At 41.0% G+C, this 115343-nt stretch carries 100 protein-coding genes and 1 tRNA gene (2 of these 101 only partly in view); 45 read left to right on the top strand and 56 right to left on the bottom strand.

From position 1 onward, the window contains the following. Positions 1–229 carry the 3' portion of an aminotransferase class V-fold PLP-dependent enzyme gene (locus tag ACXZ1K_RS18135; protein ID WP_458971096.1) on the top strand. It extends 848 nt beyond the left edge of the window, so 229 of the gene's 1077 nt are visible here — the last part of the coding sequence; its start codon lies beyond the left edge, outside the window; the stop codon is at positions 227–229. 8 nt (positions 230–237) lie between these two features. On the opposite strand, the gene ACXZ1K_RS18140 is transcribed toward ACXZ1K_RS18135, so the two are convergent. Then, on the bottom strand, positions 238–2811 hold the full coding sequence (locus ACXZ1K_RS18140; protein ID WP_458971097.1) for a glycoside hydrolase family 38 C-terminal domain-containing protein: 2574 nt from the start codon (positions 2809–2811) through the stop codon (positions 238–240). A gap of 317 nt (positions 2812–3128) precedes the next feature. On the opposite strand from ACXZ1K_RS18140, the gene ACXZ1K_RS18145 reads away from it, so the two are divergent. From ACXZ1K_RS18145 to ACXZ1K_RS18165, 5 genes are all read left to right on the top strand, one after another. Further along, on the top strand, positions 3129–3668 hold the full coding sequence (locus ACXZ1K_RS18145) for a hypothetical protein (protein WP_458971098.1): 540 nt from the start codon (positions 3129–3131) through the stop codon (positions 3666–3668). Positions 3669–3825: 157 nt separating this feature from the next. After that, positions 3826–4644: a hypothetical protein gene (locus ACXZ1K_RS18150; RefSeq protein ID WP_458971099.1), complete on the top strand. Its 819-nt coding sequence runs from the start codon at positions 3826–3828 to the stop codon at positions 4642–4644. A gap of 2 nt (positions 4645–4646) precedes the next feature. Further along, on the top strand, positions 4647–6137 hold the full coding sequence (locus tag ACXZ1K_RS18155) for a hypothetical protein (RefSeq protein WP_458971100.1): 1491 nt from the start codon (positions 4647–4649) through the stop codon (positions 6135–6137). 17 nt (positions 6138–6154) lie between these two features. Beyond that, complete coding sequence (locus ACXZ1K_RS18160) at positions 6155–9001, top strand: COG1470 family protein (RefSeq protein ID WP_458971101.1); 2847 nt, start codon at positions 6155–6157, stop codon at positions 8999–9001. Positions 9002–9037: 36 nt separating this feature from the next. Beyond that, positions 9038–10282, top strand: a complete 1245-nt coding sequence (locus ACXZ1K_RS18165) for a TCR/Tet family MFS transporter (protein WP_458971102.1) — start codon at positions 9038–9040, stop codon at positions 10280–10282. Between the two features lie 8 nt (positions 10283–10290). Here ACXZ1K_RS18165 and obgE read toward each other — a convergent pair whose 3' ends face one another. Continuing rightward, a complete protein-coding gene (gene obgE, locus ACXZ1K_RS18170; RefSeq protein WP_458971103.1) occupies positions 10291–11298 on the bottom strand; it encodes a GTPase ObgE in 1008 nt (335 codons plus the stop codon). Between the two features lie 9 nt (positions 11299–11307). Beyond that, positions 11308–11877, bottom strand: a complete 570-nt coding sequence (locus ACXZ1K_RS18175) for an adenylate kinase (RefSeq protein ID WP_458971104.1) — start codon at positions 11875–11877, stop codon at positions 11308–11310. 145 nt (positions 11878–12022) lie between these two features. Here ACXZ1K_RS18175 and ACXZ1K_RS18180 point away from each other — a divergent pair, with 145 nt between their 5' ends. Both ACXZ1K_RS18180 and ACXZ1K_RS18185 read left to right on the top strand, forming a co-directional pair. Continuing rightward, positions 12023–12490: a PaaI family thioesterase gene (locus tag ACXZ1K_RS18180; RefSeq protein ID WP_458971105.1), complete on the top strand. Its 468-nt coding sequence runs from the start codon at positions 12023–12025 to the stop codon at positions 12488–12490. Positions 12491–12532: 42 nt separating this feature from the next. Further along, entirely contained in the window at positions 12533–15223 is a 2691-nt protein-coding gene (locus tag ACXZ1K_RS18185) for a family 78 glycoside hydrolase catalytic domain (protein WP_458971106.1), read from the top strand. 29 nt (positions 15224–15252) lie between these two features. Here the strand turns inward: ACXZ1K_RS18185 and ACXZ1K_RS18190 are convergent, their stop codons facing one another. Both ACXZ1K_RS18190 and ACXZ1K_RS18195 read right to left on the bottom strand, forming a co-directional pair. Further along, the gene (locus ACXZ1K_RS18190; protein WP_458971107.1) at positions 15253–15573 is read right to left on the bottom strand and encodes a hypothetical protein; all 321 of its coding nucleotides are present in this window, start codon (positions 15571–15573) and stop codon (positions 15253–15255) included. 40 nt (positions 15574–15613) lie between these two features. Next, on the bottom strand, positions 15614–20098 hold the full coding sequence (locus ACXZ1K_RS18195) for a beta-L-arabinofuranosidase domain-containing protein (RefSeq protein WP_458971108.1): 4485 nt from the start codon (positions 20096–20098) through the stop codon (positions 15614–15616). 116 nt (positions 20099–20214) lie between these two features. On the opposite strand from ACXZ1K_RS18195, the gene ACXZ1K_RS18200 reads away from it, so the two are divergent. The 3 genes from ACXZ1K_RS18200 to ACXZ1K_RS18210 all read left to right on the top strand — a co-directional run bounded on the left by ACXZ1K_RS18200 (position 20215) and on the right by ACXZ1K_RS18210 (position 22357). Next, positions 20215–21192: a GntR family transcriptional regulator gene (locus ACXZ1K_RS18200; RefSeq protein WP_458971109.1), complete on the top strand. Its 978-nt coding sequence runs from the start codon at positions 20215–20217 to the stop codon at positions 21190–21192. 98 nt (positions 21193–21290) lie between these two features. Next, the gene (locus ACXZ1K_RS18205; RefSeq protein WP_458971110.1) at positions 21291–21794 is read left to right on the top strand and encodes a DUF892 family protein; all 504 of its coding nucleotides are present in this window, start codon (positions 21291–21293) and stop codon (positions 21792–21794) included. A 53-nt stretch (positions 21795–21847) separates the two neighbouring features. Next, a complete protein-coding gene (locus ACXZ1K_RS18210) occupies positions 21848–22357 on the top strand; it encodes a DinB family protein (RefSeq protein WP_458971111.1) in 510 nt (169 codons plus the stop codon). On the opposite strand, the gene ACXZ1K_RS18215 is transcribed toward ACXZ1K_RS18210, so the two are convergent. The 9 genes from ACXZ1K_RS18215 to ACXZ1K_RS18255 all read right to left on the bottom strand — a co-directional run bounded on the left by ACXZ1K_RS18215 (position 22323) and on the right by ACXZ1K_RS18255 (position 33362). Continuing rightward, positions 22323–23177: a DUF808 domain-containing protein gene (locus ACXZ1K_RS18215; protein WP_458971112.1), complete on the bottom strand. Its 855-nt coding sequence runs from the start codon at positions 23175–23177 to the stop codon at positions 22323–22325. The two genes, ACXZ1K_RS18210 and ACXZ1K_RS18215, sit on opposite strands and share 35 nt — an antisense overlap. Before the next feature lie 61 nt (positions 23178–23238). Continuing rightward, complete coding sequence (locus ACXZ1K_RS18220) at positions 23239–24993, bottom strand: HAMP domain-containing sensor histidine kinase (RefSeq protein ID WP_458971113.1); 1755 nt, start codon at positions 24991–24993, stop codon at positions 23239–23241. A gap of 52 nt (positions 24994–25045) precedes the next feature. Continuing rightward, on the bottom strand, positions 25046–26176 hold the full coding sequence (locus tag ACXZ1K_RS18225) for a sensor protein KdpD (RefSeq protein ID WP_458971114.1): 1131 nt from the start codon (positions 26174–26176) through the stop codon (positions 25046–25048). A gap of 137 nt (positions 26177–26313) precedes the next feature. Next, entirely contained in the window at positions 26314–27384 is a 1071-nt protein-coding gene (locus tag ACXZ1K_RS18230) for a porin (protein WP_458971115.1), read from the bottom strand. Between the two features lie 27 nt (positions 27385–27411). Beyond that, a complete protein-coding gene (gene kdpC / locus ACXZ1K_RS18235; protein ID WP_458971116.1) occupies positions 27412–27978 on the bottom strand; it encodes a potassium-transporting ATPase subunit KdpC in 567 nt (188 codons plus the stop codon). A gap of 23 nt (positions 27979–28001) precedes the next feature. Next, positions 28002–30032 carry a potassium-transporting ATPase subunit KdpB gene (kdpB, locus tag ACXZ1K_RS18240; protein ID WP_458971117.1) on the bottom strand — a complete coding sequence of 677 codons (2031 nt, stop codon included), beginning with the start codon at positions 30030–30032 and terminating at the stop codon, positions 28002–28004. A 13-nt stretch (positions 30033–30045) separates the two neighbouring features. Continuing rightward, on the bottom strand, positions 30046–31764 hold the full coding sequence (gene kdpA, locus ACXZ1K_RS18245) for a potassium-transporting ATPase subunit KdpA (RefSeq protein ID WP_458971118.1): 1719 nt from the start codon (positions 31762–31764) through the stop codon (positions 30046–30048). Between the two features lie 9 nt (positions 31765–31773). After that, the gene (gene kdpF, locus ACXZ1K_RS18250) at positions 31774–31851 is read right to left on the bottom strand and encodes a K(+)-transporting ATPase subunit F (protein WP_458973263.1); all 78 of its coding nucleotides are present in this window, start codon (positions 31849–31851) and stop codon (positions 31774–31776) included. A 284-nt stretch (positions 31852–32135) separates the two neighbouring features. Then, positions 32136–33362 (bottom strand): DUF2252 domain-containing protein, encoded by a 1227-nt coding sequence (locus tag ACXZ1K_RS18255; protein ID WP_458971119.1) that lies wholly within the window; start codon positions 33360–33362, stop codon positions 32136–32138. A 170-nt stretch (positions 33363–33532) separates the two neighbouring features. On the opposite strand from ACXZ1K_RS18255, the gene ACXZ1K_RS18260 reads away from it, so the two are divergent. Beyond that, a complete protein-coding gene (locus tag ACXZ1K_RS18260) occupies positions 33533–33781 on the top strand; it encodes a hypothetical protein (RefSeq protein ID WP_458971120.1) in 249 nt (82 codons plus the stop codon). Positions 33782–33794: 13 nt separating this feature from the next. On the opposite strand, the gene ACXZ1K_RS18265 is transcribed toward ACXZ1K_RS18260, so the two are convergent. Next, entirely contained in the window at positions 33795–35327 is a 1533-nt protein-coding gene (locus ACXZ1K_RS18265) for a CotH kinase family protein (protein ID WP_458971121.1), read from the bottom strand. A 195-nt stretch (positions 35328–35522) separates the two neighbouring features. Between ACXZ1K_RS18265 and ACXZ1K_RS18270 the strand changes: the two genes are divergently transcribed. The 5 genes from ACXZ1K_RS18270 (at position 35523) to ACXZ1K_RS18290 (ending at position 39224) form a co-directional block, all read left to right on the top strand. Then, entirely contained in the window at positions 35523–36431 is a 909-nt protein-coding gene (locus ACXZ1K_RS18270) for an ABC transporter ATP-binding protein (protein ID WP_458971122.1), read from the top strand. A 1-nt stretch (position 36432) separates the two neighbouring features. Continuing rightward, the gene (locus ACXZ1K_RS18275) at positions 36433–37212 is read left to right on the top strand and encodes an ABC transporter permease (protein WP_458971123.1); all 780 of its coding nucleotides are present in this window, start codon (positions 36433–36435) and stop codon (positions 37210–37212) included. A gap of 6 nt (positions 37213–37218) precedes the next feature. Further along, positions 37219–37812 carry a Crp/Fnr family transcriptional regulator gene (locus tag ACXZ1K_RS18280; protein ID WP_458971124.1) on the top strand — a complete coding sequence of 198 codons (594 nt, stop codon included), beginning with the start codon at positions 37219–37221 and terminating at the stop codon, positions 37810–37812. An 83-nt stretch (positions 37813–37895) separates the two neighbouring features. Continuing rightward, the gene (locus ACXZ1K_RS18285) at positions 37896–38309 is read left to right on the top strand and encodes a VOC family protein (protein WP_458971125.1); all 414 of its coding nucleotides are present in this window, start codon (positions 37896–37898) and stop codon (positions 38307–38309) included. A gap of 321 nt (positions 38310–38630) precedes the next feature. Continuing rightward, entirely contained in the window at positions 38631–39224 is a 594-nt protein-coding gene (locus ACXZ1K_RS18290; RefSeq protein ID WP_458971126.1) for a DUF4142 domain-containing protein, read from the top strand. 416 nt (positions 39225–39640) lie between these two features. Here ACXZ1K_RS18290 and ACXZ1K_RS18295 read toward each other — a convergent pair whose 3' ends face one another. The 3 genes from ACXZ1K_RS18295 to ACXZ1K_RS18305 are packed head-to-tail and all read right to left on the bottom strand — an operon-like array spanning position 39641 to position 41274. Continuing rightward, complete coding sequence (locus tag ACXZ1K_RS18295) at positions 39641–40327, bottom strand: hypothetical protein (RefSeq protein ID WP_458971127.1); 687 nt, start codon at positions 40325–40327, stop codon at positions 39641–39643. Next, positions 40320–40862 (bottom strand): hypothetical protein, encoded by a 543-nt coding sequence (locus tag ACXZ1K_RS18300; protein WP_458971128.1) that lies wholly within the window; start codon positions 40860–40862, stop codon positions 40320–40322. The genes ACXZ1K_RS18295 and ACXZ1K_RS18300 overlap by 8 nt, the downstream gene beginning before the upstream one ends. A gap of 28 nt (positions 40863–40890) precedes the next feature. Further along, on the bottom strand, positions 40891–41274 hold the full coding sequence (locus tag ACXZ1K_RS18305; protein ID WP_458971129.1) for a hypothetical protein: 384 nt from the start codon (positions 41272–41274) through the stop codon (positions 40891–40893). 507 nt (positions 41275–41781) lie between these two features. Between ACXZ1K_RS18305 and ACXZ1K_RS18310 the strand changes: the two genes are divergently transcribed. Further along, positions 41782–42546: a helix-turn-helix domain-containing protein gene (locus ACXZ1K_RS18310; protein ID WP_458971130.1), complete on the top strand. Its 765-nt coding sequence runs from the start codon at positions 41782–41784 to the stop codon at positions 42544–42546. Positions 42547–42609: 63 nt separating this feature from the next. Continuing rightward, positions 42610–43008, top strand: coding sequence for a DUF1398 domain-containing protein (locus ACXZ1K_RS18315; protein ID WP_458971131.1), 399 nt, complete (start codon positions 42610–42612; stop codon positions 43006–43008). Positions 43009–43154: 146 nt separating this feature from the next. Here ACXZ1K_RS18315 and ACXZ1K_RS18320 read toward each other — a convergent pair whose 3' ends face one another. The 11 genes from ACXZ1K_RS18320 to ACXZ1K_RS18370 all read right to left on the bottom strand — a co-directional run bounded on the left by ACXZ1K_RS18320 (position 43155) and on the right by ACXZ1K_RS18370 (position 57314). Beyond that, positions 43155–44831 (bottom strand): S1 family peptidase, encoded by a 1677-nt coding sequence (locus ACXZ1K_RS18320; protein ID WP_458971132.1) that lies wholly within the window; start codon positions 44829–44831, stop codon positions 43155–43157. Between the two features lie 40 nt (positions 44832–44871). Beyond that, positions 44872–45999, bottom strand: coding sequence for a redoxin domain-containing protein (locus tag ACXZ1K_RS18325; RefSeq protein WP_458971133.1), 1128 nt, complete (start codon positions 45997–45999; stop codon positions 44872–44874). Positions 46000–46146: 147 nt separating this feature from the next. Beyond that, positions 46147–47565, bottom strand: a complete 1419-nt coding sequence (locus ACXZ1K_RS18330; RefSeq protein WP_458971134.1) for a redoxin domain-containing protein — start codon at positions 47563–47565, stop codon at positions 46147–46149. 6 nt (positions 47566–47571) lie between these two features. Further along, entirely contained in the window at positions 47572–48666 is a 1095-nt protein-coding gene (locus tag ACXZ1K_RS18335; protein ID WP_458971135.1) for a TlpA family protein disulfide reductase, read from the bottom strand. A 10-nt stretch (positions 48667–48676) separates the two neighbouring features. Further along, a complete protein-coding gene (locus tag ACXZ1K_RS18340; protein ID WP_458971136.1) occupies positions 48677–50164 on the bottom strand; it encodes a RagB/SusD family nutrient uptake outer membrane protein in 1488 nt (495 codons plus the stop codon). Positions 50165–50175: 11 nt separating this feature from the next. Next, entirely contained in the window at positions 50176–53658 is a 3483-nt protein-coding gene (locus ACXZ1K_RS18345) for a SusC/RagA family TonB-linked outer membrane protein (RefSeq protein ID WP_458971137.1), read from the bottom strand. A 298-nt stretch (positions 53659–53956) separates the two neighbouring features. Next, on the bottom strand, positions 53957–54931 hold the full coding sequence (locus tag ACXZ1K_RS18350) for a FecR family protein (protein WP_458971138.1): 975 nt from the start codon (positions 54929–54931) through the stop codon (positions 53957–53959). Between the two features lie 238 nt (positions 54932–55169). Further along, a complete protein-coding gene (locus ACXZ1K_RS18355) occupies positions 55170–55793 on the bottom strand; it encodes an RNA polymerase sigma factor (RefSeq protein WP_458971139.1) in 624 nt (207 codons plus the stop codon). Positions 55794–56123: 330 nt separating this feature from the next. Further along, positions 56124–56197 (bottom strand) — tRNA-Arg (locus ACXZ1K_RS18360). Between the two features lie 100 nt (positions 56198–56297). Continuing rightward, a complete protein-coding gene (locus tag ACXZ1K_RS18365; RefSeq protein ID WP_458971140.1) occupies positions 56298–56762 on the bottom strand; it encodes a redoxin domain-containing protein in 465 nt (154 codons plus the stop codon). Positions 56763–57116: 354 nt separating this feature from the next. Next, entirely contained in the window at positions 57117–57314 is a 198-nt protein-coding gene (locus ACXZ1K_RS18370; protein WP_458971141.1) for a hypothetical protein, read from the bottom strand. Positions 57315–57437: 123 nt separating this feature from the next. Here ACXZ1K_RS18370 and ACXZ1K_RS18375 point away from each other — a divergent pair, with 123 nt between their 5' ends. Beyond that, positions 57438–58289, top strand: coding sequence for a VOC family protein (locus tag ACXZ1K_RS18375; protein WP_458971142.1), 852 nt, complete (start codon positions 57438–57440; stop codon positions 58287–58289). 26 nt (positions 58290–58315) lie between these two features. On the opposite strand, the gene ACXZ1K_RS18380 is transcribed toward ACXZ1K_RS18375, so the two are convergent. Further along, positions 58316–59224 carry an SDR family oxidoreductase gene (locus ACXZ1K_RS18380; protein WP_458971143.1) on the bottom strand — a complete coding sequence of 303 codons (909 nt, stop codon included), beginning with the start codon at positions 59222–59224 and terminating at the stop codon, positions 58316–58318. A 183-nt stretch (positions 59225–59407) separates the two neighbouring features. Here ACXZ1K_RS18380 and atpD point away from each other — a divergent pair, with 183 nt between their 5' ends. From atpD to ACXZ1K_RS18455, 15 genes are all read left to right on the top strand, one after another. Beyond that, the gene (gene atpD, locus ACXZ1K_RS18385; protein WP_458971144.1) at positions 59408–60910 is read left to right on the top strand and encodes a F0F1 ATP synthase subunit beta; all 1503 of its coding nucleotides are present in this window, start codon (positions 59408–59410) and stop codon (positions 60908–60910) included. 106 nt (positions 60911–61016) lie between these two features. Beyond that, a complete protein-coding gene (gene atpC, locus ACXZ1K_RS18390) occupies positions 61017–61259 on the top strand; it encodes an ATP synthase F1 subunit epsilon (RefSeq protein WP_458971145.1) in 243 nt (80 codons plus the stop codon). 561 nt (positions 61260–61820) lie between these two features. Then, positions 61821–62711 (top strand): branched-chain amino acid transaminase, encoded by an 891-nt coding sequence (locus tag ACXZ1K_RS18395; RefSeq protein WP_458971146.1) that lies wholly within the window; start codon positions 61821–61823, stop codon positions 62709–62711. A gap of 66 nt (positions 62712–62777) precedes the next feature. After that, positions 62778–64475 carry a dihydroxy-acid dehydratase gene (gene ilvD, locus ACXZ1K_RS18400; RefSeq protein WP_458971147.1) on the top strand — a complete coding sequence of 566 codons (1698 nt, stop codon included), beginning with the start codon at positions 62778–62780 and terminating at the stop codon, positions 64473–64475. A 31-nt stretch (positions 64476–64506) separates the two neighbouring features. Then, the gene (gene ilvB / locus ACXZ1K_RS18405) at positions 64507–66246 is read left to right on the top strand and encodes a biosynthetic-type acetolactate synthase large subunit (protein WP_458971148.1); all 1740 of its coding nucleotides are present in this window, start codon (positions 64507–64509) and stop codon (positions 66244–66246) included. A gap of 9 nt (positions 66247–66255) precedes the next feature. Next, positions 66256–66870, top strand: coding sequence for an acetolactate synthase small subunit (ilvN, locus tag ACXZ1K_RS18410; RefSeq protein ID WP_458971149.1), 615 nt, complete (start codon positions 66256–66258; stop codon positions 66868–66870). Between the two features lie 158 nt (positions 66871–67028). Beyond that, positions 67029–68510 (top strand): ketol-acid reductoisomerase, encoded by a 1482-nt coding sequence (ilvC, locus tag ACXZ1K_RS18415; protein ID WP_458971150.1) that lies wholly within the window; start codon positions 67029–67031, stop codon positions 68508–68510. Between the two features lie 7 nt (positions 68511–68517). Further along, positions 68518–69987, top strand: coding sequence for an ATP-binding cassette domain-containing protein (locus ACXZ1K_RS18420; RefSeq protein ID WP_458971151.1), 1470 nt, complete (start codon positions 68518–68520; stop codon positions 69985–69987). Positions 69988–70050: 63 nt separating this feature from the next. Next, positions 70051–71214 carry a 2-isopropylmalate synthase gene (locus ACXZ1K_RS18425; protein WP_458971152.1) on the top strand — a complete coding sequence of 388 codons (1164 nt, stop codon included), beginning with the start codon at positions 70051–70053 and terminating at the stop codon, positions 71212–71214. A gap of 38 nt (positions 71215–71252) precedes the next feature. Then, on the top strand, positions 71253–72671 hold the full coding sequence (gene leuC / locus ACXZ1K_RS18430) for a 3-isopropylmalate dehydratase large subunit (protein ID WP_458971153.1): 1419 nt from the start codon (positions 71253–71255) through the stop codon (positions 72669–72671). Between the two features lie 41 nt (positions 72672–72712). Then, on the top strand, positions 72713–73309 hold the full coding sequence (gene leuD / locus ACXZ1K_RS18435; protein ID WP_458971154.1) for a 3-isopropylmalate dehydratase small subunit: 597 nt from the start codon (positions 72713–72715) through the stop codon (positions 73307–73309). Positions 73310–73321: 12 nt separating this feature from the next. Further along, entirely contained in the window at positions 73322–74839 is a 1518-nt protein-coding gene (locus tag ACXZ1K_RS18440; protein ID WP_458971155.1) for an alpha-isopropylmalate synthase regulatory domain-containing protein, read from the top strand. 109 nt (positions 74840–74948) lie between these two features. Then, positions 74949–76007: a 3-isopropylmalate dehydrogenase gene (gene leuB / locus ACXZ1K_RS18445; protein ID WP_458971156.1), complete on the top strand. Its 1059-nt coding sequence runs from the start codon at positions 74949–74951 to the stop codon at positions 76005–76007. Beyond that, the gene (ilvA, locus tag ACXZ1K_RS18450) at positions 76004–77251 is read left to right on the top strand and encodes a threonine ammonia-lyase IlvA (protein ID WP_458973264.1); all 1248 of its coding nucleotides are present in this window, start codon (positions 76004–76006) and stop codon (positions 77249–77251) included. Before leuB ends, ilvA begins: the two co-directional genes overlap by 4 nt. Before the next feature lie 68 nt (positions 77252–77319). Then, on the top strand, positions 77320–77736 hold the full coding sequence (locus tag ACXZ1K_RS18455) for a hypothetical protein (protein WP_458971157.1): 417 nt from the start codon (positions 77320–77322) through the stop codon (positions 77734–77736). Between the two features lie 6 nt (positions 77737–77742). On the opposite strand, the gene ACXZ1K_RS18460 is transcribed toward ACXZ1K_RS18455, so the two are convergent. Continuing rightward, the gene (locus ACXZ1K_RS18460; protein ID WP_458971158.1) at positions 77743–78738 is read right to left on the bottom strand and encodes an ABC transporter ATP-binding protein; all 996 of its coding nucleotides are present in this window, start codon (positions 78736–78738) and stop codon (positions 77743–77745) included. A 116-nt stretch (positions 78739–78854) separates the two neighbouring features. Between ACXZ1K_RS18460 and ACXZ1K_RS18465 the strand changes: the two genes are divergently transcribed. After that, positions 78855–80540, top strand: coding sequence for a GH39 family glycosyl hydrolase (locus ACXZ1K_RS18465; RefSeq protein WP_458971159.1), 1686 nt, complete (start codon positions 78855–78857; stop codon positions 80538–80540). 6 nt (positions 80541–80546) lie between these two features. Here ACXZ1K_RS18465 and ACXZ1K_RS18470 read toward each other — a convergent pair whose 3' ends face one another. The 3 genes from ACXZ1K_RS18470 to ACXZ1K_RS18480 form a co-directional block, all read right to left on the bottom strand. Next, positions 80547–82964: a beta-L-arabinofuranosidase domain-containing protein gene (locus tag ACXZ1K_RS18470; RefSeq protein WP_458971160.1), complete on the bottom strand. Its 2418-nt coding sequence runs from the start codon at positions 82962–82964 to the stop codon at positions 80547–80549. Between the two features lie 85 nt (positions 82965–83049). Continuing rightward, complete coding sequence (locus ACXZ1K_RS18475) at positions 83050–83358, bottom strand: hypothetical protein (protein WP_458971161.1); 309 nt, start codon at positions 83356–83358, stop codon at positions 83050–83052. Positions 83359–84185: 827 nt separating this feature from the next. Further along, the gene (locus ACXZ1K_RS18480) at positions 84186–84962 is read right to left on the bottom strand and encodes an alpha/beta fold hydrolase (RefSeq protein WP_458971162.1); all 777 of its coding nucleotides are present in this window, start codon (positions 84960–84962) and stop codon (positions 84186–84188) included. Positions 84963–85254: 292 nt separating this feature from the next. Between ACXZ1K_RS18480 and ACXZ1K_RS18485 the strand changes: the two genes are divergently transcribed. Next, entirely contained in the window at positions 85255–85782 is a 528-nt protein-coding gene (locus ACXZ1K_RS18485; RefSeq protein WP_458971163.1) for a hypothetical protein, read from the top strand. Between the two features lie 9 nt (positions 85783–85791). Then, entirely contained in the window at positions 85792–86076 is a 285-nt protein-coding gene (locus ACXZ1K_RS18490; protein WP_458971164.1) for a hypothetical protein, read from the top strand. A gap of 147 nt (positions 86077–86223) precedes the next feature. Here the strand turns inward: ACXZ1K_RS18490 and ACXZ1K_RS18495 are convergent, their stop codons facing one another. From ACXZ1K_RS18495 to hemA, 12 genes are all read right to left on the bottom strand, one after another. Next, positions 86224–87054 carry an outer membrane beta-barrel protein gene (locus ACXZ1K_RS18495; protein WP_458971165.1) on the bottom strand — a complete coding sequence of 277 codons (831 nt, stop codon included), beginning with the start codon at positions 87052–87054 and terminating at the stop codon, positions 86224–86226. Positions 87055–87086: 32 nt separating this feature from the next. Beyond that, entirely contained in the window at positions 87087–87797 is a 711-nt protein-coding gene (locus ACXZ1K_RS18500) for a hypothetical protein (protein WP_458971166.1), read from the bottom strand. Further along, a complete protein-coding gene (locus ACXZ1K_RS18505) occupies positions 87787–88353 on the bottom strand; it encodes an RNA polymerase sigma factor (protein WP_458971167.1) in 567 nt (188 codons plus the stop codon). Before ACXZ1K_RS18505 ends, ACXZ1K_RS18500 begins: the two co-directional genes overlap by 11 nt. Positions 88354–88418: 65 nt before the next feature. Beyond that, positions 88419–88967 (bottom strand): protoporphyrinogen oxidase HemJ, encoded by a 549-nt coding sequence (gene hemJ, locus ACXZ1K_RS18510; protein WP_458971168.1) that lies wholly within the window; start codon positions 88965–88967, stop codon positions 88419–88421. Between the two features lies 1 nt (position 88968). Then, a complete protein-coding gene (hemE, locus tag ACXZ1K_RS18515; protein ID WP_458971169.1) occupies positions 88969–89991 on the bottom strand; it encodes a uroporphyrinogen decarboxylase in 1023 nt (340 codons plus the stop codon). Positions 89992–90005: 14 nt separating this feature from the next. After that, a complete protein-coding gene (locus ACXZ1K_RS18520) occupies positions 90006–90521 on the bottom strand; it encodes a hypothetical protein (protein WP_458971170.1) in 516 nt (171 codons plus the stop codon). After that, positions 90521–91225: a response regulator transcription factor gene (locus ACXZ1K_RS18525; RefSeq protein ID WP_108203296.1), complete on the bottom strand. Its 705-nt coding sequence runs from the start codon at positions 91223–91225 to the stop codon at positions 90521–90523. Before ACXZ1K_RS18525 ends, ACXZ1K_RS18520 begins: the two co-directional genes overlap by 1 nt. 2 nt (positions 91226–91227) lie before the next feature. Then, positions 91228–92094, bottom strand: a complete 867-nt coding sequence (locus ACXZ1K_RS18530; RefSeq protein ID WP_458971171.1) for a sensor histidine kinase — start codon at positions 92092–92094, stop codon at positions 91228–91230. A gap of 40 nt (positions 92095–92134) precedes the next feature. Continuing rightward, a complete protein-coding gene (hemL, locus tag ACXZ1K_RS18535) occupies positions 92135–93490 on the bottom strand; it encodes a glutamate-1-semialdehyde 2,1-aminomutase (protein ID WP_458971172.1) in 1356 nt (451 codons plus the stop codon). 22 nt (positions 93491–93512) lie between these two features. Then, a complete protein-coding gene (gene hemB, locus ACXZ1K_RS18540) occupies positions 93513–94481 on the bottom strand; it encodes a porphobilinogen synthase (RefSeq protein ID WP_458971173.1) in 969 nt (322 codons plus the stop codon). A 31-nt stretch (positions 94482–94512) separates the two neighbouring features. Beyond that, positions 94513–96093: a hydroxymethylbilane synthase gene (gene hemC / locus ACXZ1K_RS18545; protein WP_458971174.1), complete on the bottom strand. Its 1581-nt coding sequence runs from the start codon at positions 96091–96093 to the stop codon at positions 94513–94515. Between the two features lie 24 nt (positions 96094–96117). Beyond that, positions 96118–97344 (bottom strand): glutamyl-tRNA reductase, encoded by a 1227-nt coding sequence (gene hemA / locus ACXZ1K_RS18550; protein WP_458971175.1) that lies wholly within the window; start codon positions 97342–97344, stop codon positions 96118–96120. Between the two features lie 189 nt (positions 97345–97533). Here hemA and ACXZ1K_RS18555 point away from each other — a divergent pair, with 189 nt between their 5' ends. Continuing rightward, positions 97534–98355 carry an alpha/beta hydrolase gene (locus tag ACXZ1K_RS18555; protein WP_458971176.1) on the top strand — a complete coding sequence of 274 codons (822 nt, stop codon included), beginning with the start codon at positions 97534–97536 and terminating at the stop codon, positions 98353–98355. A 1-nt stretch (position 98356) separates the two neighbouring features. Here the strand turns inward: ACXZ1K_RS18555 and ACXZ1K_RS18560 are convergent, their stop codons facing one another. The 6 genes from ACXZ1K_RS18560 to ACXZ1K_RS18585 all read right to left on the bottom strand — a co-directional run bounded on the left by ACXZ1K_RS18560 (position 98357) and on the right by ACXZ1K_RS18585 (position 104081). Continuing rightward, positions 98357–100870 (bottom strand): beta-L-arabinofuranosidase domain-containing protein, encoded by a 2514-nt coding sequence (locus tag ACXZ1K_RS18560; RefSeq protein WP_458971177.1) that lies wholly within the window; start codon positions 100868–100870, stop codon positions 98357–98359. A gap of 25 nt (positions 100871–100895) precedes the next feature. Further along, a complete protein-coding gene (locus ACXZ1K_RS18565) occupies positions 100896–101729 on the bottom strand; it encodes a hypothetical protein (protein ID WP_458971178.1) in 834 nt (277 codons plus the stop codon). 3 nt (positions 101730–101732) lie between these two features. Then, positions 101733–102107 carry a GntR family transcriptional regulator gene (locus ACXZ1K_RS18570; RefSeq protein WP_458971179.1) on the bottom strand — a complete coding sequence of 125 codons (375 nt, stop codon included), beginning with the start codon at positions 102105–102107 and terminating at the stop codon, positions 101733–101735. A gap of 18 nt (positions 102108–102125) precedes the next feature. Beyond that, the gene (locus ACXZ1K_RS18575) at positions 102126–102953 is read right to left on the bottom strand and encodes a hypothetical protein (protein ID WP_458971180.1); all 828 of its coding nucleotides are present in this window, start codon (positions 102951–102953) and stop codon (positions 102126–102128) included. A 12-nt stretch (positions 102954–102965) separates the two neighbouring features. Continuing rightward, positions 102966–103793 carry an ABC transporter ATP-binding protein gene (locus ACXZ1K_RS18580; protein WP_458971181.1) on the bottom strand — a complete coding sequence of 276 codons (828 nt, stop codon included), beginning with the start codon at positions 103791–103793 and terminating at the stop codon, positions 102966–102968. Between the two features lie 87 nt (positions 103794–103880). Further along, a complete protein-coding gene (locus ACXZ1K_RS18585) occupies positions 103881–104081 on the bottom strand; it encodes a hypothetical protein (protein WP_458971182.1) in 201 nt (66 codons plus the stop codon). A 98-nt stretch (positions 104082–104179) separates the two neighbouring features. Between ACXZ1K_RS18585 and msrB the strand changes: the two genes are divergently transcribed. Both msrB and ACXZ1K_RS18595 read left to right on the top strand, forming a co-directional pair. Next, positions 104180–104626: a peptide-methionine (R)-S-oxide reductase MsrB gene (gene msrB / locus ACXZ1K_RS18590; protein ID WP_458971183.1), complete on the top strand. Its 447-nt coding sequence runs from the start codon at positions 104180–104182 to the stop codon at positions 104624–104626. 61 nt (positions 104627–104687) lie between these two features. Beyond that, a complete protein-coding gene (locus tag ACXZ1K_RS18595; RefSeq protein WP_458971184.1) occupies positions 104688–105191 on the top strand; it encodes a lipocalin family protein in 504 nt (167 codons plus the stop codon). On the opposite strand, the gene ACXZ1K_RS18600 is transcribed toward ACXZ1K_RS18595, so the two are convergent. Next, positions 105169–107166: a glycoside hydrolase family 97 protein gene (locus ACXZ1K_RS18600; RefSeq protein ID WP_458971185.1), complete on the bottom strand. Its 1998-nt coding sequence runs from the start codon at positions 107164–107166 to the stop codon at positions 105169–105171. The two genes, ACXZ1K_RS18595 and ACXZ1K_RS18600, sit on opposite strands and share 23 nt — an antisense overlap. 156 nt (positions 107167–107322) lie before the next feature. Here ACXZ1K_RS18600 and ACXZ1K_RS18605 point away from each other — a divergent pair, with 156 nt between their 5' ends. From ACXZ1K_RS18605 to ACXZ1K_RS18620, 4 genes are read left to right on the top strand one after another with little or no spacing between them, the layout of a single operon-like run. Continuing rightward, entirely contained in the window at positions 107323–107850 is a 528-nt protein-coding gene (locus ACXZ1K_RS18605) for a hypothetical protein (protein ID WP_458971186.1), read from the top strand. 8 nt (positions 107851–107858) lie between these two features. Beyond that, a complete protein-coding gene (locus ACXZ1K_RS18610) occupies positions 107859–109652 on the top strand; it encodes an outer membrane protein assembly factor BamB family protein (RefSeq protein ID WP_458971187.1) in 1794 nt (597 codons plus the stop codon). Between the two features lie 58 nt (positions 109653–109710). Beyond that, entirely contained in the window at positions 109711–112005 is a 2295-nt protein-coding gene (locus ACXZ1K_RS18615) for a tetratricopeptide repeat-containing sensor histidine kinase (protein ID WP_458971188.1), read from the top strand. Further along, positions 112002–112658, top strand: coding sequence for a response regulator transcription factor (locus ACXZ1K_RS18620; RefSeq protein ID WP_458971189.1), 657 nt, complete (start codon positions 112002–112004; stop codon positions 112656–112658). The genes ACXZ1K_RS18615 and ACXZ1K_RS18620 overlap by 4 nt, the downstream gene beginning before the upstream one ends. Here the strand turns inward: ACXZ1K_RS18620 and ispG are convergent. The 3 genes in view from ispG to ACXZ1K_RS18635 are tightly spaced (at most 42 nt apart) and all read right to left on the bottom strand, a layout consistent with a single transcriptional unit that may run on beyond the window. Beyond that, positions 112655–114607 carry a (E)-4-hydroxy-3-methylbut-2-enyl-diphosphate synthase gene (gene ispG / locus ACXZ1K_RS18625; RefSeq protein ID WP_458971190.1) on the bottom strand — a complete coding sequence of 651 codons (1953 nt, stop codon included), beginning with the start codon at positions 114605–114607 and terminating at the stop codon, positions 112655–112657. The two genes, ACXZ1K_RS18620 and ispG, sit on opposite strands and share 4 nt — an antisense overlap. A gap of 29 nt (positions 114608–114636) precedes the next feature. Continuing rightward, a complete protein-coding gene (locus tag ACXZ1K_RS18630; RefSeq protein ID WP_458971191.1) occupies positions 114637–115248 on the bottom strand; it encodes an RDD family protein in 612 nt (203 codons plus the stop codon). Between the two features lie 42 nt (positions 115249–115290). Beyond that, positions 115291–115343 carry the final stretch of a LiaF transmembrane domain-containing protein gene (locus ACXZ1K_RS18635; RefSeq protein WP_458971192.1) on the bottom strand. It continues 877 nt past the right edge of the window, so the window shows 53 of its 930 coding nt (coding positions 878–930); its start codon lies beyond the right edge, outside the window — the gene reads right to left on this strand; the stop codon is at positions 115291–115293.

The following is a 115343-nucleotide window of genomic DNA, read 5'->3' on the forward strand; positions in this document are numbered from 1 at the left end:
GAAGGCCAAACGCTGCTTTGAAGAACGGAACCTGCTTTCGCCAGTTGTGGAATCAAGGAATAGTCATTCTTCTATATTTAACTTAAATATACCCGCCGCAAAATATATGCAATTAGCAGAATCCAAGATCATTTGCTTACCGAGAGGTCCGGGTATACGTGTTGCTTTTCATCTTTATAATACTGAAAAAGACCTGCAAACACTACTAACTGTTCTCGACGACGAATAGTCCTTCACCTATAGCGTTAATTTAACAGTTCTTATACCGAAAGCAGGAATATTCATATCGAATTTTGTCACACCATTTTCCAAAGCATATCTCAAGATTTCCTGCCTGATTTTACCGTTCAGTTCAACTAAACTGACTCGTTTAGCTTTCGCGTTTAATGTAACGTTGACTAGAGATTTTTTTTCAGAAGCATTGAAAAACCGAACCAATAGCACACCATCAATTAATTGTACCGAAGAAACCTCAATGTTAGGGTTTGTTACGCTTAAGAGCGATTGAGAACTGGGTTTAATTTCATATTTCTTTTTAATAACTACTCGTAAGGGTTCGTTGAAAGCCAGACTTGCTCCCCATACATTACTTTTATCCCAGGAGGCTGAATGAGGTAGTAATGAATAATTGAACGATGAAGGTCCATTGATAGTATAGTTCCTTCCCCAGAGACCCATGCCAGAATACTGTAAGGTAAGCGCCAATAATCCTTGCTCGTTATGTTGATAACTGGTAGTATGATCCGTGAACAATGCCATCCCGGCATCTCCTTTCGCATTGGCAACATCAACCCAATTCACAATAAGGTTATTTTTTATACTGTCCCAAGAACTGAAGTAAGTGTTTTTCAAATTGCTTTTCATGACATCAAATGCAGAATTTTTATAGACCTGCTGTTCGGTAATATTTAAAGGAAATAATGCCGACAACTTAAAACTATCATTATAAAATGCCTTTTTCAACTGCTCTTGTTTCCATCCCTTACCTTGAAAATAGTTTTCTCCGATTCCCGGATTTCCCTGCCAGTCTATTTTTGTCTGAACGTCGATTCTTTGTTCACCCTGCGTAAATATTAGATATTGCGTAAATGGGTGATTGGCTATAAATCCATCAATTTTGATTTTAGCCCTGAAAGGTCCATTCTCTACTACAGTTATCTTCGCCGGCTTATCGGAACTAGAATAAAATGCGCTGTCCTGATAGAAGTATCCCCGCATTTCATTGAAACTGTATTTTGAAGATTTGTCGACCAATTCCTTATTATTCATTTTTTTTGCAATCAAACTCTCGATCACACCGCCTTTAGCAGCGTTTAGCTTAATCTGATAAAGGTCAGTCTGAATAAAATAGTTATCATTCTCATTTTTGACCATTACTGAAGAAGCTGATTTTCCCGAAACAGTAGCATACGTGATCTGATAGCTGGAAAAACCCATTGCCGGCACTTCAGCCATAAAAAGTAAGTCAACTGCTCCATTTTCGTCGACGACCAATTGCGTTGCGTAGGTCTTTCCATTGGCACCCTTAATTGCATATTTCTTTGATTGATCAGCGTTGGCTAAAGGAACATTTACAAATGCTTTTCTTGGGTGACCAAGGGTGTTGTAAACAGTTATCGTAGATTTAAGATCGGCCGAATTTAGGCTGTTTAGACCTTCAGAACTTAAGATAGTGTCCGCTAGTCTGTTTGAATTGTCGGTCCAAATCTTCACCTGATCCGCCCAATTAAGCTTATTTTGCTTATCAACAATATTATAAGGTACAATCCAGGAATCATGATGCTGTGCCAACAAAAGATTCTCCCAAGCAGTCTTGAACAAACCGGCCCTTCCCTTTGCACCTTTGCTTGCCCCATTAATGGCGTAAATCTTCTCTGCCATAATCAGCTTATTTTCTGCTATCCGCGTATTTCTGGCAAGTCTTTGTAAAATTTGAGCTCCCCAAACTAAGCTAACCTGCACGTTTTCCTGATTGAAATTCCATGTTTCCGCTTTAGTTTTATCAGCGACTTTTCCGATATAATCTCTCCAGGTCTTGTATTCGAAATTTTTAGAATTTCCCAGCCAGGGACCATTTTTCCAACCGGCATCCTGAATACACATGCCAATTGGATTAGAAATCCCCTGAGCCCTTGCACCGCTTATGTATTCAGGTGCATTATTCCAGGCAATGGTTTGCCAGGTTGAATTGCTCTTGAAACTTTCTGACGCATATCTGGGTACGGCGAGCAAAGAAGATCCATCTGAACCCATCCACCTAACTAACTCCCCTCCAAAAGCAGTAGTATATCCACCCCAGCAAGTATTCGGATTTTTAAGTGAGGCGTATTGATATCCAAATGATTTCAGTATTTGCGGCAATGCGCTTGTGAAACAAGGTTCTTCGGAAGAATAAGTATTGAAAGTAGCGCTTGGGAAATGTTCTCTGATTTTTTGTATTCCAATTTCAAATTGCCGGATCACAGATTCGCCCTGGATATTGAACAAATAACTTTGTCCGTAAGAAGGGTTAACGAATTCTACTCGCCCGCTTACAGATTGATCATTTACATATTTTTGAAGCCTTTTATACCCACTTTCATCATTTACTTTCGCGGCATCCCACGTAACGGGTTCAATTTCCAGGTTGAGTCGCCAAAAAGGATTCTTATCCATCTGATCTGTTATAAAAGTTGTATAACCTGTAGGATAATGACCCCAGACCCCACCATGGTAGCCATCAATAAAATAGACATTTTGTGCAGACAGCTGAGTTATGCCGGCAAGATGAATAAAGGCAACAATTAGTGTAACCAAATAGAATTTTCTCATTTAAATCAGTTGCGTGTTTCAGCTACTAAATTAACCTTCTTTATCTAAAGCAGGCAATAAATTAATCCAGGCTTTAGTTTACAGTCATTTGTTTAAAACCTTTAATTCATTACTGAGCATTAATAATTTAGCAGTAAAATCGTTCTTGAAAATAAAAAACAGGTGAGCATTATATTTCCCAAAATACTCAATTTGAGGAAATTGATTCTTATTGCACTTATCCCTAAACAAGCTTAAGAATACGACAAAAGCGTTTTTAATTCTGGCTTGGGATTTGGATTTATGGAGAAATACTAAACAACCAAATCTAAACTTTTATGAAAAAATTCCTTACCCTGGCCGCTGTGCTCATCATAGGGTTCTCTGCGAACAAAGCAAAAGCGCAAAATGCACCTGTTACCTTAAACGTTGTTTTAGCAGGCGTTCAAACGATTACTGCAAGTGCAGCCTCAGTAAGTATTAACTTGAGTACTGCTCCGGATTACCTAAATGGAAAAAGTTCTGGAGCGATAACTGATCACCTAACTATTTCAAGCACTGGCCTGTTTACAATTTCAGTTAAAGCCAGTGGCGCTTTAACGTCAGGAACTCCGGCAAACGACATTCCATTGAACGCAGTGAAACTGACTCCAACTTTCGGCAGTTCAACCACCACGTTAACAGGTCCAGTATTAAATACTATGGATGGTACATTAACTACCTCAGATCAAGCTTTCATCAAAGCTACGAACGGTACTACAAGTGCCAAATATGCGGTTGATTACATGATTAAACCAGGTACTGCGAGTGCAAACTTAATCAACAGGCCCGCTGGAACTTACGCTACCACCATTACTTATACCATTACACCAAACTAATTACATATCAGACCTAACTCTGGTCAGACAAAAACTCTTGCTCAAAAGGCAGGAGTTTTTTAATACCTGTATCAAATAATTACTAACCTTTCATAAACCAATCATTCTGGCTGTTTCGTTACGCGAAAATGCTTGGTTAAGCCGAATTATTCCAGCCATGAAATTGTCCCTAATCAAATTCATACTAGCTTTCTTGTTGCTCTTTTTTAGTATAAAAAGCCGTGGACAGGCAGGTATATCGGCCAGTCCCCCAAAACTATACTACCGGGTGGCTTCAGGAGCAATAGGCATGCAAAAGGTAATTGTAACCAACCCCATTAGCCGCGATTTAGAAGTTGCAGTTTCCCTGGGCGACTGGGATTATGACTCCACGGGAACGAATCAGCTTCATGAACCGGGAACTTTAAAAACGTCCTGTGCAGACTGGGTAAGGATTTTGCCCGGATCATTCTTCACAGTTATTCCAGACGAACGTAAAGAGCTCTCCATTGAACTGGCAGTACCAGAAAATGCAGACAAAACGATACCGGTTCGTACCGCGATGCTTTATTTTACCCAGACAAACCCCGAGAGCTCGAAGGGTGCAAATGGTGCTTCAATAAAAATAAGTGTTAGAATGGGCATTAAGATCTACCACAGCTTTACAACAGCAGACGAGCGGGAAATTGATGTAAAAGATTTCAGAGATATAAAAGATGCCAAGAACCCAGGCTCCCCGGGCTTTTTAGAAATTGACGTGGAGAACACCGGAAAAATATGGATTGATGGTGAAGTAAAATGGGAGATGATCAATTCTAAAAATGGAGAAAAAGTTAAAATGGACGATACATCCTATTTAGCATTACCCGGCGACAAAAGAGTTTTATTAAAAGAGTTACCAAAGGATCTAAAAAAGGGGAATTACGCTGTCACTGCTGTGATCAACTATGGAAATAAGGATGAGTTGAAAGTTTTGGAACTTGATTTTGAGTACTGAAAATGAGAAGGATACTGCTAATTATGGTTCCGGTATTTTGCTTTATTTTCAATACTGAAGCACAAATAACTCTTGGATCCTATAATTCTGGTGATCCAAATATCAATACATATACCGAAACTCAATCTGGTAGTACAACGAATAGTCAGACTACATTAACAATCAGTAACATACCATACGGAACCAACCTTCCTGCAGGCTGGACACTAAAAATTAAAGCAAATGGACCTTTTACCAATGGTTCCAATTCTATCGCCTCACAGTACGTTTCTCTTAAATTCCGCAGTGTAGATGCTGGTCCAGGTGGGGTATCAGGAAGTTCAGTGCCCCTTACTGCTACACCAACTAACCTTATTGCAACAGCAAATGCATTAACGGCACCTAATGACTACTATGTCGCTCAAAAATTCGATCTGATCATTCAAGGCGGGAGCCATCTTCTGGTTTCCACTACGGGCACTTTCAGCACCACCCTAACCCTTTCCCTGTACAATAATCTTGGCGCGTTGATAGCCACAAACAGTGCAATCCCAGTTTCATTCAACGTCAACTTTAGCAATTCCTGTTCAGGAGCCGCACTTAGTGCTGCAGGTGGGACATCTTATAACTTTGATACCTATGCGAAAGTGCAAAGCGGCGGAACGGCTGTGGATGCCCTTACTTTACAATACAATCCAAATGCGGCAAACTGCATAGGATGGAGTTTAAAAATCAGGGCTAATGGAAATTTTGTAAATGGACTCAGTTCTGTTGCGCCGCAGTATGTCTCTTTAAAATTCAATCGGGTTACTCAAGGGAACCCATCAGCGGCGGCAATCGGGATCAGCAATTCTGCCGTGCCGCTAAGTATGTCTGACGTTAACCTGATCACCCAATCTAACGCCGCTTTCCAAGCCTATAATTATACTGAACAAAAGTTTGATATGGTTATACAAGGGGGCATTCCACTTATGCTTGCAACAACAGCTGGAACATATACCTGCCCTGTTACATTGAGTTTATATAATCAAAATAATCAGCTGGTTTCAACCGCAAATGCAAATTTGAGCTTTCAGATCACCTATGCAAGTAGTTTGAATTATACGGTCACGCTGACAAATCCTGACGTGTCGCTACAATATTCAACCCCGGCAACATACACCACTGGGGTATCAGTTACCAAAACTAATGGCTTACGTGTGGTAGGATATACCGCCTACCAGGTAATTATTAAAGCATCTGATGCAAATTTGATAAATGGATCAAACACCATTCCTGTTTCTGTAGTCTCTTTACAGACAACGCCACCGACAGGCAAGCCTGGAATTATCACAACCACGAGGAGCCTTTCCACATCCGATCAAACGATCATCACGAACTCGATGCTTGATTATACTTACCAAACAACGGATTATACCCTGAAATATACGATTGCCGGCAATAATAGTTTGATCAATTCTGCTCCCAGCGGAAGTTACGCAACCCAAGTTATATATGTAGTACTTCCATTGTGACCGAAAAACTTGAATATATGGCAAAATGGCTGTCGATTAAAATCCTCATTTTGATCTCAGTAATCGTTTTGCAGTCAAGTTACGGCAAGGCCCAGCAAGCAAACTCAACCCTTGGTTTCACACTTTCACAATCTGAAATCAAAATAACGGGCAAGGAGTTGGCCAGTATGTACGTAAAAATTTATAATAAATCCAATACCTATTCCGAGGGACACCTAAAAATTACCTCCGACAAAAGATTAAACTTATTATCAAAAGATTCAACTTCTTTTAAACTCCAGGTAGGCGACAGTTTATTTGTGCCGATCAAATTGTTTATCCCGGATAAACTCAATTCGGGAACTGATTATAAAATAGTATTCTCCTTAACAGACGGAAAAGGAACAGTAGAAAAACAGACATGTACCTTACAGGTAGCATCCCGCAGAAAGGTTTCCTTAGTATCTCAAATTTCGTCGATAATACTTACAAATGCCGGCGATTCAATTAGAATACCCGTAAGAGTAGTCAATGAAGGAAATACCAGCCAAAAGGTTAACATTATCGCCCGCTTTCCTTCTTCATTGCAAAATGGAGGATTTCACAATACCAAAACACTTACGCTATCAGCATTTAAGGACACGCTGATTTATGTGAATAAAAGGGTTACTAAAGATTTGCTCCAGTTTGAATCCTTTTCGATAACGCTAATGGGCATTTACTTAAATGGCGATGCTTTTGCACAGACCAATATCGATGTGCAAACTTTAAAAAATACGAGATTCAACAATGCTGAATTATTAACCGAACGCTACCAGGGATTCTACAGTGATGCAATAAGCCTGAGTTCTCAAAACATCGGCAGCAACTTCGCTGCTTATCAACTTTCTGGAGGGAGCGCATTTGATCTCCCTTATGGCAGAATCGGATACAATGTAGAGGCTACCTTTTTCAACGCAAGTCCCAGTCAGCCCTATTTGCGCAACACTTATATCAGTTTCGAAAGCCACAATGCGGGTATATCCGCAGGAAATATTACGCGAAATTTCGATCTTAATTTGAATGGCCGGGGAGCAACCGCATTCCTGATTGATACAGCAAGAACAAACAGTTATGAAGCTGGTTATGTAGACAATGCCTCTAATCTAATCGGCCCTGGGCACTACATTTATGATACAGGAATGTCAGGATGGGGGAAATTTGAACACAACGGGAAAAATCTTGCTATAAAAAATACTGTCGTTTACAATAAGGACCCATTTCTCCTGTCTGACAATATGTTATCTGGAAATGAAATTTCATGGATAACCAAACAAAACTTTCGTTTGTCCGCTACCATAAACGGAGGAACAACCAATGAGATGAATAACCCACAGAACAGGAAAAATGGATATTTAGGCGCATTTGGCTTTGATGGAAAAATTGGCAAATTGTTTATCAATAGTTCTAACACGATGAGTTCGGCTTACTATCCCGGCTTGAGGAAAGGCTCTTCAATTTTCAATGAACGTCTAACTTACTCTTTCCCAAAATTCAGTGTTTGGGTTGGATATAGTTACTTTAACTTCCAGCCGAGATATCTATCAAGCTATTTGAACTACACCACAATGTATGGATCTTCGAGGTCAGAAATTGGAGTTTCTAAAACGTTTAATAAACTCAGCATTTCATTATCACCTATTTTCGTTACTGAAACCGGCATATTTTCCTTATCCCAAAATGAGTCAATTAGCGCAAAAATTGAGGCCTGGAGATTGTCGTCGCAAATCAATTTCCTCGATACAAAATCCAGACAGTCGATGTATTTCAATTTTGAAGGCGGACTGTCAAAAAATTCATTTACGGAAGGGCGCCGATTCCAAATGAAGTTGAATGGAAACTACAGATGGGGAATGTTTAGCCTGATGGCCAATTATCAGCTCGGAACTTTTTTCGTTAGTGAAACATTAAACAATTTCTTACACAATTACGGACAGTATACCAGCCTGAACATCACTCCTACGATACAAAAAAGCTTCTTTAGAAACAGCACAAGAGTAGAGGCAGGAATATCATACAATAAGGTATCAACAGCAGGGAAAAGCTGGTTAATCACTGGTCGTGCCGAGTATCAAATGACCCCTCAAACCCAACTATTTACCTCCCTGGCCAGAACACAATACAATTTTAACCAATTCCAATACAACTACAATAACCTTCAAATCGGGATAAATCAAAAATTACCTGCTAAGAGAATTGGAATAAAGCACAATACGCTGACGCTGTTTTTCTATAGAGACATTAATCCTAACGGAATCTACGACACGAAGGATTCCATCGCAAGAAACCAAATTGTTTACGTAGACGGTATCGCGTTCATTACGGACAGTAAGGGAAAAGTTTCTTATAAAAACCTCATTGAAGGAAATCACACGGTAACAATCCCGGGTGGTAGCAAGTGGTATATGCCAGAAAAATCTGTTCTATTAAACAGAAAATACATGACCATAGCCTTACCACTAAGCAAAACCGGTGTAGTAAGAGGAGAAATCAGCTTTTTGTTCAATGAAATGAGTTACGAGATATTCAAAGATAAATCCGGAATCTCATTACTGGCTGCCAACGAGCAGGGCGACGTATTCCACACCAAAACTAATGACAATGGACTATATAATTTTTACTTGCCTGCAGGGGACTATACGATTGCAATAGACACCAAAGAACTGCTGATGGAGCTATCGGTCCCTAAAAACTTTGTCCGCATCCATTTAGATCCAGATAAAGCAGCTAAAGTAGATTTTCAGATTAAGGTAAAAGACCGTAAAATCGAAACAAAAAAATTCAACTCCTCTAAAGAGAGAGAAAGAGAGCGTGAGCGCGAACGGGAGAAAGAAAAGGAAAAATAAAATATTATCTTGCAGTCTCAACATTGATCTCCTAATATGGCTAAATCCGGCAAAGCAGCCCTCAGTTTTATTTTTGTCACACTACTACTTGATGTAATTGGTATAGGTATTATTATTCCTGTTTTTCCCCAGTTAATTGAACAGTTAATCGGCGGAAACATTAGCCAGGCTTCTAAATGGAGTGGATGGCTAACTTTTGCCTATGCAATCATGCAGTTTGTTTGTGCACCAATAATCGGAAATCTAAGCGACAAATATGGCCGGAGACCAGTGCTGTTGCTATCTCTGTTCGGCTTTGGTATTGATTATATTTTCCTTGCGTTGTCACCTACCATTTGGTGGTTATTCTTGGGGCGTATCATAGCAGGCATATTTGGCGCCAGCTTTACCACGGCAACTGCATATATTGCAGATATCAGCACGAATGAAAACCGGGCGCAAAACTTTGGAATGATAGGTGCTGCCTTTGGATTGGGCTTTGTAATTGGCCCAGCAATTGGAGGCCTGCTGGGAGAAATGGGACCAAGAGTGCCTTTTGTAGCCGCCGCTATTCTTACATTAGTCAATGTAATTTATGGTTATTTCGTATTGCCTGAATCTCTCGATAAAGAACATAGACGCAAATTTGAATGGAAAAGAGCAAACCCTCTCGGTTCTTTGCTACAACTCAAAAAATATAAGGGTTTAGGTGGTTTGGTGGTCTCGCTTGTATTTGTATATATTGCCAGTCATGCAGTACAGAGTACCTGGACCTTCGTAAATATCGAAAAGTTTAAATGGAGTCCTTTTACCATAGGCATTTCCCTAACAACAGTTGGCTTCCTAATAGCAATTGTCCAAGGTGGGTTAATCAGGTTTATCAACCCAAAGCTGGGTAACGAGAAAAGCATCTATATTGGCCTGGGGATGTACGCATTAGGTCTTCTCCTATTTGCTTTCGCAACACAAAGCTGGATGATGTTTGCGTTTTTGGTACCGTATTGCCTGGGTGGTATTGCTGGTCCGGCGCTACAAGCAATCATGTCTAGTAATGTTCCTCAAAATGAACAAGGTGAATTACAAGGTGCATTAACCAGCTTGATGAGCGCTACTTCTATTATTGGCCCATTGTTAATGACTTACCTGTTCTCCTGGTTTACCAGACCCGAAGGGTCTGTAAAATTCGCCGGTGCCCCTTTTCTTGCAGGAGCTGTATTGATGCTGCTGAGTGCGTGGATTGCTGCCTGGTCGATGAAAAAAGATAGTTTTATAAACAGAGCCGATCAATCAGAGACCAACTAGTACAACGGTTATTCTACTTCGGCATTTATTGCAAGCCAAAGCATATCCTTCAACTCAACCAATCCCTTTTGTGCTACAGAAGAAATGAATATAGAAGGTATATTTTTCGGAAGTTCCTTCTTCATTTCTGCCATCAATTCCTCATCCAGCATATCAGATTTTGTAATCGCTAAAACATGTGGTTTCTGCATCAATTCCGGATTATAATCTTCCAATTCTGTTTTTAATATAGCGTATTCTTCAGTAATGCTGCGAGCAGTATCTGCCGGCACCATGAACAGTAAAACAGAATTGCGTTCAATGTGGCGAAGGAAACGATAACCCAAACCTTTACCTTTAGAGGCACCTTCTATAATTCCTGGAATATCTGCCATGACAAAGGATTTGCTATCGCGATAGGACACGATCCCTAAGTTTGGGACCAATGTCGTAAAGGGGTAATCTGCTATTTCAGGTTTAGCTGCTGAAACTACAGACAATAGTGTTGATTTTCCTGCGTTTGGAAAGCCAACTAACCCAACATCGGCAAGTACTTTTAATTCAAGTACCATCCACTCCTCCTTGCCGGCCTCACCGGGTTGGGCAAAACGTGGCGTCTGCAATGTAGGCGTTTTGAAATGCCAGTTTCCCAGTCCTCCGCGTCCTCCGGCAGTCAATATCTTTGTTTCACCGTCTTGAGTAATCTCAAACAAAACCTCTCCGGTTTCCGCATCTTTTGCGATGGTTCCCAGGGGAACGTCAAGGATTTCATCTTTACCAGATTTCCCTGTAGATGTTCCACTTGATCCAGGCAAGCCATCTGGAGCGATGATATGTTTACGGTATTTCAAATGCAGTAACGTCCAAAATTGTGTGTTACCTCTTAAAATGATATGGCCACCACGGCCACCATCACCACCATCCGGACCGCCAGTAGATGTACGTATATCTCTATGCAGATGCGCAGAACCTGCTCCGCCTTTACCTGAACGGCAACAAATCTTTACGTAATCAACGAAATTGGAACCTTGAGACATTATTAAATTTTAGTACTGATCAACCTGTGCACACAGCGCAGCAAAAATATCTTCTATTTTGCCAATGCCATTCACTTTACTCAATTTCCCCTGCGCTTCATAATATGGTAAAACATGAATAGTTTTATCAAAATATTCCTCAATCCTCTTCTTAAGCTTATCTGCCTGATCATCTACACGCCCTGTTTCCAGCTGTCTTTGTGCAATCCGTTTGGTCAACTCGTCCTGATCAACATCAAGTGCAATTACTCCCGCGATAGCACTTCCTTTACTTTCCAAAAAATCATCAAGAGCTTTAGCTTGAGGTACAGTGCGTGGAAAACCGTCAAAGATGAATCCATTAGCTTGAGGATTCTTATCTGCCTCCTCTTCCAGCATCGCTATTGTAATTTCATCGGGTACAAGCTGTCCCTCTGCAATTAATGCACTTACTTTCTGACCTAAAGCTGTTTGGTTTTTAATATGTGCTCTGAAAAGATCCCCTGTTGAGATATGTATCAACTGGTATTTACTGATCAGCTTCTCTGATTGAGTGCCTTTGCCTGCACCTGGTGGGCCGAAGAGAACAAGATTTAGCATTTGTGGTGTCTTTAAAGTGAAAAGCGCTTCTGAAAATACCAGAAGGCCTGCAAATATATGATTATTTCAGTAAAGTGGTATTTCCTATTAAGAGTATACCATTTAATTCCGAAGTTTGAATGCTCTCCAACACTCATAAAATAGCATGGATACAAATAACAATAAATCAAAACAGATGCTGATTGACCAAATCGATCAGCCACTGCAATATTCCCCTTCTGCTTTCATGAAGTGGCTCTCTCCGGTTGTAAGGGCGGTAGAGCATGATTCACTGACCTTTGAATACATCATCCGTGAAGAAATGACCAATCCAATGAAAACCCTTCACGGTGGCATCACCGCAGCAATAATAGATGATGCAATCGGAGCCACGGTAATCTGCATGGGCAGGGCATTTTTTTACACCACGGTAAATAATGCAATTGATTATTTCGCAACCGCAAAACTTGGTGAGGTCATTCAGGCCAAAACAAAAATTATAAAAGCAGGCAGGCAAATCATCAACGTGCAATGCGAAATCTGGCATATCGCTAAAAATCGAATTATTGCCAGAGGATACTCCAACATGCTAAAAACGGAAATATTGGTCAAGGAACGCGGTAGCGCAGAGTAAATAATTTTGTCTATATTCAGCAGAATTTGGACACAACATCAAATGAAATTAAAATCTGTTCCCCTGCTAGGATTGCTCTTGCTACCCTATATTTTATTAGCTAAACCGGGCGTACTGCAAGTTGTAAATCTTAAAACCAACAGTTTGGCAAACCCTATAGCCATCGAGAGTGAACACCCCACTCTGAGCTGGCAACTAAGCGCTAAACTTCTTTCGAAAACCCAGAGTGCTTATCAAATCCTGGTGGCCAGCAGCATAGCGCTTCTCGAACAGGATAAAGGCGATTATTGGAACACGGGTAAAGTTATCTCATCGAATTCAATCGAAGTGTATTATAAGGGTAAACAACTAACATCCAGAAAGAAACTGTTTTGGAAAGTAATGATCTGGGATGAAAAAAACCAGCCAACCACATGGAGTAAAAATGCCTCCTGGTCTATGGGCTTATTACAGCCAACTGATTGGAAAGCTAAATGGATAGGGCAATTTGAAAATCCTTACCCAGACTCTGCCATCACCTATCCGGCCCCTTTCTTCAGAAAAGAGTTTTCAGTTCAGAAAAAAATAAAGCGCGCCACAATTTATGTGAGCGGGCTAGGCTTCTATGAGCTTTTTCTTAACTGCAAAAAAGTCGGCGATCAGGTTTTAGCTCCGGCAGTCACTAACTATGATAAAAGATCATTAAAAAAGCTTTTATACCCTTACGATGATCAATCTACCCAACGTGTTTTGTACAACACTTTTGACGTCACCGCAAGCATCGGTCAACAAAATGCAGTTGGTATGCTGTTGGGCAACGGTTGGTACAATCAGCGCGACCGAAGAGTAGAGGGCGACATGTGGTATGACCTTCCCAAATTTATCTTTCAACTCGAAATAGAATATTTTGATGGAACTACCAGTCAGGTATTGTCAGACAATACCTGGAAAACTACAACCGGGCCTTTGCTAAAAGATGGCATTTTTACCGGCGAAAAATATGATGCCAGAAGAGACCTAGGTTCATGGAATACAGCAGGTTTTAAAGATGCAAACTGGAAAAAAGCAATTTTGATTAGGCCACCATCGGGTAGTCTGCATCCACAAAATGCTCCGTATGATAAAATCATCCGTACTTTAAACCCAAGTTTTGATGGTAAAAAAAATGACTCGGTTTATGTCTATCATTTAGATGAAACCGTTGCAGGCTGGGCATCAATAAATATTAAAGGAAAAGCTGGTGATCGCATTAAGTTAAGGTACATCAGCGAGGAGGGTGATGACTATGGACAATCTGACTCCTATACTTTAAAAGGTGGCTCAATGGAAAGCTGGGAACCAAAATTTACCTGGCACGCATTCAGAAAAATTGAAGTCACTGCTCCCGATGTCGTTCTTGATCAGAACAGCTTAAAGATTAGAGACGTTCATACTGATGTAAAATCAAACGGAACCTTTGAATGTTCTGACCCCTTTCTTAACACCATCAACAATTCCTACTTAAAAACCCAAAATGCCAACTTTCATGGCAGCATCAGTAGTGATTGCCCACACAGAGAACGACTTGGATACACAGGCGATGGACAAGTGGCTATGGAAAGTGCACTCTATTCCTTTGACCTATTTCAATTTTACCGCAAGTGGTTCGATGATATTGATGATGCCCGAAACAAAAAAACTGGCTTTGTTACCCATACCGCACCATTTAGCGGAGGTGGCGGCGGCCCTGCCTGGGGCTCTGCATATGTCATCATGCCCTGGCTATATTATGCCTATTATGGTGATGCTAAAATACTCGAACAACATTATTCAGGAATGAAACAATGGATTGATTACCTGGAAACAAGAGCAGACGATAAAGGATTAATTTCAAGAGAAGAGCCAAATGGATGGTGTCTTGGCGATTGGTGCACCCCGACCCCTATTCAGGTTCCTGAACCTCTCGTCAATACGGCATACTACTATCATGTAACTGATATTATGTCAAAAGTTGCGAAAACACTTGGCAAAAATGATGATTACCTAAGGTTAACAAAATTGGCCAAAGAAATCAAAACAAACTTTAACAAGGCTTACTACAACAGTTCCACAAAAACATACTGGGAAGGCAGGCAAGGAGCCGATGTTTTTGCTTTAGCCTTTGGCCTGGTGTCAGAGGACAATTACCCCTTGGTGTTCAATTCCTTACTAACCCACCTTGATAAAATCAACTATCATTTTGACACGGGTATCCTGGGAACTCCGCTTCTTCTAAAAGTTCTTTCTCAAAATGACCGGGATGATCTTGCTTATAAAATAATGACCCAAAAAGATTTCCCCGGTTTTGGATATCTATTAGATAAAAAAAATAGTACACTCTGGGAGTCCTGGAATGGCGATGGATCTAAGAGTCATCCAATGTTTGGAAGCGTGGTTGAGTGGTTCTACTCTGCTCTCGGCGGGATTAAAGTAAATCCCAGCGATCCGGGTATGAAACACTTCACTTTAGCACCCAAAACCATTTCAAGTTTAACTTATTGCAAATCATCCTACAACAGTTTATTTGGACAAATTCGCTCAGAATGGAAAAGGAATGAAAACGGAACCCTGGAGATCCTGATTGAAATTCCTGCAAATACCACCGCCAGCTTTATTTTACCAGAAAATCAAACGAAAATAAAAGATGTGTCAGGAAAAATCACCTCTGCAAATAAAATAAACAACAAGTATGAATTGGAGTTTAAATCAGGGATATACCGATTTGAAACCTTATAAGGTTTCTTACAAGCTATTATTCCCCGTTGTTAAACAGTTTGGTTCGTCACTATGATAGTCTCTGTCAATGCACTAAATAAGGCCTCCTTATAACGGATGAAATTGGATTGTCTTGGTTCTTCTTCTACACTTTCTTTGACTGCTATTTTGCCGTCTTTTACTGCTTGCAACTCGTTTTTATAAAGAGATAGAAACAATTCAGGCGCTTTATTTTTTAAGATCCTAACTGTGTGTGAGTAATTTTCCTGTACGTCTTCCAATATGGCCATGTTCTTTTGGTCATAAGTATGTATAACGTCCAACTTATTTATCAGCTTTTCCAGCTTGGCTCTTTCCTTTGCATAACCCATAATGGGACGAAGGTAAAAAAGATTGTCCCAAACTTTGCGCCTATCTTGTAAATTTAATAATCGTGTAAGAATTTGCCGGAAAAACATAAACCGGGTCTTTTATAGGCAAGTTGACCACAGTATGTACCGTTTGATATTTCTCCGGATCTGTGGGTGAATTTTTGGCATTCAAATCTCCCGATAAAACATAAACATCTGCTCGCTCTGTCTGCCGGTCAAACCCGCTAATGTCTATACTGGTTTTTAACTCTTCAGATGTATTTACAACATGTAAAGCCAGTACTCTCCCATCTTCGGAGCGCGTTGCAGTAACATTTAAAGAGCCATCCGTAAGCGCCTCCACTCGCAGCGGAAGATGATTTTCTGACTGCATTTTCTGCGAGTAAAATGGTGGCATCCCCCAAACCTTGTCAGCAGTAAAAAAAATCTGTCCTTGGTCCCAATCATTATCATTCTGCAAATAAGGCTGCAATGCGTTTGCCGGACTTGAAGTCAACACAGATTCGCTATGTTTTCTTATTGCGTTAAGATTAGTGGCGTGTCCCAGCGCCCGTTGTATACCATGTTTGCTGCCATTCTCTTCAAACACAGCAATTTTCATCCGTGTTTGCGGATCCCAACTTTTAAATTTTTGCAGCATAAGGGAGAGTTGCTTATCCGTTTCTATTCCAGAAAGGGGATCATCTCCGCCAACGTGCAAGTCCCAGTAATCTGCCTTTCCGTTGAGCGCTTTGAAAACATATTCCATATTTGGTGATTCTGGTCGCCACCAAGCCGCTTGTATAAACTTCAAAGATGAATCTTTTGCTATCATCGCCTTATGAAGTGATTCAAAATTTGAAACATATTCTTCATAAGCTTTCTTGCTATCGCCATTAAAAATAACCTCTTCGTTCCCAATCTCAATATACTTTACACCATACGGTTTGGCATGCCCATTCTTCGCACGCTTTGCTCCCCATACCGTTGATACATCACCGTTAAGATACTCCACCATATCTGCCATATCTTGAGGTGTTTCATAAATATTAACAGCGAAACAAGGTGTGATATTGGTCGCTTCACAAAACTGAAGAAACTCTTCAATCCCGAAACCATTTGTAGTATAGTGGTTCCAATGGCCACGGTAAGGCGGCCGCAAGTCCGGATCGCCAATCATATTTTTAAACTTGTATTCTGGCGAGTTGACCATCGTACCCGCATAACGTAAAAAAGTCACATCTTGATTTACCAGCATATTACCAATGTCTGCACGGATAGGAAGCCCTTTAAATTGCTCCGTTCCAGTGCCCATCAAAACGACCTGATCAACCCAGAGCTTTCCTTTCGATTCTATATAGACTGTTAGCCTGGCATTTGGATCATTGGTGTTTGTTGTCAGCTCAAAGGAGAATTTCTTCCAGGACGCTGAAATACCTGATAACTTTTTCAAAGCATAAATTTTACTCCCATCCGCACTTTCTATTGCTACTGTTACCGGCCCCTTCAACTTCTCTCCTTTTAAATACAACCTGCCCTGAAACCTTTGGTTCTGAAGAACAGAAATTCCCCACCTGTTTAAACCCCGGTTCGCTATTCCTACCTTTCCGCTTCCCGACAGGTAATTGATAACCTGAGAATTTTTCCCATTATAAGCTGAAGTACTATCCAACATAAAAGTCACTTTCGCGGTTTCAGAACGAATAGCATCCCAATTGTAACTCACTTGCTCGTCCGCATGGTTGACTAGCTTTAACTGATCCGCATTTCCGGAAGCTTTTACTACAACATTTTTAAACTCAATTGGCGATCTCCAGGTGCGCAATCCCACCTTTCCCGCAGGCAATGTTTCGCCCTCATCATTGAACAATAACTCCAGTTTGCCATTGAGGGAAATCTTCAATTGGGCACCTTCAAATTCCACGCTAATTTTATTCCAGGCCAGTGGATCAACGTTTACGGCGGTTTCTTTAAGGAATGTGAAATTTTGTTTGTGTTTCCCCAGTAACAATCTTTTTCCATCGCTACTTAAACTGATTTCGTACCCATCAAAATTGTCGTTCCCGACACCAGCATTTGCAACCCGCACCAACAAGCCTCCACTTTCTCCTTTTCCGGAAAATCTGATTTCTGCTTCTACACTCCCATTTAAAAATACTGCATTTTGATAAATAAGTTTAGCGCTTTGATCGGGCTCCACACCTATGGCATGTATCCCGTTCATTTTTACATCACTATTTGTATAGCGCCCGGGAATAATGGTAACTGCGCCATCTTTTGCAGTCCAATAACCCGTATACCGTTGCCAGTCCTTAAGATTTACACCTGTAGCCGGTTCTTCAAAGCTTTCTCCAAAAACACGCTGGTCATAGAATCCGCCATATATTTCATGATTTACATCTTCTATGTTAGATCCATAAATCAGCGGACTTATCTTATTTTCCACTTTATTACCGTTTACTTTTATGCTGCCGCTCTTTGAAGTAGGAAGCCAAACTTTATAGCCTTTCTCAGTGCGATTACCAACAGCATAATAAGGAATAGCTTTGAAGTTTTGACCAGCAACAGTTTTACCGGTTACCACATTAACCCCGTTCAGTAGCTTATTCTGATGGTTCACCTGCATTACTACCGTGGTATCAATCTGGATTCTGTCAAGATCAGTATTGTCGGCCGCTTCTACGCTGTAAACAATTGGTCCTGAAGCAATGGTCACCATGTTTCTTAAGTCATTTACCTTTTGGTTGGCAGTCACAAAACGAGGTTGCATTGGAAGCTCAAGCTCAACACGATCGCCCTTTTTCCAACTTCTGTTAATTACGGCATAGCCATTTTTCAAGGTTGCTTTTAGTAGCTTACCATTCAAAAATAACTTGTAAGAAGAAACCAGATCAGATTGGTATAATCCATAAGGATTTTCTTTACCTCTTGCCCAACCCGGGATTCTGATGTTCAGATTAAAAGCAACCGTCTTTTCAGGGTTTACTTCTACGCTGACTTTACCTTTCCAGGGATACTCTGTTTTTTGGGAAATGGCTACCGCTGTTTTATTAGCGAGCCTGATTTTTGAGTCGCTTCCAATAAACATGTTCACGAAGAGTTGGTTACCAGCTGATGCGTATATATAATTTGGCAGTTCGGCCACCATTTTCAAGAACATAGGTGGGCAGCAGGGGCAGGAATGCCAGTCCCACCTGGAATGGTTGTGTGCATTGAGTGGATTTTGATACGTATAGTTGTCGCCAGAAAGTGAAACGCCTGTAAGTACATTATTGTAAAGTACCCTTTCAAACTCATCCATATATTTTCCATCACCGGTAAGTTCATTCATGCGCTGACTAAAAAATCCTGCGCCTACTGCCGCGCAAGTCTCTAAATAGGCATTAGTTGGAAGGAAGTAATCGGGTCCGAACTTCTCATCATCAGCTATGGCTCCTACGCCGCCCGTTACAAACATTCTTCTGCCAACCATATTGTCCCAAAGCTGATCAGCCGTTTGAATATATTGAGGGGAACTATTTTCCAAAGCTACCGCAGCAATTCCAGTTGCCAATAGCGTAGCACGTACCGCATGTCCTTCTATAGTTTTCTGTTTAAAAAGAGGTATCGAGTCTTGTGCATAATCACCCCAGGCTGGCCGGTTCCCATTACCCGGATTTATTTCCTTGTATCGTTGATTTTTGATCCAGCTTTCAGACTTCTCCGCGCCCCAAGTTTGCCAAAGCGGAAACCCAACATTATTCCCTCTGTTTTCAATCCAAAATCTGGCAAGATCGTAGTAAGCTTTTTCGTTTACAGGCAGGCCTATTTCGGCCTTAAGTTCGGGGTGTTGCTTGTATAACCAATACAATTTCATAACAGCTTCCTCTGGGCCTGAGTGGGCTGGTACGATATTTCTTTTAGGCAAGGGGCCCATCAAACTGCTCATGTAATTGGCATACCTGGTGGCAACCTTTAATAACTTTGTTTTACCGGTTGCGTTATAATAGTGAACGCCGGCTTCTATCAGCATGCCTGAGTTGTAAACATCATGCTGGTATCGTAACATACCACCATTATCTCCCCAGCGATGGTTGGGCTCCATTAATTGTGTATATGTATTTAAATATCCTTGAGGATCTGCCTGCTGAGCCGCATAGATGCGGTCGATATAACCATCCAGGCGTGCTTGAAGTGCTGCATCCGGATACTCACCTATCAAATCACCAATTCCTCTTATGCTTTCATAAATTAACCCATCAAACCAGGGCAAACCTGCATGTCCACCGTTAAGCTCACCCTTAGCAACTTTATCAAAATTGTTAAATACATTGTTTTTATCCTGATCCGCTGCAGGAAGGTTCTTGCCTTCAAACTTATTGAGTACATCATTCGCAGTAGTTTTCCTCCAGGTGTCAAACTTCGGACTCCAAAATCCATCATGGATATTTGCCCTGTAAGTTTTAGAAAGCTGCGTACGGGTTGTGGCCAAAGAACTTTGTCCAAATGATTCTGAATAAATAACCGTTACAAAAGCAAGGGAATAAAAGAGACAATGTGGTTTCATATAGTGTGTTTAATATTTCAAATATATAAAAAATATAACTGGTACGAACTGGTACGACATTTATTTATATTTGTTTTTATAATGGTGTCATTATATTTGCCTGCAATCAACAAATAGTGAAAGAAAACAAATCCAAATATCAGCTGGTCATTAACCATGTCATTAATAAGATTAGTAACGGGCAATATAAAACTGGTGATAGAATTCCCTCAATTAACGAATTTAGAAATGAATACGGCCTTTCTCGCGATACTGTTTTTGCAGGTCTCCGCGAGCTAACATCCAGAGGGATCATTGCCGCAAATCAGGGAGTGGGATATTTCATTAAAAGCACTGCTGTTACTGCGGGTCATCATGTGTTTTTATTATTCAATGAATTTAACGAATTTAAGGAGGACCTATTCAATTCATTTATTGAGGCTGTGGGAAACACCGTTACGGTTGATCTTTATTTTCACAACTACAACAGGAAGGTATTTGAAACCTTGTTAACAGATGCCAATAACAAGTACACAGATTACATTATCATGTCTGGAAAGTTTGAAGGCATCGGTCCTATTTTAGAAACCATCTCCGGCAGGGTATTGCTACTGGATCATTTTCATCCTGAACTAAAAGGAAAATATACTTCAGTCTCGCAAAATTTTGCCGAAGACACCTACCTTGCGCTTAACTCAGCAACTGAACTGATAAAAAAATATCAGCGCATCATTATGGTGCAAAAAGAAGAAAAAGAACCTCTAGAACGCTACGATGGTCTTATCACTTTCTGTAATCAACACCAGTTTAAGCATGAATACGTATCTATAATCACTGAAAGAAAAATAACTAAGGGTGATCTTTTTATTGTGGTTAAGGACAAAGATCTTGTAGATATCTTAAAGCAAGCTACCTCACAAAACCTCGTACCGGGTACAGACTTTGGGATCATTTCCTATAACGACACTCCATTAAAGGAGCTGCTTGCAGGGGGCATTACTACACTTTCTACAGATTTCAAACTAATGGGTAAAACAATGTCTGCCCTGCTGAAAAGCAAAACTTTAAAAACAGTGGATAACCCATGGAAGCTTAACGTTAGGAAATCTCTTTAAAAACGAAACGCAGCACTTTCAAGATACAGGTAAACAAACCCAGACATGCTTTGTTGGTTATACAGTACTGTTTTTGTAAGCAATATAACCCTCAATATATGCAAGCACAACAAATAACCTTCAAAGCGAAAAATGTCACACGCTTTTTCACAACGCATCTGGATAAGATCTATTATGCAAAATTACATCTCGTTTTACAGCTTCCACGTCTGGCGGCATCTGAAGCATTTTCGGATCTGAAAGATGCCATAAATGAAACACTTGCTATAGTAAAACGACAAATACAGCGCCTAAACATGATCTACGACTTAATAGGTACAGAAGCTTCGGCTGATAATTGTCGCGGTCAGAGAACCCTCGTAGACGATGCTTATTGTTCAATAGAAGAGCAAGCAGCCTGTCCAGGCTTGAGAGATTTTGCGATTCTTTTTTATCTGCAAAACATACAAAGCATTGAACTTACTTGTTCTAAAATGCTCAAACTAGCGTCAGAGAAACTAGGCGATCAGGATGTAGAACAATTATTGCAGGAAAATTTTGATGATGCAAGAGCTGACGATGTACTGTTGCTCCAGGTTTCAGAAAAGTACCTGGCAAGTTAAAAACAAACTTAATTTAACCTGCTTTGTTATTTCTAAACTTAAAGTCTAACAATATGATACTCCAATCTTTAATTCAAGAATTTGAGCATGAAGTAACCAGCACCCGCAAATTACTTCAGGCAGTACCGGAGAAAGACCTTGCATTCAAGCCTGCTGACATCTCCTGGAACATGGGCCAATTGGCGCAGCACATCGCCACAATTTATTATTGGTATGTGGGAACGCTCACGAAGGATGTTTACGATATGGCTGCAGATAGTTTGGAGCGGAAAGATCCCAGCGACCTGAAAGCAACCCTTGAACTTTTTGAAAGTAATGTAGAGAAAGCAAGGGCAGCACTGAAATCCATAAAAGAAGAAAACCTGCTGGACGATTGGACAATGAAGGTTGGGAATCAGGTAGTATTAGGACCGATGCCCCGAGGTACAGTTGCACGCGGGTTCCTTTTTAACCATATTTATCATCATCGTGGCGAATTGATTGTTTACCTGCGTGCGACCGGAAACAAAGTTCCAAGCATTTACGGCCCTACTTACGAAATAGAGCAGCAACAGGAACAATAGCAACTACCAGCAAGCCCGCGACAGTGCCCAGTGCAAATTCTTTGATTATTGTTGAAATGCCCGGCAGCAAATCGTGCAGGAAGGAAATGTTGTGTGAGAAAATCCCTCCTGAAACCAATATAAGAGCGATAGTTCCGATGACACTCAACGCTTTAATAATTATTGGAAGGGATTTAACAAGGAACTGGCCTAAACTGTTGAAGAATCCTCTTTCTTTGCTTTGTTTGATTAGCTTGTAACCCAGGTCGTCCATTCTCACAATGAGTGCTACAATACCATAAACTCCAATTGTTGCCAAAAGTGCAACTACTGAAACAGTAATTATCTGCATGACCAGGGTGGCTTCCAGAACTGTACCTAACGCAATAATGACAATTTCTACAGAGAGGATGAAATCAGTAACTATAGCCGATTTTATTTTGGTTTTTTCTGCATCCGGGTCTTCCCGGATAGCCTCTTTAGCTTTATGATGAGTTGCTTTGTTCCGATGAAAAAAGTATTCTATTATTTTCTCCACACCTTCGTAGGCTAGGTAAAATCCACCTAATATTAATATCACCTTGATGGCTATCGGGAAGAACAGGTTAAGCAGAATGGCGATTGGAACGATAATTACCTTGTTTAACAAAGAGCCTTTTGTAATGGCCCATAGGACAGGTATTTCACGTGTGGAGAGAAATACGGTAGCTTTCTCTGCATTGACAGCAAGGTCATCACCCAAAATGCCGGCTGTTTTTTTGGTAGCCACTTTCGCAGCAACGGCAACATCGTCCATCAAAACCGCTATATCGTCTAAAACTGCAAAGAAACCTGATGCCATATTTTTGTTTTCGATCAGCACTCAAAAATCCTGCCGTGCACATCAATTATAAAAACAAAAATTAACGCACTATAGGAAGCAGAAAGCAAAATCTGCTTCCTTCCCCAATTGCACTTTCTACCCAAATCTTTCCCCCTTCAGCTTCAATAAAATCTTTAGAGATCGCCAAACCAAGTCCGGAGCCAGATTTATTATTGCCATCAGTAGGAACCTGAAAATAGCGGTCAAACAATCGCTTTTGGTACTGCTGATCTATTCCCTTCCCAAAATCGCGTACGGAAAACTCAATATTACTTCCTGATTCTATGATCTGGATAATTACCCTTGATTTTTGTGTGCTATAGCGAAGCGCATTGGATAGAAAATTAACAAGCACCCAAGCTGTTTTTTCTGTATCTACATTTACGTTGGGCAAATCGTTCCTTGAAATTAGTTCCAGTTCTACTCCTTTTTGTTCTGCCTGAAACCTAACGGTATCCATTGCATAAATGGCAATTTTACGGGGATCAGATTTAACAAAGTTTAATTGCAGGTTACCAGTCTCCACTTGCGCCAGATCCAAAAGTTCGCTGGTTATTTTCAACAATCTGCCGCAATCTTCTTTCATATGCTGTACCAATTCCTTCTGTTCCGGGTTCATGCTACCCACCCGATCATCATCCATTAACTTCAGACTCATTTTAATTGAAGAAATGGGAGTTTTTAGTTCATGAGAAACGGTAGCGATAAAGTTGGTTTTAGCCTCGTCCAGCTCCTTATATCGGGTTATGTTTTTCAGGATGTACACCTCTCCAGCTGTTTTTTTGCTCGGTGTGATTACCTGTTCTTGCTGGTCCTCCCATACAGGTACCGTAATTTGCCTGCGCTCTAACTGAAAATAAGACTCCTTACTATCAGCATATATTTTCATCGGCTTATCGCTATTGTCGATTTGAAGAATTTTATTGAGTAGGTCATTCTTCTTTTTAAGTTGCATGACATCAGTTCCTATCACCTCTTTTACATTGAGGTTTAGTAGCTGTGCGGCAACGGTATTCATAAACAACAGTTCGTTTTTTTCATTGAGCCCAATGATGGCATCTTGCATCTGTTCAATAATGGCTTCTATCCTTAACTTTTCAGATTGAAGTTTCGCCAGGTTACTGTTTTCCCATTTGTTAAGCTGTGCACTCATCATGTTAAATTCTTCTGCCAGCTCAGAAAACTCATCACTACCATGAAATTCCAGGCGTTGTTTGTAATTCTTACGACTGATTTCCTTCAATGCAGCTGAAAACTCCCGAAGCGGGTTCGCTACAAAACCTGGAAAGTTAACTATAAAGGAGAACAGGATGAGAAAACACATGGAGGCAGCAAAAATCAAGTACGTTGCCGCCTTCTCTACGCCATGTTGGGCGGCATCATTTTTTCTAACAATCGCATTCATGTTCAATTCGTCGATAGACCTCAGTAATCGTCTGGCATTAGTCAGAGCCTGTTGAATTGTGGCGGGATTATTGGAAGTATTCGAAAATTGCTGGTAGGCACTGTTTAGCATATCCACTGCTTTTCCCTCACCGGGTTCGGTAATGTTTTTATTTTCCAACGCCAATTGTGCGGCAAATTCTTTGTTGGCGACTGGAGATAATGGAAGACTATTTTCTTCCAGAATAGCCCTCATTTTACCACTGAATTTTAAGCTTTTATAGTTATCCTTCAGCACCACCTTGGCACTGTCTGAGATCCGGTCCATAAAATACATGGACATTCCTCCAAAAATGAGGATGACCAAAAATAGGAAGCCAAATCCAAGTCGTAGTTTTGTTTTTATTTTCATGTGAGTACTCTTTCTATTGTCTTTTTTATTGAAGATGGGCTATCGGCTTTTCCTAAGATAAAATTACCAAATCCGTTTCCGTATCTGCGATACTTTTCAATAACTTGTTAAAAATCGCGGTCCGCATAATAACCTGTAACAAGCTTAAATGTGGCTTACCAATACAAATAGTGGTCACCTCTTTTTCTGCAGCAATCCGGGTGATGGTTTGGGTAATGTCATCGCTTTTGATTTTGATCACCTCGGCACCTAACTCTGTTGCCAGCTTGAAATTGTTGATCAAATGCCGCTGTAAGTCTAACTTGATTCTGTCTCCATTTTCAGCACTTCTTTGCACATACAACACAATCCATGGTGAGCGGTAATAAGAAGCCAACCGGGCAGTTTTGCGGATGATGACTTTTGCCGTTTCATGATTGGTAGAAATACATGCTAAAAATTTCTCCTGTCGCAGTTTGATCTGCTTGGGTACCTCTATATTAATCTTTCTTTCCAGGTGATGGGCAACTTCCTTTAGGGCCAGTTCCCGGAGCTGCAAGATCCGCTCCGGTTGAAAGAAATTATTCAACGCCCGCTCAATTTTACTTTGGTCGTAGATCTTGCCAGCTTTTAAACGGTCAATGAGTTCATCTGCAGTTAAATCTATATTCACAATTTCATCGGCAGACTCCAGGATTTTATCTGGAATGCGTTCTGTAATTGGAATCCCGGTGATGGTTTCAATCTCTTCATTCATGCTTTCCAGATGCTGTATATTCACAGCGGATATTACGCTTATTCCAGCCTCCAAAATATCGGAAACATCCTGCCAACGCTTGGAATTTTTGCTTCCTTCTACATTAGTATGGGCCAGTTCATCTACAATCACAACCTCTGGATGAATGTTAATAATGGCATTAACATCCATCTCTTCCAGTTCTTTTCCCTTATAGAAAATCTTTCTTCTTGGGATCACGCTAACGCCGTCCAACAAGGCATGAGTTTCCGCACGGTTATGTGTTTCTATGTACCCAATTTTCACATCAATCCCGTCCTTTTTCAGCGCATGGGCTTCCTGCAGCATGCGGTAAGTTTTCCCTACTCCGGCACTCATGCCGATGTATACCTTAAACTTTCCCCGCCTCGATTTTTTAACCAGATCAAGGAACTTCTTTACTGAACCAGATTTATTGTCGTCTTCCATGCAGTTATTACCATTTTAGCTGGATGTATCCTTCGCTATTAAGATACCATATTAAGACAACAATTAATCCTACGGCTAACCACAGGATTAATTTTGCAAGCGGATTTTTAAAAAGGTCCGGTGCCATTGTAGTGTGTTTAAAATGAAACTGCAATACTCGCAGTTAGCGCAGCATTATAATTAACGGCACTTAAATCTCTAACAAATATTTTATCCTTACTATCATATACTTTTCCTTCCAATCTCACTACGGCGTTACTGATCGGCGAATAATCCAGATTTAAAGAATAGCCAGTAGTTTTAAAACCATTTGGAGTGCCCGTTGAAATAAATACCCCGTTTTTGTCCTCATAGTACTCCACTCGGCCTGCCACGGCCCATTTTGGGTTAATTTTGTATTGGGCGATGGCTACTGGCGACAATACCTCATTCTTATCGCTATTTCCTTTTTGTTTTTTCTGAGTACCATAATCAAAGCCAAGGGTAAGTCCAAATTTGTCAGTCAACTGAAATATCCCGTATAGGTTATGATAGAATCTTTGGACACGAACAGAATCAGGACCTTCGGTACCCAAATAATTGCTATAATTTACAGTTATGGTACTGGTGGGTTTCCAGGTTAATTGCAAACCACCGGCGGGCTGACTATTCCCATTCTGGCGCGCCATTCTCTGCCAGCCGTTCAAATAGAGCACAGCCGCGGTAAACTTTCCATCGTCACTACCATAAGTAAGTTTTGCTCCAGATTCATAAAAAGGGGTATTTTCCGAAGCGATACCCCTGGTTAATACCCAGCAGTCTTTAGAGATGGCACTTTCAAAACCTATATGTGAAGAGAAAACTCCGGCATCCAGCCAAAGACTTGCAGATTTGGATAGCTTTAAACCGGCATTTGCCTCAAATATATTTTTCAATACCCCAGGCTCTGCGGCTAAGTTGGCATTTGCATAAGTCCCGGCCATTACCGCGAGGTTTGCGCGCAGCATACCATTGTCATAACTTCCTTTTATAAAACCGAGATTAAGGTTCACTTCATTATGGCGGTTGTGAGAGTAGATAAAGCCTGGCCTATTGTTATCTGCAGGTTTATTGAAATCATAACCAAAATATGTTTCCAGGTATCCGGTAACTTTTACTTTTGGCGCTTCTTGTCCGTATGCAATTGATCCAGCTGTTAATGCAGCAGCTAGTACTAATAGTTTTTTCATTTATACTCTTTTATGTTGATGTGCTCCTTATTTTTTTAGATCGTTTAATGCTAGGTTCAGCTTCAGTACATTTACTGAAGTTGGTCCAAACAGACCCAACAGCGGTCCTTGCGTATTTTTCACCACCAATTCAGCGACTATTCTTTCGTCGAGCTTGCGCAATGCAGCAACCCTTTTGATTTGGATAATGGCGCCCTGTTCAGAAATATTTGGATCAAGTCCGCTGCCCGATGCCGTAACCATATCTGCAGGAATGTCTGCTTTCTTAATCGTAGGATTGTATTTTAATAGCGTATCGATCCTATCTTTCACTTGTTGCAAATAATCTGCATTGGAAGGACCTTTATTTGAACCTCCGGAACCTGCCGCATTATAACCAACTGCAGATGGCCTGCCCCAAAAATATTCGGGCTTGGTAAATGATTGACCCAATAGCGCATAGCCTACTACTTTACCATTTCTGGTTATTTTTTCCCCACCGCCATTTCCTTTAGAAAAGCTCCCAGCAAATGCCACTATTATTGGATATATGACGCAAAGCAATACCATTAAAACTGCAGTTAAGCATATAGATTGTAAGATGTATTTTTTCATGATCTTTTATTCTTTAAAAAAGCTTATACAAATAAGCCTACCAGCAAATCGATTATTTTAATCCCAATAAATGGAGCAATTACGCCTCCTAAACCGTATATCAAAAGGTTCCTGCGCAAGAGCGCACTAGCTCCAATGGGCTTATAAGCTACCCCTCTTAATGCCAAAGGGATAAGGATGGGAATGATGATGGCATTGAAGATCACGGCAGACATGATTGCACTTTCCGGACTATGCAACCCCATGATATTCAGGCTCTGTAAAGCCGGGATTGACGCTATAAATAATGCAGGTACGATTGCAAAGTATTTAGCCACGTCATTAGCAATAGAAAACGTAGTCAGTGTACCTCTGGTAATTAGCAATTGCTTCCCAATTTCAACAATCTCAATCAATTTTGTAGGGTCATTATCCAAGTCCACCATATTACCAGCTTCTTTAGCAGCCTGGGTACCGCTATTCATGGCCACACCAACATCTGCCTGAGCAAGGGCTGGAGCATCATTGGTTCCATCGCCCATCATGGCCACCAGTTTTCCTAAAGCCTGCTCATCTTTAATGTAGTTCATTTTATCTTCAGGCTTTGCCTCAGCAATAAAATCGTCTACACCAGCTTTCTCAGCAATAAATTTGGCTGTCAACGGGTTATCTCCGGTAACCATCACTGTTTTTACGCCCATTTTTCTTAAGCGCTCAAAACGTTCGCTAATACCAGGTTTGATAATATCCTGCAATTCTATCACACCCATCGTCTTCTCGTTAACCGCAACTACCAACGGCGTTCCGCCATTTTTCGAAATAGCTTTAACCTGGTCTTCGGTTTCCATTGGAAAAGGATTTCCAGCCATTAGCACCATATTGCGGATGGAATCAAACGCTCCTTTACGGGTTCTTTTACCATCCGTAGTATCCAAGCCACTGGAACGTGTTTCTGCAGTGAATTTGATGAATGTTGATCCAGCAGGTGCTTTCATCACTTTGAAATCCTGGCTGACGGCTAATTCAAGTATCGATTTCCCTTCCGGCGTTTCGTCAGCCAATGAGCTCATGACACAAGCTTCTATGAAAGCTTTGCTATCTACACCCGGCGCAGGATAAAAATTAGTCGCCTTACGGTTACCAATGGTGATGGTACCTGTTTTATCTAAAAGCAGCACATCAATATCTCCCGCTGTTTCTACAGCCTTACCAGATTTGGTAATCACATTGGCCCGTAGCGCCCTGTCCATACCGGCAATACCAATAGCAGATAACAGTCCGCCAATAGTTGTTGGGATTAAACACACAAAGAGTGAAATTAATGCGGCAATAGTGATCGGGGTATTGGCATAATCTGCGAATGGTTTTAAGGTTACGCAAACGATGATAAACACCAGGGTAAAACTGGCCAGCAAGATCGTTAAAGCAATTTCATTCGGGGTCTTCTGCCTCGAGGCTCCTTCTACCAATGCAATCATTTTGTCTAGAAAACTCTCGCCAGGCTGGGTGTTTACCTGTACTTTGATCTGATCTGAAAGTACCTTGGTACCGCCAGTTACAGATGATTTGTCTCCCCCTGATTCACGGATTACCGGAGCCGATTCTCCGGTTATGGCCGACTCGTCGATGGTGGCTATACCTTCAATAATTTCTCCATCGGTTGGTATGGTATTTCCTGCTTCGCAGATAAATACATCACCCTTTTTTAACAGTGCAGAGGAACGTGTTTCAATATTTCCGTTCTCCAAAACCACTTTTGCAGGTGTTTCCTCGCGGGTTTTTCTTAATGAGTCGGCTTGCGCTTTACCCCTGGCTTCGGCAATTGCTTCGGCAAAATTGGCGAACAGTACAGTTAGTAGAAGGATAAGGAATATAAAGAAATTGTATAAAGGTGATCCCTGACCGGCATGACTAATGGAGTAAACGGTAACGTAGGCCATAATTAAAGTGCCTACCTCCACGGTGAACATAACGGGGTTCTTAATCATCACCCTGGGATCAAGTTTGATCAAAGACTGTCTTAATGCAGTTTGCACTAAAGCAGGTTCAAATAATTTATTTGATGAGGTTTTCATAATCTAGAAAAATCTATTTAAGCATGGAAAAGTATTCTGCCAATGGGCCAAGCGCCAAAGCAGGGAAGTAGGAAAGTGCATTCAGCACAACGATTACCGCGAAGGTCATCAGGCCAAAAGTAAGCGTATCTGTTTTTAGCGTACCTGCAGATTCAGGGATGTATTTTTTCGCACCCAATAACCCCGCTATCGCAACTGGTCCTATGATAGGGATGAAACGACCTATCAGCAACACAAATCCGGTGAGTGTATTCCACAATACATTATTGTCGCCTAAACCTTCAAATCCAGATCCGTTGTTCGCATTAGAGGAAGTCACCTCATACAACATTTCTGAAAACCCATGAAAACCAGGGTTGTTCAACCAATTTTTTGGTTGCACTGCCCATGCAGCCTCTCCGTGTGTAGTAAATATATAGCTGGCGATTGCTGTTCCTGCCAGTATTAAAAACGGACTCAATAAAGTAATAATAGCGGCAATCTTTACCTCCCTCGCCTCCACTTTATGACCTAAGAATTCCGGAGTACGACCAACCATCAGGCCTGATATAAACACGGCAATGATGAGGTAAATGAAGTAGTTTAAAACCCCAACGCCGCAACCGCCGTAAAAGGAATTGACCATCATACCTAGCAGCTGCCACATACCACTTAGCGGCATTGTACTATCATGCATGTTGTTTACGGAACCTGTAGAAATAATGGTGGTAACCGTACTCCAGTATCCAGAAATAGCCGGACCAAAGCGAACTTCTTTACCTTCCATGGCTCCAGTACTTTGGGCTATTCCTATTTTTGTAAGTGCGGGATTGCCACCAAGTTCTGAACTGACCGTTGGAATGAGCAACAGGAACATCCCTATGGTCATTACACCAAAAATGATCCATCCCAATTTGCGTCTTCTAATAAAAATACCGAAAGCAATTACCATGGCAATTGGAATAATTACCTGGGCAATCAGTTCTACCATATTGGTTAGGTAATTTGGATTTTCTAACGGATGCGCGGAATTGGCACCAAACCAACCGCCACCATTAGTACCCAAATGCTTAATGGCAATCATACCTGCGGCAGGACCCCTGGAAACATTTACGGTATCACCTTGTAATGATATAAATTGATCTTTAGCTTCATAGCTGGTAGGTGTGCCATTAAAAGCAAGGATCAAGGCCACCATTAATGATAAAGGCAGTAATAATCTGGTTATTGATTTAACAAAAAACTCCCAGAAGTTTCCCAATTTTTCACTTGTCTTGTCCCGAAAGGCTTTAAAAAACACCACCGCAGCGGCCATTCCTGTTGCACAGCTAACAAACATCAAAAACATCATGACCACGTGCTGGGTTAAATAAGTAACCCCGCTCTCGCCAGAATAGTGCTGCAAATCACAGTTCACTACAAAACTCATAATGGTATTAAAAGAAAGATCAGGAGTCATTCCCGGATTTCCATCGGGATTGAGTGGAAGTTTATCCTGAAAGATCAGGACAAAAAAGCCGTATACTAACCAAACCAAGTTGATGGTTAGCAGCGCTTTCATATGTTGCTTCCAGTTCATTTCTTCTTTGGTGTTAATTCCAGAAAGTTTAAAGATTCCGGATTCAATAGGTTTTAAAAAGTCTGTCCAGACTTTTTCTCCGGCAAATACCTTTGCCAGGTATTTGCCCAGCGGAATGGCAATCACCAGCGTTATGGCGTAGGTGGCTAAGATTCCAAATAATTCTGTGTTCATGTCTTGTAATTAAAATTTTTCGGGTTTAATAAGCACGTAGATCATATAAATGAATACGGCAACTGCGATTAGGAATAATGCGATCATAATTGTTAGATTTTTTCGAACCAGTCGATAGATTTGTAAACTACCCAGCAAAGGATCAGCAGGGCCAGGAATAATACGAGTGTTAGCATGATTTTTTCTTTTGTATCCAGCCTATGCCAATGAATATGCCATAAGATTTAATTAAATCATACTTAACTTACTATCAGCGATTTATGTCATCGATAGTAACATTACCGAACATTTACAACATAAAAACCCTTCCAAAATGAAAGGGTCTTTACCATATCGGGGCTATCGGGTTTAAAAACTAGCCGTTGGTATAATTATGCGGATTGCGTTGTTGAAAAAACGCCTGAATGTTCCGCTTCCCTTTCTAAGAGGAAATTTTCATAATCGATTTTAGATTGAATGGCGAGAGATTTTGCCACTTCTATTACCTCTGCCTGCCATTCAACCTGCTGATTACCGAAAGCCATGAGCTCATCAATTGTGGCAGAGCCGCCCATCCCCCCGCAGCGTAGCTGCGCAGATGCTGTTAATATAGCCATATCATCAACAACCTGGTAAATATCCCGGTATTTGTCCCGAATCATTTTGAATTCCAGCGTATCCTTCACTGGTTGCAGTTCCTGAATAAGAAAAGGCTCGTTCTGAAACATCGTGGCACTCAACAGGGATGCCGACATATTTTGCATGCGCTTTTGTATAGCAATAACACGTTCGGCTTCATTTTCCCAGCTAGGCTGCCGGGCTTTGTTAAATGGAGCTAGCGATGATGGAAAACACTGCTTCATCTCTACAAGTAGATATTTGCCCTTGGTATTGGTGCTTTTTAACAAAAATAAATATCGCTTCACTCCGATACTACCTGTGCCCGCAAGACGAAAAACTACATCTTTAACTTTATAATTATAAGGGCTGTCGCTGCTTCCGCTAACCCACTCAGCAATATGTGCTTTGAGTTCCTTTTTTAGTTCTTTATTTAGTTTAAAATGTCTTTCATGCTTTAGCGAAAGCACCATTTTATTACCGCTAGTTTCCGTCCGCTTTTGAAGTATGCCTGAATAACTGCTCTCCGCTGCATTATTAAGAAAATCCTTCACAATGCCTTTGGCTGTACGGGGGTCAATACTGACCGCCTTACCATCTTTCAAAGTACTAGAATAGCTTTTTACAAATAACAATGCCATATTCATAGCTTGATCATCACCTATAGAAAGGGTATCAAAAGCTATAAAAATGCTTGCCAAAAGACGCAGTACCTCCCAAAGGGCTGGCGCAAGTGCGGCCTCGTCAAAATCGTTCAGGTCGAAATAAACCAGCTTATTCTGAGCCTTATAACTACCAAAATTCTCCAAGTGAAGATCTCCACAAATCCAGGCCAGTGGTGATGCAGGAATTTTAAGCTTACTTAGCTGCTCATAGAAAAGATGACAAGTACCCCGGAAAAACCGAAAGGCATTCTCCGACATGGCTTCATATTTAAGTTTTACCATTTCAGGTAAGCGGCCTGCATTGAAGGCGGTGAGCTGAGCTTTAATCTTAGACATAGCTGATGGTTGTGCCGGGTATAACACCTCCATTTCAGGAATGTTTTTGCTCGTGGCTGCAACAGGTGCTTTTTATCTAGTGACGGCTATTTAAATAGTTATTCGATTTCTTACATTTGAATATTTGCTTACTGTAACCACAAAACGATTCAACAATAAGATCAAGACAAATGGACCGAAAAGAACTCTCAGAATTTACAGATCAGGAACTGCTAGATGAAGCAAAGAAAATGAAATCAAATTCTACAATTAACGCTGTGTTGATAGGCTTTATGATTGGGATTGTAGTGTACAGCGCTGTCAAACATAATTTAAGTTTTTTGACGCTAATACCGCTGTTTATCGCCTACAAATTATTGAACAATTCTAAACATCAAAAAGCCGTTGAGGAGATTTTAAGAGCGAGAAACCTGAAATAATCCTGAAACGCATTTAATATTCAGCGCTATTAAACTTTGTATCTAACCAATTGATGTGATTTGTCAAGACATTTTTCAGATAGGTCACTTCCCCTGCATAAGATCCTGCCAACTGAACTTCCCGGTACACTTTAGTATTTAAAATATTCCACCGTGAGAAGTTTCTAACCTGTGAAACTGCCAGCTTTTTTTCCAGCAGTGATGCAGTAGCCGGCAGGGTTTGCATTTTTGGCTTTAGTTCATTCCAACGAGATCTAATTTTTTGTCTGAAGGCTGGATCTTCCATCAGTCGCTTAATCCACATTTTAGGATCAAAACCAGCATTGAACATCAACTTGTTTGTATTGTCGCCTAAGCGATCGTCGTTATTTATTGCGATATCAAAATCCCAAACAGGCCCTGTATAAATTTTATCATCATTTGCTTTCTTATAAAGATAAGTGCTCCAGAAAGCATCCGGGTTACCCATCACCTCATTCACAATATAATAATTGACGTAAGAATCTACGTCAAAGTATTTTCTGTATCCGGCTGCCGGATCAGTAAAATTATCGGCGAATAGCGCGTTTTCAAATTTCTGCACATGGTTTACAATGTAGTCTCTTTGTGCTTGCGTAATCTTTTCATCAGGGTATTTAATGGTGATAGGCATACCATGTTGTGTACTAAAATGTACCGGCTCTCCTTCAGCAAAACCATCTTCTTCCAAAAGGTATCCACCGTCTTCCACGTCCACCTGGCTCTTACCTTCTTTAACCTGTTCTGTAAGCAGGTAACTACCATTGTACGTACCGTTAAGATATACTTCTACGAATCGTGAATTTACCGTGAATGTTAATCCTGAATTTCTGGAAGCCACAAAAGCAAGCTCGTTTCGCATTAAGCTTTTGTCGGCATAATTGGCTAACAATACCCAGTTCTTATTTTCAGGCATTCCCAAAATGGCATATTTTTTATCTAACTTGATTCGATAGGGTTTTTTAGGCATTCCCCAGGTTGAATTACCTCTGCCTTTAATCTCTGTTTTACCTTCAAAAACAATATCTTTAAAATTGCTTACGATCTTAATGGAACCAGTTACGTAAATATCTTTACTGTCGATCGGCGTACCGCTCGTATTAATATAGAGAGCTGATATGCCATTATCGCTAAATTTGACGACATAACTCTTCTTACTCTGATCTTCTGCCGTGACCTCATATGTAACCAGTTTAGTAAAATCATTTGCTGTTACATTACTTACTTGATCAGTAGTGCCAACTGCTATTTTCACGCCATCGTAAGTAAATTCAGGTATGAGCGAGCTAATATCCGTTCCTGCAAATGCGCTTGCATAAATCGTATCGCCCTTGATCTCAGCGATTACATCGTTAACTAAAATAGGGTTTTTACTTGCTTTGAAAAATAAGGATTTGATTAATTTATCGGCCTTTAAAACTGGCTTTTCAATTATAATTTCAGCTTGTTTATCTTTTTTACAAGCTGAGAAGGCGGCAAAGAACATCAATAAGCAGACGATCTTGCTGTATTTTACTACAGTTAACATATCCCTGGGGTTCAATTTGGTTACTATGTTAAATATAGAAATAAATACGCAATGATAAGTGTTGGTTAACTCTGTTAAATCTGCACATTAAAGGCGTTTATCTAGAAATAACCGAACTTGGTCTAAAACATCCTAGTAGCTATTTATTAATGATTCTATTTGTTAAAGCAAACAGAACATAGCAAGAAAAACTAGATGAGCGAACTCGTAATTGAAACGCGCGGACTAACGCACTATTTTGGTCAGCAAAAGGTTGTAGACAATCTCAGTTTAAAGATTGAAAAAGGAAGTATTTATGGGTTTCTCGGACCTAATGGTGCAGGAAAAACAACCACCATTAAAATTCTTTTAAACTTGCTAAAATCGGCTGAAGGCACTGTTTATCTTTTTGGAGAAGAGATTAACAGCAACAGAATAAAATGCCTGAAAAGACTTGGAGCATTGGTAGAACAACCTGCTATCTATTCGCACTTGACGGGAAAAGAAAACTTGATTAACAGGTGCATTCTATTGAGCATTAGTAAAACGAAAGCTGATGAAATACTGGCTTTGGTTGGACTTACAGAGGCAGCAGATAAAAAAGCTGGCAAGTATTCTCTCGGGATGAAACAGCGTCTGGGTATCGGTTTGGCTTTACTATCTGACCCGGAGTTGCTACTGCTCGACGAGCCCACTAACGGCCTTGATCCAAATGGAATTATAGAAATCCGCAACATGATGATCGAATTGGCCAGCAAACATGGCAAAACTATCCTCGTTTCCAGTCACCTGCTTAGTGAAATTGAAAGAATTGCCACCCATGTAGGCATCATTAATAAGGGCAAGTTGCTCTTTCAGGGCACAATTAGTGAACTTCAGAACCTCAACAAACCAATTTTAGAAATTGAGATCTCAGATACGGCCCAAGCCTCTGAGTTCCTGATTTCAAATGGCTTTGAGATCAATACGATTGAAAAAAAGAAGTTAAGTTTGCTATTTAAATCGGCCGAGGAAAGTGGAAAAATAAATACGCTGCTGGTTCAGCATGGTTTTACTGTCTCAAGTATATATCAGGTTAGAAAAGACCTGGAACATCTATTTTTGGACATTACAAAAAACAATTAATATGCGCTCATTATTTATATCCCTGAAATCTGAATTTTATAAATCCAGGAAAACTTTGGCATTTTGGGCAGCCATTCTCCTGCCTTTATTAATTTGCTCGTCAATCGCTTTCGGCTTCTATAGTCAGTCCGCGAAAATTTTAAAACTCGGCTATCCTGCCGAAGTTTTATGGATGACCTATAGCGGCTCTGCCCTAGGCGTAATGGGTATGTTGATATTACCATTCTACGTACTTTTTATGGCTTTCTCCGTAAATAATATCGAACATAAGAATGATACCTGGAAAACGTTGTTTGCACAACCGCTAAACAAATTCTCTATATACGGTGCGAAATACCTGTATGCCTTGCTACTCATATTTATTTGCCTTGCACTATTTGTTTTGCTGACCTACATGTCGGGAAATCTTTTACATTATCTGGTAAAAGGTTTCAAATTTAATGAGTTTAATCCTTTAGAATCACTTTCAAAAATATATTTGAAGTTGTTCTTAGCCTCACTTGGCATCCTCTCCCTGCAATTCATTGCCAGTTTAATATGGAGTGATTTTTTAAAACCTATGGGTTTAGGGTTTATTGGAATTATTATGGGCATCATTGTAGCAACAAAACACTGGGAATATGCCTATATGATACCATATAGCCATCCGATCATGACGCTATCTGCCTCGAAAGGGAAAGATTCAATCTATTTTTCACAGGAAATATACAGTAGCTTAATCTATGCAGCTGTATTCTTCATATTTGGATACTTTATTGTAGCAAGAAAAAGTATAAAATAGCGAGAGATGTTAGAAAAAACAATGACAACTGACCCATTCTTTCAAAAAATCAGAACTTACGCCCAGCTGACAACAGAAGCTGAAAATGCCTGGTTGAAACTGCTCAAAGAAAAGACCTATCAAAAAGGCGATAACTTTATAACAATGGGAAATATCCCTAAAAAAGTTGCGTTTGTGGTAAAGGGACTATTTGCCCAGCAATACCTTAACGAGGCTGGCGAAACCATCATCAAATACTTTTTCCCCGAAAGCAGAATTGCCGGTTCAATACCTGCGACATTGGCACAGTCAGAAAGCTTATTTGACATCGTAGCGCTCGAAGAGACCACTGTTTTGGAATACAATTTTATCGAATTCAAAAAATTGGTTGCAACTTATCGTGATGTCGCAGAATTTTACATTCGTTATTTGGAGCGGCACTGGATTGTTGACAAGGAACCTTATGAAATTTCGCTGCGCGGCGACGTGGCTAAAATCCGTTATGCCGATTTCCTGAGGAAATACCCTGAACTTGTCAAACGCTTAAAAAAACACCACATCGCATCATATTTGGGTATTACACCAACACAGTTAAGCCGAATTTTCGGTTACAGTAAATAAATTTTGCTTTCTCAACATTTGTAAAGGGTTTTTCTTTTCAGCCGCTACATCTTTGTATCATTAATCACTTAAAATACAAAGAAATGAAACAAGTATTTATCAATTTAGCCGTAAAAGACGTTGTAAGATCAATGCACTTTTATACCCAGCTCGGGTTTACGATCAATCCTCAATTTTCTGACGATCAGACAAAATGTATGGTCTGGAGTGAAGGAATTTTCCTAATGCTCATGAGCCATGAAAAGTTTGGTTCATTTACCAGTAAGCCAATTGCCGACACAAAAAACAACATCGCCGGATTGTTTGCTCTATCCGTTGATAGTGTGGAACAGGTAAATGATACCATAGAAAAAGGACTAGGCGCCGGAGGCATAGAACCAATGCCTGCGATGGACTATGGCTTCATGCAATTGCGAAAAATCGAAGACTTTGATGGCCACACCTGGGAAATATTTTTTATGGACCTCACTAAAATGCCTAATCAGGATGAGCAGTAACCGCTTAAACATGCGATGTTATGGCGTATTTTGCCAGTAGAATGGTCAGCTTAATAAAAGGGGAAACCTTTCGATTTCCCCTTCAAGTGCACCAAATTCAGCAATGGCATCTCATGTAGAATATTGGCACAACAGATTTTCCAATATGGGATTGCTGCTGAACTTTTAGAAAGGAATTTTAACATTGTTTAACCTCCCGTCACGGTCGATGCGTACTTAAAAGCATTGAATCTTACTCCTCTTGGGATTGTCTATTTAAACGATTGGCAAAACAAAGTACTTTTAAAGTGGTTGTCAAATAAACTAATTAAAAATTAAATTATGAACAACAACGAAAATTCGGGACGTAGAGATTTTGTTAAAAAATCGATTACCGGTACGATTGCTATGAGTGCTGGCTTGTCACTCGCAGCCTCATTACTTGATTTTTCAGAAGCTAATGCGGCAGAAGCTGGCTTAACTGGAATTAATGCAGCTGCAGCTGCTAATGAAAAGGAATTTAGAATGGGTGTAATCGGACCTGCTGAACTTTCGCTCATAACAAGCCAAATAGCTTCTACAAAAGCTACCAACAAAAACACAAAGGAATTTGCAGGTTTTGAACTTACTGAAGCAATTGCTGTTACCGGTGTTTTGAAAGATTTAGGAACTCCTGTGCCTCCTATGAATGCTAAAGCAAAAGCAACTTTGGCAAAGATCAAAAACACTCCGGCTGGATTGGCGTTTGATAAAGCTTACATTACAGCTCAATTGGAAAATCATGAGTTTTTGCGTGATCTTGCTACTAGTTATTTAAGCAAAGGAAAGTTAGCCGGACCTGCTGAAAGTCAGGGCAGACACTTAGCTACCTTATCTTTAGCGGTATTTAAGGAACACGTAGCCATCACCAAAAGGATTTTGGCTGAATTGGGCTAACGCAAACTATTATTGCCAATTACATTGTGTCTCGTCCTGCTATAGCTTGTCATAAGGCCCGGTATAAGTTTCGCTTTACAACAAGCAAAGACGATATATATCCATGAACTAAAAAAGCCTTTAGAAATCATCTAAAGGCTTTGTAAAAATTTGCAAGAATCTTTCCCACTTGGGAAACTTTGTTTGTGCCCCACGATATATCCCGAACGAACCAATTTCCTGAAGATTTGAAGGTAGTTGCGGAGATAAAAAGATATATCGATGGTATAAGAAATACGCGTTTAAAGTTTCCGAAACATTGATTTTTACTTCATCAATGCTCTGAGCTTAACATAAAAAATGGCATCCCATGTGGGAAATCGGCAATGTGGAATTCCCCATATGGGATTTCATTAAAAGATCAGATAGTGACAGAATTAACGTAGCAATGCGGAACGCAACTTATTAACAATTTCAGCAACTTCCGAGCCATAGTACGAATTTTGCATATGGCATCCAACGCCCTCAATGAAATCGTCATTATCTAGCATACTCCCAACTTCATTCCGAAGGTATTGACGTACATCCTCAGGTGCATTGCTCAGCTTTGATTCCAGATCATGGCATTGCTCAAAAACAAAAACCATGTCTTCAAAATCATGACTTGCTCTAAAGTTTCTTTTGCCTCGGGATTTAAAGGCCTCCCATTTCGATGCGAGAAAGTAAGGGACACTAAAAATTTTAACTGACATTTCACCATCAATTTCTATTGCTTCAGCAAATTTAAATCCATCCGGATACCAACGGTTGCTAAAACCAATTACATTTGGATCCGTAGGCATGATATCTACCGCTAGGCCATGAATCTTAAACCGGCAAATTACTCCTGACTCCATGTCATTAATAAAACCCAACGCTATCATTTTCTCACTTATCTCTGCATATCCTGCATAAGTAAGTAGTTCTACAACAACATCTACATCTTCTGTCGGCCTTACATCGTCAGTACGATCCGGGAAAGTAGCATAAAGTGCGACAGTCGCCCCTCCAACAAATACAAAAGGACGATTGAGCCCTTTCAATAATTTTGCAATATCTCTAATCCTGATGATATGTTCATGCATTTTTAATCATCCTTTCTAATTCTTTTATAGCCACATCTTTTTCCCTTACTTTTCCAATTCGCATCACGTCTAAAAGAGCTAATAGATGATAGAGGTTTTCATCGGACTGTACGGCATCTATAGCACCAGGATACAGTGGAATAATACTACCGCCCCGTGTATTTCCTTTAGCATAAGGCCAAACCAAATGTTCACTAGAGACAATTCTTTTTGCCATAAAAGGCGATGACCATGCAGTTGGAATACCTACCGCCATCGGTCCTTTAATTGCCGGAAACACATATGGAAATCCATACTGTATAAACTCCAGCAAAGCTGATTTCATAACTTTCCTTTTACTTGGATCTATTAGTCCTGCAATAGCTGATCGTTGTAATGAATAGCTCACTTCTGCCTGGCTAATATTTAAGGCTTTCGCAATATCTTTATTGAGCCAATTATTTTCCAAAATACTTATTTTAAGCAGCACAGCTAAGTCTTGAGGCCGCATTCCATTGTGTACCATAACGTAAAGGTAATAAAATTCACAATTCATGAATCATGAATTGTGAATTTTATTACCTTTACCAGGGAGAATCAGGCGAGAGATTTATTTCTATTACCTTAATAGCAACAATCTCCTCTTTATGAAGTAAATATCGAAAGTGACTTTCCCCAATATAATGCTTGATTACCCTCTTGTTACTATTTCCTTCAGAATAGTTGAGTTCTGTTTTAAAAATTATTTGAAACACAATATTCAACACTAAGTAATCTGTAAAAATTTCATCAAATTCATAATCATCTTCGTAAATTTCAAAGTCAAATATCTTGTAATTCTCAATCGTTTCCGGCATTGACAAGTTACTAATAGAATAATCACTCTTCGATTTACTATATAGATTTTCGCTAATTAGCTTTATAACTTCATGAATATTGATATTTGACCCTTTCCAGTCGTTTACCATATAGAATATTTAATATTCAAATTGCCCTCTAACACAAGACATTTTAAGATGCAAATTCTACAACTTAGTAAGTAGATTTGAACAAGAAAAGCCTTAGATTTCTCTAAGGCTTTTCTTGCTAGTGCCCCAGGATATACTCCGAACGAACCAATTTCTTCAAGATTTGAAGATAGTTTCGGAGATAAAAAGATATATCGATGATATGAGAAATACGCGCTTGAAGTTCCCACAACGCTGATTTTTGCTTTCTCAATACTCCGAGTTCAACATCAAATCTGGTATCCCATGTGGGAAATCTGCACAGAAGGATTTTCCCATATGGGATTGCTGTTAAACTTTTAGAAGTTGCTAAAAATTATCAGGCAAAACTACACTTTGAGTAAACCCTTACTAATCGAGTGAAAGGGAAACCTAAGTCAGATTTAGTGTAAAGCAATAGCAGTGTAAGACACTTTGTGATCTACTATTAATGTAGATTATCAAACTTTTTTATACTTAACTTTAACTATGAGGTTTGAAGTTCATTTACCCTGTAGTCAGTTACTTCCTTACATCAAACACCTGATCGTTTCTGAAAATGAAAACGCAGCGACTTATACCGTACTTCCTGATACTGCCCTGGTAATTGGCTTCCAATACAGTGGCCGGTTGTCTTACATTGAGCAAAGTCTTGAGAATCCGCTCTCCCCTGCCGGTATTACAGGCCTAAGAGATTCCTGTCGTGTGTTTCAAAATACTGCTGGAATTGGTTCCATTTTAGTGGTATTTCGCGAAAACGGTGTTGCTCCCTTCCTCAAAATGCCTTTGAACGAATTATTTGGTAAAAGTGTTTCTCTGGAACATTTTTTTTGTCAGTCTGACTTAACCGAACTGCAGGAAAAATTAATGGGTTGTAATACCGACCAATGCAGAATCAGCTCTGTGGAGCAATTCCTAATCCATCATTTAACGGACCATCCATTGGATCTTATGGTTAGCCAGGCATTAAAATACATACATCAATCAAATGGAACTATCCGGATTAACGAGCTGGCAAAACTACTGAATACCAGTGCAAGCCCTCTAGAAAAGCAGTTTAGACGAGTTGTGGGTGCCTCACCCAAAAAATTTGCAACGATTGTGCGTGCTAAAAATGTACTGGACGCAATGGACAATGGCAAGCAAGGATATGCCGAATACCTATCCTCATTTTATGACCAGGCACATTTCATAAAAGACTTTAAAAAGTTTGCTTCTGTTACTCCAGAACAATACCTGAAAAATTTGAGATAAACGGATTTTTACAATCACCGCCTCCGCTACAAAAGTACTTTTGAACATCAAATTCATTAAAAGATGTTTACAGTAAATCAAATTAAAGCGGCTCATGCTAAAGTTAAAAGTGGGGCCGATTTTCCTGCCTATGTAAGAGAGATCAAATCATTAGGATTAGTTCACTATGAATTTATGGTTAAAAACGGACAGACTACCTACTACGGTGCAGATGGTTTTCTAGTAAAAGGCGAACCGATCTACCAAGAAAAGGTAATTTCCAATCTGGCAAGTCCGTTATTAGTGCGACAAACTATTGCTGACCATCAACAGGGTAAAAGTGATTTTATGACTTTTTGCAACCTGGTAGCCGATGCGGGAGTAGAAAAATGGATAGTCAATGCACTGACAATGGTTTGTACATACTACGATGTTAATGGGCATTGTATGGTTGCTGAGCCTATACCAGAAAGAGAGTATTGAAATTAAGGTGATTAAGCGATCAGGTATACGCGCCGCTGAAATACACTGTTAAAGTATATGATGGTGTAATTTTACCAAAATATACACAAACAACTCAGGTTTACCAAAATCTGAGTTGTTTATAGATTAGCCTTAGATAACTAGTATTATAAATCTTTCAGGAAACTAATAATCTCAGTTTCATTTACAGCTATAGAACTTGTCCTGCTGAAGCGGGCCATATTAATTCCTAGGAATTTTCCTTCCAAATCAAATATGGGTCCACCGCATTCCGACGGCTTCAATTTGCCGTCGTGAACAAATGCATTTAGAAACCCGTCTCTTCGCTCGCTTTTCCCGTCTAGGAACTTTTCTGCTATGTGGGTTCCCATGATTGCTGGTCGCTTGGCCAAAGGAATCTTCAGCCTGTTGATCCCATTGCCAACATTTGTAACAAGATTAAGTGTATCATTAGGGAAGTTGCTCTGCACTTCTTTGACGAACAACTGGGGCTCCAAAAATGGCATTCCATTTAGGCTAACTATTTCCTGTCCAACAGTAAGGTTAGCTCTTTGCGCAGGACTGTTTGGTTGAATAGTTACCAAAACCAACTTGTCATTTTGGCGTTCCACAACAGCTCCAAGATATCCGGCGTTATTAACGCCGCGCAGGTTAATTCTAGTAGTTCCGATCACACTCCAGACATCTTGCTTTCCGGGTTGAGGAGAAACAATCAAGCTTCCCAGGTCATTAAAAGAGATTGAATCAGCGGTTGTTCCAAAACTGATGCCTTTGCCCAGATCCAGGTCGACTTCCAAAAGCACTAAATCCTTGCGCATACTTCTCTTAATGACTTTTGCAGGATGCGTCTTGCCACTTGCCAATTCTATCAAAGGATTGCTCCCCACCATCGAGCTCTTGCTCACCAAATATCCCTTACCCTTTTTCGCGACTGAAACATTAATGTTTCCAGCCGATATCACCGTACCAAGTATTGTCCGTACTGAATCGTCAACCTGGCTACTTACTTTTAAAGCTAGCTTTTCAAATTTTGATTCCAAGTCAGGGAATGCAAAGCCAGAAATGCCTTTTTCAGAAAATATTGGCTTTCTGGCAAGCATGGGGTCTATTGTAACTGAATCTGCTGAAGGCAATTCGACGTATGCTTCGGGTTTTTGTAATGCAGACCAGTATTTTCTAAATAAGTCTACAGGTACTTCGTAATTGTTTTCAAGGGCAAGATCAATACTACTGTGAATCCCAACAACCCTCCCAAACAAATCGAATACTGGTCCTCCGGAATCTCCCGGTTCCATCAAACAGGTACTTCTAAACCTACGACCGCGTTGTGCGTTCAGCTCTGCTACGTATCCTGCTCTAATGACTTCATAAGGATCCATGAAGCTTCCTGGATAAGCAATACTTATAACAGGTTCGTTAACCGCGAGTGACGATGACCAGCCCATTTCCGCATATGCCCAGGTTCCTAGTTCATTAATTTTCATGATGGCAACATCAATCCTCCGTATACCACCAAGTCCGGTAGCAGTAAATTCTTTGCCATTTTGAAAAGTGACCAGATAAGTTTGGTTTGGTGTACAAGCATGCGCTGCAGTCAGTATTCTACCTTCTTTATCAATTACGACTCCGCTGAAGCGACTTCCTGTTTTGGTCTTTGTCTTGATATCGTAACCATTGATAAGCACCGTTGCTGGATGACCTTTTGATACAGATGCATGCATGTAAGATTCTAATCTCAAAAGCTCTTTTTTTCCCTGCCCGAATGATTCAAAACTCGCGATCAATAAAAAGAGTATCGCGATGGCGGTATGTATTTTTTTCATATTAAATTTATGTGAGAATGTGTACTGGGAGCACCCTTATCTATTTGATACGCTCCGCTAATTGCCTCTGTAATTCTTCTCCACGAATGTTCTTTGCTACAATTTTACCTGTAGGATCTATAAGGAAGTTGGCCGGAATGGCGTTGATTCCGTACTTTTTTGCAATTTCATTTGCCCAGTATTTAAGATCCGATACGTGTGTCCAGGTTAGTCCATCTTTTTCAATCGCTGCCAGCCATAGGTCTTTTTTTCCAGGCTGATCCAGCGATACGCCAAGTACTGTAAAGTTTTTATCCTTGAACGTGTTGTAGGCCTTCACTACGTTAGGATTTTCGGCACGACACGGGCCGCACCATGATGCCCAGAAATCAAGTAGCACGTATTTCCCCTTAAAGTCCGACAGCTTAACTGGCTTGTCATTTACGTCATTTTGGGTGAAATCTAGCGCATAAGCACCGATAGCGGTGGCTTTTGCCGATGCAATAACCCGAGCAAGATCTACACCCTCAGGCAATCCCGTCAGCTGTGCTGGCATAGATTTAAATACCTTTTCAGATTCAAGAATATATTTGTCATCTGAAACAAGCTGTTTTAATACGCCAATTGTTATAAATGATCGTGGATTGCTTTTGGCAAAATTCAACTGCACAGCCTTCCATTTGCCCAAAACGCCACTGTATTGTTCCGAGATAGCTTTTTCTTGTCCCTTTTTTTCCTCTGCTGTAAGCTTGGCAAACTGCGTCCGGATAACTGTCATCTCATCTAATAATGCCTTACTAGAAGCCTGCAATTTAATATCTTCAGTATTTGTGATGGAGCCGACGACCGTCGAGGTTTTTAGAGAATCGTTACCAATTATTTGTATAGTTGATGGCTCTAGGTAAAAGCTCAAGCGGTCCAGTTTTGCGCCTCTGGTTCTCGTGCCTGCCGCAGGTTGACCATTAAGTGAAAGGTCAGCTTTCACTGGTGAGACAAGCGTCCCGACAAATTTGAATGATCCCTCAGCGACGTTGGCCGAGTCGACAATGGCCTCGCCTTGTAGACGATATGAAAGGAAGATTTTGTCTCCCTTTTTTAGATTTTTGACGGAACCTTGTATTGTGAATTGCTTTTGAGCAAAAGTAATTAGGGGTAATAACGCCACAAGGACGAATATAATTCTTTTCATTTTATGTTGACTAAAAGTGTTCAGGTTTGATTAGTAAATAATTTTCACGAGAATGGCCGTCTCGCAAAAAATCTATGGCCTTTTACCACATATTTTGGAGTTTACTGGCGCCTCGATAAGCGCACCCAGTGGGCGTAATATGTCTTGCTAATTGTTTTTTGCGTACTCGATCATGTTTGAAAGTTCGACGACTGCGGCATCGTCTCCGCCATGGAATCCAGTCACGTTAAAGCGAATATTTCCTTTTGCATCGATAATGAACTTCTGGGGTATCCCCTTCACCCCAAACGCATCAACGGCAATGTTGCTAGTTGTCTTTTTTGTCGTGTCCTTTGGATCGATGTATAAGTCGAACGAATAATGATTAGCCGCCAAATATGATTTCGCGTCCTCAAGAGGCGTATTTGTTTCTTCCCATGTGTGAATAAACAGAAACTTTACGTTTGGATCGTTCTTGTATTTATTAACAGCAAGTTGCATCGCAGGAAATGATTTCTTACAGGGCCCGCACCAGGTTGCCCAAAAATCAATCACAATCGTCTTGCCCTTGAAATCTGCCAGGGAAACGTTCTTGCCTTTGACATCTTTGACCGTAAATGCCGGAGAGGGTTTGTTCATCACCTTTTTAAGGTAATCGCTCGCAATTTTTTCGCTAATACCTATTTCGACTTGCGCCACGTATGCCGCTCCATCTTTTCCAGGATTGAGCTTCGCATACGTATCTGCCAACGTCTTCTTCAGCTCAGCATTCCCTTGCCCTGCTTTCACAAGCTTGTCTAGGATCGGAAACGCTTCCTGATAATTTCGCAACCTATACAAAAGCAATGCGTACACCTTTGCTTTGTCTGTATTTTTTCCTCCACTGAATTCGTAAGCACTTTTGATATACGGGAGCGCAAGTTGATCGTTTTTTTCATATATCAGTATCGTACCGTACGCGTCCTTCATCTCGCTGTATAACAGTTTATCTTGGGATGCCTTTGCACTTCCGTCAGCTGGAGTAGTTTCGATAGCCTTGAAGCGTTCTAATTCTTCTTTCAAAAACCCACCGCCCAGTTCTGGCGATCTTCCAGCGACATTGACGCCAACATGATACGCCGCTGTTAATCTCTGATTAGGATCTTGTATGAGCCGCATGTATTTTATCGCTGTGGGTACGTGTTCTTTTTCCTTTGCAAGGGTATACAATATGCCGTTGTAGACACGGTCGATATTTCCCAAGGGGAAATCCTTCTTGTAAGTCGCGAGCATGGTTTCTTTCTTTGCGAGATCCTTTTCCTTATAGAGATCATTTATAAGTTTATCTTCCGCCACACGTCCTTTTGGATACCTTTTTAGGGCAACGTTTTGCGCGCTATCTAATTTTTCTACCTGCCGGATTGCCCGGTAATATTCAATTACCAGCGATAGGTCCTTTTCAGTTCCGCTTCCAAGAACAGCGAGTTGTTGGCTTAGCGCTGAAGCATCTTTTTCATTCATCAATGCTGTCAAAGCCGGATCTCTTTGCTGCTGTGCAAAGGTACTCGCAACTGCGAGTACCAATGGAATTATTAACATTCTTTTCATTATCACCTATTTTAGCAACGCTTTGTATGCTTCCAGTTTCTTTTGATAATCAGTTACGGTATAGTCGAAAACACGTCCGGCAAATTTCGGATCCTTTGCTTCGACCTTTGCTAGCTCTACAGCTTTTTCTTGCGTTGCGATAGCGTCAGGGACTTTTCCCACTTTTACTTGCGCAGTAGCAAGTTTTGTCAGCAAGTCTGAGGTAGGTGACTTTAGCCCCTGGATGTGGTCAACAGCAAACTGGTAAGCCGTAGGAGACATTCCCTCTCGCTCCATGATCGTGGTAGCCGCCATGATCGCAAGGTTGGGATTCAATTTTCCGATCTCTTCGGCATACGCTAATGCTTCGGCTTCAGGAAATTTATTCAGCATAACATTAAACCTTTTTGTTCGAAGCATTGTCGCAAGCCACGGTGTTTTTTTTATGTGGGATTCAATAAGTTCAAATGCTTTGACATAATCCTGGGCATTGATGGCAGCCTGCACTTCATTATTTGCGGTATTCATTGCCTTAGTTTGGTCGTCAAGAATCTTGTTTTCCGCGTCTAAATCCTTTTGATATGCAATTGGATCGTATGTCCCGTTGAGCATCGGATCGATGTGTTTATCAAGCTTTACCGGATGTCCGATCCATATGATCTTTCCATTCTGAACGACAAAGGTAGTGGGGATTCCAATGATTCCTGCTGGCCTAAGCCATGTATTTACCATATCCATCGCATTGTTATCCGCGATGATGTCATACTTCATCCTATTCTCACTACTTGCAACAAACCGCATCACGTTGGGCAAGCTGGTTTCATAGGGTTTGGCACCAACCTTTTCCCACACATTTACCCCGACGAACGTAGCCTTGCCCTTGTATTTTTCAGATAGTTCTGATAGGTGAGGCATCGCAGCGATACAAGGGCCGCACCAAGTCGCCCAAAATTCAAAGATATATAGGTGTCCATCTTTATATTTGGTAATCGGTTCTCCCTTTATCCATTTTGCATACGACAGCTTGGGGGCAATATCACCCATTTTCAATTTAACTGGTGTCTGAGCGACGGCTGTCATCCCCATCGCAATAAGAAATACTATTGTTAAAATTCTGTTCATGACTTCTATTTTAATAAGTGTTTTGTACCAATTTATTTCCACTTGCGATAATTTCTGTTCTTGGAATCATCAAGGCATATTTTCGCGAACCCGGTGTCAGTGTGTAGGTAACTAACGGCAAGGTCTGCTGCACCGACACACCATTAAGTTGGTAGAACTGTCTGGTGATAGTTTTGTTGTCAGTTGGATCTTCATTATGGTTCAGTCTTCTTAAGTCAAACCAACGCATACTAAAGGGAAGTTCTCGTCTACGCTCTTGAAGGATCTTAGTGATAGCTTCAGGCTTAGTCGAGGCCGTTAACAATGGCGAAGGAATTGCCGGGGTGACGCTTGCGTTTTGAGGCTTCAGCCTTTTGACTCTCAAAAGATTGACTGTCGTCATCGCCTCAGTCACACGATCAAGCCTTGCCAACGCTTCTGCTTTAGTCAAAATCGTTTCCGCGACAGTCGTTCCGCTCGTTAAGTTTGATAGCCCAAATTGGTTATAGCTTAGGTTTGGATTGGTAATTCCATACAGTGCTCCCCCGTTTTCAACTACATGATAGATATATCTCCAGTCATTAGACTTGTCGAACAGATCCAGTAGATCGGTTGATGGTGTTATCATCCCATTGTGTGTCGCTTGTCTGTGCCAAGTGGTTTCTTTCCAGGCTATTTCTACCGTTCCGTATGTCACCGGGAAATTCGTTTGAGAGGTAGAAAAACCCATCTCAGTGTTGTAATCTACCAAAGCACTATATAGGTTGAGGGAAATCGTAGCGTATTTCTCTGCCTCCTGATAATTGTTGCGATGCAGGTAATATCTCGCCGCGAAGGCATTGACCCCGGCAGTGTTGGCCCTCCAACTTCTTGGAGTCGTACCGATCACCAGTGGCGTGGTTATTTTCAGTGCTTCCTGTAAATCCGACTCAATCTGTTCGTAAATTTTAAAAAGTGGAACTCTCGTCAGATCTTCTTCAAAACTACTGCTCAATTTTAAAGGCAGGCCAGGTTCATTTTTGTTTGCATCGGTAAACGGTAGGCAATATGTATTTGCCAGGATCCAGTAATTAACAGCTCTCACAAAATGTGCCTCAGCTTTTAGCCGAGCCTTGTCCTCTTCGGTGCCCTTCACTTTGGAGAGCGCACTGAGAACTAAATTTGCAGTGAACACCCTTCCCCAATTGAACGTCCAATCTCGATTTTCCACAGTTTCCTGGAACGTCCTGTCCCAAGTAAATGCATACGAAGTGTTTAATCCGTATAGGAATGAGGCAGTAGTCATATATTCAGGGTCTATTCGCGTATCGTCCGTTCCGAATAGCCGCCACCATGCTTGGTTCTCGTTATTCATAACTGTGTAATTTTCCAGTAGCGCGTCGAGGTTCTGGGTGCTAGTAACCTCAATCGCACTACTTTTCGAAGGCGGTTCGTCCAAATATTTTTTGCACGAGCTAATGAAACCTGCGCATGCCAATAGGCCAACGCAACAAATCATCTTCATATATTTTGTTTTCATCTGTTTGATAATTAAAGTTGAAGTCTAAGACCAAAAGTGTAACGAGGAGTCGGGTTTATGGACCCCAAGAGATATTCAGGATCCTCATCATAGTGATTGTTAGTAATAGTCAGTAAGTCGTTGCCTTGTGCGTAAAGTCGTAGTCCCGAAAGTTTAAGCTTTCTCATGAATGCAGGATTTACGTTATAGCTCAAACTAATTTCCTGAAAACGTATATGGTTGGCATTAGTAACCAAATAGTCCAAAAACCTATAGCGCGACCATGTTTTGTATGAAGCGTCATTCGGATCAGTAGGCAACGTAAGTATCTGTGCTGGATCTCCGTTTAATACTTCACTTAGCCTCGCATTCGGTAATGTTTTAAAACCATTTTGGTATGGGTAGTTGAAACTAGACCTGCGAAATACGTGACCAAATTTACCAGTCATAATGAATGACAGCGTGAAGTCTTTAACGTCAAATGCATTTACTAGGCCTAATGTATATGGGGCAACAGTTACACCGCTATTACGAAGCCACAGGTTTGCATCGTTACTTGGACTAGTCACTGAAAGATCAATCTGCGCCCCCCCTGGACCAGAATACATTGGACGTCCATTAATGAAACCTAGATAGTCATAACTCCAAACAGTGTTGGCATTTTGACCCTGTAAATAAGCAGCACTTACACCGCTTTCGGTAAGATTACTTGCTGTATATTGGGTCATGAAAAGTTTTGTGATTTGATTCTCGTTATAAGCGAAGTTTACATTACCTCTCCATGCAATAAAATCATTTATTTTCATGTTGGAACCCAGTTCTAATTCGATTCCCCTATTATACATTTTTACGTTATTGAGCTTTTGGGTTGTTGTACCGTTGACAACTGGAATGGCAATATTGGCGAGAAGGTCTTTACCTTTTTTATTATAGCCCTCTATTGTTCCGTACAATTTTCCTTTAAATATTGAAAAGTCAATTCCTAGGTTTATAGTTCCCGTTTTTTCCCACCGTAGACCCGGATTGCCATAGCTTGAAATCGTAGCTGTGGTTGTACCTGTATTACCGTTAGGATTCGCTGAAAGGCTAATCAATGGTAGTGGTGATGTAGATCGGTCTTCGTTTCCGTTGTAACCATACGTAACTCTAGTTGTTAATTTATCTAGCCAACTAACATCCTGGAGAAACGATTCCCTTGACGCTTGCCAAGAACCGCCAACAGACCAAAATGGCGAATAACGATAGGCTGGATCTTCAGCAATAAGGTTTGAGGCATCGGTTCTAAAACTACCCGAGATAGTGTATTTATTTTTAAACGTGTATCCTAAGTTAGCAAAAGACGAAAAATAACGGTCAGTGAAATAACTGAACGAATTAGTATAGGGAAAAGTAACGTTATTACCCAGCCAATTAGTAATTGCCCTGGTTCCTGATCCACCTGGGCCATTCGGAAATTGCGTAGTTGCAAGGGTCTCATCATTATATCCGTATGCTGTTGGATTAGTGAACCCTTCAGTTACTGAGCTTCTTATTTCAGCACCCGCAATAAAATTAATGGAGTGATCCTGAGCTATATCTCGGTTAAAGTTTATCTGATTTCTCCAAGTGTACCCTCGCATTTTAGTTCTACTCTGGTTTAATTGAGCTCCTTTGGGTAGATTTAATGTAACAGCTCCTGTAGCAAGCCTATTCCATGTAAGTGAGTTATTAATCGAACTCCTTACTGTAAACGCATCTTCAGCGCTCAGATCACGATTAAATGTGTTGAAATTCTCATACTGGATTCGACTTGAAATAGATAATCCCTTGAAAGGCTTAACTGTAAGGCCGCCCTGAATCCTGGCATTAATGTTTTCAGTGGTAAAGTCCCTTGCATTTCTCTCGCGCACTGGGTTGTAGTAAAAATCATATGGAAATTTATCAGTTGGTATTAAAAGATCAACTGTCGGCATGTAATAACCAAATGGCAAATGAGTTTGTGACCCATCATCATTTAAAATCATGTCATATGGTGACCAACCTTGTATATCACCCAAACTAAATCCATTACGATTTGATTTTTGATATTGCAGCATAAGCGCCATGTCAAAATCAAGCCAGTTCAGCACCTTAGCATCGGACTTGTAATTGATTAATGAGCGTTTGTTATCATTACCCTGAAAGTCCGATTGGTTGGCTTCGTAAAGAATCGAAGCTGCATTGTTCATCCTTTTTGTTGAACCACTCATGTTTACGTTTACCTGATTACTGATCGGATTTGCCAGTATCAGGTCTCTTATTTGGTCGCGGTTGTCAAGTCCCCGCAAACGCTCTAATGCTGCATCTCTCTGGGCTGCTGTAATTCTACCCAGCTTTTGTTCATTCATCAGCGCCATTGCCTGAGACCATGTTCCTCTAGTTACTTCCGTTAGTGCACCTCCATTAACGCTCGATGGTGCCCATTTTCCGAAAGCATATACTTCATAATCCACAGTTTCTGATGAACTTGCCAGTGGCCTGGCATAATCGATATCCATCATATTTCCAACACGTGTAAAGGCTGTCACATCTGCAGCGAATGGTACGCCACCTTTTCCTGATTTCGTTGTGATAACAATTACCCCGTTGGCCGATCTTGCTCCCCAAATTGATGCCGCTGCGGCATCCTTCAAAATGGTCACGCTCTCGATATTGTTTGGGTTGATGTTGTCAAAATTACCCTGAATTGGAAATCCATCAACTACAATTAGCGGGTTAGCATTGGCGCTTAAGCTCGTAAGGCCCCTAACGCGAAACGTAGTGTTTCCGTCAGCATCCACAATTGATGCCATGCCTGCTGTTGTACCTACAAGTCGCTGCGCTAGTGTTGTTGCAGGCTTGTCCAACTGCTCTTTGCTAATTGTCTTGAATGAACCCGTTGCGCGTTCTTTAGGTAAGTTCTGGTATCCCGTGCTGACTACTGTCACCCCGTCTAGTTCCGCCTCGGCAAGTTCAAGCCTAACAACTACGTTGTTAGACTGACTTACGACTGACTCTCTATTGCCGTACCCCACATACGATATCAAAAGGATGTCTCCGACATTGACCCCTGTTAATCGAAACTGACCGTTTTCATTCGTGGTTACGCTACTGTTTGTGCCTTTTACTTTCACGGATGCGCCTGGCAGAGGGTTTCCTTTTTCATCAAGCACAACGCCTAATATATCCGTGAATGAAGCAATTGGAAAGGTCGTGGCCTGAAGGAGGTTTTCTTTAATTACCACGGCCTTGTCTTTGATAACAAAATTAAGGTTCTGTCCTTTCAATACCTGTGCGAGCGCATAGTCAAGTTGCACATCCTTAAGGTCGATACTCACTGCCTTAGATTTGTTTAATGCTTTTGAACTGATAAGCACTGTAAACCCAGTCTGTTTCTTAATTTCTTTGAATACTTCTGTTAGGGGCACGTTCTTTTTTGAAAGAGTCACCTTTTGCGCAATACTTGCGGCGCTTACTTGAAGCAATGTTGTTAGGAGTATTAGTGTCGTAATTTTCATCACTAATAAAGTTTGTCGCAGCCGGAGCACTGACGTACGGGCCGCGTAGTTAAAAGCATAATTATATTTCATACTTTTGAGTGGTTTGAGTTGATATAAAACGGTTCGTTACATTGTTTTATCCCATATGGGAACGGTTGACTCAGACTTTGCCGGATGGTGTTGGTAGCACTGTCCGGTTTTTGTTTGTAAAGAGCCCCCGGTGTTTGATGGGTTACTCACGTAGAATTCTTGGCATAGCTTGTTGGTTTAGGTTTGTACAATTTAATTTATGCTCGTTGGTGTTCTATGGTTCTGTTTATTGGCTGACGATAACTCGCCTGCCTTCTAGTGTAAAATGGACGTCGCCTGTTAACTCGAGCTTGTCCATGACCTCCTTTATGGACTTATAACGCGAGATACTGCCCCAAAAGGCCAATTGAGAATTTTTGCCTTGAAATACAATGTCGACGTCATACCATCTTGCAATTTTTTTGAGAATGCTTTCTAAGGGTTCGTTATCGAAGACAAACTCTCCGTTTTTCCAATCTATTGCATCCGTAGCTTCTACTTTTTTAACGGTAAGGCGGTGATTATCCAGCACCGCTTGATGGCCGGGAGTCAGCGTGATTGTTTCGTTATCCCCGAAGCCCAAGGCGGCAACCGTTACACTTCCTTCGAGAAGTGTGCTCTTAGTATAGGGTTCATTATCATATGCATTCACATTGAAGTGAGTTCCGAGAACGGTGATTTGCTGACCGTTACTAGTTACAACGAAAGGATGCTCTTTGTCCTTCGCAACCTCAAAATATCCTTCTCCCCGCAACATGACCGCTCTTTTCCCATTTTTAGAAAGGTTTGAAGCGTATGTCAAACTTGATGCGGCGTTGAGCCAGACCATAGTGCCGTCAGACAGCCTCACCTGATACGTTTCCCCTTTAGCAGTTGACAACGTATTGAATGTGTTGACCTTCCCCTGGTCGTGCACTTCGTATATCAATTCGCCTCCGTTGGATTTGGTAACAGTAACGCCTGCCTCCGAAGCGATTTGTCCGTTTAGAGAATTAGTAAGTTTAATCTTTGTCCCGTTAGAAAGTGTCAGCGTTGCACCCTGTTTTCCTGGCGCTAAGTCATTTACCTTTGCCACGATATCTTTTCCCGGAACTTTATTTGTCTTCTGGAAATACAGACCAGCGCCAAATACGGCCACGGCGATAGCCGCTACTGCCGCAACTTTTGGCCATAGGCTAACCTTTTTACCTACGGGAGTGAAATCTTGGCTTTCGATATCCAAACTATTCCAGATTTCGGAACGTAACTGATCATAGTCCGGTTCTGAAAGCTCGTCTGTCGCACGATTAGACTCTTGGTTATACCAATTTTCGACTAACAATCGTTCTTCGGAAGTGCAATTGCCATGCAGATACTTATCGATAAGTTCCTGTTGAGTGTGGTGGTTTGATTTCATTTATCCCAATAATCGTGATTTCAAAGGTATAACGACAAAGTGGGTATGTAGGTAGTAGATGATTTTAAAATAAAATTAAAAACACTCTCAATGAGTCTCCCAACTTTCCTTTAAGAATCCGCAAAGAATTGCTGACCTGCTTTTTAACGGTTTTGTCTGATATTCCCAATTGGTCAGCTATTTCTTTATGACTTTTGTGATCCTTGCGGCTCAATAGAAATATTTCTCTCATTTTTGGTGGGAGATTCAATATTTCAGTTTCAATCTGTTCATATAGTTCTCGTTCTATGTACAATTGGTCCGGGGGAACAATGCCCGAGTCCATAACCTGTTTAAGTGAATGAAGATATTTTTCCTCTACCTTTGAATGCTTTACCAAATCGAGCACCTTGTTTCTGGTGGCGCTGTATAGGTATGCTGCAAGTGGTGACCGTATCACCTGTTCTGCCCTCTTTTGCCAAAGGGTGGTGAAAACTTCCTGCACGACATCTTTCGCCAAAGAATTATCTTGGAGCATTTTTCGAGCGTGCCGGAAGAGAAGCGGCCAGTAACGATCGTAAATATTCTCATAAGCGCGCAGGTCGCCCGAGACAAAAGCGCTCAGCAATTCATCGTCACTTCTCGAAGACAACCCACTCATGATGTACCCCCCATATTGTAAAGTTACGAGATCGACACGGTAATTCAATAATTCAACTTGGTTATTGAACAATTGTGGTCAAGCTCTAGATTGCATTTTAAGCATTATGCTGTATATTTCCGGAAAATTGCCTCTTCCCCACTTTTGATGGTAGAATAAAATAAAAGGATTTGAATAACAAAAGACTTTTAATTCCTCCTTGAATAATACATTTTTTTCACCCTAACGCGACTGTCTTGTACTATTATAGGCTTGTCATTCAAAAACGGCAACAAAGCAAAGATGAGCCACATGTATAAACAAAAATAGCCTCTAGGTTATCTCTAATGGCCCTACGACGTTTTTAAAGAATCTTTCCCATGTGGGAAACTTTGTTTGTGCACTTGTAGGGATTCGAACCCCAAACCTTCTCATCCGTAGTGAGATGCTCTATCCAATTGAGCTACAAATGCCTTTTCCGTTTCGTTAACGGACTGCAAAAGTAATGCTTGAAAATCAATTTAACAATTTTTTTAGCAAATTACTCCAGCACAAAGAATAACTACTTGAAAACTAACCCTCTATTGCAGTTTTTATAGCAGCGAAATCAGGCATATTACCTGCATCTTCCAATACCTCTGCATGAATAATCGTACCCTGCTCATCAATTACGAAGGCAGCACGTTTAGAAACACCTTTTAAATTGAACACGAAATCTTCGTAAAAAGCGCCATAAGCCTTAGAGATTTCCTTATTAAAATCTGAAAGCAATGGAAATTGATATGATTGCTCTTCCTTAAACTTTGCCAATGTAAATGGCGAATCAACAGAAATACCAACAACTTCTGCATTCATTCCAGTGTAGTAACCAAAGCTATCTCTCATTGTGCAAAGTTGTGCAGTACAAATTCCTGTAAATGCCATAGGGAAAAACTGTACCACCAATTTTTTACCTCTGTAATCTCCTAGTGAAACTTCCTTAAGTTCTGAACTGAATAATTTAAAATCTGGAGCTTGATCTCCTACCTGTAAAGCCATAATTGTAATTTTTGCCCAAATATATCTTTTAAATAGTATGCTGGTAATACCTTGCATAAATATTGACGCTGACTTTGCAATTTGTTTCCTTGTGCTATTAGGAAAAAGCTCAAATGCACCTCTTATAAATTTCTAGCTATTCAATATTTACTCATAGCGTACTGGAGCATTGTTCGTGATGTACAGTAGTTAGAAACGACATTAATACGGAACATATACGGCTTTTGTACGGGTTTGGTACGGCTAAACCCGTACAAAAGCCATTGAAAATCCATTTTTAATAACAGTTAGTTTAGTTTTTAAATACTGCACAGCTCAAGCAGAGTGCTTGCAGATGGCTTTAAGAAAAGCCTGTCATTTCTGGCTGTTTGCTGGCTCTTTGGTCGGTGTCGGCTCGGTGTATTCACCCAGAACATAGCCCTTAAAGACCGATTTTAGTCCAAAAACAGTGTTCTCAGTATCGAAACCGTCTACAACAAAACCCAATTTTTCCCATTTTTCAATTTGACCATCATCAATCAGGTTAACTATTTTAGTTCTTGATTGTCGCATATCACCCTTTTTATTGTCGCGCTCAACCTCCAATATTTCAAAACCTGAACGTAACTTTGTTATAATTAACTCAATAAAGCTTCTAACTTTAGTTAACCAATCTTTAAACTCAATATTATTAAAATGGGAACAATAACGAATCAAATCTATCCTTGCTTTACTCTTAAAGGCAAAGTTGCCGAAGCTGCAGATTTTTACATAGACACATTTGGAGATGGCAGCATCGTTCAAACCTCACCTTATGTGATACAAATCCAGCTAAGCGGACAAAAATTTATGCTCCTTAATGATGGTCCTTCTACAGTACCTAATCCTTCTATCTCCTTTATGGTAATTGGAGAAACAGCAGCCGAAACCGAAGGTTATTATGCCAAACTGGTTGCCGAAGGTAAAGTGCTAATGCCTTTAGGAAGCTACGACTGGAGTCCGAAATATGCATGGGTGCAAGATAAATTTGGGATCAACTGGCAATTGTATACCGGCAGCAAGGCTGATACTCCTCAAAAATTTAGTCCTACACTAATGTTTACTGGCTTAAATGCAGGTAAAGCTAAAGAAGCCGTACATTTTTACACAGGGCTGTTTTCTGATTCAAACATCCAGGGCATTATGGAGTACGCAGAAGGAGATGCTGATCTGCCAGGGTTGGTAAAACACGGACAATTTAAGATCAAGAATTTTATCGCAATGGCGATGGACAGTTCGGCCGATCATGGGTTTCAGTTTGTAGATGCGTTATCCCTCGTTGTTGAATGTGAGGATCAGGCAGAAATTGATAAATACTGGGATACACTATCAACAAACGGCGGCAAAGAGATTCAATGCGGCTGGCTTGTGGACAAATACGGCGTTAGCTGGCAAATTATTCCTAAAAATCTGGGGACTTTAATGAGCAATCCTGAAAAAGGGCCACGTGCTATGCAAGCATTGATGAAAATGAAGAAATTGATTATTGCGGATCTTGAACAGGCATAGCTCCCTGTTTTCCTGGAGTAGCCTCCCTATTTCTGCTCGTTTAACTGCTGATCTACCAGTTTCAGACCCTCTTTGAAGGAACGGGGCTGGTAGCCAAGCTCATTGATCGCTTTATCTAAAATAAAGCCTGTTTTAACTGGTCTTTTTGCGGTTTGATTTAAACTCTCAGAGCTTACCTCTGTAATGATGCTTTTATCCAGTTTCCAATAATCAGCCACATGGCCAACCAATTCAGATACCGTCATCATGTCCTTACCAGAGATGTTAAATACACCGTAAGCGTTTTTTTCTACGGCAAGCAGACAACCAGTAGCCAGGTCTTCTGCCAGGGTGGGCATGCGCCATTGATCGTTCACCACCTTAATGGGTTCTCCTTTCTCTAAGGCACCTTTTGCCCAAAGTACAATATTGCTCCTACTCATGTCGCTCACAATACCATAAACAAGTATAGTGCGGATGATGGCCCACCTGCATGGTGTGTTCTTAATCACTTCCTCGCCTTCCAGTTTGGTTTTACCATAATGGCTTAAAGGACACCCGGGTGCTAGTTCGTCGTACGGCCCGTCAGCCCCATCAAATATAAAATCTGTGGATAAATGTATCAATTGAATGTTGTGTTCTTCAGCAATACTGGCAAATGTCTTTACGGCTTCAACATTAAGTTTCCGCGCAAGTTCAGGCTGTGCCTCGCTGGTATCCACATTGGTCATGGCCGCGGTATGGATAATTGCATCTGGTTTAAAACGTTCAATTACTGTACGCACCTGTTCAGCATTTAAAATATCCATTTCGGCATAGGTATAACCTTCCTTAACCGGGTAGCGGTTTGCTCCTTTGGAGGTTGCAATTAATCCGAACTGTTTGGTTTGAAGAAGTTGCTCTGTAATTTTCTGACCAAGTAGCCCGTTACTTCCTGTTACTAAGATGGTTTTCATGACTTAAAGCGTAGTTATTTTTGATGTGTTAAGATAGGATAAATTGGTTTAAACCGACTGTGGAAAAACTTTTTATTTATATGTGCAATTCTTGTTTAAAAATTTTAACTTTGCAAACCGAATTGCGGGCTTACAAAACGGCCTTTAACAATTTGATATTTATAAATTTACCCAAAACAATATATGCCTAACATTGGAAAAATAGCGCAGATTATAGGACCGGTAGTTGACGTGAGTTTTGCTGACGATGCTCATTTACCTCAGATTTTCTCTGCATTAGAGATTACAAAAGAAAACGGACAGAAAGTCGTTTTAGAAGTTCAACAACACCTTGGTGAAGACCGCGTACGTGCAATTGCGATGGACTCAACTGATGGTTTGGTTCGCGGAATGCAAGCAGTAGATACTGGCGCTCCTATCCAAATGCCTATAGGTGACCAAATTAAAGGTCGTCTTTTCAATGTTGTTGGTGAGGCTATCGATGGTATTAACACTGTTGACAAAACAGGTGGTCGTCCAATTCATAATGCTCCTCCAAGATTTGATGAGCTATCTACTGAAACTGAAGTGCTTTTTACAGGTATCAAAGTAATCGATTTATTAGAACCTTATGCAAAAGGTGGTAAAATCGGTTTGTTCGGTGGAGCCGGTGTAGGTAAAACTGTATTGATCATGGAATTGGTAAACAACATCGCTAAAGCTTATGCAGGTTTATCTGTGTTTGCTGGTGTTGGAGAGCGTACTCGTGAGGGTAACGATTTACTACGTGAATTTATCGAATCTGGCGTTATTAACTACGGTGAAGAATTTCTTCACTCTATGGAAAAAGGCGGCTGGGATCTAAAGACAGTTGATGTAGAAAAATTAAAAGAATCTAAAGCAACATTGGTATTCGGTCAGATGAACGAGCCTCCTGGTGCACGTGCACGTGTGGCATTATCAGGATTAACAGTTGCTGAATATTTCCGTGATGGTGATGGCGAAGGCGCTGGAAAAGACATCCTTTTCTTCGTTGATAACATCTTCCGTTTCACCCAGGCTGGTTCTGAGGTATCTGCACTATTAGGCCGTATGCCTTCAGCAGTAGGTTACCAACCAACATTAGCTACTGAGATGGGTTTGATGCAAGAGCGTATTACTTCAACCAAACGTGGTTCAATTACTTCGGTACAGGCCGTTTACGTTCCTGCGGATGATTTAACTGACCCTGCTCCGGCTACTACATTTGCCCACTTGGATGCGACTACAGTATTGTCCCGTAAAATTGCTGAGCTAGGTATCTATCCTGCAGTGGATCCATTGGATTCTACTTCACGTATCCTTTCTCCAACAGTTTTAGGTGATGAGCACTACAATACAGCTCAAAGAGTTAAAGAAACTTTACAACGTTATAAAGAATTGCAGGATATCATCGCCATCTTAGGTATGGATGAGTTATCTGAAGAAGATAAGCTAATCGTTTCCCGCGCTCGTCGTGTTCAGCGTTTCTTATCTCAGCCTTTCCACGTAGCTGAGCAGTTCACCGGCTTGAAAGGTGTATTGGTTGACATTAAAGATACCATCAAAGGATTTAATATGATCATGGATGGTGAAGTTGATGAATATCCTGAAGCTGCATTTAACTTGGTTGGAAGCATCGAAGAAGCTATTGAAAAAGGTAAAAAACTATTAGCTGAAGCAAATTAGTATTTAGAATTCAGTACTTAGCAGTTAGATTACACGCTATCGGCTAGGTACTCGGTCAAAAAATGACGGTCTAACTGCTAAATACTAACAACTAATTACTACAACAATGACATTAGAAATATTAACACCAGATAAGAAAGTTTTTGAAGGCGAAGTAACTTCGGTTACCGTACCTGGTACTATGGGATCTTTCCAGATTTTGAAAGACCATGCTCCTATTATTTCGACTTTGGAAGACGGACCGGTAATTGTTAAAACTAAAGCTACTGAGGATACCTTTATTATTAAAGGTGGTGTCGTAGAAGTTTTAAAAAATAAAATTATTGTGCTGGCCGAAGGGGTTGCTTAGTATTTATAATCACAATATTAAAAGCCCTTTGAAAATTTCAAAGGGCTTTTTTTTTGAACGCTGGCATTCCCAGGCTTCGTGCCTCGCAATGACGACAAGATATCTGATTTATAAAGCATAGTTTAATCAACTTTTACAGACACTTTAGTCATTTTACGCAGAAAACACAGTTAATTACAATGCCAGCATAACACCTATACCGAATACCGATTTCATATTTGGTATAGTAGCCTCCACTTTAAGATAGGTTATTGATGAAATAACAGATATATTATATTGAATTTAACAAATATTACGGAATAATATTTTTTTTAATTTATTTTCCATATCCTATTGATAGTTTAAACAGCAACACCTAAATTGGTTTTTATAAAATAACAAGAGTATTAACAACATGAACATTATAGCAAGCGGTTTACTAATTGTCATTATTAACGTAATTCTTCTCCTAAACCAGAAGGACCAGGCGCTGCTGTAACATATAAAACAAAATATAAGAAGCGCCACCCAAAATGGCGCTTTTTTAATGAACAAGCCAAATTAAATTAAATACCCTGCGAAATGCAATACTATAATTCAGAAACAACCTTATTCCTAAACGGACAGTTCGAACGGGCAGTTGATACAACTACCGATCTGTACGGACAGTCTCTGCATTATGGATATGCGGTTTTTGAAGGCATTAGGGCTTACAATACGCATAACGGTACACGCATATTTAAAGCAAGGGAACACTTTGAGCGATTAAAACGCTCTGCTGAATTGTTGCATATACCATTCAAGTGGGAAGTGGAAGATCTAATTAAGCAGACTTATAAGCTTTTGGATTTGAACAACTTAAAGGATGCTTATATCAGACCGTTAATTTACTGCCCGCCAAGTATGACTTTAGTAGCCGCTCTGGATTCGTCAATCATGATCTGTGCCTGGGAATGGGGCGCTTATTCGGGCAGCGACTTACTTAAACTGGGCTTATCCAGCTATGAAAGGCCGAACCCTAAGTCTACTCCTATGGAGGCTAAGGCCAGTGGTAACTATGTAAATTCGATTCTGGCCACTACCGAAGCTAAAAGCAAAGGCTTTAACGAGGCTTTACTGTTAGATATGCACGGTTTCATCGCGGAAGCACCTGGCGCCAATATTTTCATTGAAAAAAACGGCCGCCTATACACCCCCTCTTTAGGAAACATCTTACCAGGAATAACAAGGGCTACCGTAATCCAGCTTTGCCGGGTTCTGGATATTGAACTAACTGAAAAACAGTTAACAGTGAAAGACTTGAAGAATGCTGACAGTGCATTTTTATGCGGTACTGCAACAGAAATTGCCGGTTTAGCCTCAATTGATGATTATCAGTTCCCGTTAACGTGGACAGAAAGTATAGGTGCAACATTGCAACGTACTTATAAATGTCTTGTCCTGGAAAAACAAAACTATGAAGTCATTATTTAGTATTTAGTATTTAGATAGAATAACCAATAAAGATAGAACAACCAAAAAATAAGAATCACGCTTAATATGTCAGAAACACCAGAATTAAATAGATATAGTAAAACATTTACACAAGATCCTACACAACCTGCTGCACAGGCTATGCTATATGGAATTGGTTTAACCAAGGCAGATATGGATAAAGCGCAGGTCGGCATTGCGAGTATGGGATACGATGGTAACACTTGTAACATGCACCTTAACGGCTTGGCGCAAATTGTTAAAGAAAGTGTCTGGAAGAATGATATGGTAGGCTTAACCTTTGGAACAATTGGTGTGAGCGACGGGATGTCTAACGGTACAGAAGGTATGCGCTATTCTTTGGTTTCCAGAGATGTTATAGCAGATTCAATTGAGACCATTTGCGGCGGTCAATATTACGATGGTTTGATCACCGTTCCTGGATGCGATAAAAACATGCCGGGTTCCTTAATGGCAATGGGCCGATTAGACCGTCCCGCGATTATGGTTTACGGTGGAAGTATCCATTCAGGAAACTACCAGGGGAAAGCATTAAACATTGTCTCAGCGTTTGAAGCATTGGGGCAAAAGCTGGCAGGTAATCTTGCAGAAGAAGATTTCCAGGGTGTAATTAAAAATGCTTGTCCGGGTGCTGGTGCATGTGGCGGTATGTACACTGCAAATACCATGGCTTCGGCAATTGAAGCAATGGGTATGAGTTTGCCATACAGTTCTTCTTATCCTGCACTAAGTGAAGAAAAGAAAAATGAATGTATAGAGGCCGGTAAATATATCCGGGTACTGTTGGAAAGAAATATTTTGCCATCACAAATCATGACCGAGAAAGCATTTCACAATGCCATAGTAACGGTAATGGTGTTGGGTGGATCTACAAACGCAGTGCTGCACTTAATAGCCATTGCCAAGTCGGTTGGTTTGAATTTAACTTTGGAAGACTTCCAGCGCATCAGTGATAGCACTCCTGTTTTAGGTGACCTAAAGCCAAGCGGTGCTTACTTGATGGAAGATCTGCACGCTATCGGTGGTGTGCCGGCAGTATTAAAATACCTTTTAAAAGTGGGCTTGATCCATGGAGATTGCATCACAGTTACTGGTAAAACGATAGCAGAGAATGTTGCTGATGCGGTTGACCTTGATTTCGATACACAAAAGATCATCTTCCCGGTAACTGAGCCTATTAAAGAAACCGGTCACTTGCAGATGTTGTATGGCAACCTGGCTACCTTAGGTGCTGTTGCTAAAATCAGCGGTAAAGAAGGAGAGAAATTTGTTGGTCCGGCACGTGTATTTGACGGCGAACAAAACCTGATTGCAGGTATTCAAAGCGGCAAAGTAAAAAGCGGAGATGTGGTAGTAATCAGACAAGTTGGGCCTAAGGGCGCACCCGGTATGCCTGAAATGCTGAAGCCAACTTCTGTAATTATCGGAGCCGGATTAGGAAAATCTGTTGCATTGATTACGGATGGCCGTTTCTCTGGCGGTACACATGGATTTGTAGTCGGCCACATCACTCCGGAAGCATGGGATGGCGGAAACATCGCATTGGTACATGATGACGACATCATTACCATAGATGCTAAAACCAATTCAATCAATGTCGACTTAACCGATGAGCAATTGGCTACACGCCGTTCTGTTTGGACACAGCTACCACCACCCGTCACAAAAGGTGTTTTATACAAATACCTTAAACAAGTGAGCAACGCAAGTGAAGGCTGCGTAACTGATGCCTACACAGGATAATTATTAAGAACTTATACTAAAAAATAAGAATATGGAATTAGCACAAGCAGAATTAACCACCCAACCTGAAACTAAAAAGACTGTTTCAGTAACGGGTTCTGTAGCTGTATTGGAAGGATTAATCGCCGAAGGGACAGATGTTGTTTTCGGTTATCCAGGAGGCGCCATCATGCCAATTTATGATGCCTTATATGATTACAACGATAAACTACAACATATTTTGGTTCGTCATGAGCAAGGTGCTACACATGCAGCTCAGGGTTATGCCAGGACATCGGGCAAGGTAGGTGTTGTATTCGCTACAAGTGGTCCTGGTGCCACTAACCTGGTTACTGGTTTAGCTGATGCGCAAATTGACAGTACACCAATGGTTTGCATTACCGGACAAGTGTTTGCGCATTTACTGGGTACAGATGCTTTCCAGGAAACTGATGTGATCAACATCACCACTCCCGTTACCAAATGGAACTATCAGGTTACTGATGCTACTGAAATCCCTGCAGCTTTGGCTAAGGCGTTTTACATTGCCAAAAGTGGCAGACCAGGCCCTGTGCTTATCGACATCACCAAGAATGCACAGATGCAATTATTTGATTACGCGGGATACACACCGTGTAACCATATCCGTAGCTACAGACCGAAACCTCATGTGAGAAAAGAATACATCGAGGAGGCAGCTGCTTTAATTAATTCTGCTAAAAAGCCATTCATATTATTTGGACAGGGTGTGTTACTGGGTAGTGCTGAACAAGAGTTTAAAGCTTTTGTAGAAAAAAGTGGAATCCCTGCTGCCTGGACAATTTTAGGTGCTGGCGCTATTCCAACAGATCATCCATTAAATGTGGGTATGTTGGGTATGCATGGTAATTATGGCCCGAATGTGCAAACGAACTCTTGTGATGTTTTGATCGCAATAGGAATGCGTTTTGACGATAGGGTAACTGGTCGTCTGGATAAATATGCCAAACAAGCGAAGGTAGTCCACCTGGATATCGATCCAGCAGAGATTGATAAAAATGTGAAAGCAGATGTACCTGTTTGGGGCGATTGTAAAGAGACCTTACCGCTGCTTACTGAATTAATAGATGCAAAACAACATACAGAATGGCTGAACGAGTTTCGTGCATTTGACAAGATTGAGCAGGAAACATTGATTCAAAAAGAGCTACACCCGGTTACCGAAGAGTTGACAATGGGCGAAGTCATCAACCAGTTAAATGTATTGACAAAAGGTGAAGCTGTAATTGTAACCGATGTTGGTCAGCATCAAATGGTGGCTTGTCGCTATGCACAATTTAATAAGACCAGGAGTAACATTACCAGTGGTGGTTTGGGTACGATGGGCTTTGGCTTACCGGCAGCTATCGGCGCTAAATTTGGTACACCTGAACGTACCGTAGTTGCGGTTATAGGTGATGGCGGTTTCCAGATGACCTTACAAGAATTGGGTACCATCATGCAATCTGGTGTTGATGTGAAGATCATGATCCTGAACAACCAGTTCTTGGGCATGGTTCGCCAATGGCAACAGTTGTTTAATGAAAAACGTTATTCCTTCGTAGATATAAAAAGTCCTGATTTCGTGAAGCTTGCAGATTCCTATTACATCAAAGGAAAAAGAGTAACCGAGCGTGATGATTTGGTTGGTTCATTAGAAGAGATGCTTAACCACAAAGGCTCTTACCTATTGGAAGTGATGGTAACCAAAGAACATAACGTGTTCCCTATGGTACCGCAAGGATGTAGTGTAAGTGAAATCAGACTTAAATAATTAAAGATCATGAGCAATTCTAATATAGAAACCAACGAACAGCAGGAGTTTACCATTACTGTTTACACGGAGAACCAAATTGGTTTGCTAAACCGTATAGCCATCATATTTTCAAGAAGAAAGATCAACATTGAAAGTTTAAACGTTTCTCCTTCCGAAATTGAACATATCCACCGTTTTAATATCCTGATTACCGAATCAGAAGATGTGGTACGCAAGCTTGCCCGCCAGATAGAAAAACAGGTAGAGGTATTGAAAGTATACTACAATACAAACGAAGACATCATATGGCAAGAGCTGGCGCTTTATAAAGTGCCAACTGACACCATTGTAGAGAAAGTTATTGTAGAACGCCTACTCCGTGAAAATGGTGCGAGAGCGGTAGTGATCAGAAAAGATTACACAGTTTTTGAAACCACAGGACATAGGGAAGAAACTGACAAACTGATAGAGGTATTGCAGCCTTACGGACTAATTGAATTTGTTCGGAGTGCAAGGGTAGCCATTATCAAAGATAGTGAAGGATTTAATGCCAAACTGAGAGAGTTTGAGCGCGAAGAACCGGGACAGGATGTCATCGAGAATGAGTTTCTCGATAAGGAGAAGAATGTGTTTACTATGTAAGCACCTTCTCCTCACCATGATTTTACTCCAGTCATTGCGAGTGGGGTGTCATTCGAGGAACAAAGCAATCCCCTGCATAGCAGATTCCTTCATTCCTCGCAATGACGAAATAAAACAAAATATAAAACGAACCTAATAATCAAAAAACAATAAAAACGATGTCAAATTATTTTAACACGCTACCTCTTAGAGAAAAACTAAATCAACTGGGTGTCTGTGATTTCATGGACAGTTCTGAATTCGTAGATGGCGTAAATGCCCTAAAAGGAAAGAAACTGGTAATTGTAGGTTGTGGCGCACAAGGCCTTAACCAAGGTTTAAATTTAAGGGATAGTGGATTAGACGTTTCTTATACTTTACGTAAAGAGGCTATTGAAGGCAAAAGAGATTCATGGAAAAATGCTACGGAAAACAGCTTCAATGTAGGTACCTATGAAGAATTAATCCCTACTGCTGATGTAGTCATCAACTTAACTCCCGATAAACAACATACTGCAGTTGTTAATGCCATCATGCCTTTGATGAAACAAGGTGCAACATTACTGTATTCACATGGTTTCAACATCGTTGAAGAAGGTATGCAAATCCGTAAAGACCTTACCGTAATTATGGTTGCACCAAAATGCCCGGGCAGTGAAGTACGCGCAGAATATGTACGTGGCTTCGGTGTACCTACATTAATTGCAGTACACCCTGAAAATGATCCGGAAGGAAAGGGATTATTACAAGCTAAAGCATATTGCGTTGGAACTGGAGGTCACAAAGCCGGTGTGTTAAAATCGTCTTTTGTTGCTGAAGTAAAATCAGATCTAATGGGTGAGCAAACCATCCTATGTGGATTGTTGCAAACGGGTTCGATCTTATCATTTGATAAAATGGTAGAGAAAGGGATTGATGCAGGCTATGCTTCTAAATTGGTACAATATGGTGTTGAAGTAATTACAGAAGCCTTAAAGCAAGGTGGTATTACTGCCATGATGGACAGATTAAGCAATGTTGCTAAAATCAAAGCTTTTGAAATTTCTGAAGAGTTGAAAGACATCATGCGCCCGTTGTTCCAAAAACATCAGGACGATATCATGAGCGGTGAATTTAGCCGTATTATGATGGAAGACTGGGCAAATGGCGACAAAAACCTTTTGGCTTGGCGTGCTGAAACCGGTGAAACTGCTTTTGAAAAAACTCCTGCCGGTGATGTAAAGATTGGCGAGCAAGAATATTTCGACAACTACACTTTAATGGTTGCTTTTGTAAGAGCTGGTGTTGAGTTGGCTTTTGAAACTATGGTACAAGCAGGTATTAAACCAGAATCAGCGTACTACGAGTCGCTGCACGAAACTCCGCTTATTGCAAATACCATTGCGCGTAAGAAATTATTTGAAATGAACCGCGTAATTTCTGATACTGCAGAGTACGGGTGTTATCTGTTTGACCAGGCTTGTAAACCATTATTGGCCGACTTTATGAAAAAGATAGATACCGACCTTGTTGGTAAAAACTTTAATGAAGGTAAAGATGGTGCAGTTGATAACAGGGCGCTTATTGAAGTAAACGAAGCCATCCGCTCCCATGAAGTGGAAGTGATCGGTGCTACTTTGAGAAAAGCAATGACTGCCATGAAAGCTATAAAAACAGCATAAAAAAAATATGTCCAACCCCGTCGTCCATATCACCAACCTAAACCTATGGTACCGTCAAAAAGCGGTATTGCAGGATCTGAACTGGATCATCTATCCGTCGGAAAACTGGTTGGTATGCGGAGCAAGCGGAAGCGGGAAGACATCACTTGCAAAAGCCATTGCCGGATTGATCAACGCAAATGGCGATATCCAGATCAACTTTAATCCGGAGGCAGCCATGCCTCCGGTAATACATTATGTTGCCAATTGGTACCAATTTAAGGACTTAGAAGGCCAATCTAATTTCTATTACCAGCAACGGTACAATAAGCAGTCGGCCGAAGTTACGGCAACCGTATGTGCAGAATTGACTGCCTACGGTAATCAGAACAGTCTTGAGTTTAAGAATGCCTTGAGCATTGTAGCCCAACTTGGCTTTTCTGATCTTTTAGATGCTACCCTGATCCAATTATCAAGCGGAGAACATAAGAAATTACAACTGGTAAAAGCAATTTGGCTTGCGCCACAATTGCTGATCCTCGACCAACCTTACAACGGTTTGGATAAACAATCCCGGCAAAACCTGAATCATTTGCTGGACGACATTTCCGCTAAAGGCACCCAATTGATCCTGATCAGTAACGACTTGGAAATTCCGGCCTGTATTTCTCGCTTTGCAGAAATCAGGAATGGAAAATTGATCGAGATCTCCGCTGAGGAGCGCATTGCAGATACTGCTTTTGAATTGACAACAAAGCCTGTCCCCGCCTTTTTAAGGGAAAGCCCCGCTCCTACCTTTTCAGGCAGCGTGATTAAAATGACTGATGTGAGCATTAGTTATGGCGACAAACAAGTGTTGAAGAACGTGAACTGGACCGTGGAACCGGGTGAAAAGTGGTTGCTACAAGGACCAAATGGTTCTGGAAAATCAACTTTATTAAGTTTGGTATGTGGCGACCATCCTCAGGCTTATTCCAATGATTTTAGTTTATTCGGTCACCAACGAGGAACCGGAGAAAGCATTTGGGACATCAAAAAACGGATTGGCCTGATATCTCCAGAATTGCACTGGTATTTTGACCCATCAGCAACGGTATGGCAAAGTGTGGCCTCAGGATTTTACGATAGCTCAGGTTTATTTTGCGAGCCAGGTTCAACCAAACATGCACAGGTTAACGAGTTACTGGATTACTTTGCCTTGCTGGAACACAGTAAAGTACTGATGAATGAATTGCCTTTGGGTAAACAGCGACTGGCATTATTGGCCAGAACGATTATTAAAAACCCGGAACTTTTGATACTGGATGAGCCCTGCCAGGGTTTAGACCAGCAACAGACACAGCATTTTAACAGACTGGTTGATGGTCTTTGTAAGAACGGAACCACGTTAATATATGTGGGCCATTTTGAATCGCAACTACCGGAATGTATAGAAAAAAGAATTTTATTAGAAAACGGCGCAGTAAAAGCAGAAGAAATTTTACTGGAACGCGTATAATAATACCATGAAGAAGAATATATTTATTGCACAAAATCATATAAAAACTAAACACTAAGAATTATGCTACACGATCCAAATAGAGTTTATGTGTTTGACACCACACTTCGTGATGGAGAACAGGTACCTGGATGCCAGTTGTCTACACCAGAAAAAGTTGAGATAGCAAAGGAACTGGAGGCACTTGGTGTTGATGTTATTGAAGCAGGATTCCCGATATCTAGTCCGGGTGATTTCCAAAGCGTAGTTGAGCTTTCGAAAGCTGTTTCTGAACCCATTATTTGTGCGCTAACGCGTGCAAACAAGGGCGACATCGATTCGGCAGTAGCCGCATTACAATATGCAAAAAGACCACGTATCCACACCGGTATCGGATCGTCTGATATGCACATCAAACATAAGTTCAATAGCACAAGAGAAGAGATACTGGAACGTGCGGTTGAGGCCGTTAAATACGCCAAGAAATCTGTAGAAGATATTGAGTTTTATGCAGAAGATGCGGGAAGAGCTGATGTACGTTACCTGGCCCAAATGGTTGAGGCCGTAATAGCTGCAGGTGCTACTGTAGTTAACATACCTGATACCAATGGTTATTGTTTGCCTGACCAATATGGCAGCAAGATCAAATTCTTAAAAGAAAATGTTAAGAACATAGATCAAGCCATTATTTCTGTGCATTGCCATAATGACCTTGGATTGGCTACTGCCAACTCTATTGCAGGTTTGCAAAATGGGGCCCGACAAATTGAAGGTACCATTAATGGCATTGGCGAGCGTGCAGGAAATACTTCTATTGAAGAAGTCGTCATGATCTTAAAAACCCACCAGGTCCTGGGTTTGCACACCAACATCAACTCTAAGAACTTTTATGAGCTGAGCCGCATGGTAAGCTCTCAAATGCGCATGCCAGTGCAACCTAACAAGGCTATTGTGGGCAGTAATGCATTTGCGCACAGCTCTGGGATACACCAGGATGGTTTCCTTAAAAACCGCGAGAATTACGAGATCATTAGACCAGAAGATGTAGGTTTTCCGGATGCGAGTATTGTGCTTACTGCACGCAGCGGCAGGCATGCTTTGAAGTTCCATTTGGAACGTTTAGGCTTTAACCTGAGCAAAGAGGAATTAGGCGAAGCGTATTACCGCTTCCTGACTTTAGCTGATAAAAAAATAGACATTAATGATAACGACCTGTTAGAAATGATGGGTAAGCAACAATTGGCCTAACCGATTTTTGCAAATAACAACATATAATTAAACAAAAAATGAGCAAGACATTATTTGATAAGGTGTGGGACACTCACGTAGTACGTAAGATAGAAGGTGGCCCTGATGTGCTTTTTATTGACCGCCATCTTATTCACGAAGTAACCAGCCCAGTAGCCTTTTTAGGATTGAAAAGCAGGGGAATTAAAGTGCTTTTCCCGGAGCGTACTTTTGCTACGGCAGATCACAACACGCCAACCATTAACCAGCACTTGCCGGTTGCAGATCCACTTTCTGCCAACCAGCTGAAGGCACTAGAATCAAACTCAAACGAGTATGGGATCAGTCACTGGGGCTTAGGTCACCAGAAAAATGGGATTGTGCATGTTGTTGGTCCGGAATATGGTATCACCCAACCTGGTGCAACCATTGTTTGCGGAGATTCACACACCTCTACCCATGGTGCCTTTGGTGCTATTGCTTTTGGTATAGGTACCTCTGAAGTAGAGATGGTACTTTCAACGCAGTGCATTATGCAGCCAAAGCCTAAAAAAATGCGCATTAATGTAAATGGTAAACTGGGCCTTGGCGTTACTCCAAAGGATGTGGCTTTATTTATTATTTCTCAATTGTCTACCTCGGGTGCCACAGGTTACTTTGTGGAATACGCCGGTGATGTTTTTGAAAACATGACCATGGAAGGTCGCATGACTGTGTGTAACTTAAGCATTGAAATGGGTGCCCGCGGCGGTATGATCGCTCCTGATGAAACTACCATTAACTATGTTAAAGGAAGAGAATTTAGCCCTAAGGGTGAAGCGTGGGACAGAGCGCTGGCCTATTACAGGACATTAAAGACTGATCCTGATGCTGTATTTGATAAAGAATTAACTTTTGATGGTTCTTCTATTGAACCAATGATTACCTATGGTACTAACCCGGGTATGGGTATGGGCATTTCTAAAGAAATTCCTGATGCCGAACATGCTGAGGGTGGTGCTACTACTTATGCAAAATCTTTAGGTTACATGGGCTTCTCTGAAGGGGACTCTATGATTGGCAAAAAGGTTGATTTTGTGTTTGTAGGTAGTTGCACAAATGGCAGGATTGAAGATTTCAGGGCATTTACTTCTTTAGTAAAGGGCAAGCATAAGGCTGATGATGTTACAGTATGGCTGGTTCCTGGTTCTCACATTGTGGAGAGCCAAATCAAAGAAGAGGGTTTGCTAGATATTTTAACGGATGCAGGTTTTGCATTACGCCAGCCAGGATGTTCTGCTTGCTTAGCGATGAATGACGATAAGATCCCTGCAGGTAAGTATGCAGTTAGTACTTCCAACAGGAACTTTGAAGGAAGGCAAGGTCCGGGTTCGAGAACCATGCTGGCTAGTCCGCTGGTTGCTGCTGCTGCTGCAATTACAGGCGTAGTTACTGATCCAAGATCGTTGATGCAGAATTTGGAAACGGCTACCGTTTAACACAATCTAAAGAACTTTGTAGAATACAAAACAACATTAAAATGGCTTACGATAAATTTGATATATTAACAAGTACCGCAGTCCCATTGCCAATTGAAAATGTGGATACGGATCAGCTGATCCCTGCCCGTTTCTTAAAAGCAACGGAACGTGTGGGATTTGGCGACAATTTGTTCCGCGACTGGAGGTACAATGGCGACAATACTCCTAAACAGGATTTCGTATTAAATAACCCGATTTATAAAGGAAAAATCCTGGTTGGCGGTAAAAACTTTGGTTCAGGATCATCACGCGAACATGCTGCATGGGCAGTGTACGACTATGGATTCAGGTGTGTGGTATCTAGCTTTTTTGCAGATATCTTCAGGAATAATTGCCTAAACATCGGCGTATTGCCCGTACAGGTGAGTCCGGAATTTGCTGAAAAAATCTTTGAAGCCATCTTTGCTGATCCAAATACAGAGCTGGAAGTAAATCTACCAGATCAAACGATTACGCTATTGGCATCCGGAGAGAAAGAAAACTTCGAGATCAGTCCGTATAAAAAGCACAACATGCTGAACGGATTTGATGATATTGATTATCTGCAAAGCATTAAACCTGAGATTGAGGAATTTGCAGCTCAATTACCGATCTAACCAGCGCCTTAGATGGAAAGAAGGAAAATAGAGATTATGGACACTACACTCCGCGATGGCGAACAAACCTCAGGAGTGTCTTTTTCAATTTCAGAAAAATTAACCATTACCCAGTTGCTGCTGGAAGAATTACATGTGGACCGCGTAGAGATCGCGTCTGCAAGGGTATCTGATGGGGAGTTTAAAGCCGTAAAGTCTATTTTGAACTGGGCCGAAAATAATGGATATGCGGACCGCATCGAGGTGCTTTCTTTTGTAGACAATGGTGTCTCCATAGACTGGATGGTTAGTGCCGGGGTTAAAGTACAAAATCTGTTAACCAAAGGGTCATTAAACCACCTTACCCATCAGCTTAAGAAAACTCCTGAGCAACATTTCTCAGAAATACAGCAGGTGATTGAACTGGCTGCAGGGCATGGCATAGCTACCAATGTTTACCTGGAAGACTGGAGCAACGGTATGCGCAATTCTCCGCAGTATGTTTTGCAGTTTCTGGATTTTCTGACCACACAACCTGTAAAAAGGATTTTACTGCCGGATACGCTAGGTATTTTAACCCCGCATGAAAGCTATAAGTTTGTTAAGGAACTGACCTTAAAATATCCGGATGTACATTTTGATTTCCATGCCCATAATGATTATGATCTTGGAACTGCAAATGTACTGGAAGCGGTAAAAGCCGGAATATCTGGTTTGCATTTAACGGTAAACGGTATGGGCGAACGTGCTGGTAATGCAGCCTTAGCCAGTGCGGTAGCCGTAATGCACGATTTTGCACCAGAGGTAGAGGTACAGATTAACGAGACTGCAATTTATAAAGTAAGCAAACTGGTTGAAACCTTTTCCGGTGTAAGGATCCCCTCTAACAAACCAATTGTGGGCGATCATGTATTTACCCAAACGGCAGGCATACATGCTGATGGCGATAACAAAAACAACCTGTACTTTAACGATTTGTTACCGGAACGTTTCGGTAGAAAGCGCAGTTATGCACTTGGAAAAACATCCGGCAAAGCCAATATTGAAAAGAATTTACAGGAGCTTGGCTTAAAGCTAAACGACGCTGACCTTAAAAAAGTGACACAGCGGGTTATTGAACTTGGAGATAAAAAAGAAACCGTTACCAAGGAAGATTTGCCTTACATCATTTCTGATGTATTAGACAGTAATCTTTATGAAGAAAAGGTAGTAGTAAAGTCTTATGCGTTGATGAATGCCATGGGCTTGCGCCCTTCTGCCACTATTTTGGTATTGATAGAAGGAGAACAGTTTGAAGAACATGCGCAGGGCGATGGGCAATTTGACGCCTTTATGAATGCACTTACACACGTATATCTTAAAAAAGGCAGAGCACTTCCTAAACTTATCGATTATGCGGTTCGTATTGCACCAGGGAGTAATTCTGATGCCCTTTGCGAAACCATTATCACCTGGGAAATTGATCTTAAAATATTCATTACCAGAGGATTGGATTCTGACCAGACAGTATCTGCTATTAAGGCCACACAGAAAATGCTAAACATTATATGACAAGAACCTCATTTCGACCGAACAACGTCCTGAGATTGGCACCCTATCGTTCGAAATGATAGCCTGATTTAAATAGATTGACATAATAAACAAGTATAAACATAAACATATGAAATTAAATATAGCCCTTTTGGCAGGTGATGGAATAGGACCTGAAGTAATCGATCAGGCCGTAAAAGTATCTGATGCCATCGCTAAGAAATTCAACCATGAAATTACCTGGACAGCAGCGCTAACAGGCGCCTGTGCCATTGATGCCGTTGGAGAACCTTATCCGGATTCAACACATGATATTTGTATGGCTGCTGATGCGGTGCTATTTGGTGCAATTGGTCACCCAAAATACGATAACGATCCAAAAGCGACGGTTAGACCAGAACAAGGCCTTTTAAAAATGCGTAAAAAGCTTGGTCTTTTTGCTAACGTTCGCCCTACTTTTACCTTCCCTTCTTTGATCGATAACTCACCTTTAAAAAGAGAGCGCATCGAAGGAACTGACCTGATTATTTTAAGAGAGTTAACAGGTGGTATCTATTTCGGAGAAAGAGGTCGGTTAGATGATGGCAACACTGCTTTTGATACCTGTACTTATACCAGGGCAGAAGTTCAGCGCCTGGCCAAACTAGGATTTGAAATGGCTTTAACACGTAGCAAAAAACTATGTTGTGTAGATAAAGCTAACGTTTTAGAGACTTCAAGACTTTGGAGAGAGACTGTACAAGATATGGAGAAAGATTACCCAGAGGTAACTGTAAGTTATGAATTCGTTGATGCAGTAGCCATGCGTTTGGTGCAGTGGCCAAATTCTTATGATGTATTGATCACAGAGAACCTTTTTGGTGATATTTTGACAGATGAGGCTTCGGTAATTTCGGGCTCTATGGGCTTGATGCCATCTGCTTCTATCGGCATTCATACTTCTTTATTTGAGCCAATACACGGTTCTTACCCACAAGCAGCTGGTAAAGACATTGCTAACCCATTGGCTACTGTGCTTTCTGCAGCAATGATGTTTGAAGATGCGTTCGGATTGAAAGAAGAAGCTGAACTGATCAGATCTGTTGTCAACAAATCCCTCGCTGAAGGAATTGTAACTGAAGATCTTTCTGGTACCAGCAAAGCCTATAAAACAAGTGAAGTTGGCGATTGGCTGGCTGCGAATATATAACCGGTAATAATTTGAATTTAGATTCTAAAGCTGCATCATTGCGATTAGCTGATGTTGTAAAACACACACCCTTAATTTATAATGCCAAGCTATCTGACAAGTATAACTGCGAGGTTTACCTAAAGCGGGAAGACATGCAGGTGGTACGTTCTTATAAATTAAGGGGTGCTTATAATATGATCAGTCAGCTAACTGAAGAAGAACTAAGCAGGGGTATTGTTTGTGCAAGTGCCGGTAACCATGCGCAGGGTGTTGCTTTTTCTTGCGATAAGTTGGGTACCAAGGGTGTAATTTTTATGCCTGAAATTACGCCTCGCCAAAAGGTAATGCAGACGGAAATGTTTGGCAATGGCAATGTAGAACTGGTATTGGTAGGCGATACGTTTGATGATTGCCTTTTAGAGGCTTTAGCATATACCAAGGCCCACAATATGACCTTCATCCCTCCTTTCGATAATTATAGCATAATCGAAGGGCAAGGTACAGTAGGCGTAGAAATACTGGAAGATTTACCAAATGTTGATGTAGTGGTAATGCCAATTGGCGGTGGCGGACTTGCAGCTGGTGTTGGCAGTTACCTGAAAGGAATAAACCCAGATATAAAATTAATCGGAATTGAACCAGAAGGTGCGCCATCTATGCTAAAAGCATTTGAACATGGCGGACCGGTAACCCTTCCGGAGATTAACCGCTTTGTAGACGGTGCCTCTGTAAAACGAGTAGGAAACCTAACCTACCAGCTGTGTAAAGAAGTTTTAGATGAGATGCTGCTGGTTGCCGAAGGAAAAATCTGTACCACAATTTTGAAGCTGTATAATGAAGATGCCATCGTTGTTGAACCTGCCGGTGCTTTAGCGGTAACTGCATTGGACCAGATTGCGGATTCCATTGTGGGTAAAAAGGTGGTTTGTGTGATTAGCGGTGGCAATAATGATATAGAACGCATGCAGGAGATCAAGGAGAAATCCTTGTTATACGAAGGGCTTAAGCACTATTTTATCGTTCGTTTCCCGCAGCGACCGGGAGCTTTGAAGTTATTTGTAAACAATGTATTGGGTCCGCATGACGACATCACCCGATTCGAATTCATTAAAAAAACCAACCGGGAGAACGGCCCTGCATTGGTAGGAATAGAGTTGACCAACAGTACCGATTACGAAGCGTTGGTAGAGCGAATGAAAGCTTTTAAATTTGAAATCATCGAGCTTAATAACGACCAAACCTTATTTGAATACTTGGTATAAGTGAAATTCCATTTTGTGGCAAAAGATTTGCATTATGTGGTGTAACACACAAATAAAACACACACACAATGAAAAAGCTCCTATTTTTACTCCTTTGCACCACCACGCTGGGCCTGGTGTCGTGCAAAAAAGACACTATTATTCGCGAAACGTCTAATAGAACGATCATCCTTAACATTCAACCTAACCAATGGGTGCGAGTTGATAATGGAAGAGGCTACACAGTAGATTTAAACATTCCGGAAATTGATCAGCTAAATGTGGACATTGAAGGTATCCTTGTCTATCTGGATCATCCAGTAAACGTAAATAGTTACATTCAGTTGCCGTATGTATATTCAGGTTCTGCATATAGCTATGAGCAATTTAAAGGTGGTATAGCGATTGATATTCAACGGTCAGAATTTTCCACCCAAAATCCAAGCGCACCAACAGTGCCGATCCGTGTAAAAGTGGTGCTAATCCCGTCTGATGATGTAACCTAATTAAAATTATTCATATTCTAGAAAACGACCGATGTTCGCTTGAACGTGGTCGTTTTTTTTATGTTCTCCCCGGTTCAATTGAATTGCCCTTATCTTAACGCCGTTTCGTTCTAGCAATAATTCTTCGTAGAAGCCTTTAAAGTATACATCTAAAACCTCAAACCTCCTGCTGTTCCAGCCGTTCTTAAGTTCTACCCACTCTGGATAAAACAAGGCATATTTTCGAGTCGTGGTCAATCCCAGTTTCAAAGCTTCATCAGCCGTTATTACCACTGCATTACCCAATATTTGGGCCGTGTACATATGACTCGGATGGTTATAAATATCAGCCGGAGCGCCACGCTGCAACAACTCCCCTTTCCTTAAAATTAATAATTCATCGGCCAGAAACAGTCCGTCAGCAGGATCATGAGATACCAGGATTACCGTAATGCCAGTTTCCGCAGCTATTCTTTTAATATCCGCTCTCAACTGATTTTTAAGCAGTGCATCTACCTGACTGAAAGGTTCGTCCAATAACAACACAGCCGTATCACTAACTAGCGCCTTGGCGATGGCCACACGCTGCTGCTCACCCCCACTCAATTCTGTTATTTTTTTATCCTTTAGATGATCAATATGCAGGCGCTCCATAATTTCCATTGTTTTATCCTGTTTAGATTTTACGTTGGTGTTGGATAGCATGGATGCAATATTGTCGTAAACTTTAGCATAGATGTTTAGCGAGAAATCCTGGGTAACCATTTTCATTTCCTTGTGCCCGGGTATCAGTTGTTCATCTGGTCCGAGAATTCTTTTGCCATTGAACAGCAGCTCACCTCCATCAGCTTTGATCAAACCATAAATGCTTTTCAGCAGGGTAGATTTACCACTTCCACTTTCGCCAATGATGGCAACGATATGGCCGCGCTTAATATCAAAACTAATGTTCTTTACGCCCGACGACTGGCTACTCTGGTATTGCTTACTTAGGTTTTTAACGCTGATGATATGATCTTCCACGTTGGTAAAGATAATCGATTTTGGACAAAAAGCCTTTTTTGAATATTTTACTTAAGCAAAGGCGATTGTCATTATTTTTAGCGATTTTGTAGCAACTTCCAAATTACCAATCCTGTATGCGCAGACAATTTCTCTTTTCGTTGATGATCCTATGCCTCCTTTGTGCAGCTACTGTTTACAGTCAGGATAACAAAACCGCTGCTATTACAGTAGACCTCAGCAAAGAAATAGCACCTATGAAACCTGTATGGGCATGGTTTGGTTATGATGAACCCAATTATACCTACATGAAGGATGGTAAAAAGCTCTTAACAGAAATTGCCAATTTGAGTCCCGTTCCGGTGTATGTCCGCGCGCACAGTTTGTTGGTTAGTGGCGATGGTATTGCAGCTTTAAAATGGGGCTCTACCAATGCCTATACTGAGGATGCAGCCGGGAATCCCATTTACAACTGGAAAATTACCGATAGTATTTTTGATACTTATATCAAAAGAGGGATGAAACCCCTGGCACAAATCGGATTTATGCCTGAAGCTTTATCAACCCACCCAACGCCTTATCGGCATTACTGGAAACCTGGCGACCCTTATTCGGATATCATGACAGGATGGGCGTATCCTCCCAAAGATTATAACAAATGGCGGGAGCTGGTCTTTCAATGGGTAAAACATTGCGTAACGCGTTACGGCCAAAAAGAAGTAGAAAGCTGGTACTGGGAAGTTTGGAATGAACCCAATGGTTATTGGAAAGGCACCCAGGAAGAATTTTTTAAACTGTATGATTACGCAGCAGATGGCGTTAGGAGTGCCTTGCCTACTGCAAAAATCGGCGGATTGGATATTGCAGGTACGCGTTCTAAAAGTGCCCAGGCCTGGTTAAACAATTTCATTAAACATTGTATATCGGGTACCAATTATGCAACAGGCAAAAAAGGATCACCACTTGATGCCGTACTATTTCATGCTAAAGGATCTCCAAGGTTAATTGGCGGTGTGGTGAGGATGGATATGTCACCACAATTAAACGATATTGAAACGGGATTTAGAATTACCAGGTCCTATCCAGAGACCAAAGATTTGCCCATCATCATTGGTGAATCTGACCCTGAGGGTTGTGCTGCCTGTGGTATGAAAACCAATCCGGAAAATGCATACAGAAATGGCACCATGTACTCCAGTTATACCGCAGCAACATTTGCAAGGAAATATTTACTGGCAGACCAAACTCAGGCTAACTTTCTAGGTGCCGTATCGTGGTCGTTCGAATTTGAGAACCAACCCTGGTTTTATGGCTTTCGGGATTTAGCCACCAATGGGGTAGACAAACCTGTACTGAATGTTTTTAGAATGTTCGGGATGATGAAGGGGCAGCGCATTGCCACGCAAAGTAACCGCATGTACCCGCTGGAAGATGTCCTTAAGACGAGCATCAGAGGTGCGCAGACTGACATAGGTGCACTAGCCAGTAAGGATTCAAAATCTGCCGCAGTGATGGTTTGGAACTACCATGACGAGGACAAACCTGGCCCTGCAGAATCAGTTTCAGTGAACATTGATAACATCCCGGCTAAAAAAGCAACCTTAAAAATTTACCTAATAGATGCCAATAACAGCAATTCCTATGAAGTATGGAAGAAAATGGGATCACCGCAAAACCCAAGCACCCAACAAATTGCTTTGCTGGAGACTGCCGGCCAGTTGAAATGCATTGCGACTAAAAAAATCAGTATCCGTAAGGGCAGAACAACTATAAATTTGCAGCTTGAACGCCAGGCAGTGGCGCTGGCAAAGTTAAATTGGTAGCAATGCCTATTTTTTGACTAACCTCAATTCGTAAATCCCCGCCGTTTGAAACCCTTCTTCAGCAACGAACTTCACAATTAATTTTGATGAAGTAGTTGCAACTTTTTGTACCGGTAAGGGATAATCTACTGTATAAAATTGGTCTCCCACAGTTCCGTCCAGACTCACACCTGCCACTAGTTGTTCATTGACAAAGATTTTAAACTTACGATCCCGATCGCGACCATAATAGCTGACTCTCAAGTACCGACCTTCTGTTTTGGGATCGTTAAGTTCATAGCTAAACCATCCGCTTGCTGTTCGCCAATGGCGATCTTTGTAGATACCGGCATCGGTATGTTCACCTTTGAAAAAATGATCTGATTCAGGCTGCTGTTCACCTGGAAATACTTTATCAATGGTAATTTTTGTAAGTGCATCTGCAATTCGCTGTTCGTCGGTTAGTCTGGTTATTAAGGCAGCCAGCCCAGCCTTCGTTTGTTGTTGCCAATAAATGATATATCTTGAATCATGTATTTTATAAAATGGAATGAGTTCCAGACTTTTGAAATTATTGGGATAAATTAATTTTGCAGCACTAAACGTCATGACTTTACCAGGAACAGCGGTTACTTGACTTGCCGTTGGGGTTCCATTATCTATAAACAACGGCATATCTTGAAGTGGCATTTGCTTCCCTGAAGCGATGTGGCCCATTCTACTATCATCTGCGAATAAACCTGTCATTCCCGCTGTATCAGTTTTAGCGGCAAGCAAAATAGGTCCATGTAACACGGCTACATAGTTAGAGCCATCTGGCATTTTCTCAGTGCGCGTTTCCATCGGTAATGTTATCTCTACTTGATCCCCTTTTTTCCAGGTTCGCTTAACCGAAGCATATGATCCCGGCTTAGCGCTAACAGGGACATCCTTACCGTTCACTTTTATCTTTAATCTTCCAGCTGAAACCCAGGATGGATACCGAACATTAAGTACAAATGAAGCAGTCTTACCAGAAGTCACTTTAAAAGTGGTTCTATCTTTTTCTGGAAAATCTGTATGCTGCTCAAAAGTTAAGCCTTTTTCTTTCCAGTTGAGTTTGGATGGAATGAACAGATTGAGATAAAGATGATCGTCTTTATGTGCGTAAATCAGTTCGTTATATTTAGCATGGTTTTCTAAACCCGAACCCACGCAGCACCAAAAACTAGTCTCAGGTTTTGAATATACCCTGTAATGTCCGGGCCTCATTGGTGTAAAATATACAAAGCCACCCTGACCTGGATGTTGTGATGAAAGGATATGGTTATACAGTGTCCGCTCGTAATAATCGATATAACCTGTGGTTCCGTTTGATTCGTAAAAAAGCTTTGTCAACTTCAACATATTGTAGCTGTTGCATGTTTCCGGTCCTTCCACACTGCTAATCATTCCAGAAAAATCGTTTAGTGGATTGAAGTGTTCTCTTACACTGTTTCCGCCATTGGCTACACTTCTGCGGTTTACCACCTCATTCCAAAAGTATGATGCTGCATTTCCGTACGTAGAATCCCCATTTAAATCAGCAATTCTCTTGAAACCAATAATCTTTGGGATTTGAGTATTGGCGTGAATGCCGTTCAGTCTGTCCTCACTTTTTGCAAGCGGTTCTAGTATTTGGTGATCAGAGAATTGGTAAGCAAGCTTGAGGTACTTCTTATCCCCTGTTATTTCATAAACATCTGCAAGGACCTCATTAATTCCTCCGTGTTCCGACTTCAACATGGTCTGAATTTGCTCGTCAGTCAGTTTAGCAGTAAGCCAAAGAAACCAGTTGCTATATTTTATCAGCATATCCCTGGCCTGAAGATTATGGGTGTACAAATACGCATCCCTTAGACCTGCAAATATTTTATGTATGTTATAAAGTGGAACCCATTTTTTGTTTAGGCTGAAAGTTTCTGATTCAATATTTCCTTTAGCGATCTCATTCCACAATTGATCGCTCCCAGGAACGCCACCAATGTATCCTGTGCCTTTAGCGTCTTGACATCTTTTAAGTTCAGCGATCATATAGTTAAGCTTATCAGCAATTCTGAGATTACCTGTTGCGGCGTACATCAGTGATAAAGCTGTGAGATAATGACCACCTATATGACCATCCAATCCAGTATTCTCCCAGTTGGTGTAACTTTCCGCTTTCGCTTTGAGACCAGCTTCCCTGAGGTAAGGGGCAAGCAAGCGATCAGTATTTAATGCCAGCATATAATTCAAATCTGTCAACTCAGCCTGCTTGAAAATACCGTCGAGCAAGGTTACTTCAGTAGATTTGAACAATTGGTAAGGATATTTTTGCTGCCCTGAAGCCGAAAATGAAACTAGGACAAGCGAGAAATTGACGACCAACAGTTTTAGAAGCTTAGAACGAAAACTTATTGATTGTAAATTGGCCACTTTTATCATCATCTGGTTAGCATTTGAATATTAGAAATGGTATTCCCCTTCAAACACAGCTAAGATAAAAATATTATATTAAACGTCAGTATGACAATTAATTTTTACTCATGAGTGGCAGCACAACCAGCTTTACAACTGCATGCGCTAAAAGTGAAAGCCCAAAGGTGAAAACCAGGATCATTATTTTTTTATTTGTGCTATCAAAATAATCCAGAAACCCAGACTGGCCGGATCCGCTATACAACACTACAAGCATAAACACGAAACCTCCGGTTAGCCACAAAGTAAGGTGAGAATAGAAATAACGTTTGCGGGCAAGTTTAGCTTGCGGAAAAGAGGTAAGTAACAAACCAACATGTGTTACGAAAAAGATAAGCGCAGCTAAAATCAGTATATAGAACATATTGTTATTTTTATTCCGGTCTAATTTACAAATTGCATCCGGAAATGAACGGTGTTCCTATAAAACTTTTAGGCAATTCAAGACTTCCTATCATCAAAACAAACGACCATAGTGTGTTGAAATAAAAATGGGGTGTTTCATCCAAACCCACCCCATTTTAATAAACCAAATAATTAAACCTCTTATAGAGGCCAAAATTTTACACACTTACTATCCTCAACTAAATCGACACTAAATTCAATCGGTAAAACAAGAAACCCGATTTCTTCTAGTTTCAAAATGCTTCTGATTTGTAGTGGTACAAAGTTAATCAGCCGTTCAAATCAATTGAGAACAGTGGTTGAATTCGGAAAATTTTAAAGAAAAATGCAATTTGAACAGAACTTAGTTTTGTCTAGAGATAAATTCGACTAAGCCACCGAAGAATCTTTTTTAATAGCATCTTCAAGCTTAAACGAATTTATGAGTTGAGATAAGTCTGTTAGCCTGTATAATCGGTCTATGGATATAAATTTATCAAAATTCAATTATTGCAAGTATGTTTTCTAAAGTAGTTCAAAAATAAAGGGCTGTCCATCCGAACAGCCCTTCGTTTCATAACCAATGAAACCCTCTGCCAGTATAAAACCAGTATGGCTGGCGAAGATTTTACAAATCTACGTTGCAAGGTGATCGAAAAGCTTGTTAATGTAAGAGATGGAAAATTTCAAAGAATGAAAGTAAAACCACAGAATATTATTCCGTTAACATAACTAAATTTTCCACCACTCAAAATCCTGTTTCGGAACAGATTACACTACACAGTTAGGTGAGTATACGTGATAAGTTTAATCATGATTTAGAAACTGCAATGCTCTTGACGTAAATGGAACTTTACTATCGAAAATTGGAACATGATCTCCGCCGGATATAATCCATAATTCTGCATCAGGGATTGAACGACTGATATCAAGAGGGATCTCGATGGGAAAGAAATGATCGCGGTCGCCATGCACAACAAGCGTACGCGCCGTAATGGTTGACAAAAGTTCCTCTTGGAAATCCATATCATCGTAATCCTGATGAAACGCGTTGAATTGCACTAGCAGCTTACGAATTTGTTCATCACCACATTTTGCACATTCTCTGTACATTTCTTTCACTTCTTGCGGCATGGTATCAAAAGAAGCTCTGCGCATAATTGACCTCGCCTGTTCGGGGAAATGAGAAGTTGCACTTATTAAAACCATTGATTCTACACGGCTTGGTTGACTGGTAGCCATATGCAACAAAACCATTCCCCCAGTGCTCATCCCCATCGCCGAGAAATGATCTATTTCTAATTGGTCAAGCAGAAGGAACACGTCATTTGCTGCTCCCCGATGTGTAAACTTATCTTCGGGATTTGTAGAATAACCGTGGCCTCGCAAATCTACTATGATCAGTCTGTATCGTTCCAAAAGATCTTCTACGAAAGGGTACCAATTTTGAACGCAACCACCAAAGCCGTGCAAAAGCACTAATGGCTTTCCTTCGCCGTATTCCTCATAGTATAGCTCTATATCACCCAATACAATGGAACGTCCACGAATGGTTGTTTGTCTAGGAGCATAAGTCTTAGCCATAATTTATCTTCGAATGCACAACTTATAAATTGAATCGGTTATCCTATACAGGCATATTAAAGCCAAAGACATCCCAATAAATTTATTGCTTGAATAAGCACATAAGCTTAAGCTAACAAGGAACATCACTGATGATATGACCAAAGTCCCAAGATGGTAATCTTGTTGACCAGATTTGGGAAAATTACCTCTGAATTCTCTACCCTTCGTTTCTTGGCTCATTGTTCGAATTGGTATATCAAGATAAAAAATATTTACGCTATATTGGTATAAGTATTTTTAATCGATCAATATGAAAACTAAAGCGCTTCTTGCCTGCCTTGCCATAGTTCCATTTTTTTCTTTAACAACCTTAGCGCAATCTAAAACAGACAGCATTAAAGTGACTTATTCGAATCAGGAAAATAGCTCTGCTTCTGCGCCTGCCATTTACTTGAATGGCGCTTTGTTAGGCAGGACGTTTCCAATTGTAGATCAGTCAGAAATCAGCTCAATTATCGTTAAAAAAGATACCCCTAGTGGAGAGATATACATTACCACGAAGGAACAAAACTTTACTTTTTTAACGCCTGAGCAGATTAAAAACAAATACGTTAGAAATGCTACAAAATCGGCTTTATATTCCATCGATGGCAAAATAGTACATGATGTTAACGTGCAAGTCGAAGAGAATTACATTTTATCCATCAACGTTATTGATGCTAATGATGTTCACTTAAATATGGGTGACCAGAAACTAACAGTCATTAATATTTTGACGCGTTCAAAAGAAAATATAGCTGCATCTAAGGCCATTATGATTAAGGGAAACGCCAAGTAAAGCGCATATATGAACATTGAAGTATTTTTGAAGTCAATAGAAGAAAAGGCTTTACCCGCAAATTTGTCACCACACTTGCAAGCCTTATGGTACGATGGTTTGGGCGACTGGCAATCTGCTCATGCTATCATTGATCATCTAAATGATACTGCTTCAGCGCATGTACATGCCTATCTGCACCGGAAAGAAGGTGACATTTGGAATGCCGATTATTGGTATAAAAGGGCTGGAAAAGCCAGACCATCTGCTACGTTAGCACAAGAATGGCAACAATTGCTTGAAACCTATCTATAAACTACCTCGGAACACTTTCAGTATTTCCTATCCTTTACCAATCCTACATTATTTTCATAAAAAAAACCGCTTCATTGCTGAAACGGCCTTTCCAATCTGATTTTATTTGTGTGTGGTGTGTGTGTTCTGTTTTTATTCGTCTATTAATTAAAGTCCTAAAGTGATACCAAAAGAAAGGTTCTTTAAGCCTTTTTGGGCATTACCGGCAAACATATCATTTGCATAGTATTTTGTGAATATTCCGAGACCGCCGTAACCGATTCTAACGGTACCGCCATAACGGAAAGGCGCAAAAGTATAGTCGTCTTTAAATTTCTCTTTACCACGCTCCTCACTTATTTGCTTAACCATTCCATTTAAAAGAAATCCTACTTCCGGACCAACTACAAAGTAGAAACGTTTGCCATTGTCGCCTTCTTTAGTCCGCAACTCAAAGTTTAACGGGATATGAATATAGCTGCTGGAGAACCTGTTCTTAGAAAAATGTATGGTCTCTGTATCATAAGCGAGCTCAGGTGTGTTTGGTTTAATGGTAATGTCCTTTTTAAGACGGATTAAGGTCCAGTCTAACCCACCTGCAACATATATTTTAAAATGGTTGTTAAACCTGTAGCCCATCTGCAATAAATCATAAGATACAGTGCTGGTTTTGCTTTCTCTGTATTCCAGAAAATCATTTGTTGGTGAAAGGGTGAAACTGCCATTATCAATTAATTTAGAAAATCCAAGGTCAAACCTGGTAAAGGTAATTCCTCCAACGAAACGCCCCTTGTTGGCATTAGCCAGCTTGGTACTGTCCTTTTTTGCTTTCTCCTCGTCACCACCGATATTAAGGTTGATTTTAAAGTTTTTCTTCTTCTTGGTGGTCACCGTGGTGGTCGTTACAGTGGTAACGGTATCTTGTTGAGCGAAAGCGTTTTGAACTGAAGCACCGGCAAGTCCGCTTACCAAAAGTGCTGAAAGTATTAGATGTCTCATTGTGGTGTGGTTTGTATATTGTTTATGTCTTATTATTTATCTTTTCTATTGAATTTCAAAAACCCAATGTTTATTCCAACCAGAGATGAGTTGTCATCATCGTCTGTATTAAATTGTATAAATTTCTTTTCTCTTTTATCTACTTTGCTGACCACGATATTTACAATGTCGCCAACGTTTCTTATCCCTCTGTGTTCCGGTTGCTCTACTTCTGTTATTGTATTATTAGTCTCGGTTACATTTGCACTTGCGATCATGTTTTCATCAACTGGGGTAACGGGCTCAGTAACCTTGGCTAAGGTTGTGCTTGCTTCCACAACCTTTACATGATCAGGATGAGGATCGGCAGCAATTGGTTGCATCAAAGCAAAATCTTTTTTTACATCTGCCTCTGTAAGGCGCGGTGCAATTACCAATGGTGTGCTCTTCTCTCCAGTAGCTGATGCTTCAGTTACAGTGATTTGGTCGGCCGCCACAGCTTGTGGGGCCGTGTCTGTTGGTACCATAGTGCTGGCCATATAATCTGCTGATCCACGGAGCTGTATCTTCTCCGTCTTCGGGATGAGCAATCCAACCGTTACCGCGATAACCGCAACAGCTGCAGCCATCCAGTAAGCTGGTAAAATTGTTTTCTTCTTCGGCTCCAGTTCCTGCTTAATCTTCCCCCATAGGTTTGCAGGTGGTGTAATTTCCGCATCTTCAAAGTTATCTTTAAATAACTGGTCAAAATCCTTATCCTCCATATGTGCCATAGCTAATGCTCTCCATTTTTGTAACTTGTTCTTTTAATATTGCTCTTGCGCGCGACAATTGCGATTTACTTGCTCCTTCAGAAATACCTAATGTATCGGCAATTTCCTTATGCGAATAACCTTCAATGGCATACATATTAAAAACCATTCTGTACCCATCTGCCAGGTTTTGGATCAGCTTCATCAAATCCTGCATACCAAGCCTGCTGAAGTCAAAACCAGTGCTTGGTTGCTCATAAGCATCCTCTACCGGAACTACATTCATACTCCGCAGGTTTTTACGGTAGCTTTCTATGGCTGTGTTTACCATGATCCGCCTGATCCATCCTTCAAAGGCACCGTCCCCACGGTACTCTTTAACTTTTTGGAATACCTTAACATACCCCATTTGCAGTACATCTTCGGCCTCCATCCTATCTTTAGCGTAGCGCATGCAAACGGCCATCATCTTGGATGAAGTATGCGCATACAGCGCCTCCTGCATCTTCCGGTTGCCAGCTTTACAGCCCTCCAGTAAATCGTCTATGTTTTGCTTAATCAACTTCATTGTGTGTTTGGTATAGTGTAGATGAAGTAACTACAGGAAAGGTTGCATGGAAAATAAAAAATATTTTACTGATCGTGCTTTTTACGATAATGTTTGTACCATTTAACGGCAAACATAATTACCATAGAAAAAATAACAAGGCCAATGAGGCCATATACCCAGTCTACCGCACTTTTGAGCACCACCGTAAATACAATGGCAACCAGCAGTATGGTAGCTACTTCATTCCATAGCCTCAGCTTGAATGAGCTGTGCTTAAATTTGCCCAGCTTTAATTGTTTCATGATGTGCTGACAACTGAAATGGTAAACCAGTAATAAGATCACAAAGCCCAGTTTGACATGGAACCAGGGCGTGCTTAGCAGGTCCTGCCTAATGTACACCATGGTTGCGCCTGCCAATACCGTTAGAACCATAGCAGGCGTGGTAATGATGTTCCAAAGCTTGGCTTCAATCTTCTCGTATTCTCTCTGCAGAATGTTACGCTCCAGTTCCGGGCGGTCGTTGGCCTCTGTATGGTAAATGAAAAGCCGCACACTATAAAACAATCCCGCCATCCAGCTTACCACAAAAATGATATGAACAGAAAGGATGTAATAATAGTATTGGCCCATATTAATACTTAAATTCTTTAATTACTTCTATTGCGTACTTTACGTGATCAAATGGGATATCTGGCATAATCCCATGACCAAGGTTAAATATGAAACCTTCTGTGCCGCGCATCCGCTCAAACAACCGGTAAATTTCTTTTTTAATCACTGGCTTATCTGCATATAGGATGTGTGGGTCCAAATTGCCTTGCACGGCAATACCTTTAGGCAATGCATTCTTAATGTTTAATAGATCGGCATTCCAGTCTACCGAAATGACATCTGGCCTAGCCTCTGCCATCATTGGCGCAAATACCGAGCTTCCTTTACAGAATGAAATTACTGGAATATCTTTTCTGTTCAGATTGGCAATGATTTCCTGGATGTAGCGGTGAGAAAATTCGTTATAATCGTTCCAGGAAAGCGCAAGTGCCCAGCTATCAAATATTTGTACAGCATTCACACCGGCGGCAATTTGCAGGTTCAAATAATCTGCTGTAACCCTGGCAATTTTAGCCAATAGCTTGTGTGCAATTTCAGGATGGTTGTGGATCAATAACTTGGTAGTTTTAAAATCTTTTGAGGATCCGCCTTCTACCAAATAGCTCATCACGGTAAAAGGTGCTCCAGCGAAGCCGATAAGGGGAATACTGCCGTTTAAACGTTGCTGAATCACTTTAATTGCGTCTGCAACGTATTGCAACCTATCGAGCACGTCTACTTCTAAGGCTTCTACATCAGCTAAACTGCGCACGGGGTTTGCGAATTTCGGACCAACGCCCTGGGTAAAGCTCAGTTGTCCGCCCATGGCTTCTCCCGTTACCAGGATATCGCAAAAAAGTATTGCAGCGTCAATGCCCAACAGATCTACAGGCAACATGGTTACATCTGCAGCAATTTCTGGTGTTTTGCACATTTCCAGGAAAGAATACTTGTTCTTTATTTCCCAGTACTGTGGCATAAAACGCCCGGCTTGTCTCATCATCCATACCGGCGGACGTTCTGTAGGTTTTGAAAATGCTGCATCTAAAAATAACGTGTTCATCTAAATCTATTGTTTTATAAGCTGTTCGCTTCTTTCTCTATTTTACTAATTATGTCTTTTGCTTTTGGGGTAACGGCAAGTTCCTTAGCGCGTTTAATGTAAGCCAGGCTACGTTCTTTGTCTTTTTTACGCAAGGCGAGATTGGCCAGATGTATAATGACAAAGGCTTTGTCATTAGTTCCTCCTAAAGGAAAGCGACTCGCTATCTGGAAATGGTGTTCGGCCACATCAAACTCATTTTTTTTAAGCGCAATATTTGCACGCATAAACTCGTAGTATCCGCGGCGTTTCTTTGCCAGCCTGTCGGGATTAGGAACCTCTTCCAAAATGCGTTCGGTTTTCTCGTAATCTCCCTGTTGGTAATATTTCGATGCCAGCACGATAGAGCTGTGCTTAAAATGGCTCCATAAAACAAACGCAGCCAGCAGGCCTCCAAAGGCAGCTAATTGCGTCTGATCGTAGTAAAGGCATACCAGGGCAGCGATAACAAATATCGCCATCAGGGCATACCTGCCTTTGGCATTATACATTAATGAATATCTGTAAATTTATAACCTACGCCTCTGATGGAATGAAAGTAAACCGGGTTTTTTTGATCTGGTTCAAAGTACTTGCGGAAAGTAAGGATAAAATTATCTATCGTTCTTGTAGATGGATAAACATCGTAGTTCCAAACAGTCTCCAAAATTTGCTCGCGTGATACGGCCTCGTTCTTGCGCTCGATCAATAATTTTAACAGCATGGTTTCCTTTTTGGTTAAAGGTACAATCACCCCATCATCTTGCTTTAACTCAAAAGAGTTGAAATAAATGGTTTTATCCCCAATCTTATAAGAGTTCAATTCTTTTAGATCGTCTGCCTTCATGCTGCGTTTCACTAAAATACCTACCCTTAGGATCAGTTCTTCCAGGTTAAAAGGTTTTACTAAATAATCATCAGCACCTTTCTTTAAGCCCATCACTCTATCTTCACTGGTATTTTTAGCAGTTAAGAAAAGGATTGGAACTTCAGTATTCTCTAAACGAATGGTTTCACACACCTGAAATCCGTCCATTTCCGGAAGCATCACATCCAGGATGATCAGGTTAAAACGCTCTTCCTTAAAAACTTTTAAAGCAGTTTTACCGTCTTTAACAGCATGTACTTTGTAACCTTCTAGTTCAAGGTTTAATTTTATGGCATCCAATAAGTGGTCTTCATCTTCAACCAGTAATATTCTTAATTTCTGTGGCATAATTAACTAAATGTAATTTCAAAAATGGCACCTTGCGGTACGTTGTCTCTAACGCTGATATCAGCGTCGTGTTTTTGTAATACTTCTTTAACAATAAACAGGCCTAAACCTGTTCCCTTAGATTTCCTGACATTTTCGTCACCTACCCGATAAAATTTATCGAAAATAAGCATCTTCTCATCATCAGGAATTCCCGGACCTTTATCTGATACGGTTAAAAAAGGATGGCCATCTTTGTTATTCAATTCCACGCTTACTTCTGCACAGGGGCCGGAATATTTTACAGCATTTTCTACCAGGTTGGTCACAACAGACGACAGTGTAAACGGATCGCCAATTATCTTTACCCCCGGTTGTATTTTAGGATTAATGACTTGTTCACAACCACAGGAATGGATTTGGAGCCTATCGGTGATTTTTACCACCATCTCTGAAAAGTCGAATTCCTCTTTGGGGAAGGAATAAGAGCGGTTTTCAATCTTGGTGGCCAGCAACATGTTCTCTACCAGATCGTCCAGTCGCTCAATATCTTTCAACGAGTTGTTAAGCAAGGAGGTTTGCCTGGCTTTGTCCAGATCACGTTTAATAATGGTTTGCAGGGAAAGCTTTATAGCCGCCAAAGGCGATTTAAGTTCGTGAGTTACCGAAAGTAGAAAGTTCTGCTGCTGCTCTCTGAGCTTATCTTCTTTCTTAATGGATTTATGCAGAAAATAGGCCCCGGTACACAACAGGAATAGAAAAACAGAACCCTCTCCCATTACCATGGCCATTCTGGACGGCTGCAATTTTACTACAAGTGTGCCCCAGGAGAACAATTGCACTACGGAGTACAACAGCAAAAAGTAGAATATAACAATTGATTTCTTCAAGGTCTCGTATTTACACTATAAACTCAGATAAATATAACTATTATTTATTAGCCCTGAACACTACATCCAGACTTTCAAATATCGCTCTTTTAGCCTTTTCCAGCTCTATTTTGGTATGCGCTGCAGAAACAAAACCTACCTCGTAACCCGAAGGACCAAGGTAAATACCTCTGTTAAGCAATTCGCGGTGCATCACCTTGAATTTCTCCATGCTTGTGGGATCGATGTCTTCTGCAGTCTGAATCTTTTCCTTATTGGTAAATGCCATCCAGAATATGGATCCTACATGAAATACCTTTACTTTATAGTTCCTGGCGGTGGCAAAGCGCTGTATGCTTTCTGCAAACTCTGATGCTTTTGCATTCAGGTCTTTGTAAAAGCCTGATTTTAATAATTCTGTTAATTGTGCAATGCCCGCAGCCATCGCCACAGGGTTACCTGAAAGTGTACCAGCCTGATAAACACCACCATCTGGAGAGATATGCGCCATGATTTCTGAGGATGCCCCATACATCCCCACCGGCAAACCACCACCTATTATTTTACCATAGGTAACTATGTCAGGCTTAATGCCATAATGTCCTGCTGCACCTTCAAATCCTAACCTGAAACCGGTGATCACTTCATCAAAAATAAGCAATGCACCATTTTCCCTACAGATTTTTTCCAGGAACTGCACATAGGCAAGGTCCTGCATGAGTAAGCCATTATTTGCTGGAATTCCTTCTATGATTACTGCAGCAACCTGGTCTTTAAACTGGGCGAATGCCTGTTCGATAGCAACAGTATCGTTCAAAGGAATAACGATAGTTTCTTCCGCAAATGATTTTGGAACACCAGCCGATGAAGTTTCTCCAAAGGTAACCAGGCCTGAGCCTGCCTTTACCAATAATGAATCGGTATGTCCATGGTAACAGCCTTCAAACTTGATGATCTTATCGCGACCGGTATAACCTCTTGCTAACCTGATGGCCGACATCACTGCCTCTGTACCGGAACTGGTAAAGCGGATTTTTTCTACAAACTTATTGTTGTTGATGATCAGTTCCGCAAGCTCGTTTTCCAATGCAGTCGGAGCGCCAAAGCTCATTCCATTTTGCATTACTTCCGTAACTTTCTCGCGCACTTTAGCGTTATTGTGGCCGAGGATTAGTGGTCCCCAGCTTCCGCAAAAATCAATGAACTGGTTACCATCCGCATCCCATACATAACACCCATCGCCCTTTTGAATAAAAAGCGGCGTACCATATACTGATTTGAATGCCCGTACCGGAGAGTTTACCCCTCCCGGAAAATAGTTTTTTGCCTTTGCATACAATTCGGCAGATTTCTCGCGTGAAATATCTGGTTTACTGCCCGTGTTTACCGGCACATCACCCTCATTTCCTGAAAACATCTTTTTTAACGACTCTAACATATTACATCCAATTCTTTTCTACAATATCCCTGATGTGGTAAGTAGTTATAATACTCGCTCCGGCCCTTGCAAATGCATGCATGGTTTCCATCACAACTTTTTGTTCATCTATCCAGCCTTTTTCAGCAGCTGCCTTTACCATGGAGTACTCTCCTGATACATTATAACAAGCAATAGGTAAATCCGTTTGTTGTTTTAATCTTTGTATAATATCTAAATATGCCAAACCCGGTTTAACCATCAGTACATCTGCACCTTCGGCTTCATCCAGCATGGCTTCCCTTACCGCCTCATTTGGGTTTCTAAAGTCCATTTGATAGGCCTTTCTATCGCCCTTACTCGGGGCACAATCTGCAGCTTCCCTAAAAGGACCATAATAGGCAGAGGCAAATTTGGTGGCATGAGAAATGATCGCGGTATTGGTATAACCTGCACCGTCGAGCACACTCCGCATCGCAGCAACCCTCCCGTCCATCATATCTGATGGGGCAAGCATATCTGCACCTGCCTGAGCATGCGCCAATCCCATTTTAGCAATCACCTCAACAGTTGGGTCATTTTGAACGTAGTCGTTCTCCAGGATGCCGCAATGTCCGTGTGTGGTATAAGAACATACACAAACATCAGTAACCACATAGAGGTCATCACCAAAGTTTTTTTTCAATAAGCGAACTGCTGAAGGAACAAGTGAATGGTCGTGATATGCCGATGCTGCATCCTCACTTTTTTCATCGCCAACGCCAAACAGCATGATCTTGTTCACGCCCAGTTTTAGCCCTTTTTCTACATCGCTTAAAAGTGTGTCTTCAGAGAAGTGACTAATCCCCGGCATTGCTGCTATAGGGTGGGTTACATTTTTACCTGGTACCACAAAATAGGGATAGATAAACATATCCTTAGAAAGCCTCGTTTCTGCCACCATTTCCCTCACTAAAGGATTCTTTCTTAATCTACGCGGACGATTCACCATATCTCTAAATCTAAATACTAATACCTGAATACTATTTTAATTCTATTCCGAAAACTGCTTCGGATAATCCGATCTCATCTGGTGAATATGGAAGTGCATACTTAACCCCCATCTCGTCAAACTTCTTCCCGGTAGAATTGCCAATGGCAATCACCTGCTGACCTGGGTCTAACAGATTGTTGGCAAAATAGGCATCTACATTACTCGGAGAAGTAAAGATCAGGACATCAGCATGGGTTTGATCAATATCATCCTCAACAACAGTTTCATAGATCGGTAAATCGACAATCTTTGTATCTTCTTTCAAAGATTTCTGAATACTTAATAAAGAATCCTGGGCACGAGGGAATAATACGGTCTGACCGCCAACTAAAGCTGCAAAATCATCCGCAACTTCTTTGATGTCGCCGCTTTCACCTACGTAATCTGCAAGCTCACCGTATTTTCTTAAGGCATCTTCGCTACCGCGACCAACTACACCGTATTTAATCTTTTTGGAAAGAGATGGCTTGAGCTTGAAGAAATATTCTACCGCATTTCTGCTGCTGAAAAACACCCAGTCTATATTTTTCAGGTAAAAAGGATCAAGTATGTTAACAATAGGAAAAGTGCGGATCAAAGAACGACCTTCTATCTCTATATTGTGTTTTTCTAACGCTTTTCTGAAATAGCTATGCTCGCCAATCTCCCTTGAGATAAACACTTTGGCCGGCTTTTTTCTATCAGCAGCGAACTTAGCTACTATCTTTTCAGCTACGCCTTCCAGGGAATCTACCCTCAAGAACAGTCGGTCAGGAAAGTCTTCATCAGTTTCTGCTTTTGAAGTCCAGATTTCATACTGGCCATTCTCTTTTTTGCAATAACAGCCCAGCGGCATGTGACAACCGCCTTCAAAAAGATTGAGCACCTTACGTTCTACAGCAATCTGCTCAGCAGTATTGGGATCATGTATTTTTTGAAGGAGATTAAATAGCTCTGTGTCGTTTTCTCTTATTTGGATAGCCAAAGCTCCCTGTGCTGGCGCAGGAACAAGCTCAGTGGTATCCACTACCTCCACATGAAATTCAGAAAGATCAATATTTAAGCGATTCACACCTGCCCTGGCAATCATAATGGCATCATAATTCTCATCCCTGAGTTTGCCAATCCTTGTGGGTACATTCCCTCTCAAATCCTCGATGTTCAGATCAGGACGCAAGGCAAGCAATTGTGCTTTACGTCTGTTGGAGGAAGTTCCAACCATAGCGCCATTTTTTAACGAAAGTCTTTTGGTGACGTCTACGCAGTCTTTCAGGATTAATAATAATTCTGATGGATCTTCTCTTTCTGTAACCGCAGCAATTGTTAAGCCGGCCGGGTGTACAGTAGGTAAATCTTTATGGGAATGGACGGCGATGTCAATAGTGGCACCTAATAGCTCTTCTTCCAGTTCTTTGGTAAAAAAGCCCTTGCCTTCCAGTTTATCAAGCCTAAGGTTTAAAATCTTATCCCCCTGGGTTTTGATAATTTTCAAATCGGCTTCTACGCCTATTTCTGCAAGTTTATCTTTAATGAAATTGGCTTGCCATAAAGCCAGGTCGCTGCCTCTTGTACCAATAGTAAGTCTTTTCACGCTAATGCTAATTTTTCCGCAAATTTAGCTATTCTTTACCAATATCTCCTTTGCCATAACCATTGGAACACTAATACATTTTTTCTCCATGTAATTCATTACACGTTCCAGTATTAGTCTTGAATTTTCATCCATTCCATTGATCTCATCGGCAAAAATAGCATTGATAGCAGTATGCTTAATTTCCTTGATCTTTTGAGGTACGCCGCTCATGGCGATCTCGATTTTGCGCTGGCGAAGAACCAGTTCAAAATCTTTGATGTTTTCCTCGATAATGTGCTCCGCATTCACCAGCTCATCGTAACGTTCCTGGATATTTTTACGGGCAATTTCTTTTAAAGATTCTACCTCTATGTAATGTACAGGGAACTTGGTCAATATAGAAGGAGCGGTATCATTTGGTATCGCCAAATCCACTATCACTTTTTTACCAGTATCACCTTTTAACAGTTTGGTATATATTTCTTCTGTAATGATAGGCTCCGTAGCGCCTGTACAGGTAATGATTACATCGAAGCCTTCGCTATAATTTTCCAGTGCTGTAAGCGGATAAGCAGTACCGTTTAATTCTTTGGCAAGATGCTCAGCGCTTTCCAGCGTTCTGTTGAATATAGAGAAGTTGGAGTATTTATGCTTTTTAAGGTATTGTGCGATGTTCCTGTTGGTTTCACCGGCGCCGATAATCAGGAGCCTTGAGTTTGCGCACATTTTAAGATCGCGGAGCTTGCGATAAGCAAGGGATACAATTGATACCGGGTTTTTTGAAATATTGGTATGGGTATAAACCTCTTTAGCCGTCTTAACAACGCGGTTCATAATCATACGCATGTAGTCTCCGGTAAATCCCGCAACCCTGCAAGCTTCATAAGCCCTGCGCAGCTGCGCAAGGATTTCCTTCTCGCCAACCACCAAACTTTCCAGCGAACAGGAAGTACGCAGCAAGTGGTTAAAGGCTTCTACCTGCTCATAAACGGAAACATTTTCAATAAACTGATCCATGTATTGTTCTGGTAAACCCATGTTCAATACGGTAAGGAAATGCCTGATGAAATCTTTGTTGATCTCGCTGCTACATGTGAAAACAAATTCTACCCTGTTGCAGGTTCCTACATAGAATATTTCTTTAACACCAAGTTCAGCCTGGATATTACGCAGCCTGTCGTCGAGTGTCTGCTCACAAATAACAAGCTTCCCTAAAGACTTTAGGTCGATATGTTTATGTGTGAAAGCAATGATCTTTAAATATTCCAAATTTGTTGCTCTGTTTATTTTAGCGTAACAAAAGTAACAACCCGCCCTTGTTCCACTGTCATTAGGCTGTAATTAAGAACTATTTAGAAAGAGTTTAAATAATGGCATTATGCCGTTTCTTCAACCTTGTCAATTTAAACAACATCGCCAATTTATTTGTTAACTTGGTAACCAACATCATTAAAAAGTATGATACAAAAAGAGGAATTTTCATTACCTGGGGCAGACGGGAAGGTAATTTATGGCGACTATTCGTTTTCTAACACAGAGTCTACCATGCCGACAGTTGTGTTCGTTCATGGCTTTAAGGGCTTCAAAGACTGGGGCGCGCATCACTTAATGGCTGATTTTTTTGCTGAAAACGGATTTCGTTATCTAAAATTCAATTTGTCGCATAGTGGCGTTACTCCAGAGAAGCCGAATGATGTAACGGATATGGACACCTTTGCTGCAAATACAGTAAGCAAGGAACTGTTCGACTTAAACGCGGTAATTGACTACACAGAAAATACTTTTCCTTCTTCTCCGATATTTCTAATCGGACACAGCAGAGGTGGCGGATTAGTGATTGTTAAGGCGGCACATGATAAGCGTATTAGGAAGTTGGTAACCTGGTCGTCCATTGCCGACTTCAGCAGTCTCTGGAAAAAAGAACAGGAAGAGGAATGGATAGAAACCGGAAAAATCTATGTAGAGAATGCGCGGACTAAAGAAAAGATGCCACTCAACAGTACATTATTAACCGATGTAAGAGAACATGCCAAGAAATTCAACATCCTGCATGCGGCGAGAAAAATTGATATCCCCTGGCTGATTCTGCATGGCGATAGTGATGTTAATGTCGACTTTACCGTTGCCCAGCAATTAGCTCAGCAACAGGTTAAAGCGGAGATCCAGATGATTAAAGGAGCGAACCACGTTTACGGTGCATCTCATCCTTACACAGCTCCCGAGATGCCGGAACATTTACAGCTGGTTGCGGACAAAACCATGAACTTCTTTAAAGCCTAATCTACTGTATTGCTTTTACCTCAATGTTGTCCATTGTGGCTAAGGCATTATAACTTCTAATTCCGATATTCCCTGTTTTGTATTCCCCATCACTGGCCACGAGCAATGGCTTTTCGCCGCCGTTTATAAACACAGAGATATCGCTTCCACTTGCTCTTACTTTAACTGCATATTTTTGGTTCAACTTTGCGGGATATTTTATTTCCTTGATCACGATCCATTTTCCATTGTTGGCCTTGCCCAATTGTAACATTCCGTTGGTTGGATTTAACCCAACATAATAACCTTGGTATGCTTCTGATCCAATAGCTGGTTTGCTAACCCTGAACAGCAACCCAGCATCGCCATTGGTATTTACGGTAACGTCAGCGCTATACGTAAAATTTGAAAAATGAGTTGCCGATGCAACAAACTTGGAACCTGTGTGACCAGAACTATTGTTATCATTGGAAGCGCAGTGAACTTCATTGTTTTTATAAAACCAAGCACCACCATAAATTACCCATCCGTTTGAAGTATTGTTATCGAATCGCTCCGTAAACGCTTTAGTGATTAAACTCGGTTTGCCAATAGTTGGGAAAATGCTCAACCTTAAGTTCTCAGATCCATATGGCACTAACAATACTTCTTCGCTTGCTTCGGTACTAACCAACGGACTATAAGGCACATCAAAAGCGGAAATGTTGTTGTAATCCATTGTCCAGCCCGGAAGTTGTTTTGCTTTAACTCTTAACTGGACAGGCGTTTCTTCTTGCACAAATGGGTTTTGAGGCATTTGCTTTTTAACTACGGTAAATTGTTCATTAAGCCGTCCGCCACCTAATAATAAAGCATAATTCCATGGGGACGCAGGGGTAATTTCTGTTTCATAGAAACCTTTTACCGCAAACTCCTTTACATTTTTGATTGCCGGCTTTATTTTTAAAGCATAAACCAACGGTCCGCGTTCTATGCTTACACCATTGTTTACTTGCTTAGATGTCGAGATTTGCATCGGGAAATTGAGCACCACCCTATCGTTATCATTCCAGTTTCTGGTGATGGTATAAAGTTCTGCAGATTTAACGGCCGACATCAGTTTTCCGTTGACCAAAACTTCTGGCTTTGCGCACCAACCCGGTATTCTAAATTGAAGTGGAAAATTGGCTTGCTGAGCAAGTGAAACCTTAATTCTGATCTGCTCTTCAAAAGGGTAATTGGTATCTTCAATTATTTTTATTTTTATGCCTAAGCCAACAACTGCGCTAATTTCCATTGGGCCATAGGTATTTATGGCCAAACCTCCTGTTGGAGTGGCCAGGCAACTATTTTTGACAAAATAAGGCCAACCCATATGCATATTGTATCTACAGCAGGGAAATCCAGAATATGGACTGAGTACAATGCCTGACGAATAGTCCTGATTAAAGCCATGTCCACCCGGTAAACTCTGTACCTGGTTTGGAAGTGTGTAATAGGAGTGACTTTTTAGGTCACGGCTGAACTGGGCAGGCAGGGCATTGAATGCTACTTTTTCCAGCTGATCTCCCAGGCTCGCGTTATGGATAATCCTGGAAGCAGTTTCTAAACTCTGCATCCACTCTACCACAGTGCAAGTTTCTACCCCTTGAATAGAACTATTACCAGAAAGGAATTCCGTGCCGGCAGATAAGCCTTCCGGCTGACCATGATCATGCATCAAGTGGTTAATGCCGGCTTGCATCGAAGCCGCGGCAGAGGCATTTACTTGAGAATATACGGCAGGAAACTTTAGTGCCTGTGCAACATTAACCATGTGCTTTGGCTGGTAATCATCCCCATAGTAAAAGAATTGATTCTTATTATAAATATCTATCCAGGGATAAGCTTGTTCTTTTAATTTCGCAACCAGCTCCAACAGGTATTTTTCGCCCGTCTTGTTATAAACCCATAAAGCCAACTCCATATTGTCGCCCGCCCTAGATTTGCCCCAGCTATTTAGGGGATCCTTGTCCAGGTTAGCTAGTTGATATTTGAAATATTTAGCCAGAAAAGGAACTACCCGTTTATCATTGGTAGCCTCATAATAACTCTGTATTGCGTACATGAACGGCATTCTAGGCCACCAGTCCTTCATTTTAGGCGGACCAAACAGGCCAGTCTCCTGTTGATGGTCAAGCGTATAATCAATCCATTTCTGCGCTTTGTTTTTCAAACCCGGATCGTCAAGCGTGTAGGCCAGCGCAACCAAGCCCTTGACATAGTAAGGAACCTTTTCCCAGCTGTTACCCGTACCGCCCAGCCAGTCTGAATTGCTACCCAGATTTTCCGGCTCAGGATAAAGCGCTTCGGCATTACCGGTAAAGCCGTCTCTTTGTAGTTCCAACTGTTTTAACAGCCAGCCTTTTGCTTTGATACTGCCCAAGGGCAATTGTACATATACATCTTGCTTCAATGGGGCCAGATTAAATTGATAAGGCTTGCTACTCTGTGCCAGCACGACAACAGAAAATAACAGGCCTGGTATAAATAAAGTGAAAAATCTTAAGGGCTTCATATTCATTTCTGAACCCTAAATATAACTACTTTTTTATTTTAAACATTTGGTTGATATTCACAGCAGGCATCTCAACAGCTGTTGAGTCAGAAAAGCTTCCAGAACAGTTGTTTATCTGAACGTCTGAAATCTTCACACTGGTTTTCCCTAGGGTGTTTAAAGTAAGATCTTTGATCACATTTACAGGTTGCGCATCTCCATTTTCACCTTCAATATTTATTTCTGAGTTTCCTTTTGTAGTGATACTCAATTGCTCCATCTTACTGGTCCTACTGGTGAAACTTGTATTAGTGAGATCAAGTGTAGCAGATGCCACTGTTCCATTGTTTATTCCAAAGCCTCCAACATTGTTTGTGGTAGCAACAAGGTTTTGAATCAACCCATCGCCCTCAATCCATAATGATTGCGCATTGTTCATAGTTAATTTTAGTGAATCCAAACTAGCGCTTAGATTTAAAATCTTAACGTTATCTATGGTTAATGCCTTTACATTTGGCGCATAGATAATGATTCTTCGGGAGTAGGTTTCTGCTTTCACAGGATTTTTAATTACAATATTTAATTGTCCATCTTCACCAATTTGCGCGTTAAGATGGCCGCCCGCATCATCAGGAATCTTCACTCCATATTTATCGTCTTTAACAATCTCTACAACAACTGCCATCCGGTTATCACCTTCAATGTGGATGTTGCTAAAAGGTGCAGACATTGGCAATGTTGTCATGTGTCTTGTACTTGAACTTAAATCTGTCGCCGCCCCCTCAGCCATGTACACTCTAGAAATAATTGCCATCGTTAAAATCGGCAGCAATACTAGCGTCAGCCCAAAAGCTATTAATAATTTATTACTTGTTTTCATGTTCTAAGTATTAAAAGTTTCCTTAACAAAAGCATCGTAACGATTTTGTAATTCGTCGAAGCCGATGTTCAATAAATAAATATTTCTAAAAACCACCGGTAGCTCATCATCCATGAACTGAACTTTACGGTAGGCTTTTACATTCGCAATCGCATCTTCGTTTACAAAAAAACCAATGCCTCTTTTATTGCTGATGATATGTTTAGTTTGCAGCATTTCATAGGTGCGCATTACTGTATTTGGGTTTACTTCCAATTCAACGGCCATCTCCCTTACTGAAGGGATTTTCTCTTCTGATTTCCATTTGGATAGTAAAATGCGCTCGCAAACGTAATCTGCTATTTGAAGGTATATCGCCTTATTATCTCTAAATTCCATTTCTCTACCTTTATAAGTTTAAACCTCTTTTTCTCTAAGTCGCACATAAGTGATCGACCAAAAAACGCAGGTGAGTGCCATGATGAATGTTGCCATTGTCCAGAAGACAAAATCCTGATTTCTATCGAAATTCTGCAAGATATAACTGTCTTGTTGCATATGCCTGTTCTTTGTTAAAAGCTCAATTGAGTTGATAACGATGTATGCCCATATCGCGCAAAACACCATGACAGATATTGCAGTCTTAATGTAGTGGAACTTATTAAAATAGATGGATCCCAGTAGGAATAGTGACGTCACAAAGAAAGGCAACGCCAACAATTGCGGATACATATTCTTCTTATTGACGCTAAAGAAATAGTCGTAATTATCTCTCACTACAGTAAACTTACCCCTGGCATCAGCATAGGAGGCTGATGTTGCGATACTGCTATAGGTAGCCCTCAATTTGGTGATAAATCCAAGATCGGTTAAGTAAAATATCGCTACATAACTGACAACAGTTAGTATTGCCGTAAAAAACACAGCTGCAAGAAACTTCTCAAATGTAGATGCAGGTATCAGCAGGTCTATTACTGTTTTAGCTTTCTGACCAAAATGTGCGAAGTAATTACTTGCGATTACACTGATAAATAAAAACCCAAAGATTAAAAACAGGGGCTCCCGAAAGTGCAGCTTAATGTCATTTGAGGGCATTTCTTGGAAAGACGGCCATATAGCCACCATATAAAACGTGGCAATCACCCCAAAGGCGACGCCTAAGGTGACCAAATAAATTTTACCAAATTCCAGCCATTGTCTTTTAAGCAACAGACCAAAGCGGTTTATGTTAAATGTGTTGTTCATGTTTCCGGGTCTTTAGTTGAATACAGTTTTAAGTTTAATTTTCTCCGTCAGCATCGCATTGAACAGCAACTCCATATCCAGTTTACTATCTTCATGGTGATAATTTGCTACTAACGCATTATAGCCGGACAATGAGGGCTCTGCATAGATTACGGTATCGTCGATTTCTTTCAATCGTTTAAAGCAAAGTTTGTTTGTAATCTCTTCTATAGATGCTTTTAGTGCCACAGCATTTTCGTCCAGCATAATTACGGTATCAATAAGATTATCCAAATCTCTAACCTGATGAGTAGAAATGATGATACAGCGGTCTTCTGTTAGGGCTGCGGCCATGATTTTACGGAATTGCGCCTTGGACGGAATGTCCAAACCATTGGTTGGCTCATCCATGATGATCAGTTTAGCCTGAGTAGCCAATCCGAATGCAATGATCAGCTTCTTCTTTTGTCCGTAGCTCATGTTCACCAGCTTCTGGGCAACTGGAATATCAAACTCCTCAAGAAGGTCTTTGAAGTACTGATGATCAAAGTTAGGATAGAAAGGTGCATTGGCTTTCACATAAGCATCGATCTTTACGGATGGCAGGTGAAATTCTTCTGGAATAAAACAGATCTGCATCAACAATGAAGGCTGACGCTTGGCGGGATCATAGCCCATTACCTCAATACTGCCGCTATGTGCGTATACCAATCCGGCAAGGTTTTTCAATAAACTTGATTTTCCCGCGCCATTTTTACCCAGCAAACCATAAATATGGCCTGCCTGCAATTGCATGCTCAGGTTTTTGAAGAGCAAGTGCTTCTTGTTGTAACCAAAGTTTAGGTCGTTAATTTTTATCATACTATACTGTATTAGTTAAATAATACACTAAAGTATAATGTTAATCTCACACTGCCAAATTATTTTAGCAAAAAAAATTAAAAACCATTAATCCTCGCTTTCAGGGCTGCCGTTAAAATCTTCTGAAGAACTTCCCGTACCGTCTTGATGCTCATTATCCAACTCTTTTTTGGTCGAACCAACATAACCATCATCTTTTAGAGAATCGTAACCCTGTGTACCTGTGTTATCTAAACCATCCCTTGGCCCCTGGGGTTGGAAAGGATCCTTTTTTTTATTAGCTTCCATAATTTTAAGAATATCTCTTACAACAATCCATATCGGTAGTAGTTTGAAAAACAACCAGCACGATAGACATGTTGTAACAGTAATTAAATAAGAAAACAATGCTTAAATGGAATGATGTGATCAAATTCGCAGATCAGGGTAATCCTGTTCCTGATCAAACTATAGTGAAGACAGAACAGGAATGGAAATCAATTCTATCTGACGAGGAATACCGAATTACCCGCTTAAAGGGAACAGAGCGGGCGCATAGCTCTGAGATGTGCAGTCTTTTTGAACCGGGCTTGTATGACTGCGTTTGCTGCGGCACCTTATTATTCGATGGACAAGAAAAGTTTGAATCCGGAACGGGATGGCCATCTTTTACCCAGCCGGTTAAGGATAACGCTGTAGCATACCATTCTGATAGCTCTTATGGGATGAGAAGGATTGAAGCCCTTTGCAACACTTGTCAGGCCCACCTCGGCCATGTATTTCCTGATGGTCCTGCTCCTAGTGGATTGCGCTATTGCATGAATGCCGTGTCGCTCAAAAAAGTAGAGAAGTAACATTCCGAACTTTACCATGCAGCTATAAATCCCCGTCTTACAAAACACCGTAAGTACCGGTATGAAAGTAATAGCTGTATTGATGCTGTTGGCGCTGACGGTTGCACCGCCTTCAAAAAATGCTCCGGTAAGTAGTGTTGACCTCAAAAAGTATGCAGGCACCTGGTATTCTCTATATTCCATACCCACCCCATTTGATAAGGGCAGCAGGGAAACTACTACTCGTTATACGCTAAATGATGAAGGGTATTTCAATGTGTACACTACTTACAAGAAACCGGGTAGTGAAGAGGTACATTCTTATAAATCTAAAATGTTTCCTGATGAGGATGGTCATGGTTCTTCCTTAAAAGCACAATTCATCTGGCCGATAAAAATTGCCTATTGGATTATCGACATACCTGATGATTACTCGTATGTTGTTGTAGGTCACCCTGATCATAAATTTCTTTTCATCATGAGTAGGACCAATAAATTGCCTAAGAAAACTTACGACGAAATCATTCAGCGCTGCAAAGCCAAGGGATACGACACCAGTAAACTTACTTCCCAGCAGCATTCTTAACAAGCCTGATCACATGCCCGCCCCCGGCCGCAAGATCGATAGCAATGGTGTCTTCTTTTTTCAAGACCTGGGTGGTTTTAGCAATGCGATTCGGGTATTCTTCTGATTCTGCTACATCACTATATATTTCTGCGTTGTATGTTCCCGATGATAAAAAGCTAAGCGGTATCTTCAAAGAACGGCGTTTACTATTGTTAATTGTACCAACATACCAGTCGCTTCCATGCCTGCGCGCTATGGTAAGAAAGCCATCCAGTTCTGCATGGATTACTTTTGTCTCATCCCAGGTTGTGGGCACTTTTTGCAGAAAATCAAAGCCGGGTTGTCCCTCGTAAGCTTCTGGATAGTCTGCCACCATATTTAGATAACTTTCTAATACTACATACATAGCCAACATATGGGTCCGCGTACCAATCATTAAAGGCCTTATATATTTTGGCTTCCACTGGTTTGGCCTTACGGCCCTAAATCCACCTAAATGATAATCGCTCGCTCCGGCTATCATCCTTGTAAATGCGATGTCCAGATCGTGTTCTGGCGTAAGTGGATTTTGCAACCACTTATTCTGCTCATAATTGAACGTCCCTTCCCTGGTAAATTCGTTAGGATAGGTACGGTTCATCCCCGTTGGTTTGTAAGCACCGTGAAACTGGATAAATAAATGATGTGCTGCAGCACGTTCTAAAATCTCTTCCTGGATCTTTACCATTTCCTGATCACTCCTATCCAAAAAGTCAACCATCATCCCTTTTATTCCCCACTTTTCAAATTGTGTAAAAGCAGCTTCCAGTTGCGGATAAAGCGCCATCCAGTTTATCCAAACGTGTATCGCTACTCCTTTCTCCTTCGCATAATCACATACCCTTTGCATATCCAGCATAGGAACTGGCTTGGTCACATCCGAGTAGGTTCCTTTTTCGGCATAGCTTGGCCAATTATTGCTATACCAGGCAAAGCCGCCATAGCCAATCACAGAGTGGTATTCAATATGGTTCCTGGCGCAGAAGTCGATGTAATATTTATTAGTTTCAAAGTTAACGCCGGGTGCAAACGTCGAATCTGGAAGTACATCTCCGTTCCACCAGTGGAAGGAGGTCTTGCCCGGCTTTAACCAGGATACGTCTTTAATCTTGCTGGGCTCGTTCAAATTAGTCAGAATATTTGATTCCAGGAAAGTGCCTGGTTTATCGCTGATCATCATCACTCTCCATGGGGTTTGATGTGGCAAAATGGCTTTCATTTTTATCTCCGGCTGACCAATCATTGGTGTTAGCTGGGTCCTTAGTATTCCTTTATCTTTAACCAGGTACATACCTGCATAATCGCGCAAACTAGCCTCAGTTATGGCCATATATGTCTTGCCAGAAAATTCAAATAGTGCCGGTACATCCATCAAATTGTTTTCAGCCAAAGCACTGAGCTTCATCTTTTGGTAAAGACCTTCGTGACTATTATTATAATTTTGACCAAACAGTAATGTTCGAACCATTGGGTCACCAGCCAAATTAAATGCGCTTCGCTCCTCTGTTAAAGTATATTCCGACCAGCCTTGTTGTTTAGGAAACTCATAACGAAAAGCAACACCGTCATTAAAAACCCTTACCACAATATTGATTTGTCTTTTAGGGACCAGGCTTTCAGTTAGCGAGATGGTGAGTTGTTTGGACTGGCTATGAACGTATTTTGCCTTACCAACCGGCAACTCATAATTTTCCTCAACATTCTTCAAATCCGACTTAGTTATCACAAGATTACTGGCAAATCTTCCCGTCTCTTTAAAATCTAAGGAAAGCTCAGATTCTTCTACCAACATTTTCCCCTTGTAGCTTACCTGATAGGATGGCTTGCTCTTATCAAGCTTAAAAACAAAGGCTATTTGGCTATCTGGTGATTTTACAGTCAGCCTTTTTTGTGCTAATGCATCAGCTGTAATTAGTACGAGCGCAAATAGTGAAGCAATTTTAACAATTTTCATTCAGTGGTTTTTCATTTGGTTAAGTCCCTAAATTAACATTTTCTTGGAACTCCTGTATAGGTATTTATACCTACAATTATTAGTAACAAGCTCTATTTCACGACACAATGAAGATGACCAAATTTGGATCATCATTAACGTAAAAGAATTTAAAGCATGAAAAAATTAATTACAGGGAGCTTAGTAATGCTCATCGCATTTGCATCGTGCAAGAAAGACGAAACCACAGCAGCCCTCACCGCAAGCGGCAGCGCAACAGTTACTGCAGAACGCTTCGGTTTTGATGGTGCTACTATCGGAAAATTCAGTTCTACAAAAGCCGGCATAACGCAAGTTACCGCAGCCGGGGTAACCACATTTTCCGTTACCGCTATAAAAGATGGCGGTACTGAATCCATTACCATCATCATCCTTAAGAAGATCACCTCAACAGGCAAGATCAGTTTTGGGTCTGCACTGTCAAACGGCGGCATGATCATCAGTAAGGATTACACCAAACCAGCTGATCTTTCACTGAACTACTCTAGCGACAGGAATAGCAAACTGATGACGGGCGGTGGAGAAATCAACATTACTAAATTGGATGGCGATAAAGTTGAAGGCACATTTACCGGAATCTGTTTCAACAACGCAGAAAAAGAATCCTACGTAGAGCAAGGATCATTCTCCGGAACCATTAAATAGAATTGATCATGAAAAAAAGCGTACTAATTCTGGCCATGCTGGTTACATGCAGTTTCACTGTCAATGCACAATTTGGCAAACTGAAAGAAAAACTAAGTGGCATAACCGGTGGTGGCAAAGCAGGCAAAAAAAGTGGCAGCTTTCAAACCGTATGGGAGTCTGAATTTTCAAATAAGGCCAGTCGCCTGGCCATGAGCAATGCAGAAGGAACTTTTATACTAGGAACAGACGATAACTCGGCTACCGTATTGAACGATCAGGGCAAGGAATTATGGAGTGGAGATTACAAGAAAATAACCACCAATAAAACCAACTCTTCAGAGTTCCAGTATTTTATACGCAGCAAAGATGGAGGGTATCTATTCTTGTTCGACAGGCGCTCGCTGGGCAAAGACAAGATAGCCGTGCTGGATGCCGCATCGGGAAAGGAATTGTGGAATTCAGAGGAGTACCAAAACCTGTTACCAAAAGAAGCTCAGGAAGATGCTGAAATAGAAACTGTAAAATACATTGCTGAACTGAACACCTTCTTGATCACACAAAAAGAAGCATTGCACATGGTGGATGCACAGACGGGCAAAAAGATTTGGGAAACCAAGAAATTTAGCGGGAGTGTTGCCAGATATATTTACGACAAAGCCAGCAATCAGATCGTGATGTTCAACTACAAACCCACTTTGCTAGCAGCATTATTTTCAGGCTTTAAAAATCAGCTGGTAAAAATCAATGCGGCCAATGGCGAAGTTGCATGGGAAACCACTTTCAGAGGAACCGTAGAAAAAGAACTAGTAACCCGGAAAGCCATTGCGGACCTCAGCATATCTGGAGGAAGAATTTACTTTTGGCTGGATGGCTTGCAGGTATACGATTTGGAAAACGGGAAAAAGATCTGGGAAGTTGCTTATGAGAACGACATGCAAAAATCTGGCGGCAGCTCGCTGCTGGGAAACAAAAGCACCAAAGGTATTTACAGAACGCTAGCCGATCCTATATTTACCGACGACGCAGTTTACATTGTTATATTTGGAAGCAGCGACCGCACAAAGTTTGTTGAAAAACACAATCTAAAAACAGGAGCACTAATCTGGACCTCAGAAAAGATCACCGGCGCGCTTTCTATGCCCAACATCTACAAAGCCGGGAATCGGATTATGGTGCAGGCAGGCGGAAAAGTCCAAATTCAGGAGATCGAACGTCACCGTACTGCAGATGGAGTAACCATGGAATACAAAGTTTACAACGATTACATCAACCAAAAGAATGGCATTATGGCGCTAGACGATGCCAATGGAAAAACAATATGGCGGTCTGAAAAATTCGATAAACGGATCACTGACATGATCATTGATCATGATAAGACCGTATTTGTTGGCGATGGCGATGAGTTCTATAGTTATGATATTCAAAGCGGCAAACAGCTCTTTGATGTAAAGCATAACGATGCAAAAGTGGGTAAAGCCAGTGACGTGGTAGACTTTGGAGACGATGTAGTGATCATTTCTGAAAAGGGGCTGGCAAGCTATAAAAAAGCCGATGGGAAACGGAATTATGCTACTGAGAAATTGCCTGAAGTTGATTTCTATTATGAGGTAGGCGGCAACTATTTTCTCCGCAATCAGAAGAATTCAAAGAACGTGATTTACGGAGTAGACATGACCAACGGCAATATTAAAGGCTCAGTTACCTCTAAAGGGAAAGGTGGCAACCCTGTATATGGAGATGGGCTGGACATTACAGCAGATGGAGAATTCATCTTTGCCTTTAAGGGAAAAAAAGTAGAAAAGATTAAGGTTAACAATTGATTTGCAGATATTTTAACTATTTTCAAAACACCAACAAACTAAAGCCAATTTTAACAGGATGATCAACATAAAGAGCATATCAACAATTATGTGGGGACTGATTTTTTTGCTGATCATCCTGTCCTATTTTCCCGGTAAAGCACAAAATAAATCTGAACTGGACAAACTACAGTTAGAATTGGCTGCGGCACAAAAACCAAGTTCAAAGCTTGATCTTCTGGACAAGATTGCAACCATCTATTCAAAATCTGATTCGGCAAATACTTTCTCCTATACCAATCAGGCTATTGCACTTGCAGATCAGACTAAAGATATCAAAGCTATCGGACATGCTTATTACACACAGGGGCAATACTTTTATTTCAAGGCTCTGGGAAGCAAAGCAATCCCTTATTTTCAAAAATCTTTGCAAATACAAACGAGCATTAAGAACCAGGAAGGCATGGCCGACGCCTTAAGTGGCTTAGGGAAAAGCTTAATTGTAAACACCAAATACCAGGAAGCACTGCCCTACATCACAGAAGCAAAAGACATCTACCTGAAACTAAACTTAAATGGCGGATTAATCTCCTGTTATAATCAATTGGGCATCATCAATAACTTCTTGGGTAAAAAGGACATCGCGATTGATAACTTTATCAAATCCTCAAAGGTTATCGCAACCATTAAAGACCAGACCGGGTATATCCCTATTCAAATTAACCTGGGCAGGCTATTCTGGGAAATTGGTCAGTTAAAAGAAGCTAAAAAACATCTTCTTGAAGCCATAACACGGGCGCAGGATACAAAAGACAACCTCAACTTAGGCAAGGCTACTTTAAACCTGGGCAATATTTATATTGAAGAGAAAAACTATGCTGAAGCCACAAAACTAATCAATGAGGCATCCAATATTTTTGAAAAGATAGCTTTTAAAGCTGGTATCGTTTCTTGTAACAACAATCTGGGAGCTATCAGCATCAGACAAGGCAACTACAAAGAATCTATCCCCTATCTAAAAAAAGCGCTGGAATACATCGATCAGAAAAATGATAAACCAGCTACAGTTCTTACTCAACAGAACATCGCCTACGCCTACACCATGATGAACGACTTTGACGAAGCAGACAAGTGGTTTAAAATGGCAGAAAACGAGACCGGTTCCGGTATGGTTACCCCATACGTACTCGGTGAATTGTATAACCATAAGTCGATACTGGATTCGTTACGGGGTAACTTTAGTGAAGCTCTTAAAACCAAGAGCAAGTACTACAAGATATCAAACCAGCAGTTAAACGAAAAAATTAGCAAACAGATTAACGAGCTGCAAACCAAATATGATACAGAGAAAAAAGAGGCTCAAATCAGTTTACTGAGCAAAGAAAACAGCATTAACCTGCTGGAGCTTAAAAATCAGAAACTGGAAATTGCCGACAAACAATCGCAAATTACCCAACAAAATCAGTCGCTTACTATTAATACATTGAGACTAAAAAACCAAAGTCAGCGAATAGCTAATCAGCAACTGGAAAACAAGCAAAAGGCAGAAAACATTAAAAACCTGCAAAAGCAAAGCAAGATCCAGAGGCTGGAATTGAATAACAGAGCGCTGCAATTGAAGCAACGAAACCTGTTAATGGCGGGTTTCCTGATCATTGCGCTGGCCATCGGACTTGCCGCCTATTTTTACTACAAGCGCTATAGGGCAAACCAAGAAGCTTTACTCAAAGAAGAGATCAACAGACAGCAGGAGATTGCCACCAAATCGCTGTTTGAAGGAGAACAAAAAGAAAGGATCAGACTGGCAAGAGACCTTCATGATAGCATCGGACAAATGCTTTCTGTAGTAAAAATGAATATGAGCACCCTTCATCATCAGTTTCCCGACAACAAGACGACAACCGGGACGCTAGACCTGGTCGATAAAACCATAGGCGAGGTTAGGAACATCTCCCACAACCTGCTGCCGGAGGCACTAAACTTTGGCTTATTTTCAGCATTGGAGGACATGACTGATAAAATTAACGAAAGTGGGGGCACAACAGTGGAGCTGAATGTACCAGAAGAAGCCAGGGAGCATAAGTTTACGAAACAGAATGAATTGTCCATTTACCGCATTGTACAGGAGGTACTTGGCAATATGATAAAACATGCCGAAGCAACTAAAATCACACTGGATGTTGTGATCAGTAGTACTGGATTATCTATTGCTATAAAGGACAACGGTAAAGGCTTCGACCCCAATAAGATTAAAGATTCGAAAGGACTAGGCTGGAAAAACATTTCGGCAAGGGTTAACCTATTAGACGGTGAGATGCGGGTACAATCAGAAAAATTATCAGGAACACAAATAGATATAACTATACCAGGATGATAGAAAATAGTCAGCCGATATCCATACTTGTTGCAGACGATCATCAGATGGTGATAGATGGCATCAGCAGCATGCTGCAGCACGAAACCAAATACCTTATTGAAGGATATGCCAACAATGGCCAAGATGCCCTTGATATGATCATGTCTAAACCAGAGAAGTATCATTTGCTGTTAACCGATATCAGCATGCCCCTATTAACGGGCACAGAACTATGCAAAATGGTGAAAAGCCAATTTCCCCAGATCAAAGTCCTGGTCTTATCCATGTACAACAACGCCCAAGCCATTAAAGAAGCCATCATGGCCGAGGCAGATGGTTACATACTCAAAAATTCGGGTCGTGAAGAACTGTTACAGGCTCTGTACCGAATTACCAACGATGGCACCTATTTTTCGCAGGATATTGTGCCCATTATCTATAATGTATATCAAAAGCAAAAAGCGCAAGACGAGCAACTGAGCCAGCTGACCGTAAGGGAGAAAGAAGTATTGACCTTAATTGTTAGTGAAAACACCAGTGAGGAAATTGCAGATAAGCTTTTTATCAGCAAGAAGACAGTCGACAACCACCGGCAGCATTTACTGGAAAAGTGCAATTGCAGGAGTACCGTAGGCTTAGTCAAATATGCAATAAAGAATGGCTTGAGTTAAGCGTGACTAACCTCATTCCAGTTGCCATCTTCCTTAATCAATTCAATCAGGTCGTCCAACGCACGTGATGCACTCACATTCTTTTTTACCACTTCCCTGCCACGGTACAATGTAATTTTATCTGGTCCTGTGCCAACATAACCGTAATCTGCATCGGCCATCTCACCAGGGCCATTTACGATACAGCCCATAATGCCAATCTTTATTCCTTTTAAATGATCAGTACGCGAACGGATCAATTGCGTAGTTTCCTGTAAATCGAACAATGTGCGACCACAACTAGGGCAAGAAATATATTCTGTTTTTGAGATTCGGGTACGTGTAGCCTGCAAAATACCAAAGCTAGTAGAGTTAATCAAGGCAAGGCTAATGGACTGATCTGTATTAATCCAAACTCCATCACCCAACCCGTCTGTAAACAAAGCGCCTAAATCTGTTGCAGAATAAAGCATCAAATCGTCGGCACTTACACTAGCATAATCCCTCCTAATGATAACTGGAATTTTTATCCCCTTTTTCATCAGTTCAACAAAAAAAGATCGCTGCGCAGCCATACCATGTACTGCTTTAGTTTCTAACACAATAACTACGGTATGGTCCAAAATACTGAAGTCTATCCCCGCTAATTCTGTAGTGTCTATATTCACCAAATTTAAATGGGCGTCTTTATGTTCTGTACTCACAAATTCCCGGTAAGTAAATAATGGGTGACAATTGTATTTATCCTTTAAGTCATTCCAGGTTGTTGCGTTATAGATCTGCTTTAAATTTCCAGGAAAAGAAAACGAAGGTAAGGCATCCCCGAGAAAGGCCAAATCACAAGCCTGGTCGGTCATATTATATTTGTCCAATCCGGCACTGTACTTATATCCAATAGCGCTTAAAAAGAATGGATCTTTCAGATTTTCTGCCGATACGTTAATCATGACTACCGGATGGTGGTGACCGCCAATTAATTGTACAGGCTGTGTTTGTCTGCGCAAATATTCGTAAGGATTGTATGGGAGCTCTTTTACCACAATGTGTTCCGCAACTGTCAGAGTGGTCTCATGCTCAAGCTGCATAGCTCTTTTTTCATACCTTAGTGCCATGGCTTTGGCAACAGGCGCTTCAAATTCAGGATCTTCAGTTAAAGAAACCCGTATCGTATCACCCAATCCATCCTCCAACAAAGTACCAATACCAACAGCAGATTTAATCCTGCCATCTTCTCCATCACCAGCCTCAGTAACCCCCAGGTGCAGGGGATAATTCATACCCTCATTAACCATGGTCTCTACCAGTAAGCGATAGGCTTGTACCATTACCTGAGTATTGCTGGCCTTCATTGAAATAACCAGGTTGTAATAGTTTAGGTCTTCGCACATGCGGATAAACTCCATGGCAGATTCTACCATCCCTCGGGGCGTGTCTCCATATTGACTCATGATTCGGTCAGACAAGGAGCCATGATTTGTACCAATCCGCATTGCCGTACCGTACTCCTTACAAATTTTTACAAGCGGTGTAAATTTCTTATATATACGTTCCAGCTCAGCCTGATAGGCCAAATGCGTGTATTCAATATTTTCAAAGCGCTTTTTATCTGCGTAGTTACCAGGGTTCACCCTAACCTTTTCGACGATTCTCGCGGCAGACTCCGCAGCATTCGGAGTAAAGTGTATATCAGCAACCAGAGGCACATTATAGCCTCTATAGCGCAATTCCTTTTTTATGTTAGCCAGGTTTTCGGCCTCCTTAACACTTGGCGCAGTAATACGCACATACTCACAGCCAGATTCTACCATTCGGATGGTCTGTTCTACCGTGCCCATCGTATCCATGGTATCAGTGGTGGTCATTGATTGAATCCTTATCGGATTTAAGCCACCCATCGGCACATCACCTATCTGAACTTCCCTTGTTAAAAATCTTGAATACTGTGTTAAGCTGTTACTATATCCTTCCATTGCCTGCTAATGTGCTGCAAAGATAAATATTAAATCAATCTATCTTTTATAACCAGCGTATTTGCAATCATGTCATGGAAACATTGTTGCTTTTTATTGAGAAAACTATAAAGGTATCCAAAGAAAAATGGCACTGTGGAGATCGCTTTCGCTGCGTTCCGTCCAAAGGCAACATCTTGCGCAATGCGATTGCCACCCATATCGGTTACTTTGATGTTCAGCAAACTTTTACCCCAGGTTGCCTGCTTTTCAGACGCCTCTGCCAAACTGCTGTAAACAAATTTAGCGATTGGAATAAGCGGTATTCCACCTAAGGAGATGACGATCCTTTGCGCTTTTTCTTCTACAAAAACGTAGACCAGTAAAACAAGGAGCAAATAGCCAATGGTCAATAAGAAATAATCTATAGCAAAGGCAAGTAAGCGCTGATCAAAAGAAGCAAAATATTGTGGCGCGGTTTTCTGGTAAGTAAAACCAAGAAGCTCACGCAGTTCAGGGAACTCGTGAGCTTCTTTATAATCGTCCATTTCAGGCTTTCTAACAAACGTGCCTGAACGGATTTGTAATTCCTTCAGTTCTTCAAGTAAGTATGGCCCTTGTGGTTTACCATCTATTACCACTGTATATTCCCCGCGCATCATCCTATCTAAATCCTAATTACAAACAACTAAATACGAATTAATCTAATACCTTGATACCTCAAAGTTACTTAATCCTCCATCTAAACTGATAAATA

The organism is Pedobacter jaeyakensis, assembly GCF_054461315.1.

What these genes read in the sequence shown, in the direction of transcription:
- ACXZ1K_RS18505 (WP_458971167.1), bottom strand. Translation starts at nt 88,353, where the DNA reads ATGAAGTTGATTAAGCAAAACATAGACGATTTACTGGAGGGCTGTAAA.
- ACXZ1K_RS18475 (WP_458971161.1), bottom strand. Translation starts at nt 83,358, where the DNA reads ATGTTCTATATACTGATTTTAGCTGCGCTTATCTTTTTCGTAACACAT.
- ACXZ1K_RS18285 (WP_458971125.1), top strand. Translation starts at nt 37,896, where the DNA reads ATGAAACAAGTATTTATCAATTTAGCCGTAAAAGACGTTGTAAGATCA.
- ACXZ1K_RS18610 (WP_458971187.1), top strand. Translation starts at nt 107,859, where the DNA reads ATGAAAAAAAGCGTACTAATTCTGGCCATGCTGGTTACATGCAGTTTC.
- ispG (WP_458971190.1), bottom strand. Translation starts at nt 114,607, where the DNA reads ATGGAAGGATATAGTAACAGCTTAACACAGTATTCAAGATTTTTAACA.
- hemE (WP_458971169.1), bottom strand. Translation starts at nt 89,991, where the DNA reads ATGAACACGTTATTTTTAGATGCAGCATTTTCAAAACCTACAGAACGT.
- ACXZ1K_RS18300 (WP_458971128.1), bottom strand. Translation starts at nt 40,862, where the DNA reads ATGAATTGTGAATTTTATTACCTTTACGTTATGGTACACAATGGAATG.
- ACXZ1K_RS18370 (WP_458971141.1), bottom strand. Translation starts at nt 57,314, where the DNA reads ATGCGACAATCAAGAACTAAAATAGTTAACCTGATTGATGATGGTCAA.
- ACXZ1K_RS18495 (WP_458971165.1), bottom strand. Translation starts at nt 87,054, where the DNA reads ATGAGACATCTAATACTTTCAGCACTTTTGGTAAGCGGACTTGCCGGT.
- ACXZ1K_RS18340 (WP_458971136.1), bottom strand. Translation starts at nt 50,164, where the DNA reads ATGAAAACAAAATATATGAAGATGATTTGTTGCGTTGGCCTATTGGCA.
- ACXZ1K_RS18555 (WP_458971176.1), top strand. Translation starts at nt 97,534, where the DNA reads ATGATACAAAAAGAGGAATTTTCATTACCTGGGGCAGACGGGAAGGTA.
- leuB (WP_458971156.1), top strand. Translation starts at nt 74,949, where the DNA reads ATGAAATTAAATATAGCCCTTTTGGCAGGTGATGGAATAGGACCTGAA.
- leuC (WP_458971153.1), top strand. Translation starts at nt 71,253, where the DNA reads ATGAGCAAGACATTATTTGATAAGGTGTGGGACACTCACGTAGTACGT.
- ACXZ1K_RS18595 (WP_458971184.1), top strand. Translation starts at nt 104,688, where the DNA reads ATGAAAGTAATAGCTGTATTGATGCTGTTGGCGCTGACGGTTGCACCG.
- ACXZ1K_RS18330 (WP_458971134.1), bottom strand. Translation starts at nt 47,565, where the DNA reads ATGAAAAGAATGTTAATAATTCCATTGGTACTCGCAGTTGCGAGTACC.
- ACXZ1K_RS18195 (WP_458971108.1), bottom strand. Translation starts at nt 20,098, where the DNA reads ATGAAACCACATTGTCTCTTTTATTCCCTTGCTTTTGTAACGGTTATT.
- ACXZ1K_RS18485 (WP_458971163.1), top strand. Translation starts at nt 85,255, where the DNA reads ATGAAAACTAAAGCGCTTCTTGCCTGCCTTGCCATAGTTCCATTTTTT.
- hemJ (WP_458971168.1), bottom strand. Translation starts at nt 88,967, where the DNA reads ATGGGCCAATACTATTATTACATCCTTTCTGTTCATATCATTTTTGTG.
- ACXZ1K_RS18160 (WP_458971101.1), top strand. Translation starts at nt 6,155, where the DNA reads ATGGCAAAATGGCTGTCGATTAAAATCCTCATTTTGATCTCAGTAATC.
- ACXZ1K_RS18205 (WP_458971110.1), top strand. Translation starts at nt 21,291, where the DNA reads ATGCAAGCACAACAAATAACCTTCAAAGCGAAAAATGTCACACGCTTT.
- ACXZ1K_RS18375 (WP_458971142.1), top strand. Translation starts at nt 57,438, where the DNA reads ATGGGAACAATAACGAATCAAATCTATCCTTGCTTTACTCTTAAAGGC.
- ACXZ1K_RS18190 (WP_458971107.1), bottom strand. Translation starts at nt 15,573, where the DNA reads ATGGGTTATGCAAAGGAAAGAGCCAAGCTGGAAAAGCTGATAAATAAG.
- ACXZ1K_RS18380 (WP_458971143.1), bottom strand. Translation starts at nt 59,224, where the DNA reads ATGAAAACCATCTTAGTAACAGGAAGTAACGGGCTACTTGGTCAGAAA.
- ACXZ1K_RS18305 (WP_458971129.1), bottom strand. Translation starts at nt 41,274, where the DNA reads ATGGTAAACGACTGGAAAGGGTCAAATATCAATATTCATGAAGTTATA.
- ACXZ1K_RS18325 (WP_458971133.1), bottom strand. Translation starts at nt 45,999, where the DNA reads ATGAAAAGAATTATATTCGTCCTTGTGGCGTTATTACCCCTAATTACT.
- ACXZ1K_RS18425 (WP_458971152.1), top strand. Translation starts at nt 70,051, where the DNA reads ATGCTACACGATCCAAATAGAGTTTATGTGTTTGACACCACACTTCGT.
- ACXZ1K_RS18490 (WP_458971164.1), top strand. Translation starts at nt 85,792, where the DNA reads ATGAACATTGAAGTATTTTTGAAGTCAATAGAAGAAAAGGCTTTACCC.
- ACXZ1K_RS18175 (WP_458971104.1), bottom strand. Translation starts at nt 11,877, where the DNA reads ATGCTAAATCTTGTTCTCTTCGGCCCACCAGGTGCAGGCAAAGGCACT.
- ilvD (WP_458971147.1), top strand. Translation starts at nt 62,778, where the DNA reads ATGTCAGAAACACCAGAATTAAATAGATATAGTAAAACATTTACACAA.
- ACXZ1K_RS18290 (WP_458971126.1), top strand. Translation starts at nt 38,631, where the DNA reads ATGAACAACAACGAAAATTCGGGACGTAGAGATTTTGTTAAAAAATCG.
- ACXZ1K_RS18215 (WP_458971112.1), bottom strand. Translation starts at nt 23,177, where the DNA reads ATGGCATCAGGTTTCTTTGCAGTTTTAGACGATATAGCGGTTTTGATG.
- kdpA (WP_458971118.1), bottom strand. Translation starts at nt 31,764, where the DNA reads ATGAACACAGAATTATTTGGAATCTTAGCCACCTACGCCATAACGCTG.
- ACXZ1K_RS18225 (WP_458971114.1), bottom strand. Translation starts at nt 26,176, where the DNA reads ATGGAAGACGACAATAAATCTGGTTCAGTAAAGAAGTTCCTTGATCTG.
- ACXZ1K_RS18165 (WP_458971102.1), top strand. Translation starts at nt 9,038, where the DNA reads ATGGCTAAATCCGGCAAAGCAGCCCTCAGTTTTATTTTTGTCACACTA.
- ACXZ1K_RS18145 (WP_458971098.1), top strand. Translation starts at nt 3,129, where the DNA reads ATGAAAAAATTCCTTACCCTGGCCGCTGTGCTCATCATAGGGTTCTCT.
- kdpC (WP_458971116.1), bottom strand. Translation starts at nt 27,978, where the DNA reads ATGAAAAAATACATCTTACAATCTATATGCTTAACTGCAGTTTTAATG.
- ACXZ1K_RS18600 (WP_458971185.1), bottom strand. Translation starts at nt 107,166, where the DNA reads ATGAAAATTGTTAAAATTGCTTCACTATTTGCGCTCGTACTAATTACA.
- ACXZ1K_RS18275 (WP_458971123.1), top strand. Translation starts at nt 36,433, where the DNA reads ATGCGCTCATTATTTATATCCCTGAAATCTGAATTTTATAAATCCAGG.
- obgE (WP_458971103.1), bottom strand. Translation starts at nt 11,298, where the DNA reads ATGTCTCAAGGTTCCAATTTCGTTGATTACGTAAAGATTTGTTGCCGT.
- ACXZ1K_RS18580 (WP_458971181.1), bottom strand. Translation starts at nt 103,793, where the DNA reads ATGATAAAAATTAACGACCTAAACTTTGGTTACAACAAGAAGCACTTG.
- ACXZ1K_RS18210 (WP_458971111.1), top strand. Translation starts at nt 21,848, where the DNA reads ATGATACTCCAATCTTTAATTCAAGAATTTGAGCATGAAGTAACCAGC.
- ACXZ1K_RS18140 (WP_458971097.1), bottom strand. Translation starts at nt 2,811, where the DNA reads ATGAGAAAATTCTATTTGGTTACACTAATTGTTGCCTTTATTCATCTT.
- ACXZ1K_RS18620 (WP_458971189.1), top strand. Translation starts at nt 112,002, where the DNA reads ATGATAGAAAATAGTCAGCCGATATCCATACTTGTTGCAGACGATCAT.
- ACXZ1K_RS18440 (WP_458971155.1), top strand. Translation starts at nt 73,322, where the DNA reads ATGGAAAGAAGGAAAATAGAGATTATGGACACTACACTCCGCGATGGC.
- ACXZ1K_RS18605 (WP_458971186.1), top strand. Translation starts at nt 107,323, where the DNA reads ATGAAAAAATTAATTACAGGGAGCTTAGTAATGCTCATCGCATTTGCA.
- ACXZ1K_RS18255 (WP_458971119.1), bottom strand. Translation starts at nt 33,362, where the DNA reads ATGTCTAAGATTAAAGCTCAGCTCACCGCCTTCAATGCAGGCCGCTTA.
- leuD (WP_458971154.1), top strand. Translation starts at nt 72,713, where the DNA reads ATGGCTTACGATAAATTTGATATATTAACAAGTACCGCAGTCCCATTG.
- ACXZ1K_RS18265 (WP_458971121.1), bottom strand. Translation starts at nt 35,327, where the DNA reads ATGTTAACTGTAGTAAAATACAGCAAGATCGTCTGCTTATTGATGTTC.
- ACXZ1K_RS18280 (WP_458971124.1), top strand. Translation starts at nt 37,219, where the DNA reads ATGTTAGAAAAAACAATGACAACTGACCCATTCTTTCAAAAAATCAGA.
- ACXZ1K_RS18465 (WP_458971159.1), top strand. Translation starts at nt 78,855, where the DNA reads ATGCGCAGACAATTTCTCTTTTCGTTGATGATCCTATGCCTCCTTTGT.
- ACXZ1K_RS18320 (WP_458971132.1), bottom strand. Translation starts at nt 44,831, where the DNA reads ATGAAAAAAATACATACCGCCATCGCGATACTCTTTTTATTGATCGCG.
- ACXZ1K_RS18180 (WP_458971105.1), top strand. Translation starts at nt 12,023, where the DNA reads ATGGATACAAATAACAATAAATCAAAACAGATGCTGATTGACCAAATC.
- ACXZ1K_RS18230 (WP_458971115.1), bottom strand. Translation starts at nt 27,384, where the DNA reads ATGAAAAAACTATTAGTACTAGCTGCTGCATTAACAGCTGGATCAATT.
- ACXZ1K_RS18525 (WP_108203296.1), bottom strand. Translation starts at nt 91,225, where the DNA reads ATGCCACAGAAATTAAGAATATTACTGGTTGAAGATGAAGACCACTTA.
- ACXZ1K_RS18365 (WP_458971140.1), bottom strand. Translation starts at nt 56,762, where the DNA reads ATGGCTTTACAGGTAGGAGATCAAGCTCCAGATTTTAAATTATTCAGT.
- ACXZ1K_RS18220 (WP_458971113.1), bottom strand. Translation starts at nt 24,993, where the DNA reads ATGAAAATAAAAACAAAACTACGACTTGGATTTGGCTTCCTATTTTTG.
- ACXZ1K_RS18565 (WP_458971178.1), bottom strand. Translation starts at nt 101,729, where the DNA reads ATGAAAACAAGTAATAAATTATTAATAGCTTTTGGGCTGACGCTAGTA.
- ilvN (WP_458971149.1), top strand. Translation starts at nt 66,256, where the DNA reads ATGAGCAATTCTAATATAGAAACCAACGAACAGCAGGAGTTTACCATT.
- ACXZ1K_RS18345 (WP_458971137.1), bottom strand. Translation starts at nt 53,658, where the DNA reads ATGAAAATTACGACACTAATACTCCTAACAACATTGCTTCAAGTAAGC.
- atpC (WP_458971145.1), top strand. Translation starts at nt 61,017, where the DNA reads ATGACATTAGAAATATTAACACCAGATAAGAAAGTTTTTGAAGGCGAA.
- ilvB (WP_458971148.1), top strand. Translation starts at nt 64,507, where the DNA reads ATGGAATTAGCACAAGCAGAATTAACCACCCAACCTGAAACTAAAAAG.
- ACXZ1K_RS18185 (WP_458971106.1), top strand. Translation starts at nt 12,533, where the DNA reads ATGAAATTAAAATCTGTTCCCCTGCTAGGATTGCTCTTGCTACCCTAT.
- hemB (WP_458971173.1), bottom strand. Translation starts at nt 94,481, where the DNA reads ATGGTGAATCGTCCGCGTAGATTAAGAAAGAATCCTTTAGTGAGGGAA.
- hemL (WP_458971172.1), bottom strand. Translation starts at nt 93,490, where the DNA reads ATGTTTTCAGGAAATGAGGGTGATGTGCCGGTAAACACGGGCAGTAAA.
- kdpB (WP_458971117.1), bottom strand. Translation starts at nt 30,032, where the DNA reads ATGAAAACCTCATCAAATAAATTATTTGAACCTGCTTTAGTGCAAACT.
- ACXZ1K_RS18500 (WP_458971166.1), bottom strand. Translation starts at nt 87,797, where the DNA reads ATGGAGGATAAGGATTTTGACCAGTTATTTAAAGATAACTTTGAAGAT.
- ACXZ1K_RS18575 (WP_458971180.1), bottom strand. Translation starts at nt 102,953, where the DNA reads ATGAACAACACATTTAACATAAACCGCTTTGGTCTGTTGCTTAAAAGA.
- ACXZ1K_RS18310 (WP_458971130.1), top strand. Translation starts at nt 41,782, where the DNA reads ATGAGGTTTGAAGTTCATTTACCCTGTAGTCAGTTACTTCCTTACATC.
- msrB (WP_458971183.1), top strand. Translation starts at nt 104,180, where the DNA reads ATGCTTAAATGGAATGATGTGATCAAATTCGCAGATCAGGGTAATCCT.
- ACXZ1K_RS18570 (WP_458971179.1), bottom strand. Translation starts at nt 102,107, where the DNA reads ATGGAATTTAGAGATAATAAGGCGATATACCTTCAAATAGCAGATTAC.
- ACXZ1K_RS18520 (WP_458971170.1), bottom strand. Translation starts at nt 90,521, where the DNA reads ATGTATAATGCCAAAGGCAGGTATGCCCTGATGGCGATATTTGTTATC.
- ACXZ1K_RS18150 (WP_458971099.1), top strand. Translation starts at nt 3,826, where the DNA reads ATGAAATTGTCCCTAATCAAATTCATACTAGCTTTCTTGTTGCTCTTT.
- ACXZ1K_RS18295 (WP_458971127.1), bottom strand. Translation starts at nt 40,327, where the DNA reads ATGCATGAACATATCATCAGGATTAGAGATATTGCAAAATTATTGAAA.
- ACXZ1K_RS18630 (WP_458971191.1), bottom strand. Translation starts at nt 115,248, where the DNA reads ATGATGCGCGGGGAATATACAGTGGTAATAGATGGTAAACCACAAGGG.
- ACXZ1K_RS18315 (WP_458971131.1), top strand. Translation starts at nt 42,610, where the DNA reads ATGTTTACAGTAAATCAAATTAAAGCGGCTCATGCTAAAGTTAAAAGT.
- ACXZ1K_RS18155 (WP_458971100.1), top strand. Translation starts at nt 4,647, where the DNA reads ATGAGAAGGATACTGCTAATTATGGTTCCGGTATTTTGCTTTATTTTC.
- ACXZ1K_RS18395 (WP_458971146.1), top strand. Translation starts at nt 61,821, where the DNA reads ATGCAATACTATAATTCAGAAACAACCTTATTCCTAAACGGACAGTTC.
- ACXZ1K_RS18335 (WP_458971135.1), bottom strand. Translation starts at nt 48,666, where the DNA reads ATGAACAGAATTTTAACAATAGTATTTCTTATTGCGATGGGGATGACA.
- ACXZ1K_RS18480 (WP_458971162.1), bottom strand. Translation starts at nt 84,962, where the DNA reads ATGGCTAAGACTTATGCTCCTAGACAAACAACCATTCGTGGACGTTCC.
- ACXZ1K_RS18560 (WP_458971177.1), bottom strand. Translation starts at nt 100,870, where the DNA reads ATGAAGCCCTTAAGATTTTTCACTTTATTTATACCAGGCCTGTTATTT.
- ACXZ1K_RS18585 (WP_458971182.1), bottom strand. Translation starts at nt 104,081, where the DNA reads ATGGAAGCTAATAAAAAAAAGGATCCTTTCCAACCCCAGGGGCCAAGG.
- ACXZ1K_RS18420 (WP_458971151.1), top strand. Translation starts at nt 68,518, where the DNA reads ATGTCCAACCCCGTCGTCCATATCACCAACCTAAACCTATGGTACCGT.
- ACXZ1K_RS18455 (WP_458971157.1), top strand. Translation starts at nt 77,320, where the DNA reads ATGAAAAAGCTCCTATTTTTACTCCTTTGCACCACCACGCTGGGCCTG.
- ACXZ1K_RS18470 (WP_458971160.1), bottom strand. Translation starts at nt 82,964, where the DNA reads ATGATGATAAAAGTGGCCAATTTACAATCAATAAGTTTTCGTTCTAAG.
- ACXZ1K_RS18260 (WP_458971120.1), top strand. Translation starts at nt 33,533, where the DNA reads ATGGACCGAAAAGAACTCTCAGAATTTACAGATCAGGAACTGCTAGAT.
- ACXZ1K_RS18270 (WP_458971122.1), top strand. Translation starts at nt 35,523, where the DNA reads ATGAGCGAACTCGTAATTGAAACGCGCGGACTAACGCACTATTTTGGT.
- atpD (WP_458971144.1), top strand. Translation starts at nt 59,408, where the DNA reads ATGCCTAACATTGGAAAAATAGCGCAGATTATAGGACCGGTAGTTGAC.
- kdpF (WP_458973263.1), bottom strand. Translation starts at nt 31,851, where the DNA reads ATGATCGCATTATTCCTAATCGCAGTTGCCGTATTCATTTATATGATC.
- ACXZ1K_RS18615 (WP_458971188.1), top strand. Translation starts at nt 109,711, where the DNA reads ATGATCAACATAAAGAGCATATCAACAATTATGTGGGGACTGATTTTT.
- ilvC (WP_458971150.1), top strand. Translation starts at nt 67,029, where the DNA reads ATGTCAAATTATTTTAACACGCTACCTCTTAGAGAAAAACTAAATCAA.